The following is a 105,731-nucleotide window of genomic DNA, read 5'->3' as shown; positions in this document are numbered from 1 at the left end:
CCGCATCGAGTACAACGCGATCAGGCCACACGAGGCCATCGCCTTCAACCGGCCCAAGGAGGTGCACCTGGGCCTGGCCGACCCGAAGATCCCGACCTTTCAAGTCAAGGAAATCCTGCCAACTCCTTGACGCGGGACAGTCTGCGCCCAGCCGGCGTACCAGCGGAGCATGTCGGCGGCGCGGCCGACGGAACCGGCGGCGACCGCGTACGGCTTGCCGGTGTCGGTGACGTCCAGCTCGGCGAGGGCGGCGGCCTCGGCGTCGATCAGGTCCGCCCACCGGGTCAGCGCCCGGCCGCGTCCTGCCGTGCCGAGGGCCTGCCACGCGGCGGTGGCCTGCTGCGCGGCCGCCACGGCCGCGGCCACGTCGGCGAGGTCGCCGGCGGCCTGGGTGGCGACCTGCGCGCCGGTCGCCGGGTCGACGACCGGCAGCCGCTCGCCGCTGGCCGACGCGTGCTTGGTGCCGGCGATGTGATGGTCGAGGACGTCCACGCTGATTCTCTATTTCCGCAACGAGGTGTCTATTTCAGAGCGCGGCAGTAGTGCGGGCACTGCGCACGGCTGTCAACCCCCGGACCAGCTGAGCGGGTCGCCCGGCCGTCAGGTGGTCGGGGTACGCCAGTAGCCTGGACACATGGCCGAGTACATCTATGTCTTCAAGCGCGCCCGCAAGGCGCACGGTGAGAAGGTCGTCCTCGACGAGGTGACCCTCTCCTTCCTGCCCGGTGCCAAGATCGGCGTCGTCGGTCCCAACGGAGCGGGCAAGTCCACGCTGCTGAAGGTGATGGCCGGCCTGGAGGAGATCAGCAACGGCGAGGCGTTCCTCAGTCCCGGCTACACCGTCGGCATCCTGTCGCAGGAGCCGCAGCTCGACGCGGACAAGGACGTGCTCGGCAACGTCCAGGACGGCGCCAAGGAGACCATGCAGCTGCTCGCCGAGTACAACGCGATCGCCGAGAAGATGGCGACCGACTACTCCGACGACCTGCTCGAGCAGATGGGCAAGCTGCAGGAGAAGCTCGACCACAAGGACGCCTGGGACCTCGACTCGCAGCTCGACCAGGCGATGGACGCTCTGCGCTGCCCGCCGGGCGATGCCGACGTGACCACGCTCTCCGGTGGCGAGCGCCGCCGGGTGGCGCTGTGCAAGCTGCTGCTCGAGCAGCCCGACCTGCTGTTGCTCGACGAGCCCACCAACCACCTCGACGCGGAGAGCGTGCAGTGGTTGGAACAGCACCTGGAGAAGTACCCGGGGACGGTCGTCGCCGTCACGCACGACAGGTACTTCCTCGACCACGTCGCCGGTTGGATCCTCGAGCTCGACCGCGGCCGCGCGCACGGCTACCAGGGCAACTATCAGACCTACCTGGAGAGCAAGGCGGCCAGGCTGAAGGTCGAGGGCCAGCGCGACGCCAGGTTGAAGCGGCGGCTCACCAGCGAACTGGAATGGGTGCGGTCGAACGCGAAGGCGCGGCAGACCAAGCAGAAGGCCAGGTTGCAGCGCTACGACGAGATGGCCCGCGAGGCCGAGTCGACCCGCAAGCTCAACTTCGAGGAGATCCAGATCCCGCCGGGACCACGGCTGGGCTCCGTGGTCGTCGAGGCCGAGGGGCTGACCAAGGGCTTCGACGGGCGCACCCTCATGCGCGACCTCTCGTTCACGTTGCCGCCCAACGCCATCGTCGGCATCATCGGGCCCAACGGTGTCGGCAAGACCACGCTGTTCAAGATGATCACCGGTGAGGAGCAGCCGGACGGCGGCAAGCTGCGGCTCGGCGACACGGTGCAGCTGTCGTACGTCGACCAGAACCGGGCCGGTATCGACCCGAACAAGAACGTGTGGCAGGTGGTCTCCGACGAGCTCGACCACATCGTGGTCGGCAAGGTGGAGATCCCAAGCAGGGCGTACGTGGCGAGCTTCGGGTTCAAGGGCGCGGACCAGCAGAAGCCGGCCGGCGTCCTGTCCGGCGGTGAGCGGAACCGGCTGAACCTGGCGCTGACACTGAAGATCGGTGGCAACCTGCTGCTGCTCGACGAGCCGACCAACGACCTGGACGTGGAGACGTTGCAGTCGCTGGAGAACGCGCTGCTCGACTTCCCCGGGTGTGCGGTGATCACCAGCCACGACCGGTGGTTCCTCGACCGGGTCGCCACCCACATCCTCGCGTGGGAGGGCGACGCGGACGACCCGTCGAGGTGGTTCTGGTTCGAGGGCAACTTCGACGACTACGAGCGCAACAAGGTCGAGCGGCTCGGCGCCGAGGCCGCCCGCCCGCACCGCGTGACGTACCGCAAGCTGACCCGCGACTGACCCGGCCCGCTAACACCGTGGCGAAGCACCGCTTCCACTGCCCACTGCGGTGGGGAGACGTCGACAGGTACGACCACGTGAACAACGTGGTGTACGTGCAGTACCTGGAAGAGGCGCGGGTCGACCTGTTCGAGCAGCTGAACGGCGACGGCACCTGGGACATGCTCACCAAGGGCGTCGTCGTCGCCAACCTCGAGGTGCAGTACAAGCGCCCGCTCGCGCACAGCACGACACCGGTGCCGATCGACGTCTGGGTGAGCCGGGTGACGGCGAGCGCCTTCGACCTGAGCTACGAGATCCACGACGCCGCAGGCACCACCTACGCGACCGCGCTGACCACCCTCGTGCCGTACGACCTGGCCGCCGCCTGGCCCCGCCGCCTGACCCCGGACGAGCGCAGCCGCCTGGAGTCCCTGCGCGCATAGCTTCGCGGCCCGCAGTCAGGGGCGTGGGGGTAGGCCGGTGAGGCGGTGCAGCAGGTCGTCGAGCAGGGTGTCCAGGGTTGGCCAGGGGAAGTCCGGGTGGGCGCGGCGCAGGGTGGCGATGCCGTGCAGGCCGGTCCAGGTCAGGGTGGCGGTCGTCTGCTGGTCGGCGACGGTGATTGCGCCGGTGCGCTGGCAGCGCGCGATGCCCGTGACGAGGTAGTCGAACGTCTCGCGGCCAGGGGCGCCCTGGCCCGTGTGCTGGTCGGGCCGGCGGGTGATGCCGCCCTCGAAGAGCAGGCGGTACATCGCCGGGTCGCGGTCGGCGAAGTCTAGGTACGCGCGGCAGCCGGCGCGCAGCTCCTCCGTCTCGTCGCCGGCGGTCGCGACGGCCGCCGCCAGCCGCTCGGTCAGGGCGGCGAACTGCTGCGCCAGCACCGCGTCGACGAGCTCGCGCCCATCCGCGAAGTGCAGGTACAGCGCCGGTGCGCTGACCCCGGCCCGCCTGGTCACCTCGCGCATCGACAGGCCCGCGTCGGTGCCGTGCTCGCGCAGCAGGTCCGCCGCCGCGGCGACGAGGTCGTGGCGCAGCCGGTCGCCCTCGCCCTTCTTGTTCCTCGAGCGTCGTGTCGCCTGCGGCATGGTTGACAGGGTAGCGGCCCGCCGTTAGCTTTACAGCTGTAAAGTTATTTGAGAGGGCGAGCCGATGAGCGCCACGACTTCCGCCGACGCCACCATGACGGTGGCCGCGCGAGCGCCGCGGTGGGCGACGGCCGCCGCGTACGCGCTCGGGGTGTTCTTCGCCGGGCTCGGCCTGATGCGGCTACTGCCGATAGCTACGGACCAGTGGTTGTTCGAGGACTGGGGCGTGCCCTGGTGGCTGCGTACGGGGGCCGCAGCCGCCGAGCTGCTCGCCGGCGGCTTGCTGTTCGTCCGTCGCTTGCGGATACTCGGTGCAGTGGGAGTCTTCACCATCATGGTCAGCGCGGGCACGATGCACGCCGCGCTCGGCCACAGCATGATCCTGAGCGCTCTGCTCAACGGGCTACCGGCGGTGCTGGCCGCCGCCGTGGCGTGGGCGCATCGCCGACAGCTGGCGGTGCTGTGAGCGCGCGCTCCAAGCGCAAGGTGGCCCTCCGGGTTGTCGCCGCGCTGGTCGTGGTGCTTGTCGTATCCGAGCTCGTCGGGCTCGTGCGCGTGCACTGGCAGGGCACCGCCTATCCGAACTACTGGGCGAACCGCGCGTCCGAACCGACCGCACCCGACGCCATCCGGGTGCTGGTCTACGGCGACTCGTCCGCGATGGGGATCGGGGCATGGCGGCCGGAGGACAGCCTCACCGGCCGCATCGTGCGGCACATCGCCGAGCGCACCGGGCGGCCGGTGCACGTCGTGAACCGGTCGTCAGGCGGCAGCGGCGTGGTGAACGCCAGGCGGCGGGTCGACGCGGGGGACGTGGCGCGCGCGGACCTGGTCATCGTCTCCGCCGGGTCGAACGACGTCGGGGAGCTGGCACCGGCGGAGTTCCGTCGGCAGCTGGCGAAGCTGGTCGAGAAGCTGCCGGTGGAGCGCACGGTGTTCTCCGGCATCGCGCCGGTCCGCGGTTGGCGCCCGTACCAGGACGTCCTCGCCGCGGTCGCCGAGGAGCGCGGCGTCAGGTACGCCGACGTCGCGATGGCGATCCTGAGCGCCAGGCGCCTCGACATCCTCGCGCCCGACTTCGCGCACCTGAACAGCACCGGCTACCGGCTGTGGTTCGAGGCGTTCCGTCCACACGTCGACGCACTCACCGCCGACTTGTACTGAGTCAGGCGAGCAGCCAGGCGGCCGCGTTGCCGGGCAGCTTCGCGCCGCTCAGCGGGTCGCTGGTGAAGAGCACCTCGCGGTGCGCGGGCAGCTCGGTCGGCCGGTCGCCGAAGTTGACCACGCAGCGCAGCCCGTCGCGCTCGAAGGCGAGCACGTCGGCGTCGCCGGCGAGCCAGGTCAGCTCCTCGGCCCGGTCGCTGACGTGCTCCCGACGCAGCCGCAGCGCCTCCCGGTAGAACGCGAGCATGGATGCGCCGTCGCTCTCCTGCCGCTCCACCGTCTGCCCGGCCCAGTCGGCCGGCTGCGGCAGCCACGGCGCCACGTCCGTGCCGGAGAAGCCGTACGGCGGCGCGTCGCCGGACCACGGCAGCGGCACCCGGCAGCCGTCGCGGCCCTTGTCGTCACCCGGCCTGAAGTACATCGGGTCCTGCCGGGCCTCGTCCGGCACGCCCACCTGCGACAGGCCGAGCTCCTCGCCCTGGTACAGGTACGCCGAGCCGGGCAGCGCGAGCATCAGCAGCAGGCCGGCGCGGGCCCGGGCGCGGCCGAGCTCCCCGTCGCCGTACCTGGTCACGTGCCGCTCGGCGTCGTGGCTGGACAGCACCCAGGTCGGCGCGGCGCCGACGGCCGTGGTCGCGTCCCAGCAGCCGGCGATGGCGCTCCTGAACTCCTCGGCCGACCAGTCGGCCGTGACGAGCAGGAAGTTGAACGTCTGGTGCATCTGGTCGGCGGCTACGTACCGCGCCTGCACCTCCGGCTCCGGCGACCAGGCCTCCGTGACCCCCATCCGGTCACCGGGGTACGACTCGAGGATGCTCCGCCAGCGGCGGTAGACGTCGTGCACCTCGGGGCGGTGCCAGTGCGGGTGGCCGGCCAGCTGCCTGGCGTGCTGCGGACCGTCGAGGTACGGCCCCTCCAGCTCGGGCAGGTCATCGTCCTTGAACATGCCCATCGCGACGTCGACGCGGAAGCCGTCGGCGCCGTGGTCGAGCCAGAACCGCAGCGTCGCGTCGAACTCGGCGTTGACCTCGCACTGCCGCCAGTCCAGGTCCGGCTGCTCGGGCGCGAACAGGTGGAGGTACCACTCGCCGTCCGGCACCCTGGTCCACGCGGAGCCGCCGAACATCGACTCCCAGTTGTTCGGCGGCAGCTCGCCGTTCCCGCCCTTGCCCGGCCGGAAGATGTAGCGCTGCCTGGCCTCGCTGCCCGGGCCGGCCTCCAGTGCCCGGCGGAACCACGGGTGCTCCGACGAGGTGTGGTTGGGCACGATGTCGACGATCACCTTGATGTCGCGCTCGTGCGCCGCCGCGACGAGCGCGTCGAAGTCGTGGAGGGTGCCGAACAGCGGGTCGACGTCGCGGTAGTCGGCGACGTCGTAGCCGTGGTCGGCCTGCGGTGAGGTGTAGAAGGGCGTCAGCCAGATGGCGTCCACGCCGAGCTCCGTCAGGTAGGGCAACCGCGACGTTATGCCGGCCAGGTCGCCGACGCCGTCGTCGTTGGAGTCGGCAAAGCTCCTCGGGTACACCTCGTAGATCACTGCATCACGCCACCAGGGCTGTGCCACTTCGCCTCCATCCTGCCGCCGGGTTCATCGCCGTTGCCCAAAGAATCAATCGTGGCATGGTGCGGCGGCGTTTCAGCCGCGCCCCCTGGCGCCGGCGGGTGGGCTTCGGTACGACAAGCGGCGCGCCGGTCGCCGGGTCGGCGACGACGAGGCACGGCAGGCCGAAGACCTCCTCGATCAGCTCTGCCGTGACGATCTCCCTCGGGTCGCCCGGCGCGACGATGCGGCCGTCGGCCATCGCCACCAGGTGCGTCGCGTACCGGCACGCCTGGTTGATGTCGTGCAGCACGAGCACCAGGGTGTGCCCGCGTTCCTCGTGCAGCTCGGCGCAGAGGTCGAGCACCTCGACCTGGTGGGCGATGTCGAGGAACGTGGTGGGCTCGTCGAGCAGCAGCAGCGGGGTCTGCTGGGCCAGCGTCATGGCCAGCCACACCCGCTGCCGCTGGCCGCCGGACAGCTCGTCCACCAGCCGGTGGGCGAGGTCGGTGACGCCGGTCGCGGCGAGCGCCTCGCGCACCGCCTGCTCGTCGGCCGTCGACCACTGCCGCAGCAGCCGCTGGTGCGGGTACCGGCCGCGGGCCACCAGGTCCGCCACGGTGATGCCGTCAGGCGCGGCGGACGTCTGCGGCAGCAGGCCCAGCTTGCGGGCCACTTCCTTCGTGCCGTACGACGTGATCGCCTGGCCGTCCAGGTAAACGGCACCGTGCGGCGGCCTGATCATCCTGGCCAGGCCGCGCAGCAACGTGGACTTGCCGCACGCGTTCGGGCCGACGATGACGGTGAACGAGTTGTCCGGCACCGCCAGGTCGAGCTCCGCGACCACCACGCGCTGGTCGTAGCCGAGGGTGAGGTCGGTCGCCTGCAGTACGGTCATCAGCCCCGCATCCTTCCCGAGCGCCATTCGTGCGCGAGCAGCCAACAGAGGTACGCGCCGCCGAGCGCGCCCGTCGCCAGCCCGACGGGCAGATTGGTCGAGGGGATGGCGTGTTGGGCGACGAAGTCGGCGGCCACCAGCAGCAGCGCACCCATCGCGGCGGCGGGCGCCAGGTGTGGGCCGGTGCCGCGGGTCAGCCGCCGCGCCAGCTGCGGCGCGGCGAGCGCGACGAACGCGACCGGCCCAGCGATGCCGACGGCGACCGCCGCGAGCACCGTGCCGAGTGCGACGAACGCCAGCCGGCTGCGTTCGGCCGGCACGCCGAGCGCGGCCGCGGTCTCGTCGCCCATCTCCAGCAGGTCGAGCCGCCTGCTGAGCACGGCCAGCACCGGCAGCAGCGCGGCGAGCGCGACCGCCACCGAGCCGACCTCCGACCAGGTCTTGGCGTTCAGGCTGCCGTACTGCCAGATGTTCGCGTCCTTCGCGACGAGCAGGTCCGCCCGGGCGAGCAGGTACGTGTTGACCGCCTGCAGGATGGCCGTCGTCGCGATGCCGACGAGGATCAGCCGGTAGCCGCGCATGCCGCGGCGCCAGGCGAGCAGATAGACGGCGGCGGCGGTGAGCAGCCCGCTGGCCACCGCCACCACGCCGATGCCGTACTGCCAGGACGGCAGGTAGATGATCGCGAGGATCGCGCCGGCGGCCGCGCCCGAGTTGAAGCCGATCACCTCCGGACTGCCGAGCGGGTTCCTGGTCAGGCTCTGGAAGATGGCGCCGCTGGCCCCAAGTGCGGCGCCGGCCAGCCACGCCGCGGCCACCCGCGGGAGCGCGAGGTGCACGACGATGAACCCGGACGCGGTGTCCGCCCGCCCGGTGAACACGTCGAACGCCGTACGGAACGGTACGTGCGGGTCGCCGAACCTGATGCTGACCACGCCCGTCGCCAGTGCGGCGACCACCAGCACCACACCGACGGCCAGCGTCCGGGGCCGCACCCGTACGGACACCCGGCCGCCGGCCGCCCTGAGGTGCCGGCCGGGCAGCGGCGCAGCGGTCTGCGCGCCGGCCTTCACAGCTGGGCCAGCCCTCTGCGCCTGACCAGTGCGATGAGTACCGGCCCGCCGAGCACAGCCGTCACGATGCCGACCTCCACCTCGGCCGGCCACGCGACCAGCCGGCCGACGATGTCGGAGACCAGCAGCAGCATCGCCGCGGTCAGCATCGAGTACGGCAGCACCCAGCGCTGGTCGGGACCGGTAAGCGCGCGCACCCCGTGCGGCACCATCAGGCCGACGAAGCTGATCGGGCCGGCGATGGCGGTCGCGGAGCCGCACAGCAGCACGATGGCCGTCGCCGTCACGACCCGGGTGCGCGCGATGCGTGCGCCGAGCGCGCGGCCGAGGTCCTCGCCGAGCGCGATGGCGTTCAGCGACGGCCCCATCACCAGCCCGAGCGCGCAGCCGACGGTGATGAACGGCAGCACGTTCAGCACCCGTGGCGATGTCCTCCACCGCGAGCGAGCCGAGGTTCCACAGCCGGACGCGGTCGAACGCCTGGGTGTTCGTGACGATCACCGTCGAGGTAGTCGCGGTCAGGGCGACACCGACGGCGGTGCCGGCGAGTGCCAGCCGTACCGGCGTCGCGCTGCTACGGCCGCCGGAGCCGAGCAGGTAGACGAGCACCGCAGTGCCCGCCGCGCCGAGCAGCGCGAACCAGACGTAGCCGCCGGGCGCGGTGACACCGAGCACGCCGACGGCCAGTACCACGCCCGCGAACGCGCCGGCGTTCACGCCGAGGATGCCGGGATCGGCGAGCGGGTTGCGGGTGAGCGCCTGCATGAGCGCGCCGGCCAGCCCGAGCGCGGCGCCGACGGCCACGCCCGCCACCGTGCGCGGCAGCCGCACCGTGTGCACGACGTCCGAGTCGTAGCCACCGGTCGGGGAGACGAGGTACGTCCACACGTCCGCCAGCGGGATGGCCTTCGCGCCGACCGAGATGCTGACCAGCACCAGTGCGAGGAGCAGCACCCCGCAGCAGACCAGCCCGGCCGTGCACGACCTGGTGGAGTGCAGTGGCCGGGGGCGCGCGGAGTCGGTAGCTGTGGTCCTTCGGTGGGCTTGGTTGGTTGGCGTCGACATCGAAGGACGGTTGGCGGTCAGGTGTAGTAGCTGACACCCCGGCGCCAATACCCGGTGAAGGTGATCGACGACTTGTGCACGCCGTGTTCGCGCACCAGGTTGCGCCGCAGGGTGCGCACCATGGCCGACTCGCCGGCCAGCCAGGCGTACGGCGCCCCGCTCGGCAGCTGCTGGTCCCGTACGGCGTCGACGGCGAGGGCGCCCGGTGCCGTGTCGTGCGGCCTGGGCAGCCAGGTCACCTGCGTGTTGGCAGGGACAGTCAGCGGCTGCGCGTCCGCCTCGGTGGGCAGCTCGACGAAGGCGAGCGTGCGGACGTCTGCGGGGGACTCCGCGAGGATGCCGGCGACGGCGGGCAGGGCCGTCTCGTCGCCGATGACCAGCCGCCAGTCGGCGGTCGCCGGTGGGTCGAAGGTGACGCCCTGGTCCAGGATGCCGACCCGGTCGCCGGCCACCGCCCGGCCCGCCCAGCGCGACGCCGGGCCCTCGTCGCCGTGCAGCACGAAGTCGACGTCGATCTCCGGCAGCTCGGGCCGTGCCGCGCGCACCGTGTAGTTGCGCACGAGCGGGCGGACGTCGTCCGGCATGGCGAGCGTCTCCGGCCACCAGTCGACCGTGCTCGGCAGGAGCGGCTCGGCCTGGTCGTCGCGGGGGAGGAACAACCGGAACCACTGGTCGGCGCCGCGGCGGGCGAAGTCCGCAAGCGCCGGCCCGCCGAGCGTGATCCTGCGCACGTTCGGGGTCACCTGCTCGGCGCTACGTACTTCGGCGAGCAGTGCGGTGGTTGCGGGACGGGCCAGCTTGCGCGGGCGCTGCGCTGTCTGCGCGGGGCTGGGCACTCGGTGTCCTCTCGGGCGCTCGGGGCTTGGTCGGGGGCTTCGACCTGTTGTTAGGTTAGGCTAACCTATCGATCGGTAAGTCCGCCAACCCCCTCCAGAACGAGAGAGTTTCCGTGCGCAGTGCCCTACGTTCCGCGGCCGCGATCCTGGCCGCGTCCGCGCTTGCTGTGCTGGCCGTCGGTTGTGGTGGCGACACCGCGGACGACGCCTCGTCCGGCGGTGCGTTCCCGGTGTCGATCCCGAACGTCTACGGCAAGGCTGTGGTCGAGAAGCAGCCGACGCGCGTCGTCTCCATCGGCTACCGAAACCAGGACATGCTGCTTGCGCTCGGCGTCAAGCCGGTCGCCGTGCAGCAGTGGATGCCGGACTACGCCGACGCCATCGGGCCGTGGGCGGAGTCGCACGTGAAGGGCGCGAAGCCGAAGGTGACCCGGGCACCGAGGCAGAGCTGAACATCGGCAGGATCGCCAAGTTCAAGCCCGACCTCATCGTCGGCACCGACCGCGGGGTGGACCGCAACGAGTACGACCTGCTGTCCGAGATCGCGCCCACCATCCTGCGGGCGAAGGACTACAACGACTTCCAGATGTCGTGGGACGAGGAGACGCTCGCGATCGGCAAGGCGCTCGGCAAGGAGCGTGCGGCGAAGAAGCTGATCACGAGGACCGAGCAGGAGTTCGCCGACCAGCGCAAGGCGCACCCCGAGTTCGAGGGCAAGACGATCGCCGTGGCGTACCCGTTGAAGAACGGCGGGCTCGGCGTGTACTCCAGCAATGACCAGCGCAGCCAGTTCTTCGCCAGCCTCGGCTTCACCGTGCCGAAGAAGATCGACAAGGTCACCGGTGACCGGTTCTACGCCGAGCTGAGCCCGGAACGGATCGACCTGATCGAGGACGTCGACGTGCTCGCCGTCATCGACTTCAAGTTCGGCAAGGACTTCTACGACGACAAGGAGCTCTACAACGACCTGGACGTGGTGAAGAAGGGCCACGCGATCTACCCGCTGCCGGAGACCAACGCGGTCTCGTTCAACACCCCGCTGAGCATCCCGTACTCCATGGAGAAGGTGAGCCCGGCCGTCGCCGACGCGCTCGACGAGTCCTGAGCGGCGGCTCAGGTGTAGTCGGCGTAGGGGAACGGCGGGAACTCCACCTCCTCACCCGGCGGCGGGCCTGGGCCGAGGCGGCCGGCGCGTAGCTGCATCGGCCGGGCGAGCCGTTCCACCGTCTCCTGGCGGTGGGCGATGACGACGACCGTGCGGTCCGGGGCGAGCCGGCGTACGGCGCTCTCCACGTGCTCGGCCGTCAGCAGGTCGAGGTTGGCGGTGGCCTCGTCGAAGATGAGCACCGCGGCGTCCACGAGTGCCGCACGCACCAACCCGATGAGCTGCCGCTCGCCGGCCGACAGCCGCTCGCCTCGCGGCCCGATGTCGGTGTCCAGGCCGTCGGGGAGCTCGGATACCCAGATGTTCAGGTCGAGCGCGGTGATGCCGGCCTCCACCTCGGCGCGGGTGGGGCGCGTGGGGATCAGCGAGATGTTCTCCAGCAGCGTGCCGCTGACCAGGTGGACTTCCTGCGGCACCAGCACGATGCGCTGGCGCAGCTCGTCCGGGTCGATGTACCGCAGGTCGGTACCTGCGTACGTGACGGTGCCCTCGCTCGGCGCGTACAGGCCGGTGAACAGCTTCGCCAGCGTGGTCTTGCCTGAGCCGGTCTCGCCGTAGACGCCGACCCGGTCGCCGACCGGCAGCGTGACGGTGACGTCCTCGATGACCTCGTGCCCCGGCACGTACGCGAAGGAGAGGTCCTTGGTGGCGAGGCTGCCGCGCCGCGGTGTGCTCACGTAGCCGGTGGCGACCGGCTTCGGCCTGGTGCGGTGCAGCAGGTTCAGCAGCCGGGCGAGCACCACCCGCGCGCCGAGTGCCTGGCTGCCCAGGTTCGACAGCTGGGTCAGCGAGCTGAACATCTGGCGGGCCGCGACCACGAAGATCACGACCGTGCCGATGGTGGTGGCGTCCCTGGCGACAAGCAGTGTGCCAGCGACCAGCAGCGCTCCCAGCGTGACGGCCTGCACGACCTGGGTGCCGGACAGCAGGTTGAGGCCGGTCTGGGTGCGCAGCGTCGCGTCCTGTTGGGCCCGGGTGGCGGTGGTGAGGCGGCCGAGCCACTTCTCGCCGCCGCCGTGCATCTGCAGCTGCTCCCTGATGTCGAGCAGCTCGCGGAAGTGGGAGGCGACGTCGGAGGCGGCGCTGGCCTCGTCGGCGGACGCGGGCCGGTTCGTCTTGCCGGCGACGTAGGCGAAGACCAGGTGCAGCGGCACGTACGTCAGCAGCAGCACGATCGCCAGCGGCCACGAGTACACCAGCAGCACGACCGACGTGATGGCCAGGTAGCCGACCGTGGTGACCATCGTGCTGAGGTGGTTGCGGTTGAACGCGCCGAGGTCGGCGAGCTCGGCGGTGGCCCGGCGCAGCAGGTCGCCCGAGCGGTGTGCCTCGATGAAGCGCAGCGGCGCGCTCGCCAGCCGCTGCACCACCCGGTCGCGCAGCCGTTGCAGCACCAGCTCGCCCACGTGCGGGAGCATTGCCTCCGCCCCCACCTGCAGGGCGAGCCGGGCGAGCGCGAGCCCGATGATCGTGAGCGTCGCGACCAGCAGGCCACGCTCACTGCCGGCGAGCAGCTCGTCGACGGCGAAGCCGATGGCGGGCGGGATGAACGCCAGGCTGGCCGCGGACGCGCACGCGACCACGCAGGCGAGTGCGATCAACCCACCGTTCTCGCGCAGGTACGGCAGCGACCGGCGGAACATCCGCTCCTGGTTCGGGCTCTCGGTCAGCAACAGGCCGCGAGGTACGGAGAACGGACTGGTCATGAGGAGCCCTCCCGCGTGAGCATCGCAGCGAGGGTGGTCACCGCAACTGGCCTGGGGGCCGCGAGTGAGCGAGGAGCGGAGCGCGGGAGGGTGACGGGCAGCGCTGTCATGACCGCCCCATGTCCACGACGACGTTGGCCGTGTCGAGTACGCCGGGGCGGTGCGAGACGAGCACCACCGACGCCGGGCGCTGGGTGTCGTGCCGGCTGATCCAGTGCCGCAGCCGGGCGAGCAGCAACGCCTCAGTCTCCACGTCCATGGCCGAGGTGGCGTCGTCGAGCAACAGCACGGACGGGTCGCGCAGCAGCGCCCTTGCGACGGCGACCCGCTGCCGCTGGCCACCGGAGAGCATGCCGCCGCGCTCGCCGACCGGGGTGTCCAGGCCGGTCGGCAGTGTGCCGACGAAGCTGTCGAGCGCCGCGATGTAGCAGGCGTAGTGCAGCTGTTGGTCCGACAGGTCGTCGCGGCCGAGCCTGAGGTTGTCCGCGAGCGTGCCGGAGACGAGCAGCGGCCGTTGCGGCACCAGTGTGATCCGCTCGCGTACGTCCTCGAGCGCCGCGTCCTTCAGGTCGATGCCGGCGAACGTGACGTTGCCGGCGGTCGGGTCCTTCAGCCGGGCGAGCAGCCGCATCAGCTCGGTCTTGCCGCAGCCGATCGGGCCGGTGACGGCGACGACCTGGCCGACGTCGACGGTGAAGTCGATGGGCCCGACGACGTGGTCGTCGCGGCGGGTGACGACGCCGTGGGCGGTGAGCTTGCCGGTCGCGGGCAACGACCGGCCGGCGAGGTCCAGGCGCAGCTGGCTGCGCAGCCGCAGCAGCTCGGCGATCCGCCCGGCGGCGTACCTGGCCTGGCTGAGCTGCGTGGTACGGGTGGTCAGCGTCCCCGTCCAGACGACCAGCATGGTCATCCACGCGGTGAACGCGACGAGCTCGCCGATCGTCGCCCGGTCGGCGAGGACGGCGAGGCCGCCGACCCCGACCCCGATGCCGGTGCCGAGGGTGGGCAGGAAGTCCGGCAGGCTCGTCCAGACGGCGCTGAGCCGGCTCGCGCGCAACACGTGCTTGGTGAGGTCCGCGCTGCGCGTGGCGTGCCGCTCGACCAGCACTGCTTCGCCGCCGATGCCGCGGATCGCGGACGTCGCCGTGAGCAGGTCCTCCACCGACTCGGTGCAGTCGGCCTGTGCGTCCGCGACTGCATTGTTCACGGCCGAGATGCGGCGGCGGTGCGCGATCCCGAGCAGCGCGACCAGCGGCACGGTGGCGATGCCGATGACGGTGAGCAGCGGGTCGAGCAGGCCGATGCCGACCAGGATGGCCACGAAGCCCAGCATGCCGGTGATGTACGACGGCAGGCCCTGGATCCACACCTTGATCAGGTCGAGGTCGCGGATGCCGCGGCTCGCGATGTCGCCGTGGCCGAAGCGGTCGAGCGTGCCGGTGTCCAGGGTGAGCAGGTGCCTGCTGATGCGCATCCGCAGCCGGTCGGCGCTCTCGTCCGAGGCGATGCGCGCCCACCACCGCATGCCGCACTCGCCGACGGCGAGCGCGAGACCGAACCCGGCGATGCCGGCCGCCCAGCCGACCGTCGTGCCCAGCTCGCCGGTGGCGACGCCGCGGTCGATGCCCCGGCCGAGACACCACGGGATCGCCACGCTGCCGAGCTGGAAGAGCAGGCCGAACGCGGTCGCGACGACGATGCCCGTGCGCGAGACGTGCAGGCATTGCTCGAGAACCGAGCGCTCGCTCTCGCGGCGTGGCGTAATCGTGGCCGATGCGCGTGTGAGGGCGATGGCCGACGACACGATGGAGCCGGTAACTCCCGCTTCATCTGGTCTTGTACTCACGCGCCGGTTTTTCCCTTCATGGGCGCGTTACCGATCAAGTCGCCCCTGCGAACACGCAGCTTACGCCCCTCGACTCTGTGTCACCATCGCCACCTCCCACTCGACGGTCCGTAGCTCTTGCCGGCTTTCCCTACTGGTTTAGGAGGGTTACAAGATCAACGAGAGCTGTTGCGCTGGTGGCAGGGGACATGGCGTCATCGTAGGAGCGGGCGCGGCGGGCACCGCCGTGGCTGCCCAGTTGCTGTGCGGCCGCGACTCGCATACGGCACAACGGACTTCGGGCATCCGCTCAACGCCCGCTCCGGGCGAAAGGGCGCATTCGCCGACGAGCCGGAACATTTCCCCCAGGGGTTGCGTGCGTGTCTACAGCCAGCCGTTGTCGTGGGCGGTGCGGAAGGCTTCCGCGCGGTTGCGGACGCCCAGCTTGCTGACCGCGGCGGCGAGGTAGTTGCGTACGGTGCCGGCGGACAGGTTCGTCCGGCGGGCGATCGCCGCCACCGGGGTGTCGTACTCCGCGAGCCTGAGCACCTCGAGCTCGCGTGGCGTCAACGGGCAGTGCGGGGCGGTGAGGGCGTCCGCGGCGAGTGCCGGGTCGACGTAACGCTCGCCGTCGTGCACCCGGCGGATCACGTCCGCGAGCGCGCCGCCTGGCGAGCCCTTGGGCAGGAACCCCTTCGCCCCGGCGGCGATTCGCCGTCGTGGACCTGCAGATGCCCGAGCTGGACGGGCTCGAGGTGACGACGGAGCTGCAGCGCGCGCTGCCTGCGTGCCACGTGGTGATTCTGACCGGCCAGGGCCGGCCGCCGCACCTGCAGAAGGCCTCGCGCAGCAGCAGTGCGAGCTGGGTGGCGAGCTCGGTGGGCAGCTCGCCGGTCGACTGCTCGACGGTGCAGCGTACGCCGGACGAGGTCAGGATCCCGCGCGCGGCGGCGAGCTGGTCGGCCAGGTCGACGGTGCGGTACCCGTGCACGGCCTCGCGTACCTCGGTCAACGCGGCCGCCGCCAGCTGTTGCGCCTCGGTGGCCTCCCGGCTCGCGCGGTCGGCGTTCGTCGGGGCCAGCCGCGCCGCCAGCTCGGCCTTCAGCGCGATGGTCGCGAGCCGGTGCCCGAGCAGGTCGTGGACGTCCCTGGCGAACCTGAGCCGTTCCTCGGTGACGGCCAGCCGCGCCTGCGCGGCGCGGCCGGCGCGGGCCTGCACCAGCAGCCCCCACAGCCAGACGGGCAGGCTGCTCATCGCGGCGACGCTCACCGCGAGGCTGCCGGTGACCACCAGGTACGTCCACACCGGCCCGCCGGTAACGAGCGCGATGCCGACGGCCACCACGAGCAGGGCGGCGGACGCCACCGCCGCGGCCGAGCGGCGCAGCAGCACCGGGGTGAAGCCGGCGGCCGCGCCGCCCGCCCAGGCCCAGGTCACCCACTCGGCGTTCGCCACCGGTGCGAGCAGCGGCACCGACAGCACACTCGCGGCACCGAGCGCGGTGAGCAGCAGCCGGCGCGTGCGGTCCGGCAGCCACGGGGTCGCGGCCGCGTACAGGGCGCAGGCGAGCGTGCCGGCGAATAGGCACAGCCCGAGCGTCCCGAGCACGAGCCAGAGCACCCGCTGTTCCGTGGTGAGCGCGAGGGCGGGCATCAGCATGCTCGCCGACCAGGCCACGCCGAGCGATGCCAAGGTGGCGTACCTGGCCCGGCGCAGCCGCGGGTCCGCGTCGTCCTGCTCGGCAGCCGTGGTCACGCGCCGATGCTATGCCGGGTGGTCGCCCGGGTGAGCCGGGCGCAGTGCACGGGTCGACCATGCGATCTGCCCGGCCGACCGGTGACGTTCTGCAGCTGCGTGTTGCGCGGCTACGCGCCGAGCATCGTGGCCATGCAGACACAGACATACGTCGAACAGAGCGAGCCGGTCCGCCGGCCGATACGAACATTCCTGTGGCACTACGTCGAGATGGTCATCGCGATGGCCGTCGGCATGCTGCTCCTCGGGCCGGTGTGGGACACCGCCGGCTTCCTCCTCGGCGGCGAGCGGCTGCTCGCCCGGCCGGACGCGGCGGCCCTGGTGATGGCCGCGGACATGACGATCGGCATGGCGGTCTGGATGCGCTACCGGCGGCACGGCTGGCGCGGCATCGCCGAGATGGGGGCGGCCATGTTCCTGCCGTTCGTCGTGCTCCTCGTGCCGTGCTGGGCCGGTGTGGTCTCCGGCGAGGCGCTGCTGATGGGCGGGCACATGCTGATGCTGCCGGCGATGGCCGTCGCGATGCTGCTGCGCCGTGGCGAGTACACCCGGCGGCAGCAGCACGCGCCGGCACCGGACCACAGTGACGCAATGGGCCGGGGGAGGCGGATCCGCGCCTTCCTGGTCCGTCGGTGGCCGACCTGGCTCGCGCTCGTGCTGACCGTGGACAACTGGGTCCAGCCGGGTGTCCCCTCGCCGTGGCTCATGCTGCTGCTGCCCGCGGCGTACCTGGTCATCGGCGGCGTCCGCAAGCAGTTCGGGGACCGGAGGATGCTCGCGCTGCAGCTCGGCGGCCTGCTGGTCTACGTGCTGCTCGTCGCGGTCGCCGTCACTGCCGATGACTGGCTGGTGCGATACCTGGTCGCCGCCGGCTGGCTGTTCCACGCTGGATGGGACATCGCGCACCACCGGGCACGTGCGGTGGTGCCCCGGGCGTACGCGGAGTGGTGCGCGGTGGTGGATGCGGTCATCGGCATCACCGTCCTCCTGCTGTGGCCGTGACCCGATGTCTGGCCCACGTCGTGCGGTAGCGCACAAGGGTGGCGAGGAATGCGAGGGCGAGCAGCGCAGCGCCGCCGTCGGTCACCAGCGAAGGCACCGCGCCGACCGGTCCGTAGCGGTCGGTGACGGCCGACCACATCTCCGCGGGGATCATCAGGTAGCCGAGGCCCTGGGTGGCGTTGACCGCGAGAATCCACCATCACAGCAGGCGGGACCGGCTCCACCAGGCGAGCACGCCGACCGCGTTCGCCACCACGTAGCCGGTGCCGACGATGCGGAACCCGGTGGTGAAGCCGGGCGCCTCGCCGGCGGGGTCGCGGGCTCCTGCGGTGCGCATCATGCGCTCGATCAGCGGGGTGTCGACGACGGTGAACCCGTGCAGCGCAGAGCCGACGGCGAAGACGAGCGCGCCAATGGCAGCGACGACCTGCAGCGGTCGGGTCAGCCGGCTGGGGCTCAGCTGGCGAGACATATCGATAGTCTACATATGTCAGACGTCGGCAGGTGCCTTGGGCAGGTGGAAGCTGCGGCGCAGGAGGTGGTCGAAGACGCGTTGCGGCAGCAGCGTCCTGAGGTGTGGGAGCCAGCGGCCGTCGCGGCCGGCGACGTAGCGCAGCTTCGGCGAGCGGGTGCGGACGATCCGGAGGATCAGCTCGGCCACCTGCTGCGGGTCGCCGCCGCGTTGTAGGCTCTCGTGCAGGGTGTCGCGGGCGGTCTCGCGCGGACCGTCGTAGTCGGCGATCCGTCCCGGGGTGGTGGTGGCCACGTCGAGGACGTTGGTGGTGAACGCGCCGGGTTCGACGAGGCTGACGACGACGCCGAGGTGCAGGACCTCGTGGTGGAGCGCTTCGGTGTAGCGGGCGAGCGCGGCCTTGGAGGCGGCGTAGAACGCCTCGCCCGGCTCACCCACCCAGGCGGCGAGGGAGCCGACGTTGACGATCCGGCCGCGGCGGCGGGCGCGCATGGCGGGCAGCACAGCGTTGGTGACGCGGGCGATGCCGAAGAGGTTGGTGTCGAACACCTCGGCCGCGTCCGCGAGTGGGGTCTCCTCGGCGAAGCCCTCGTGCAGCACGCCGGCGTTGTTGACGAGCACGTCGAGATGGTCGGCGCGGGCGCGGATCTCGTCGATGCAGCCGGCGACGGACTCGTCCGAGCGGACGTCCAGCCGCAGCATCTCCACGCCTGGTTCGTCGGCACGGTCGCCGCGGCTGGTGCCGAAGACCCGGTAGCCGTGGTCGGCCAGCAGCCGCGCCGTCCGCTGGCCGATGCCCGAGGAGGCGCCGGTGACCAACGCGGTGGGCGCATCGGCAGTCATGTCAGCCGGCTGCCGCGTCGAACAGCTCGGCGAGGATGGCCTGTCCGTCGGCGGGCGACCTGACCTGTACGTGCAGGTGTGGTCCGTCGAGGTGGAGGCGGAAGTCGAGGAACGGGCAGCAGGCCTGTTCGGCGGCGGCGAGCTCGGCGACGGCGGCCAGCCGCTGGATGGGCACGGTGAGCTGCAACCCGTCCGGAATCGGCGTGCGCGTCGCGCCCGTCAGTGCGCTGTGCCACTGCTCGGTGCGAGCGCGGATGTCGTCGGCAGGCAGGGCACAGGCGACCGGGGCGTCCCGCCATCGACCCCGGTCCGCGGTGTCGAACGGGAACTCGCAGTCGGGGTCGCAGCGGCCGGAGCGGTCGGGCAGCGCGTCGAGGTGGGCGAGCGCGGCCCGCAGTGCGGCGATGAACCCGGCGACCTCCTCCCGGCGGCGCTCGGCGTCGGCGAGCCTGGCCCGCAGCCGAGGCTGGAGCTCGGTCTTGACCTCGACGCACGCCCCGGTATCCCGTACGCGCAGCAGCTCGCCGATCTCGTCCAGCGGCAGCCCCAGCCGTTTCGCCGTCGCGATGAACTCCAGCCGCTCGACCGCGGGCTCGCGGTAGATGCGGTAGCCGGCAGGGGACCGTTCCGCCCGCAGCAGCCCGGTCGACTCGTAGTACCGCAGCGTGGTCGCCGGGACACCGGTGCGCTCGGCGAGCTGCGAGATCCGATAGGTGCCCATGCCTCGACGGTAGACCTTCGACCCAACTCGAAGGTCAACCTCGTTAGGGGGCATCGTCCAACGCGATCGCGCTGGCACGCCTGTCGGCGGGCCGAACGCAATAGACATGGAATCGAACCTGTGTTCGAATGGAGGGATGCGTTGGGAATCACTGCGTACGACGGCCGACGGCGGTGCGGAGCTGCCGCTCGAGCTGCCGGAGCCGTCGCGGGAACGGGGCACCGGGCGGGCCGGGTTGGCTGTCGCTGGGGCGGCGCCGGTTGCTGCCGGTACGGATGAGCAGCTCGCGGTGGAGATTCGGGCGAAGTCGATCATCAACAAGGTGCCCAGTCAGTCGCGGATGGCGTTCGAGTGGACAATCAACCCGTACCGCGGGTGCAGCCATGCGTGCGTCTACTGCTTCGCCAGGAGCACGCACACCTACCTGGATCTCGACGCCGGCCGGGACTTCGACACGAAGATCATGGTGAAGGTGAACGCCGGCGAGCTGACCCGCAAAGAGCTCAGCAGCCCGCGGTGGACGGGCGCCGCGATCGCCATGGGGACCAACACCGACCCGTACCAGCGGGCGGAGGGCCGCTACCGGCTGATGCGCGAGATCATCGCCGCCCTACGCGACCACGCCAACCCGTTCTCTATCCTCACCAAGGGCACGCTGATCCTGCGCGACCTCGACCTGATCGGTGAGGCGGCACAGCGGGCGCCGGTGTCGGTGGCGGTGTCCGTCGGCTCGACCGACGAGGCGCTGTGGCGGTCGGTGGAGCCTGGCACGCCGTCGCCCGCGCGGCGGCTCGACGTGGTGCGCAGGTTCGCCGACGCCGGCATCGGGTGTTCGGTGCTGATGGCGCCGATCCTGCCCGGCCTCAGCGACGCGCCGGACCAGCTGGACCGCACCGTCGCGGCCATCGCCGCCGCCGGGGCGAGGTCGGTGACCCCGCTGCTGCTGCACCTGCGGCCGGGCGCCAGGGAGTGGTACCGGGCGTGGCTGCAGCGTGAGCACCCGCACCTCGTGCCCAGGTACGACGAGCTGTACCGGTACGGGTCGTACCTGCCGAAGGCGTACCAGCGGATGGTCACCGACCGGGTGTACGCGCTGGCGCGGCAGCACGGCATCGGCAGCAGCGAGCGCAGCGAGTTCCGCCGACCGGAAGGGGAGCCGCCGGCCCAGCCGCAGGACGCGCAGCCCGTCCAGCTCTCGCTCTCCGACTGAGCGGAAATTCCCTCTTTTCCGCGCCGGGCCGCGCGGGTACGTTGTGCCGTGTTGGATTGTTGACAATTTCTGCGGTCGTTCACGGGCACTCGTCGCCGGTCATCGCTGCCGGTGAGACGGCTGTACCGTGCGCCGTCGTGTGGGTTGCAGGAGTGCCCGTGGCGCGGTTCCCGGTCGAGGAGTACGGTCGTCGGCTCGACCTGGTCAGGCAGACCATGGTCGAGCGTGGGCTCGCTGCCCAGGTGGTGGTGGGCGCGGAGAACATCCACTACCTCACCGCCTTGGACTGTCAGGGTTTCTTCGCGCTGAACGCGCTTGTCGTCCCGGCGGTCGGTACGCCGATGTTGGTGACCCGCGCGATGGAGCACCCCACCGTCGCCGCACAGGCGGTCGGCTGCGCGCACCTGCCGTACACCGACGTGGAGACGCCGGCCGACGGCCTGGTGCGTGCGGTGTTCGAGGTGACCGACGCGGGTGACCAGATCGGTGTCGAGCGCGACCTGAACGCGTTGCCGCCGCTGGTGTGGGACACGCTGCGCGCCCGGCTGGTCGACCGCGACCTGGTCGACGGGTCCGGGGTGGTGGAGGCCGCGCGGCTGGTGCCGTCGGCCGCCGAGGTCGCCTGCGCCCGGCAGGCCGCCGCGACCACGTCGGCGGCGATGCGGGCGGGGATCGAGACGGTGAAGGAGGGCGCGTCGGAACGCGACGTCGCCGCCGCCGTCTACCAGGCGATGATCACTGCCGGCAGCGACTACCCGGGGTTCGTGCCGCTGATCAGGACCCGCGACCGGCTGCTGCAGGAACATGTGACGTGGAGCGACCGCATACTGCACTCCGGCGACGCGTTGTTCCTCGAGCTGTCCGGGTGCGTGGGCAGGTACCACGCGCCGATGACGCGGATGGTGTACGTCGGCGAGCCGCCGGCCGGCACCGAGCGGGCGGGCGAGATCGCCGTCGCCGGCCTGCACGCCGTACGCGACGCGATGCGCCCCGGCGTGTCCGGCGAGGCGGTGTACGAGGCGTGGCAACAGGTCGTGGACGAGGGGCTCGGGCACGACAGGTACCGCAGGCACCACTGCGGCTACCTGGTCGGGCTCGGCTTCCCGCCGAGCTGGGTCGGTGGCAGCCGGGTCAAGGGCCTGCGGCCGGGCAGCGAGCTGGTGCTGGCCGAGGGCATGACGTTCCACGTGCTGTCGTGGCTGCTCGGCCAGGACCCCGCGGACTTCGTCGTCTCCGACACGGTGCTGGTCACCGCGTCCGGCGGCGAGATCCTCACCGAGGCGGACCGCGAGCCGATCGTGGTCGGCTGACGTCCAGCATCACCAACGAGCGAAGGAGACCAGGTGCGCATTACGGGGATCGACGCCACGCCGGTGGCGGTGCCGTTCTACGAGGACGAGCGCTGGGCGTTCGGAGCACGGAAGGGGATGACCGGCGTCATCGTGCAGGTGCGTACCGACGAGGGCGTGGTCGGTCTCGGCGAGGCGGCGGCGTACCCGTCCGCCGACATCGTGCAGGCTGTGCTGACGTCGATCGAGCCGCTGGTCGTCGGCGAGGACCCGTTCGCAATCGAGCGGATCATGAAGCGGGTGAACGTGGTCGGCACCTGGCACCACGTGAAGGCGACCAGCCCGGCGATCGGCGCGGTGGAGATGGCGTGCTGGGACATCGTCGGGAAGATCTGCGGCCAGCCGCTGGTGAACCTGTTCGGCGGCCGGGTGCGCGACCGGGTGGAGTACTTCTACTACCTCAGCCGCAAGCCGCCGGCGGAGCTGGCCACCGACACCGCGAAGGGCGCGCGGGCCGGCTACCGGACGTTCTACCTGAAGGTCGGCTCGGACGACCCGCGCGTGGACATCGAGCGGGTCGCGGCGATCCGCGACGGCGGCGGGCCGGACGTCAAGATCCGGGTGGACGCGAACGAGGCGTGGTCGGCGTCCGCGGCGATCAAGATCCTCACCGAGATGCACGAGCACGGCATCGAGCTGGCCGAGCAGCCGATCTCCGGACGCAACCTGCCGGAGATGGTGTACCTGCGGCAGCGGCTGCCGATGCCGCTGCTGGCCAACGAGGCGTCGTGGACCCGCTGGGACCAGCTCGAGGTGATCAGGTACGCCGCGGCCGACGTGCTCAGCGTGGACAACCAGATGGACGGCGGGCTGCTGAACCTGAAGCGCTCGGCCGGCCTGGCCGAGACCGCCGGCCTGCCGGTGCTCAAGCACAGCCTCGGCGAGCTCGGCATCGCCATGTACGCCGCCCTGCACGTGATGGCGGCCACGCCGAACTTCGTGCACGCCAGCCAGGGCTACGGGTCGCTGCTCACCGACGACATCGTCGCCGGCGCGAGCCCGCTGCCGTACGTGGACGGCTGCCTCGAGGTGCCGGACGCGCCCGGCATCGGTGTCGAGCTGGACACCGACAGGGTCGCGAAGTACGCGGAGACGTACGCCAAGGACGCCGACAGCTACGCGTTCCACGACCCCGCGTCGATGGCCGCGACCCCGGTGATGCCCAAGTTCTGACGGTCAGCGCCGCGGGCGCTCGGCCGCCTGCTCGATGAGCCTGGCGTACGCCTTGCTGCCGTTCGCCCGTGGGTGCACGCCGTCCGAGATCAGCCGGTCCGGGTGGTGGTGCGCGTACGTCGACCACTTCGCCAGCCGGACGTTGCCGTGCGTCCTGGCGGCAGCGCGCAGCGCCTCGTTGGCCGCCTGGCCCACCGAGTCGTCCAGCGGCGTGGTGACGAAGACGATCGTGCGTTCCTCGCCGACAACGTTCATGGTCCGCTCGATGGTCGCCGCGCTCACCCCGCCGTTGTCCGCGACGCCGACGACCACGACGTCCCTGAGGGTGCCATCCGACTCGTACCCGGCGAGGAGGTCGGGCACCACGGCCATCGACCGGTCCTCATCGGCGTCGATGTAGATGCCGGGCAGCTGCTCGTCGAGCGCGGGTGCCGCGCCGAGCATCACCGAGTTGCCGACGGCGGTGACATCCTGCCCGTCGATCTGCGTGTTGGTTGCCGGCGGCGTGGGTGCGTGTGACGTGGTCGCCGCCGGCGTGGTGGGCCGCGGGCGCTCGGTGGCGTCGCCGAGCGACTGGCGTCCCGCCTCCAGCCGCGCCTGCAGCTGGGTCTTCGCCGGCGCGAGCAGGCAGCCGGTGCCGGCCAGCCCGAGTACCGTGACGAGAGCGACCGGGGCCAGCCGGCACGCGGGCCCGCTGCCGCGCGAGACCAGGCCGCGGAACAGCGTGCGCAGGCTGGCGCCGATGCCGGCGCGCTGCGCGGGTCGTTCGACGAAGCGCCACGACGCGGCGGCGAGCCCCATGGCGAGCGCGACCTCGGCGAGCCGCACCGGCCAGCGGTCCGCCCACCCGGGTACGGTGGCGGCGGTGAGCGCGATGACCGGCCAGTGCCACAGGTACAGCCCGTACGAGCGCCGCCCCAACCAGCGCAGCGGCGGGACGCCGAGCGCCCTGCCGAGGACGCCGTCGGTGGCCGCGGCGGCGACGAGCACGGTCGCTGCCACCGACGCGGCGGCGATGCCGCCGCGGTAGGCTGACGTGCTCGCGTCGCCGAGCGACACGGTCAGGTAGCCGAGCAGCAGGAGCGCGGCGACACCGAGGACGGCGAGCACCTCGCACGCGGTGGTGCTGGCAAGCCGCAGCCGCCGGGAGCCGACGCCAAGCGCGAGCGCGGCGCCGAGCAGCAGACCGAACGCGTGCGTGTCGGTGCCGTAGTAGGCCCGCGAAGGGTCGGTGCCCGGCTGGAAGGTGACCCACATCCAGGCGATCGAGCCGGCGGCGGCGAGCAACGCGACGGCGGCAAGTGCCTGGCGGCTGCGGAGCACCCGCACGAGACCGACGAGTAGCAGCGGCCAGACCAGGTAGAACTGCTCCTCGACCGCGAGCGACCACAGGTGCAGCAGTGGCGGGGGCGGTCCGAACTGGGCGACGTACGACGTCTGCTCGGCGACCTGCCACCAGTTGCTCACGTACGCCAGCGCGGCGGCCACGTTGCCGCGCAGGCCGGCGCCGACGTCGCCGCCGATGACCGTGACGACGGCCGCGACGGCGGCGAGGAGCAGCCACAGCGCGGGCAGCAGCCGCCGCGCGCGGCGCACCCAGAACGCCTTCAGGTCGACCCGCCCGTGGTCGCGCCACTCGTTGAACAGGAGGTCGGTGATGAGGAACCCGCTGATGACGAAGAACGTGTCCACGCCGAGGAAACCGCCGCGCAGCAGCGGTATGTCGAGGTGGTAGCCGATGACGGCGAGCACGGAGAGCGCGCGCAGGCCGTCGATTCCTGGCATGTACTGGCTGTCGGGGCGCGGCGTCGGCGCGCTCACAGGACCCTCCGGGCAGGCCTGGTCACGGGTGGCAAGTACCAGCTACTGATCGTCCCAGAGCGCCCGGTCTCGTTACGTTCCGACGCGCGGTGTGGTCGACCGTGACTCTCGGACCGGCTGCCCGATGCCGAGCAGGTTGCCCTCGCTGTCGCGGAACCACGCGGCCCGCTCGCCGTCACCGCCGGCCGACGGGTAGTTGCCGGTCACCTCGGTGACCCCGTCGACGGTCTGCAGGCCGGGGACGTCGACCTCCTCGAAGACGACGCCGCGGCCGCGCAGCTCGGCGACGACCGCGTCCAGATCGGTCACCTGGAACGCCATCTGGGTGTGCGCGCCGGACGGCTCGCCGGCGCTCTCGAAGAGCGAGAAGCCGCCCGCGCGGCACTCGTACCGCAGGCCACCGGGCCGGCTCTCCGCCGGCCCGAGACCCAGCTTCTCCGTGTAGAACCTGCGCGCCCGGTCGAGGTCCTGCGCGGGCAGCCGGGACGCGACCGCGGCGTCGGCGAGCAGGCCGTGCTCGGCCGCGCCGGCGCGCCGGCGGCGGTGCCGCCAGTAGGCGGGGGTGAGCTCGACGATCTGCACGTAGTTGCCGTCCGGGTCGAGCACCGTGCCGAACCACGCGCCGGCGTCGTCGCGGTACTCGAGCGCGGCCACCCAGTGGACGTCGAGCGAGTCGAGGTGCTCGGCCGTCGCACGGGCGTCGGCGACGTGCACGTTGAGCAGGACCCGCGCCGGCTCCGCGGTGCGGGTGGTCACGTCGCCGCGCCCGTCGATCAGCAGGCCGACCGCGCCGAGGTGCAGGAACCCGTCGTGGTCCGCGGTCACGTCGAAGGCGAGCTCGTACCAGCTGCGCAGCCGGCGCGGCTCGGTGCTCGCCAGCAGGATGCTGCCGATCGCCGGCAGGCGGTCGTGCATGGTCGCTCCCGTGGTCGCTTGGTCTCGGGAGGCAGACCACCGCCGCGGCGCGGACTCATCGGTGCCGTTAGCCCGTCGTACGGCCGGGGCCTGGCTGGCTCTCGTTGCCGAGGCGGTCGACGCCGGTGACGTAGTACGTGTACGTCGTGCCGTCCTCCGCCGTGCGGTCGACGAACGTCTGCCGGTCGCCGCGGCGCACGGTGGCGACCAGGCTCCGTGCGTCGGCGAACGCGCACGGCGACGCGGACTCGCCGGCGACCCGGTAGACGGCGTACGAGGTGGGTGTGCGTCCGGGGCCGTCGCGCCACCGCACGGTGACCCCGTCGTCGGCTGCGGTCGCGCCGAGCACCCGGGGCGCCCCTGGCGCGCGGCCGCCCAGGTGGTCGATGGGGGGCAGCATGGCGGGCCTGGAGTAGTGGTCGTCGACCAGCCGGCTGAAGCCGCGGCCGCGGTCCTCGCGGACGCTTGCGGCGTTGAAGTAGACGTCGCCGCGCACGGCCGGATAGTTGCGGTTCAGGGCGAGGTTCGCGCTCAGCACGTCGCGGGAGCGCCACGCCTTCTCGGTGCCGAGCCGGTACGCGGCCTGGCCGATGTACAGGTGCACGTCGGTGTCGCGCACCAGGTCTGCCCACCAGGGCACGAGCTTCGCGTAGTCGGCGACGGCGAAACCGCGGTGCCAGTACAGCTGAGGGGCGACGTAGTCGATCCACCCGCGCTTGACCCAGGTACGCGAGTCGGCGTAGATCGCGTGGAACGACTCCAGGCCCTTCGTCGGCGAGCCGCGCGGGTCGCTGCTGTCGTTCTTCCAGATGCCGAACGGGCTGATGCCGAACTTCACCGCCGGCTTCTCCGCGTGGATCCGGCGGCCGACGTCGCGGACCATGGTGTTCACGTTGTGCCTGCGCCACGCGCCGATGTGGTCGAAGCCGTCGCCGTACCTCGCGAACGTCCGCTTGTCGGGCAGCTGCTTCCCCGGCAGCGGGTACGGGTAGAAGTAGTCGTCGAAGTGCACGCCGTCGATGTCGTAGCGGCGGACGGCCTCGAGCACCACGCGCTGCACGAACTCCCTGGCCGCCGGTACGCCGGGGTCGTAGTAGAGGTCCTTGCCGTACTTGAACACCCAGCTCGGGTGCTGCCGCGCCGGGTGCCCGCGCGTGAGGTCGACCGGCGGTGCCTCGAAGCTCGCGCGGTACGGGTTGAACCAGGCGTGCAGCTCGATGTTGCGCTCGTGCGCCTCCCGGACGGCGAACGCCAGCGGGTCGTAGCCGGGGTCCTTGCCCTGCTTGCCGCTCAGCCACTGCGACCACGGCTCGAGCTCGGACGGCCAGAACGTGTCCCCGCTCGGGCGCACCTGCAGGAAGACCGCGTTCAGCCGGTTCTCGCGGGCCAGGTCGAGCTGCGCGACCAGCTCCGCCTGCTGCTCGCGTACCGACAGCCCCGGCTTGCTCGGCCAGTCCAGGCTGCGTACCGAGGCGACCCACATGCCGCGCATCTGGTGCTTCGGCACGTCCGGCCGTGGCGCGCAGGTGCGGGCGCTGCTGACGGACGGGGCGGGGGTGGGGGTGTCGGTGGCCTCGTCGTCACCGCCGGTGCAGGCGGCCGTCGCGGCGAGCGCCAGCGACAGTGCGACGGCGCAGCGGCGGAGGAGTCGCCCGGGCCCCGACGACGTGTGGGCGCGCATCGGCTCTCCCTCCGCAGCTCGCCGAATGCCCGGACTGCACCACTATGTCAGGCCTGCCCGGTCGAGTGGGGCGCCGGTCAGAGCAGCGAGGGGCCCTTCGGCTCGGCCGACCGGGGGTCGTCCTCGTCCACGGTGTTGACCAGGCTGTTCGCGGCCATCACCAGGTAGGTCCACAGCTCCTGGTCGTGCTCGGGTGCCAGCTCGGCCTCGTCGAGCGCGTCGCGCATGTGCTTCAGCCAGGCGTCCCTGGCGACCTCGTCGACCCGGAACGGCGCGTGCCGCATCCGCAGCCGCGGGTGGCCGCGCTGCTCGCTGTACGTCCGCGGCCCGCCCCAGTACTGCTCGAGGAACATCCGCAGGTGGTCGGCCGACTCGTCCAGGTCCTCCGGGTACATGCCACGCAGCAGCGGGTCCTCCGCGACACCCGCGTAGAACCTGGCCACGATCTTGCGAAAGGTCGCCTCGCCGCCGACCTTGTCGTAGAAGGACTGCCGTCCACCGTCACTCATGCCTCCACCCTACGGAGTCCGACCGCCGCTGCGGCGGGCGGCGGAGTTCGGAGCTGTGCGGCTGGCTGGTCGACACCTGGCGTGGCTAGCCGATCACCTTGCCCGGGTTGAGGATGCCGTACGGGTCGAGCGCCGCCTTGACCGCGCGGTGCATCTCGAGCACCGGGCCGCTCAGCTGGTCGCGTAGGCCGTCGCGCTTCAGCAGGCCGACGCCGTGCTCGCCGGTGACCGTGCCGCCGAGCTCGATGGCCGCCTCGATGATGTCGGCGAACGCCCGTTGTGCCCGCGCCTTGGCCTCCTCGTCGCCGGTCGGCGTGATCAGCAGCGGGTGCAGGTTGCCGTCGCCGGCGTGGGCCACGTTGGCGATCTGCGTGTCGTACCGTGCGGCGGCCTGCTCGATCCGGCTGAGCATCTCGGGCACCAGGTCGCGCGGTACGCAGACGTCCTCGGTGAGCAGCGGGCCGAGCCGCTCGAGCGCGGGGTAGGCGAGCCGGCGCGCCTGGAACAGCGCCTCCGCCTCCTCCGGCGTGGTGGACCGGTCGGCCCAGCTCGCGCCCGCGCCGCGGAAGCACTCCAGCATGCCCTCGGCCTCGGCGTCCCCGGCCACCCCGGGTGCGTCGGTGCGGCCGAGCAGCACGACGTTCGCGTCCACCGACAGGCCCATGTTCTTCCACGCGTCCACGGCGGCGAGGCAGTGCCTGTCGACCAGCTCGAGCGCGGACGGCACGATGCCGGCGGCGGTCACCGCGCTCACCGCACGGCCGGCGTCCACGATCGAGTCGAAGTAGCCGGCGACCGTCTGCTGCGGCGGCTGCAGCGGCCGCAGCCGGACGGTGACCTCCGTGAGCACGCCGAGCGTGCCCTCCGAGCCCACCATCAGCCCGCACAGGTCGTACCCGGCGGAGCTCTTCGCCGTCCGTCGGCCGAGCCGCACCACGTCGCCGCGCCCGGTGACGACCTCCAGCCCGAGCACGTAGTCGCGGGTGACGCCGTACTTGACGCAGCACAGCCCGCCGGCGTTGGTCGCGACGTTGCCGCCGATCGTCGACCACGGTGCGCTGGCCGGGTCCGGCGGGTACCAGAGACCGTCCTTTGCGCTGCGTGCCCGCAGGTCGTCGTTGACGACTCCCGGCTGCACCACGGCGAGCCGTTCCGCGGTGTCGATCTCCACGATGTCCGTCATCCGCTCGGTGGAGAGCACGACGCAGCCGTCCGTGGCGTTGGCGCCGCCGGACAGGCCGGTGCCCGCACCCCTGGTGACCAGCGGCACCCGGTGGTCGACGCAGTACCTGACCGTGGCCTGGACCTCTGCGGTGTTGGTCGGCCGCACGACGGCGAGCGGGGCGCCGTGCGGAGCCCACTCGGCCTCGTCGTGCTCGTAGGAGCGCAGCAGGTCGGGGTCGGTGACGACCCGGTCGGGGGGCACCACGGTCAGCAGCGTGTCGACGGTCATCTGCACCTCCTCGGCAGCGGTGCCATCATCGCACCCGCGGCCGGTGGCGCTAGGCGGATTCCGCCGGGGTGCCCTCGCCGGTGCCGGCGCCGGCGCCGGCGTTCTCGGTGTCCAGCACGTCCCTGAACCGTTCCCTGAGCTCGGCGGCGACCTCCTGCTCGCGCAACGGCGACGTGCGGACGGTGACCTGCACGACGTAGTGGTCGGTGCCGAGCTCGACGATGCCCGCGACGTCCGGCTCGTCGAGGATCACGCTCTGCCACGGCGGCTCGTCGCGCATCGAGCTGGCCATCCCGGCGAGCACCTCGCGGACGTCGTCCGGGTCGCGGTCGGCGGGCACCGGCACGTCGATCACCGCGCGCCCCCAGCCCTGGCTGAAGTTGCCGACCCGCGCGATCTGGCCGTTGCGTACGTACCAGACGCTGCCGTCGGCGTCGCGCAGCCGGGTGGTGCGCAGCCCGACCGCCTCCACGGTGCCGACGATGGTGCCCGGCACGGAGCCGACGTCGACCACGTCGCCGACGCCGTACTGGTCGGCGCTGAGCATGGCGATGCCGGTGAGGAAGTCGCTGATGATCTCCCTGGCCCCGAAGCCGACGATCAGGCTGAGCACGCCGACGCCGGCGAACACCTTGGTCAGCTCGACGTCGAGGTAGCCGAGGATGAGGATGACGGCAGTGAGGAACAGGAGGAACGACGCGATGCTGTTCAGCAGCGACGCCGCCGTCTGGGTGCGCTGGTCACGGCGTTCGGACAGCAGCGCGGCGCTGCGGCCGGGGAACACCTTCCACTGCGGCATCCGGCTCTCGCCGATCCGGCGGGAGACCCGGGTGATGACGATCCCGAGGACCAACCGCAGGCCGAACGCGACCAGCACGGTCAAGACGACGGCGAGCAGCTTGTAGTACCAGGGGGCGTGCGCGATTGCGTCCACGGTCAGGCAGCGTAGCGGCCAACCGGCGGTCGTGTCCGCAGGTGGGCCGCTGGGTGCACCCGGCGGCGGGCGTCAGGTCCGGTCGCTGCGGGCGCGCCACTCGTCGGCGAGCAGCCCGTACACGACCTCGTCCGCCCACTCGCCCTTGACCAGCTCGTTCTGCCTGAGGTGGGCTTCCCTGCGCATGCCGAGCCGTTCCAGCACCCGCGCGGACGCGGTGTTGCGGCCGTCCAGCCGGCCGGTGACCCGGTGCAGACCGAGCTCCTCGAACCCGAACCGCACCAGCTCCTCCGCGGTCTCCGTCGCGTAGCCGCGGCCGTGGAACGCGGGGTTGAAGACGTAGCCGATCTCGCCCTGCCTGCTCTGCTCGCTGCGCCAGAAGAACGTGGCGTCGCCGGCGAGCGCGCCGGTCTCGCGTTCGACGACGGCGAGGCTGAGCGAGTCGCCGGCGTCGATGAGGGTGGTGCGTCGCGTCCTGCGGGCCAGCGCGACCTCGGTGGAGGCCTCGTCGAGCGGGTGCCAGTGCAGGTAGCGCACCACGTCGGGGTCGCTGTGGATGGCGTGCAGACCGGCGAAGTCGTCGGCGGTGAACGGGCGGAGGTCCAGGCGGGCGGTGCGCAGCGGGTAGCTGGGTCGGATCACCTGTTCACCCTAGTTGTCGGTGGCCGGTGAGATGCCGATGGCGTGTACGAGGAGTGGGGGGCGACGCTGCCTGGCGCGGTGTTGTGGCGGCGCCGGTCGACCGACGTGGCGAGCCCGCTGCCGGTGGCCACCGGACGGCTGCATGGACGTGATCTGGGTGGCCGGCGAGCTGCTCGTCGCCGGGCCGGACACGACGCCGAACTACGGGCCCGTACGCCCCGACACCACCTTCGTCGGGCTGCGGTTCGCGCCCGGTCTCGGCCCTTCGTTCTTCGGCGTGCCTGCGCACGAGCTGCGCGATGCGCGGGTGCCGTTGTCCGCGCTCGCGTGCCGCCGCGGGCCTGCCGGTGACGCGGATGGCCGCCGAGCTCGGGTTCAGCGAACGGCAGCTGCACCGGCGGTGCCTCCCGGTGTTCGGCTACGGCCCGAAGACGCTGACGCGCATCCTCCGGATGCGGCGCGCGGTCGACCTGGCCAGGCGCGGCACGCCGTTCGCCGCCGCGGCCGCGACCGCCGGCTACGCCGACCAGGCGCACATGTCGCGGGAGGTCCGGGCGCTGAACGGTGCTTCGCTGTCCACGCTGCTCGCCGTCGCGTAGGTCAGCCGGGCAGCGCGGCGAACAGGTCGACGTGGTTGCCGTCCGGGTCGTTGACGACCGCGTAGCGCTGTCCCCAGAACGCGTCGAACGGCGCCAGGTAGCTCGGGTGCCCGGCAGCCACCAGCTTCGCGTACCAGGCGTCGACCTCGGCCGGGCTGGCGCAGGCGAACGCGAGCGCGACGCGTGCCCCGCCGGCTGGCGGCGTCCAGTTGGGGTCGAACGAGCGGATGGTGTCGACCGTGTCCCAGGCGAGCAGCGTGCCGCCGGGCAGCTCCGCCTCCACGTGCGGTTGCTGGTCGGCGTCGGCGGGGATGTCGACGCCGAGCTGCCGGTAGAACGCGAGCGACGCGGCGATGTCGGCGACGGCCAGGCCGATGAAGTGGAATCGCAGTGCAGTCATGCCGGCGACGCTACGGCCGGTGCCCGTAGCCCGTCTTGAACGAATCGGACGTGCCGCACCTGTGCCTGACGTTGCGCGGCCGGTAACGTGTGAGGCACGATGCGTGCTCGAAGACTTTCCGAGGACCTGCCTTCGGGGGAAGGACCCGCGTGAGTGCACTCAGTGACGTCGTCGAGATCCTCTCCACGACGATCAAGGACGTCGAGAGCGGCCAGGCCAACGCCACCCAGGCGGAGACCTCCGCCGGCGAGGCCCTGACCGCCGCGACGGCGTACGGCAACCAGTCGAACATCGCGCAGACCGAGCAACTGAAGGCGACCATCGAGGAGGCCAGCGGCCTCCTCGTGCAAGCCAAGGACAAACTGGACGAGGCCCTAGGCCAAGCACAGGCCCTAGAACAGGGTTGACTACCGCGGCAGCCCAGCGGGTCCCCGAGCACTTCCACACCGCCTCCCACATCGGTGGCGACCACCCCTGCTCAGGGAGCACACCGACGCCGCAGGCGGGTGGGTGTTGGAAGGCGTTCAGAGGCGACGGGCCGGCTGCGTTCGACTCACCAGCAACCGACTGAGCGTCCACGTCGGTTGCCAACAACAGAAGGCATGGGTGCCGGCGTGGCGCTCGCAGGCACCAGTTGGGAAGTCGTGCAGAACGCATTCTCGGCATTGCCGTCGGTCGTCCAGGTGCCGGTTACCTTGGCCATCAGCGCGGCGGGTGCATTCGTGGCAGGTGTTGCCTGGTTCAGGCATCGGAGGGAGCAGAAGGATGTCGATCGATCCAGCCATTGAAGGGCCTACGCGAAAGTTGTTCGGGCATGCCCTGCGTGCCGAGTTCGAAGACTTCCAGAAGACCCTGATGGCGCTCGACGGTGAGAAGCTCACCAGTGCGATGCAGTTGGCGGCCAATATTGCTGCAGTCGCTGTGATCGATGCCTGTGGTGGCGAGAGCCCGTCCGACAGTGACCTACGGGAGGTCGCCGCGACGATCTCGGAAGCGGAAGATCGCTACTCCCTGACGGTCGATGAGCTTCACACGTACCTGGCGAAGGGCGTATTCGGAGGCGAGGCGCTCGATCAGTACTTCGCGCCTGACGATGTGGTTCGTCTCCCGTTCGTCCTTGCAGCAGGTGTCCTCGGTGCATACCGGGACGAGGGTGAGGACTGGTGGGAGTACCTCGACCAGATCGAGGCGGCTATCGAGGCGGCGCCTGAGGCGTCTGGCTGACGCTTCAGGGTGCCAGGTTGGTGCCTGCGGCGAGGAACGCCAGGAGGTCCGCGGTGTAGGCGGCCATGCGGCTGACCGAGCGGGCGGAGTGGCCGACGTTGGACTCGCGGCGGAGGAGGACTGGGCGGGTGCTCGTGGTGGCGTGTTGCAGCGCTGCGCACATCTTGCGGGCGTGGGCCGGGTCCACTCGGGTGTCGCTGTCGAAGACGGACAGCAGGACGGCCGGGTACGCCTTGTCCTCGCGGGCGTTGTGGTACGGCGAGTAACCCAGCAGCCAGCCGAGGGCTTCCGGGTCGTCGGCGCTGCCGTACTCGACGTTCCACATGGCGCCGATGAAGAACCGCTCGTACCGCACCATGTCGAGCACCGGGGCCGACGAGACGGCCGCGGCGAACAGGTCCGGGCGCTGGGTGACGGCGGCGCCGACGAGCAGGCCGCCGTTCGAGCCGCCGGACGCGGCGAGCTGTTCGCGGGTCGTCCAGCCGTCCGCGATCAGCTGTTCCGCGACGGCGTAGAAGTCGTCGAAGACGTTCTGCTTGTTGCCGAACATGCCGGCGCGGTGCCACTCCTCGCCTTCCTCGTTGCCGCCGCGCAGGTTCGCGACCACGTACGTGCCGCCGGCCGCGGCCCACGCCAGCGCCGTGGCCGAGTACGCGGGCGTCATGGAGATGTTGAAGCCGCCGTACCCGTAGAGGACGGTCGGACGTGGCCGATCCGGCGCACCCGTGGGGGAGACGACGGACGCGTACACGGTCGTGCCGTCCGCCGACCGGCAGCTGATCCGCGTGGTGTGCACCTCGGGCAACGGCACCTCGCCGGGCACGGTCGCCCACGTGGACACCGCGCCGTCGCGGGCGTCGTAACGCAGCACCCGCACCGGTTCCGCCCAGCTGGTGAACGCGAACCACGCCTCGTGCCCGCCGTCCGGGTGTGCGCGCGTGCCGCCGATGGTGCCGGGGCCTGGCAGTGCCACCTCGGCCAACCGCTCGCCGGTCACCAGGTCGTGCACGGTCAGCTCGCTGGCCGCGTGGCGCGACCACGAGACGAGCAGCACCGGACGGGGCAGCTCGTCGCCGTCGAGGATCACGAAGTCCTCGAAGATCGCCTCGGCGTCCTCGGGTACAAGCTCACGCCAGGTGTCGTACTCCGGTGTGGCCGGGTCGGTGACGCACAGCCGGCCGCGTGGGGCGTCGCGGTCGGTGAACACGTAGAGCCGGCCGTCGCGGCCGACGTGCACGCCCGTACGCGCGTCCACGCCCTCCTGCACCGGCCGCAGCACCGGCGCATCCGCACTGCACGCGTGCAGGTCGGCGAGCCACAGGTCGTTGCGCGGCTCGGTGCCGCGGGACGTGCTCAGCACCAGCCACCGGCCGTCGCGGCTGACCTGCGCGGCCGGCACCTCGGTCTTGTCCCTGTCGGCGCCGAACACGCAGCCGGCATCCTCCGGTGACGTGCCCACCCGGTGCAGATAGACCCTGCGGTGGTAGTGGTCCTCGCCGGCGGGCACGTCGGCCGGCGCCAGTCGGCGGGTGTAGTAGAACGCCTCCCCGCCGGGCAGCCAGCCGACGGGGGAGTACCGGCACCGGTCGATCGGGCCTTCGACGGTCTCGCCGGTGCCGACGTCGAGCACGCTGAGCTTCGACTCCTCGTCGCCTCCGGTGGACAGCTGCACCGCGAGCAGGCGCCCCTCCTTGTCCGGCTGCCAGGCGTCCAGCACGGTGGTGCCGTCCGGGTCGAGCGCGTTCGGGTCGACGAGCACGCGTTCGGTGCCGTCCGGCTCCACCACGAGTAGCACCGCGTGGTCCTGGTCGGGATCCCTGCGCGTGACGAACGCGCGCTCGCCCCGCCACACCGGCGCGGACACCGCACCGGTCCGCATCAGCTCGGTGAGCCGTTCGGTGAACGCGGCGCGGCCGGGCAGCATCGCGGCCGTGGTCTGCCACAGCGTGTCCTGCGCGGCCGACCATTCCTTCGTCTCCGGTGCTTCCGCGTACTCCAACCAGCGGTACGGGTCGGCGACGCGGTGTCCGTGGATCTCCTCGACCAGGTCGAGGCGCTCGGCGTGCGGGTACTCGGGGCGGTCAGCAGAGAACGTCACGTCGCCACTGTACTGACCAGCTTGTCGCGCCTGCGTCGCTTGCGCTCGTAGCCGGTGACGCCGCGCGGCTTGTACGTAGACAGCGCAAGCACGGTGAGCAGGACGACGAGCCCGCCGACGGAGTGGGCCAGCGTGCCTGGCAGGTCCCGTGGGTCCGTCGCTGCTGCCGCCGCGTCCGCCAGGCCACGGACCCGTGGCGCCTCCACCAGGAGGACGGCGGTCGCGGCGAGCGTGAGTACGAGCTTCACGAGGACCCAGTAGTGGCGGAACAAGCCCCACGGTGTGCCGAGCGCGTTGACGATGCCGACGAGTACGGAGGCGACCGCGAGCGGAACGATGGCGGAGGTGACCGTCAGCTCCATCGCGCGGTAGGCGGCACGCACCAGCTCGACCTGTTCGCTGGTCACCGCGGTGACGTCGAGCGCGAGGTAGGCCGCGACCGCGCCCAGCCAGCCCACCGAGGTGGCGATGTGCACGGTGAGCACGAGCTTGCGCAGCCGGGGCGGCATCACCATCGGGCCACGGCGACGTACGCCGCACCGTGCCGGCTGGGCCCGTGCTCGCCGCCGAGGCCGATGAGCTTCAGCACGACGAGCAGGAGGATGAGGATGCCGACGACGAGCGCGCCCAGCTTCACCCAACGCGGCACTCCGGTCTTGTCGGGACGTCTCATGCGACCACCAGTGCTTCCCTTACGGTCAGTTGGGCGGCGCTCGTCGCCGCCGCCTGGGTGGCGAGTATTGCGCCGAGGACCGCCAGCGCGGTCCAGATCGCCGCGGCGAGGAACGAGAACTGGAACGGCAGGGCCGCGTTGACGAACAGGTTGCCGAGCAGCGCGTTCAGGGCCACCGTGAGCCCGACCGCGGGGACGGTAGCCAGCAGGCAGCTGGCCATGGCGATGATGACGCCTTCCGTGACCACGATGCGGCGCACAGCCTCGGGACGTGCCCCGATCGCGTGCATGACGGCGAACTCGCGGGTGCGCTCGAGGACGTTGGCAGCCATCGTCGAGCCCAGCCCGATGCAGCCGATCAGCCCCATGGGAAGCGCGGTCGCCAGCAGGATGGCGAGGACCGGCCCCAGGTGCCCTCTGGTGGAGGTCTCCTGGCGTCCGACCGACTCCGCGGACCGCACCGCGATTCCCGCGTCGGTGAGTGCCGCCTCCGCGGCGTCGGCGGCGGACGCGCGCGTCTTCTGGTCGTGCCGGTCGGTCGTTATCCGGAGGGTGTTGGACCGCGGGGGTTGGGCCATGGCCGCGCCCAGCCCGGTGTCGGTCACGTAGGCGCGGCTGTTGGCGCCGAGCTCCTCGGCGATCCCCACTACCCGCCAGCTGGTGGCCGCGCCGCGGTCGGCGAGGTTCAGCTCCACGGTGTCACCGACCTCGACGTCGAGGTCGCTGCTGGCCACGGTGACCTGGTTGAGCACCACCGCCCCTGTCTCCCCTGGCCGTAACCAGCGGCCCTGCAGCAACGTGGGCGGTGTCTGCATGGTGGTGTCAGACGGGACGGCCGTCACCGACAGCCGCCCGTGGCCCTGGTCGGGGTACGTGTTGGTCAGCGGGAACTCGCCCGGCTCGGCGAGGCTGCCCGCGGTCACCTGCAAGCCCTCGACCCTCGTCACCGCGGGCAGCCGTTCGAGCCGGCCGGTGACCTCGTCCGGCGGGGTCGGCTTCGCCAGCTGCACCTCGACATCCCAGGTGAGCTGTTCGGCGGCGTCGTCGCCGACCGCCGCGGTGGCGTCACGGGTCGACATGCCGGCGACGAACATCATGCCGGCGCCGGCGAGCAGGCCGACCGCCAGCAAGGTGCGGGCCGGCCGTCGGACGGTGTTGCGGATCGACATCAGCAGGCCGCGGTCGAGTCGACCGAGCCGCGCGAGCGCGCTCGTTGCCACGCGCGGCGTCGCCCCCGTGCCCCGGTGGTCGATCGCCGCCCGCACGGTGGTGCGGCTGGCCCGGACCAGCGGGACGAGCGTCAGCGACACCGGCAGTGCGACGCCGGTGCCGGCGACTACCGCGTACGTCCACCACGCGGCCGTCAGGCTGGTCGCGTCGATGCCGAGGAAGCCGAGGATGGCGGGGGCGAAGGCGGTGCTGATCAGGATGCCGGGGGCCAGCGCGAGCACGGTCGCCGCCGCAGCGACGACCAGCGTCATCGCCAGGTACAGCCGGCCGATGCGGCCGGCTCCGCCGCCGATCGCCTTCATGATGCCGATCTGCGGTATCTGTTGGGTGAACAGCCCGTTGAGCATGGTCGCGACGAGGATCGCGGCCAGCAGCAGGGACGCGCCGGCGCCGATGAGCAGCGCGGTGAGCAAGGCGTCGGTCTGCCCCTGGTGCGGATGGGCGTACGGCTCGGGAACCTGGATCTCCGCGACGGTCACCCCGTGCTCCCGCTGCAGCCGGTCGGCGACGTCGGACGCGACCGCCGCGATGCGGTCGCGGTCGCGGCTCGGTGTGGCCCCGCCTGGGTCGGCGACCTGGAGCTTGAGCTGGTCGAACACGTCCGGCCGGCCGAGCGCCGCCGCGGACAGGTAGCCGCGGGCCCGCTGCTCCTGCGCTGCGGGGGACAGGCTGGGGTCGTACACGGTGTCCGCCACCCGCAGCCGCGCCGGGCTGCCGTCCGGGGTCGCTACGGTCACCGTGTCGCCGACCGCCAGGTCGAGCAGCGGCAGCGAGTCGCGCCCGACGTAGACCTCGCCGGTAGCCGGTGGCCACTGGCCGCGGCCGGGGAAGAATTTCGCCATCCGCATCGGGTCGTCCGGCGCCGCCGCGTAGAGCTGCAGCTGGATGTCCCGCGGCCGGCCGTCGACCTGCACCTCGCTGGTGAACTGGGTACGCCTGGTCGCCTCCACGACACCGGGCATGCCGCGCGCCTCGGCCGCGATCGCCTTCATCGCCTCGCCGTCGACACCCTTGCCGAGCCGGAGCGTGGCCGACGCTGGCTCCGTGCTGAGGTATGCGCGCTGCGCCTCCCTGTCGATGACGCTCCAGGCGTAGAGCACGGCGCTGAACGCGGTCAGGCTGACGGTTATCGCGACCACCATCAGCGCCAGCCGCGGCCAGGTCGCGCGGAGATCCCGCCGCAGCTTCACCGTCAGCAGCCGGCTCACGCGAGCGCCTCCGTCCGCTCACCCTCGCCGGTCACGATGCGGCCGTCCCGCAGGGCGATCTCGCGGTCGACGATCGAACGGATGTCGCGCTCGTGCGTGACCACGATGATGGTCCGTCCGTCGGTGTTGAGGTCGGCGAACAGGCCGAGAACCGCGTCGGCCGTGTGCGAGTCGAGGTTGCCTGTCGGTTCGTCGGCCAGCAACAGTGGTGGGTCGTTGGCCAGCGCACGCGCGATGGCCGCGCGTTGTTGCTGACCGCCGGACAGGGTGGCGGGCAGCTTGTCCGCCTGGTCGCCGATGTCCACCCGTTCGAGCAGTTGCTGCGCGCGGTCCCGTCGTTCGCCGGCGGGGATGGTGTTCGCGAAGTCCATCGGCAGCAGGACGTTCTCCGCAACGGTCAGCGTGGGCAGCAGTTGGAAGAACTGGAACACCAGGCCGACGTTGCGTCCGCGCCAGCCGGCCAGCCCGGACTCCGACAGCGAGCCGAGGTCGGCGCCCGCGGCGTGCACCGTGCCCGAGGAGGGCCGGTCGATGCCGGCGAGCAGGTTCAGCAGCGTCGTCTTGCCGCTGCCAGAACGCCCGACGATCGCGACGAACTCGCCGACGGCGATCTCGAACGTGACGTGGTCGACGGCAACCACCTCGCCGACGCCGAGCGGGTACGTCTTGACGACGTCGTCGACCTGCACGATGTTTCCCACCGGCCGGGCCTCCAATCGGGATGCGGTGCCGTCAACGCTAGGTAGCCGGGGACGCCGGCGAAACGCCCTGCGTGGGGAACCTGCGCGTACCCAATTCGTGGACACGGGTAATCCGCTGGGAGGACGCCGCAGGCCGGTAACCGCGCTACTCTCACTGTGGTCATGTCCACGTCCGGCGCTCACCAGCTGTTCGCGACGCGGCCGAGCTCGCGGGCGCTGCTCGACGTCGCGGTCGCGCTGGTCGCGCTGGTCGGGTCACTGGCGCAGCTCTCGCACGGCGGCATCTTCCCCGCGCGGTCCGGCGCCGGGCACGTCGATCTGGTCGGTGTCGTCCTCGTGGTGTGCTCGACGGCGCCGCTCGTCGGCTGGCGTCGTTCCCCGCTCGCGGTGTACGTCGCGACCTCGGCGGCGAGCGCGCTGCTCGCCGGTCTCGGCTACTCGCTGGATCTGCCCCTCGGCGTGGTTGTGGCGCTGTTCCTGCTCGCCGCGAGCCGCGACCGGGAGGCGCCGTGGACGCTTCGTACCACGGTGGTCGTCGTAGCGATGCTGCTCGCGTACCTCGGCGCGGCCGCGATGGCTCAGGCCGCCTTCCCCGGCATCGAGCTGCTCCACACCGGTCTCGCCGCGGTGGGTTCGTGGTTCGCGGGCGAATGGACCCGGCTGCGCCGCGAGCAGCTGGCCGAGCTGCAGGAGCGGGCCGTCGTTGAGGAGCGTGCGCGGATCGCCCGCGATCTGCACGACTCTGCGGGCCACGCGATCAGCGTGATCGCCGTACGTGCGGGCGCAGCCAGGTTGCGGCACGCGGAGGAGCCTGAGCGGTCGCTGCCGGCGCTGGCCGCGATCGAGGAGCTGGCCAGGCAGACGGTCGACGAGCTCGACCAGATCGTCGGCACGCTGCGCGAGGGTGGCTCCGTGGACGGCGCGCTCCGTGCACCGCCGGGCATCGCGTCCCTCGACACGCTGGTCTCGCACCATGCGACGGCTGGGCTCACCGTCACGCTGCACAGCACGGGCACGCCGCGGCCGCTGGCCGGCGTCGTCGACCAGGGCGCGTACCGGATCGTCCAGGAGGCGTTGAGCAACGCCGCTCGCCACGGCACCGGCAGTGCGCGGATCGTCCTGACCTACCGCGCCGAGGCGCTGGACGTCACCGTGACCAACCCGGTTCGCGCGGCGACGGCGTCGCGCCCCGGCGGCGGGCACGGGCTGATCGGGATGCGGGAACGCGCCAGCATGCTCGGCGGCAGCCTGGACGCGGAGCGCGCGGACGGCGCCTTCGTCGTGCGCGCCCGGATCCCGTACGGAGGTCAGCCGGCATGACGCGGGTGCTGATCGCGGACGACGACGACCTGATGCGCGCCGGGCTGGTCGAGCTGCTCACCGCCGACCCGGAGACCGAGATCGTCGGCCAGGCGGCCACCGGGCGGGAAGCCGTCGAGCAGGTCCGCCGGCTGGCGCCCGACGTCGTGCTGATGGACGTACGGATGCCCGAGCTGGACGGCATCCAGGCGACTCGCGAGCTGTCGCGGGCAGCCCCGGAGACGAAGGTGCTGATCCTCACCACCTTCGAGCAGGACGACTACATCTTCGGTGCCCTGCGGGCCGGTGCCGCGGGCTTCTTGCTCAAGCGCACCAGGCCGGAGGAGCTGGTGGCGGCCGTCCGTACGGTCGCCGCCGGCGACGCCCTGCTGTCGCCGTCGGTCACCCGCCGCGTGATCGACCGGATGGCCCAGCAGCCGACACCCGAGCTCGCCGGCCGGCGCAAGCTCGACGGGTTGACCCCGCGGGAGCGGGAGGTGCTCGTCCACGTCGCGCGTGGCCTGTCGAACCGGGAGATCGCGGCGGCGCTGGCCGTCGAGGAGTCCACCGTGCGGACACACGTGAAGCGGATCCTCATGAAGCTCGAGCTGCGCGACCGGGTGCAGGCCGTGATCTTCGCGTACGAGAACGGCTCCGCCTCGTCGGTTGACCTCAACTTAGGTTGACGTCCTAGCGTCGGTGGCAACCGACAGAGAAGAGGGTGGACGTGAGCGCAGTAGAGCTGGGGCCGATCGGCATCGCGGTGGACGTGACGGGGGACAGCGGCTACCTGGACGCCGCCGCCGAGATGGAGAAGCTCGGCTACGAGGGGTTGTGGGTGTCCGGTGGCCAGCTGGCCGACCTGACCCCGATCACCGAGCTCGTGCACGCGACCGAGTCGGTGCCCGTGATCCCGGGCATCATCCCGCTCGACGTACACGACGCGGCCACCGTGGCGCGGCTGTACGCGGACCTGGAGGCCAGCCGCCCGGGCAGGTTCGTGGTGGGGCTCGGCGGCCCGCAGCGCTCGGCGAAGCCGTTGCGGGCGATGAACGAGGTGCTCGACCGGCTCGACGTCGCGGACCCGCCGGTGCCGGCGGAGCGGCGGATCCTGGCCGCGCTCGGCCCACGCAAGCTCGCGTTGGCCAGGGACCGGTTCGCCGGCGCGGTGACGCTGCTAGTCACGCCGGAGTACACCGCGTACGCGCGGGAGACGCTAGGTCCGGACGCGACGCTGGTCGTCAACCAGATGCTCGTACTCGACGACGACGCGTCCCGCGCGCGGCGTACGGCGCGCGAGACCATGGGGTTCCTGCTCGGCGTCGCGGGCTACGCCGACAACGCGCGCCGGATGGGCTACACCGACGCGGCCATCGGCGACCTCAGCGACCGCATCGTCGACGACCTCACCGCCTGGGGCGACCCACACGCGGTCGCCGCACGGGTCCGGGCGCACCTGGCCGCCGGCGCCGACCAGGTCGTCCTGAGCCCCCTGACCGACGGCGAACAACCGGGCGGCCTACCCGCGGCCCGCGAGCTTGCCGGCCTGCTGTTGCGCTGACGGCGGGTGGCCGGGCGTGGCAAGAGGAAACGGTGCCGGCCGTGATCTGCGTCGTGCTCAGCCTGGCGGGGTGTACCGGCCGTCGATGGCCGTCCAACCGCCGTCGACGAAGAGCTGCGTGCCGGTGACGAACGACGAGGCATCGGAGGCCAGATAGACCACAGCGCCCGCAAGCTCTTCCGGGCGCGACCAACGGCCGAGCGCGCTCTTGGTCGCGTAGGCCTCCGCCCACTCGGGGACCGCCCGGATCTGGCCGGTCAGCGGCGTCTCGACGACACCGGGCGCGACCGCGTTGAGGCGTACGCCGGAGGGACCGAGCTCGGCGGCCGCGGTGCGCAACAGCTGCACGAGGCCGGCCTTGGTGGCGGCGTACACCCCCTGCCCGGGTTCGACCGCTACCGAACGAATCGAGCTGAACCCGATGATGCTGCCGCGACCGCGCTCGGCCATGCCGGCGCCGAACGCCCGCACGAGATCGAAGGAGGCGCGGAGGTTCAGCGCCACGACCTTGTCGAACTCGTCGCCGGAGTACTCGAGCAGCTGCTTCCTTACGTTCACCGCCGCGGTGAAGACGAGCACGTCGACGGCGCCGAGGTCGTCGGCGGCCCGCACGACGGCGTCGCCGTCGAGGACATCGAGCCGATACGCGGTAAGGGCGTCGCCTGCGGACGCCGTCTCCTCCGCCGCAGCGAGGTCACGGTCGGCGCAGACCACCTGGGCGCCGTGCGCGGCGAGCGCGAGCGCGCTCTCCCTGCCGATCCCGCTGCCCGCACCGACGACGACCGCCTTACGGCCGTCGACGCGGAAGAGCCTGGAGTAGTTCTCGAGTGCGGCTGCGGAAGGTCGTTCGGTCATCTGCTCATGCCCCCCTCTGGGTCGGGCGGATGACCGCCATCCGAGTCACGGTGAGCTCTTCGATCGCGAAGCGCGGACCCTCGCGGCCGGCACCGGAGTCCTTGACTCCTCCGTACGGCATCACGTCGCTGCGGAAGCCGGGCACCTCGTTGACGACGACGCCGCCCACCTCGAGCCGGTCGACTGCAGCGAACGCCGTGTCGAGGGAGGCCGTGAAGACGCTGGCATGCAGGCCGTAGCGGGAGTCGTTCACGACGTCGAACGCCGCCTCGACGTCGGGGACGGAGCGCACCGCGACTACCGGCCCGAAGATCTCCTCGTCCCACGCCGGCTCGCCCGGCGGGACGTCGAGGAGGACGGTCGGCTCGACGACGCCGTCCCTGACCTGTCCGCCGGCGACCAGGTGGGCGCCGTTCGCCAGCGCGTCGTCGACCCACGCCTGCACCCGGTCGGTGGAGCGCTTGTCGATGAGGGCAGACACGCGGGTCGCGGGGTCGCGCGGGTCCCCGACGACGATCTCCGCCATCCGCTCGCTGAGCTTGGCGAGCAGCTCGTCGCGTCTCGCGTCGACGACCACCACGCGCTGCACGCTGATGCATGCCTGCCCCGAGGCGTAGTAGCCACCGCGTGCGATGGCGTCCACCGCGGCGTCGAGGTCGGCGTCCGCTGCGACCACGAGCGCGGCGTTGGAGCCAAGTTCGAGGAGCACCTTCGTGGGCGCAGCGTCGCGTGCGATCTGGTGTCCGACGGACGCGGAGCCGGTGAACGAGACCGCGCCGACCCGGCGGTCGGTGGTGAGGGTCACGCCCACCTCGACGCCACCGGTGACCAGCTGGACGGCCGCACGCGGCCCGCCGGCCTCGGCCAGCGCTTCACGCACGACGTGGACCAGCCACAGTGTCGCAAGCGGTGTCTGCGGCGCGGGCTTGGCGACGACCGGACAACCGGCCGCGAGCGGGGGGGCGATCTTGTGCGCCGCCAGGAGGAGCGGGTAGTTGAACCCCGCGATGCCTACGACCACGCCGATCGGCTTGCGTACCCAGAAGCCCATCAGGCCTTCGCCGTTCGGCAGCAGGTCGAGCGGTACGGTCTCGCCGTACAGCCGCGCGACCTCCTCCGCGGCGGTGTGCAGCGTCAGCAGGGCGCGGTCGACCTCGACGTGACAGTCGACGAGCGGCTTGCCGGTCTCCAGTACGAGGAGCTGCGCGAAGCCGTCGCGTTCCGCTGCGATCGCGTCGTGCGCGGCCAGCAGGGCGTTGCGCCGGACGTGGGAGGGCAACCGGCCGACCAGCTTGCGCACCGCGACCGCCTCGTCGAGCGCGCGCCGCGCCGCGGCGGCGTCGCCCACGGGGGCCTGGTCGATCACCGAGCCGTCGTAAGGGAAGACGACCTCCTGGGTGCCTTCGGCGGGCTCCCAGACGTCACCGATCGGCAGACCGTCGGGGTACGCACCCTTGACGTCATGGAGCAGGCTCACGCCTCGTCCTTCCCGTTCGTGGATCCGGTGCTCGACCCGTCGAGGAGGTCGGCTGGGGCCGCCCCCGCGAGCGCCTTCTCGAGCGTGGGAATGGCGGCGAGCAGCCGCTTGGTGTAGGGGTGCTGCGGGTCGTCGTACACCTGGTCGACGGAGCCGATCTCGACGATGCGGCCCTGGCTCATCACCGCGACGCGGTCGCACACGTGTCGGACGACCGAGAGGTCGTGCGAGACGAAGACCAGGGTGAGCGAGAGCTCGTCGACCAGGTCGGCGATGAGGTTGAGTACCTGGGCGCGCACCGAGACGTCCAGCGCGCTGACCGGTTCGTCGGCGACGATGACCTGCGGCTTCGGCGCGAGCGCACGGGCGATCGAGATGCGTTGCCGCTGGCCGCCGGAGAACTGGTGGGGATAACGCTCGACTGCGTCGCCGGGAATCCCCACCGACGCGAGCAGTTCGGCGACCGTCTCACGTGAGCTGTGCCGGCCCTGGGCGACGAGCGGCTCGGCGACGATGTCGCCGACCTTCATCCGCGGGTCGAGCGAGCCCATCGGGTCCTGGAAGACCAGCTGCAGCAGCTCCCGCAGGAACCCCAGCCGACGCTCGGGCAGCCGGGTGATGTCTGTGCCCTGGACCTGCACCGTGCCACTGGTCGCACGGTCCAGCCCGGCGATGATCCGCAGCAGGGTCGACTTGCCGCAGCCAGACTCGCCGACGACCCCGAACCGCTCTCCGCGGGCCACGTCGAAGCTGACGCCGCGCAGCGCGTGCACCACGGGGGCGGCGTGTGTCAGCGACGAGCGCGACCTTCGGTAGTCGCGGGTCACGTCCCGCACGCTGATCACGGCCTCGGGGTCCGGCTCCGCCGGCAGGTCGGGTACGGCAACCGGCTCGGTCACGAGGAGACCTCCTGCCCCGTGGGCGGGTCCGGGTGGAAGCACGCGTAACCGGATTGGTCGCCGAGCTCCGTCCACGGCGGCCGGTCGGCACACGCCTGTGTGGCGTGGTCGCACCGGCTGCGGAACACACACCCGTCGGGGAACTGCCCGGCCGGGGGTACAGAACCGCGGATCGTGGCGAGCCGGCCGCGTTCGTCGACGACCGCGAGGTCGGAGGTCGCGATCAACCCCCGCGTGTACCAGTGGCGTGGCCGGGTGAAGACCTCATGGACCGGTCCGGACTCGACGATCCGGCCGCCGTACATCACCAGCACGCGCTCGCACACCGTCGCGACGACGGCGAGATCGTGGGTGATGAAGAGCAGGGCGGAGTTGCGCTGCTCGACACCGTGCACGATGAGGTCGAGGACCATGGCCTGCACGGTCACGTCGAGAGCGGTGGTGGGTTCGTCGCAGATCAGCAGCGCCGGGTCATTGGCCAGCGCGATGGCGAGCATGACGCGCTGCTGCTGACCGCCGGAGAACTGGTGCGGATAGGCATGTGCCGCAACGGCCGGGTCGGGCAGCCCGACCTGCGCCAGCAACTCCACGGCCGCTGCGCTGGCCGACCGACGGTCGGTGTGGGTGCGGTGGATCAGCAGCGCCTCCGCGACCTGGCGGCCCACTCGCATGGTCGGGTTCAGCGCTGTCATGGGCTCCTGGAACACCATGGCAACGTCCTTGCCGCGGACCCGCGAAAGCGCGACCTCGTCGCCGGACAGGAGGTCGTGGTCACCGAGGCGAGCGGAACCCGCCGCGGCCAGCTCCTCGGGGAGCAGTCCCATCAGGCTGAGTGCGGTCAACGACTTGCCGGACCCGGACTCGCCGATCAGGCCGACCCGCTCGCCGGCGTGGATGGTGAAGCCGACGTCCTCGACCAGGCGGCGGCTCCCTGCGGTCACGCCGAGATCGTCGACCGCGAGCACCTCCCCGCTCATCGCCGGTCCTCGAGCTTGGGGTCGAGGTAGTCGCGCAGCCCGTCGCCGAGCATGTTGAAGCCCAGTACGGCGACCGCGATCGCGATACCGGGGAAGACCGCCAGGCGGGGTGCCTGCCACAGCAGCTCCTGGCTGGCTTGGAGCATCCGCCCCCACGTCGGGGTCGGTGGCGGAGTGCCGAATCCCAGGAAGGACAGCGCCGCCTCGGCCAGGACTGCGATCGCGAAACCGACCGACATCTGCACGATGACCAGGCCGATGACGTTCGGCAGCACGTGGCGCAGCCCGATGCCGAACGGGTGGCGTCCCGCGGCGCGGGCGGCAAGGACGTACTCGGTCCGCATCACCTGCAGCGTGCCGCTGCGTACCAAGCGTGCGAAGGTCGGGATGGTGGCGATGCCGATCGCCACCATCCCGACGAGGGTGCTGCCGCCGTACACCGCGGCGAACATGATGGCGAGCAGCAGCGCGGGGAAGGCGAGGAGCAGGTCGTTGAAACGCATCAGCGTCTCGCCCACCCACCGCGAGCCCATGCCCGCGACGATGCCGAGCGGCACCCCGACCAGGGCCGCGACGCCCACCGCGACGATGCCCACGAAGAGGGCGGTCCGCGAGCCGACCATGATCTGGCTGAACACGTCCCTGCCGAACTTGTCGGTGCCGAACCAGTACTCCGCCGACGGCCCCTCCAACCGCGCCGAAGCGTTGACCAGGGTGGGGTCGTGCGGTGTCCAGACGAACGACAGCAACGCCAGCACGATGAGCAGGACGACGATGAGCCCACCGACGACCATGCTCGTGTTCCAGCCGCGGACACGTCGGGGCGCACCGACGGCCGCGCCCGCGAGCTCGGCGGGTTGCGCGGTCATGACGCTCCCGTCCGCAGGCGTGGGTCGATCACCAGATAGAGGAGGTCGACGAGGAAGTTGACCGTCAACACGGCGACGACGAGGATCATGACGACGTCCTGCACCACGATCAGGTCGCGGTTGGCGACGCTGTCGAGCAGCAGGCTGCCGAGGCCGGGGATGACGAAGACCCGCTCGACCACGACGGCACCGATGAGCAGGGTCGCGAGCTGAAGGGCGAGCATCGTCACGACGGGGATCGCGGCGTTGCGCAGCCCATGCCGGATCAGCGCCTGCCCCGGTCGCAACCCCTTGGCCCGAGCGGTCCTGAGATAGTCCTCCCTGAGCACGTCGAGCACGGCGCTGCGCACGTACCGGGTGAGCACCGCCCCCTGCACGACGGCCAGCGAGCAGGCCGGCAGGACGAGCTGCTTGAGGAACATGCCCGGATCGTCCACGGGCGGTGTCCACCCGTTGGCCGGCAACCAGCGCAGCCGCACGGCAAACAGGGTGATCAACAGGATGCCCGCGAGGAACGCCGGCACGGCCACCCCGACCTGGGAGAGCCCAGAAAGCAGCACCCCGGACAGGCGCCTGTGCCGTATCGCCATCAGCGTCCCGACCGGTACGGCGATCAGCACCGCGATCACCATCGCGGTAACCACCAGCCACAGGGTTACCTGCATCCGGTCAGCGATCTGCGGGCCGATGGCGGCGCTCGAGACGTAGGAGTTGCCGAGGTCGAAGGTCACCAGCCCGTGTACCCAGCTGCCGTACTGGGTGACCAGCGGTCGGTCGAGCCCGAACTCCTCGCGCAGCTGCTGCACCGCCGAGGTCGACGCGTTCACGCCAAGGGCCACCCGGGCGGGGTCTCCTGGCAGCACCGCCATGAACGCGAACACCGCTATCGAGCTCACGCCGAGGCTGGCCAGGAAGACCGCCGTCCGGCGCAGGAGACGCAGGAGCATGGAGAGCGAAGGCCTCCCGTCAGGACTGACCCAGCTGGGTGAGGTCGAGGGACTCCGAGATCGCGTTCTTGGGCAGGCCGGTGATGTCCTTGTCGGCGACCATGAGGTTCGGCAGCGTGAAGAGCCAGTCCGCCGCCGCGTCGTCGGCGAGCATCGTGGCGGCCTGCTGCATGTACTTCTTCTGCTCCGCCGGGGTTCCTTGGTCCGCCTTCTGTAGCAGCGAGTTGAACGCCGGCTTGCCGTAACCCGTGTAGTACTTGGGGTCACCGAACACTGCGGGCATGTCCCGTGGCTCGACGTGCGAGACGATCGACATGTCGTAGTCGGCGTTGTTGAAGACCGTGTTCAGCCACGCGGCAGGGAACTCCAGCTGCTCGAGCTTGACCTTGAGCCCGACCTGCTCGAGCTGACTCTTCACCACCTGTCCGCATGCCGTGGCGTACGGCAGGTTCGGAATCCGCAGTCGCAGTGTCTTGTCCGCCTGTCCGGACTGTTGGATCAACTGCTTGGCCTTCGCTGCGTCGTGCGGGTAGCGACCGGTGAGGTCCTCGTACCACGGGTCGGTGGGCGGCACCATGCTCCCGATCAGCTTTCCTCTGCCCGCCCAGCAGGTCTTGAGCATCGCCTTGTGGTTGATGCCGTACTTGACGGCCTGGCGCAGCTTCTTGTTCTGCAGCGGCCCGGACGCGTTGTTGAACGACAGCATCACTTCGCCGTTCGTCGTGCCCTCGATGACCTGGTACTTCGGGTTGTTCTCGAACTGGCCGAGGGAGTCGGGGCTCTGCACCGCGCCGATCATGTCGATCCTGTCGCTGAGCAGCGCGTTGTTCTCCGCGGTGGAGTCCTTGAAGTACTTCAGCGTGACGGTCTTGAAGTGCGGCTCGTCGCCCCAGTAGTCGTCGTTGCGGGTGAGCTTGATCGAGTCGCCGCGAACCCACTTCGAGAAGCCGTACGGGCCGGTGCCGACCGGTTTGGTGGCGAGCTCGTCCACCCCGGTCCGGCTGAACATCGCGCCGATCCTGGTCGTCATCCGGTAGAGCCAGTCGTTGCTTGGCTGCTTCAGCTTCACGACCAGGGTGGTCGGGTCGGAGACCGACACCTGGTCGACCTGGTCCATCCCCGCCTTCAGGGAGATGGTCCAGTCCTTCTTGACCCGGTCGATGGAGAACTTCGCGTCCTTCGCGGTGAACGGCTTCCCGTTGCTGAACTTCGCGTCGTCGACCAGTTCGAAGGTGTACGTCTTCCGGTCGGACGAGACGTCCCACGACTTCGCGAGCGCAGGCACGATCTTGCCGTCCTGGTCGACCTTCACCAGGGTCTCGTACACGTTGTAGAGCAATGCCTGCGGAATCGCCGCACCGTCGTTCTTGGTGAAGTCGAGGCTCGCCGGCTCGGCGGTCAGCCCGATGTTCAGCGAGGCGTTCGCCTTACCTTCCGACGAATCACCGTCGCTGCTCGAGCCGGCCGAGCACGCGGCCAGGAACATCACCGCGAGAGTGGCCATGGCCACGGCGGTCTTCCGCAGGTGTCTCAGCTGGGACATTACGTCAGCTCTCCATCCAGCGCAGGGCGGCTGAAGCGACCACCGTCGCGAAGGTGCGAACTTGGTCTGACCAGTACACTAAGTCGTGTTGGCTGCTACCCTGACGGCACCACGGGCGGTTGTCAAGGTGTGCGCGGCGCACCGCAGCGACCGTTCGACGACTCGCACCCGACGGGGACCAAACCCGCTCAGCGGGCCGGTGAGGAGTGGCTGTGCCGAAGGATCACGACGAGCTGGCGACACTGCCCGCGGTCGAGGTGGTACGCCGATACGCGGACCGCACGCTGTCACCGGTGGAGCTGCACGACGCCGTCCAGGCGGTGATCACCGCCAAGGAGCCGGTGCTGAACGCCTTCTGGGTTCGCGACGATCCCGACGACACCCGCAAGGCCGCAGAAGCGAGCGCGGCCCGCTGGGCGGCGGGCGCACCGCTCGGCCCCATCGACGGGGTCCCGGTCACGCTGAAGGAGAACATCGCCCGCCGCGGCGTCCCGAAGCCGGCCGGCAACGCCGGTGTGGCGCCTGAGGTCCCCGCGCACGACGCACCGGTCACGACCGCGGTGCTCGATGCGGGTGGCATCGTCCTGGGGTCGACGGTGATGCCGGACTGGGGGATGCTCTCCTCCGGGGTCTCCAGCAAGCACGGCTTCACCCGCAGTCCGTGGAACCCGTCGTGGACGACCGGCGGCTCGAGCTCAGGCGCCGGTGCCGCGGCCGCCGGCGGGTACGGCCCGCTGCACGTCGGCAGCGACATCGGTGGCTCCATCCGGCTGCCAGGCACCTGGCTGGGGCTGGCCACGCTGAAGCCGAGCTCCGGTCGGATCCCGCTCGACGCGCCCTACCTCGGCCGGGCGGCCGGCCCACTGGCCCGAACGGTCGCCGACGCAGCGATGGCGATGCAGGTACTGAGCCGGCCCGACGAGCGGGACTGGACGAGCCTCCCCCCTGAGCAGCTCGACTGGTCCCTCAGCGAGGTCGACGTCCGCGGCCTGCGGGTCGGCCTGCACCTCGACGCCGGCTGCGGCGTCGCGGCGGAGCAGCAGGTGACGGACGCCGTGTCGCGGGTGGCGGAGGTGTTCCGCGCCGCGGGTGCGACGGTGGAGCCGGTCCAGCCGTTCATGACCCAGGAGCTCCTCGACGACCTGGACCAGTTCTGGCGGGTCCGGTCCTGGAACGACTACCAGGCGCTGCCGACCGAGGGGAAGCTGCGGGTGCACCCGTTCGTCGCCGAGTGGTGCCACGCCGGGGCCGACGTGAGCGGCACCAGGCTGATGCAGTGCTACCACCACATCATGGAGATCCAGCGGCGCACGGTGGCCGCCACGATGCCGTACGACGTGGTCCTCTCGCCGGTCACATCCGTCCCTGCCTTCCCCGCCGAGCAGCCGATGCCGTTCGACGAGCCAAGCAAGGCAATGTGGCACATAGGCTTCACCGTGTCGTACAACATGTCCGGCCAGCCCGCCGCCACCGTCAACTGCGACTTCACCGCCGACGGCCGGCCGATCGGCGTACAGGTCAGCGGACGCAGGTTCGACGACACCGGCGTGCTCAGAACCGCCGCCTGGTACGAGGCACACCGCCCACCCGCCGCGGTCCCGCACTGGCCGGACGCGACGGCGGAGAGCGTCGGGGCATGACGGATGCGGGCCCGTTCCAGCGGGTGCAGCCGGTGCGGCTGTACCAGAACATCGTCGACCAGATAGAGAGTGCCATCGCGCACGGCACGCTGAAGGCCGGCGAACGCCTGCCGAGCGAGCGTGAGCTCGTCACTCAGTTCGGCGCATCCCGCGCGACCGTGCGGGAGGCACTCCGGGTGCTCGAGGCGCACGGTGTGGTTCGGTCGTGGCCGGGCGACCCTTACGGTCCCGAGGTGCTGTCGTTCTCCCCGGACGGCCTGGCCAACCAGATGACCCGGCTGATGCGGCTGGACGGGATGTCGCTCGCCGACCTGCTGGCGTTCCGGATGATCATCGACGGCTCGGCCAGCCGGCTCGCCGCGCGGCTGCGTACGCCGGAAGAGCTCGATGCCATGGAGCGGACGATCGTGGCGATGGAGCAGGCGATCGACAAGGGCTACGACGAGTTCAGCGAGGCCGACGTCGCCTTCCACGACGCCATCGCCCAGGCGAGCCGCAACGCGATGATCCAGGTCTGCAACAACGTCGTCCGCGGCGTCGTGCTCCAGGTCATCGAGGACAAGGTGCGGCGCGCACTCGACAGCGAGGCGGTGATGCGCGAGTCGCTGCAGCACCACCGCGAGGTGTTCGAGGCGATCGGCGCCGGCGACGGCGACGCTGCCGCCCGCATCGCACGGAAAAAGCTCTACGACTACTACGCCGGCTACGTCCCTGACGAGGACCGCGCCGGCATGCTTGCGCTGCTCGACGTCGAGCAGCCGTAGCTCCGTCCAGCGGGGCACGGGGGTGGCGAGCGCGGGGGTGGAGAGGAGAAGCGCCCGTGTGGCCCGGGCTGCGTGGAAGCAGCCCGACGCGTAGGCGCCCATGCGGGCGCCCGTATCCATCCCTTGCGGAGACGCGGCGTCTCTTCCCACGCCGGCGGCTCTCGCGTCTGAGATCGGAGGCTCCATGAAACGACGGCCTACTGCCCTTCTGCTCGGCGCAGTGCTCACCTGCCGGGTCGGTTTCTTCGTGGCTGTCACACCAACCGCGTCCGCCGAGACTGTCCCAGGGAAGCCCGGCGCGAACAACGCCATCACCGACGTACCGGGTATCAAGGTCGGTCAAGTCCAGTCCGACACCGCTCCGTACCTGACCGGCACGTCAGTTGTGTACACACCGAAGATGTCGGTGGCCGGTGTCGACCAACGCGGCGGCGCCCCGGCGACGAAGGAGACCGACCTCCTCAGCCCGCTCAACTCCAACCCCGGCGTCAACGCGATCCAGCTCGGCGGTTCGAGCATGTACGGCCTGTCGGCCTCCGACGGGATCATCCGGTGGCTGGAGGACCGCGGTGAGGGCATCCCGCTGGGCCCAGGGGGTGTGGCGCCCATCGTGCCGGCGGCCGACATCTACGACCTCGGCCGCGGCGGCGACCCGAAGGCGCGTACCTCGGCTCCGTGGGGCTACCTCGCCGCGGAGGCGACCTCGGGCGGTCCGGTGCGGCAGGGCAGCCTTGGCGGTGGCACCGGCGCCCGCGCTGGTGGGCTGCGCGGCGGCGTAGGCACCGCCAGCGTCGACCTCGGCGACGGTATCTACGTGGGCGCCATGGTGATCGTGAACTCCGTGGGCTCGACGGTCAACTCGGCGGACTGCTCGCTGTGGGGCGTCGCCTACGGCATCGGCGACGAGTTCGCCGGCTACCAGAAGCCCGCCAAGACCGAGTGCCCGACCGGCACCGCCACCAAGCCGAACAGCGACTCGCTCAACACCACCATCGCAGTGGTCGCGACCAACGCACCCCTGGAGAAGGCCGCAGCCGCACGCATGTCGGGCAACGCCCACGACGGCATGGCCCGGGCGATCCAGCCGAGCCACACGCTGTCCGACGGCGACACCGTCTTCGGCGTCTCCACCGGCGACGGCAAGCCGCTGCAGGTCAACAACCCCACCGACGGCCGTACGTTGAACAGCATCTTCGATGCCGGCTCGAGCACCCTGGCCCGCGCGATCACCCGCGCCATCCTCTCTGCCGAGAGCAAGGGCACGACCCGCAGCTACTGTGACAAGTACCCGTCGGCCTGTGCCGACATGCCCCAGCTCGACAGGTGGCGCAACGCAGGCAAGGCACCGGACGTCACCCCCGCGTCCTTCAAGCGGGCAGAGAAGAAGCTGAAGCAGACCCCGGTCCCCGAGCCGGGCAACAGCACCCAGGACGGCGACTCACCGGACAGCGATAGCGAGGACGGCAACGCTGCTGCCGTTCCGCCCGCGGGCTCCAACGGCGGTCACGGGGGCTGGCCGTTGGGGGATGCCAGTACCGTCGGTATCGGCACGCTCGGTGTTCTCGGCGCCGTAGGCGCCGTGCTGTACACCCGCCGCGGAACGGCTCACTTACTCCTGCGCTGAGCTCGTTCAGCAGTCATGCCGAGGACGCTCATGCGCCGACCAGGGCGCGGAGGACGTCGGCGAGCCACGGGACGGCGACGAAGACCGTGGGCAGGGCGACGAGTGCGATGGCGGCGGCGTAGGTTGCTGCAGCCAGCGCGTCGTAGCGGCGCGTGGGTTCGGCCAGCCGGTTCACGCGCAGCACCGTGGCCTGGCAGGCCGCGGCCAGCGCCGCTTCCGGGGTGCTGCCGTCGGCCAGCTTCACCAGGGCGCGGGCCAGTGGCGCGGCGCCGACCCTGCGCCTGGCCGCGTCGTCGGCCAGCAGCTCGACCAGGATGCGGTTCTGCTCGAGCGCGGTGTGGCTGCGGACGAACCGCGGAAACGCGTGCCGCAGCGCGCCGAACGCCTCGAGCACCAGGTCGTGCCGGGCGCGCAGGTGGGCGCGTTCGTGCGCGAGCACCGCGCCCAGCTCGTCCGGGTCGAGCTGGGCGAGCGCGCCCGCCGACAGCACGACCCGTGCGTCCCGGACCGCGGGCAGGCAGTAGACGACGGGTGTCTGCTCGGCGAGCACCCGCAGGCCAGGTTCGAGCCCGTCGTGCTGGGCGAGCAGGTCGACGAGGGCGCGGTGCCGCCGGCGCCTGCTGCGGGTGTGCACGGCGAGCGAGACCACCGCCCACGCGAGCCGGCCTGCCACCAACACAGTGAGGACGAGGACCGCCGCGTACAGGACGAGCTCGACGGTGCCGAGCGGCTGCGCGACGAGCAGCCCGGTGGCCAGCGCGAGACCGGCCCCCAACGCGGCGAGGACGGCAGCGAGGGCGAGCGCCTGCCACAGCACCGCCGTGGCGCGCGGCACCAGGTGCGGCCAGGACGCCCTGGCGAGCAGTGCTGGCGCCGGTCCCGCGAGCACGAGCGCGAGCACCCCGAGCACCACGGGCGTCACCATTGCTACCGCCCCCAGCCGGCCGGGCGGCGTACGGGTTGGCCAGTCGTCGCGATCATGGTCAGTCGCCCTCGGGGGGCTCCAGTTTTGCCAGCGCTGCGCGCATGGCGGCGGCCTCCTCCGCGGAGGCGGAGTCGACGAACCGGACCAGCGCGGCGGAGCGGTCGTCGGTGCCGGAGAGTGCCTCGTGCATCAGGTCGGCGACCAGCTGCTCCCGCGCGGCCACCGGCTCGTAGAGGTACGCCCGGCCGTCGCGGACCCGCTGCACCACGCCCTTCTTAGCCAGTCGGTCGAGGACGGTCATCACCGTGGTGTACGCCAGCTCGCGATCGGCGGCGAGCTGCGCGTGGATCGTCCGTACGGTCAGCGGAACGCTTGCGGCCCACAGCCGCTCCATCACCTGCCGCTCCAGGTCGCCGAGCCGAGTCATGTGAGCCATCTTACGACATGACGTCGTACTACGAGGCGTAGTATCTACTACGAGTTGTCGTAGATTGACGGAGGTGCGACGTGGACGTGCTCGACCTGGCGCGCTTGCAGTTCGGCGTCACGACGGTGTTCCACTTCCTGTTCGTCCCGCTGAGCATGGGGCTGTCCGCGATCGTCGCCGGCTTCCAGACGGCCTGGGTGCGTACCGGCGCCGAGCGCTACCTGCGGCTGACGCAGTTCTTCGGCAAGCTGCTGATCGTCAACTTCGCCGTGGGTGTGGTCACCGGACTGGTGCAGGAGCTGCAGTTCGGCATGAACTGGAGCGCCTTCTCGGTGTTCGTCGGCGAGATCCTCGGCGTGCCGCTCGCGCTGGAGGCGCTGCTCGCGTTCTTCCTCGAGTCGACGTTCCTCGGGCTGTGGATCTTCGGCTGGCAGCGGCTACCCCGACGCGTCCACCTGGCGTGCATCTGGGTCGTCGCGGTCGGCACGCAGGTGTCGGCGTACGTGATCCTCGCCGCGAACTCGTGGATGCAGCACCCCGTCGGGTTCCGCGTCGACCCGCGCACGGGCGAGGCCGTGCTCACCGACTTCGTCGCGGTGCTCACCAACGAGACGGCCGTCGTCGCGTACGCGCACACTGCCGCCGCGAGCTTCGTCACCGCGGGCGCGCTCGTCGCCGGGATCGCGTTCTGGCACCTGGCCAGGCAGCACCAGCCCGAGGTGTTCCGCACGGCCGCGAAGGCCGCCTGCGCGGTCGTCCTCGTGGCGGGCATCGGGGTCGCGGTGAGCGGCGACGCGCAGGGCAAGGTGATGACCGAGCAGCAGCCGATGAAGATGGCCGCCGCCGAGGCGCTGTACGAGACGTCGCGGCCGGCCTCGTTCAGCGTGTTCACCGTCGGCACGCTGGACGGCCGCGAAGAGGTGTGGAGCCTGCGGATCCCTTACCTCTCCTCGTTCCTCGCCACCGGCACGCTCGACGGCGAGGTCGAGGGCATCCGCGACGTCCAGCGGGAGTACGTCGCCACGTACGGCCCGGGCGACTACCTGCCGAACGTCCCCGCGACGTACTGGAACTTCCGGCTCATGATCGGGTTCGGCATGCTCGCCGTGGCTGCGGCGCTCGGCGGTCTGCTGTTGCTACGACGTACGGCAAAGACGAGGCACGCGGCCTTCCCACGCAGCCGGTGGCTGGCGCGCGCGGCGCTCGCGCTGCCGGTGCTGCCGCTGCTGGCCAACAGCGCCGGCTGGATCTTCACCGAGGTGGGTAGGCAGCCGTGGCTGGCGTTCGGGCTGTTCCAGACGGCCGACGGCGTCTCGCCGGGTACGGCGGCCGGCCAGGTGGCGTTCTCGCTCGCCGTCTTCATCGCCGTGTACGCGTTGCTCGGCACGGTCGAGGTCTGGCTGCTGACCAAGCTCGCGCGCAACGGCGCGCCGGATCCGGATGCCGAGCCGCCGGCGGACGAGCCGGACACCGACGCGCCGCTGACCCTCGCGTACTGAAAGGTTGGGAGATCGGCATGGAGCTCAGCACCGTCTGGTTCGCGGTGGTCGCGTTCTTCTGGGTGGGCTACCTGGTGCTCGACGGGTTCGACTTCGGCGTCGGCGCGCTGCTGCCGGTCGTCGGCCGGCGCGGTGAGCACGACCGGGCGGCGATGTTGCAGACCATCGGCCCGGTGTGGGACGGCAACGAGGTCTGGTTGGTCGTCGCCGTCGGTGCGACGTTCGCGGCGTTCCCCGCGTGGTACGCCACCATGCTGAGCGCGTTCTACCTGCCGATGCTGGCGATCCTCGTCGCGCTGATCGGCCGGGGCGTGGCGCTGGAGTTCCGCGGCAAGCGCGACGACCCGCGCTGGCGCCGCCGCTGCGACGCCGTCGTCTGCCTGGGCTCGCTACTGCCCGCCGCGCTGTGGGGCGCCGTGTTCGGGACACTCGTGCACGGCCTGCCCCTCGACCGCGACGGCACGTACGCCGGCTCGGTCGTCGCCGTGGACGGGCTCGGCGGCGTGCTCGGCGCGGCGGCGGTGCTCGGCCTGTGCGTGTTGCACGGTGCGACGTTCCTCGCGCTGCGAACCACCGGCGGGTTGCGGGAGCGTGCGTTGCGGGTCGCGCGCTACGCGGCCCCTGCCGTGGTGCTCGTGGTCGCCGGTTTCCTCGGCCAGGTGCAGTACGCACGCGGCGACGCCGGGTCGGCGGGCGTCGCAGGGCTCGCGGTGGTGGCGCTGCTCGTCGCGTCGGTCGCGGCCTGGCGGCGTGCGGACGGGTGGGCGTTCGCCGGCACCGCGGTGGGCGTGGCGGCGGCGGTGGCGACCGTGTTCGTCGCGCTGTTCCCCGACGCGGTGCCGGCCACGTCGACCGCGGCGTGGTCGCTGACCCTCGCGGACTCGGTCGCGCAGCCGTACGCACTGCGCATCCTGACGGTGATCGCCGTGATCTGCACGCCACTCGTCCTCGCGTACCAGGCGTGGAGCTACTGGGTCTTCAGGCGCCGGGTGCTGGCGCCATGAGGCCGCTCGACCCGCGGCTGCTGCGCTACGCGCGCACGACCATCGGCTACCTCGGCGCGTGCGTCGCCACCGGCACGGCCACCGGGGTGCTGTTGCTGGTGCAGGCGGCGCTGCTCGCCGACGTGGTCAGCGCGGCGTTCCTCGACGGCGCCGACCTAGGCGACGTCCGCGGCTCGCTGATCGCGCTCGCGCTCGCGGTGCTGGCGCGGGCGGCACTGTCCTGGCTGCAGGACGTCACCGCGCACGCGGCGGCCGCGCGGGTGAAGTCGACGCTGCGGCGGCGGCTGGTCGCGCACGTGCTCGAGCTCGGTCCCGGCTGGCTCACCGGGCAGCGCAGCGGTGGCCTCGCGACGCTCGTCGGCCGCGGCATCGACGGGCTGGACGGCTACCTCGCGCGCTACCTGCCGCAGCTGGTGCTGGCGTGCACCGTGCCGTTGCTCGTCTTCGCGACGCTCGTCGGGGCCGACCCGGTCAGCGCGGTGATCGTCGCCGTGACGCTGCCGCTGGTGCCGGTGTTCATGGCGCTCGTCGGGCTGGCGACGCAGCGGCACAGCGACCGGCGCTGGCGTGCCCTCGCCGTGCTTGCGCACCACTTCGCGGACGTCGTCGCCGGGTTGCCGACGCTGCAGGTCTTCGACCGGGCACGCGCGCAGGCCGAGGGGGTGCGCAGGGTCACCGACGCGTACCGGCGGGAGTCGCTGGCCACGTTGCGGCTGGCGTTCCTCTCCGCGCTCGTGCTCGAGCTGCTCAGCATGTTCTCGGTGGCGCTCGTCGCGGTCGGGGTGGGGCTGCGCGTGGTGGAGGGCCAGCTCGACCTGGCCACCGGGCTGTTGGTGCTGCTGCTCGCCCCTGAGGCGTACCTGCCGCTGCGCCGGGTCGGTGTGCACTTCCACGCGAGCATGGACGGGCTGGCCGCGGCGCAGCGGGTGTTCGAGGTGCTCGAGACGACGCCGGCGCGCGGTGGCGCCGCCGACGTGCCCGACCTGCGGCGCGAGGTCGTGCGGGTCGAGGACGTGACCGTGCGGTACGACCGCGGCGAGGCGGTCGCCGGCGCGTCGCTCGAGGTGCGGCCGGGCGAGCTGGTGGCGCTGACCGGACCGAGCGGGTGCGGCAAGTCGTCGCTGCTCGCCGTGCTGCTGGGGTTCGTGTGGCCGGCCGCCGGGCGGGTGACCGTCGCCGGCCGGCCGCTGGACGCGTACGACCTCGGCGCGTGGCGGCGCCAGCTCGGCTGGGTGCCGCAGCGGCCGTACCTGTTCGCCGGCACGGTGGCCGACAACGTGCGGCTCGGTGCCCCGGCGGCCGACGGGGCAGCGGTCGCCGAGGCGCTGCGCCTGGCCGGGATCGGTGAGCTGGCCCCGGCGAGCGAGGTCGGCGAGGGCGGTCTGCTGCTGTCCGAGGGCCAGCGCCGCCGGGTCGCGCTCGCCCGTGCGCTCGTGCGCCGGCCGGCGCTGCTGTTGCTGGACGAGCCGACGGCCGGCCTGGACGCCGACGCCGAGCTCGCGGTGCTGCGGACGCTGCGGGCGCGGGGCACCACGGCCGTCGTCGTCACCCACCGTCCGGCCGTGCTCGCGGCGGCCGACCGGGTGGTGCATCTGCCGGCGTCCCAGGCGGCCGTGCCCGAGGTGGTCGCCGCCGACCCGGTTCCTGCGGGGCCGGCTGACGCGGACCGCGGCCGGCCGCTCGGGGCGGTCGGCATCGCGGTGCGGTTGGCGGGGGCGCTGGCGCTCGGCGTCGGCGCTGCCGGGGCGGGGGTCGCGCTGCTCGCCACGTCCGGCTGGCTGATCTCGCGGGCGGCCGAGCAGCCGCCGGTGCTGTTCCTGCTGGTCGCGATCGTCGCCGTGCGCGCGTTCGGGCTGGCGCGTGCCGTGCTCACGTACGCGGAACGGCTGCTCGGCCACGACGCCGCGTTCGCCGTGCTCGCCCGGGTGCGGGCCAGGGTGTACGCGTGGCTCGCCGAGCTCGGGCCCGCGCAGCTGCAGCGGTACCGGCTCGGCGACCTCGGCAGCAGGCTGGTCGACGACGTGGACGCCGTGCTCGACCTGCTGCTGCGCGCGGTGCTGCCGCTGCTGACGGCCGCGCTCGTCGCCGGTGGCGCCGTGGTCGCCGTCGCGGCCCTGCTGCCCGCCGCCGGCCGCACGCTGCTCGCCGCGGCGCTGGTCGCGGTGGTGGCGGTGCCGCTACTCGTGGGGTACGCGCAGCGGCGTGCGGCTGCGGCCGTGCCGCCCAGGCGCGCGGCGCTCGCCGCCGCGACGACCGAGCTGCTGCACGGCCTGCCCGACCTGGTCGCGTACGGCGGCACCGACACCACCGTCGCCGACCGGGACGCACGGCTGCGCGCGGCCGAGACGCGCAGCGCCTGGTGGGTCGGTGCCGGCGCCGCGGTGGTCCTCGCCGCGACCGGGCTGGCCAGCTGCTACGCGCTCGCGCAGGGCGTGCAGGCGGTGCGCGCGGGCACCCTGGACGGCACCTCGCTGGCCGTGGTGGCGCTCGTGCCGCTCGGTCTGGCCGACGTGCTCGGCACGGTGCCGGACGCCGTGCGACACGGCCTGCGCTCGCTCGCCTCGCTTCGCCGGCTGCGCGCGCTGCCGCGCCCGGCCGTCGCCGGTGCCGGGCGCCAGCCGGCCGGACGGCCGCGGCAGCCGTACGACGTGCGCCTCACCGGGGTCACGGCGCGGTGGGCGGACGGCCGGCCGGCGGTGCTCGACCGGCTGCACCTGACCGTGCCCGCTGGCGCCCGGGTGGCCGTCACCGGTGCGAGCGGCGCCGGCAAGAGCACGCTCGCGAACGTCCTGCTCGGCCAGCTGACGCCGGAAGCCGGGCAGGTGACCGTGGGCGGGTCCGAGGTGCGCGCCCGGCGGGTGGTCGGGCTGTGCGCACAGGACGCCTACCTCTTCGACTCCACCGTCGCGGAGAACGTCCGCCTGGCGCGGCCTTCCGCCACCGACGGTGAGGTGCGCGACGCGCTCGCCGCGGCGCGGCTTGGCGACTGGCTGGCGAGCCTGCCGGACGGCATCCACACTAGGGTCGGCGAGCACGGCAGCAGGGTCTCGGGCGGTGAGCGCCAGCGGATCGCACTGGCCAGGGTGCTGCTGGCCGACACCCCGGTGGTGATCCTCGACGAACCCGCCGAACACCTGGACGAACCGACCGCAGCCGCCCTGGTAACCGACCTGCTGGCAGCCACCGCCGGCCGTACGGTGCTGCTGCTCACCCACCGGCTCGCCGACCTCGACCAGGTGGACGAGGCGTACCGGCTCGCCGGCGGCCGGTTGACGCGGACGCGTCCGGTGGCACACCCTGCGTGAGGGACGGCAATCGGCGCGCTGCCAGTGCGGATGCCCCGGACAACCCGCCGCTCAACGCGCCGACACGCCGATTCCGCCATTCTCCGTAGCCGTTTCGCTCCGTTATTGGGCAAACTTGTCCCGGAGGTGAGTGACAAGGTGGCCCACGCGCTTGTCCTCAATGCGACGTACGAACCACTGTGCGTCGTACCACTGCGGCGTGCGGTCATCCTGGTGCTGGCGGAGAAGGCGACCATCCTGGAGACCGGCCAGCACACCCTCCACTCCGAGCGTCTCGACGTACCCGCGCCCACGGTGGTGCTGCTGAGCCGGTACGTGCGCGTGCCGTACCGCCGCAGCGTGCCGCTGAGCCGCCGTGCCGTGCTGCAGCGCGACCTGCACGCGTGCGTCTACTGCGCCGCGAAGGCGGAGACCATCGACCACGTGGTGCCCCGCTCGCGCGGCGGCCGGCACGTGTGGACGAACGTGGTGGCGGCGTGCCGCAAGTGCAACCACAAGAAGGCCGACCGGCTGCTGCCCGAGATCGGCTGGACGATGTCCGTGCAGCCGCAGCCGCCGCGTGGCACGGTGGCGCTGCTCGTCGGGTACGCGAAGCGCGAGCCCTCCTGGGAGCCCTATTTACGTCCCCAGACCGCGGCCGGCGAGCTCGCCAGCTGACTACTCGTGCCGGCCGCTGAACGCGAGGCCGACCCCGAGACCGACCATGGTCAGCCCGGCCGCGCCGCCGACCAGCTCGAGTCGGCGCGTGGACCGGGCGAACCAGGTGCGGACGGCGCCGGCGAGCACTCCCCACACCGAGTCGCAGATCAGCGCGATGCCGGCGGTGATGGCGCCGAGCAGGATCATCTGCATGCTGGTGTGGCCGGCGGCCGGATCCACGAACTGCGGCAGCACCGCGGCGAAGAACACCGCCGACTTCGGGTTGGTCACGGCGACCACGAAGCCCTGCCAGCACGTCCGCCGGTCGCTTACCGGGCTCAGCTCGCGCTCGAACGCGTCGCGCAGCTTCCGCCGGTGCCGGAACGCCTGGATGCCGAGATAGACGAGGTAGCTGGCGCCGGCGAACTTGATCACGGTGAACGCCACGGCCGAGGCCGGCACGATCGCACCGACGCCGAGCGCCACCGCCGAGGCGAGCACGAAGCCGCCGATGGCGCCGCCGAGCACGGTGAGCAGCGCGGCGCGCCTGCCGTACGCCAGCGCCCTGCTGATCACGAACAGCACCGAAGGGCCGGGGATGACGATCAGGATGAACGCCGCGAGTGTGAACGCGAGGAGGTGGTCCAGGGGAACGCCCATCCCGGCAGTCTAGGAACGGCGCGGGCGCGCGGCATCCGGATTTCGCTGCGGGGTACCCGCCTGCTGGTACGCACGCGGGGTGACGCCGAAGAAGTCCCTGAAGCAGGCGATGAACGTGCTGATGCTCGCCCAGCCGCACGCGGACGCGGTGGCGGTGACCGTGCGTCCGTCGGCGAGCAGCACCAGGCTGTGGCTGAGCCGGATCTGGGTGCGCCAGGACGGGAAGGTCAGCCCCAGCTCGGCGCGGCACAGCCGGCTGAGCGTGCGGGCGCTGGCGCCGATCTCGCTTCCGAGCTGCTCGAGTGTCCGGGTCTCGCCGGGGTGGGCGTTGAGCAGCTGGGCGAGGTGCACCAGCCGGTCGTCGCGTGGCTCGGGCAGGTGCAGTGCGCGCACCTGCCGGTGCCTGATCCGGTGCTGCAGTGCGGCGGTGAGGTGCTCGTACTCGACCGGGTCGGTCGGCGGCTCCTCGACCAGCGTGCGGACCAGCTCGCGGCACAGCCGGTCGACGACCAGCACCGTCGGCGCCTGCAGGTCGCGCTCGGTGGGGCCGGGCAGCAGCACCGAGCGCAGCTCCGTGTGCCGGTGGGCGACGTGCGAGTGCCAGACGCCGGCCGGGATCCACGCCGCGCGGTCGGGCGCGGCCACCACCCAGGAGCCGACCTTCGTGAGGAACGCGAGCACGCCGGACAACGGCAGGCAGATCTGGTCGGACTCGTGTACGTGCCAGTCGATGGTGGCGCCGCTGGCCAGCCGCCTGGTGGTGGCGGTGGTGGTGCGCAGACCCGGCTGGTGGTCACCGACCCGACCCTGAGGTGCCGCCCCGGCAGAGGGGTGCGGCTCGGCAATGTGGCGAGTTTCCGGCATCAGTTGGCAGGATAGCCGTTTCCAGCACGGCCGCGTACCGGCGATGATCGGGACAGTGAGTACGCAGACCCCCACCTCCCGCGCGAAGCGCGACCGTCCCCGTATCGTGCACCGTCCGTCGCTGGTCATCCTGATCGTCAGCCACGCCGTGGTGGACTTCCACCAGGGCGCGGTGCCGGCGATGCTGCCGTTCCTCGTCGCCACCAGGCACTACGACTACGCGGCCGTCGCCGGCATCACGCTGGCCGCGACGCTGCTGGCCAGCCTGGTGCAGCCGCTGTTCGGCGCGATCACCGACAGGCGCAAGATGCCGTGGCTGGTCGGCGTGGGACCGCTGGTTGCCGGGTTGGGCATCGGCATCTCCGGGGTGTTCGACGTCTACGCCGTCACCTGGGCGGCGGTGGCGCTCGCCGGCATCGCCGTGGCCGCGTACCACCCGGAGGCCGCGAGCGCGGCGCGCCGGGCCAGCGGCGGGTCGGCCCAGGGCATGAGCTGGTTCTCGGTCGGCGGCCTGGTCGGCCTTGCGGGTGCGCCGCTGCTCGTGGAGCCGGTGCTCTCGCAAGGCGGGGTGTCGGCGACTCCGGTGCTCGCTGCGTTCGGTGCCTGTGCGTTCGTGGTGCTGCTGCCGCTGTGGGCGTGGTCGAGAAGGCGGTTCGCCGCCGGGAACAACGCCGCGCGCGGCGGCCGGACACAGCCGGCCGGCCGCGACGACTGGCGCAGCTTCGGCTGGCTGACCGCGGCCGTGGTCACCAGGTCGGTGCTGCAGTTCGGGATCACCGCGTTCGTCGCGCTTTACCTCATCCACGACCTGGACGCGTCCACCCGCGTGGGTGCCGCCAGCCTCACCGCGTTCCTTGGCGCAGGTGCCGTCGGCACCGTGTTCGGTGGCGCGCTCGGCGACCGGCTGGGGCGGGTACGCGCCATGCGGATCGGCTACCTCGCCTGCCTGCCGGGGCTGCTCGGGCTGCTGCTCGCGCCGAACGTGCCGGTCGCGCTCGCCGCCGCTGCCGTGCTCGGCTTCGCGACGATGATGCCGTTCGCAGTGCAGGTGACGCTTGGGCAGGAGTACCTGCCGAACCGGGTCGGCACCGCCAGCGGCCTCACCCTCGGCGTCGCGATGACCATCGGCGGGTCGGCCACCCCGCTGCTCGGCATGCTCGCCGACGCGCGCGGCCTGCCGACGGCGCTTGCCGTGCTGTTGGTCGTGCCGGTGGTCTCGCTGCTGTTCACGCTCCGGCTGCGCGACGCGGCCATCGGCTGACGCTGGTCAGCGCGGGGGTGGCGGGGGCTGCTTGTCGTCGCCGTCGGCGAGGGCTTCGTCGGCCTTCCGCCGCACCGACCGCACCTTCTGGGCGTGCTTGCCGCTGGTCTTCTCCGAGACGACCTGCTCGGCCTTGTCCAGGCCCTTGTCGATCTCGCGCTTGCGGCCGCGGGCCAGCCGTTTCGCCTTGTCCTTCAGTCCCATCACGGTCTCCTCTTCTCGTGGACCGTACGTATTACGACTACCCAGCCGGCGGCCGGCTACGCGTCGTAGGGTTGCGCAGGTGTCCGATCGAGGTGAGTGGGAGCCGCTCCGCGAGCTGGCCGAGGCGTACGGCATCGCGACGAGCTACCGGGACTGGCAGGGCAACCCCGTCGAGGTGCCGCGCTCCACGGTCGTCGGCGTGCTCGCCGCGCTCGGCGTCGACGTGCCCACACCGGAGCGGATCGAGCAGGCACTCGCGCAGCGCCGGCTGGCGCCCTGGCGCCGCGTGCTCCCCCCGGTGGTGGTGACGACGGAGGGCACGGCCCCTTCTGTACGGGTACACGTCCCCGAAGCCACACCCGTCGACGTGGAGGTGCGCTGCGAGGACGGCACCGTACGCCGCGACCTGATGCAGCTGCTCGTGCACGTCCAGCCGGTCGAGGTCGACGGCGTGCTCGTCGGCGAGTACGTCTATCGACTGCCCGCCGACCTGCCGCTCGGCTGGCACACGGTCGTCGCACGGCACACCGGCGGCGAGGCGACCGCCCCGGTTGCCGTCACGCCCGCGTTCCTCGGCGTGCCGGCCGGGCTGCGCACCTGGGGGCTGATGGTGCAGCTGTACTCGGTGCGCTCCGCCGCGTCCTGGGGCATCGGTGACCTGCACGACCTCGCCGACCTGACCGGGTGGAGCGCCGGTGCGGGCGCCGGGCTGGTGCTCGTCAACCCGCTGCACGCGTCCGCGCCGGTGCCGCCGCTCGAGCCGTCGCCGTACTTCCCTGCGACGCGCCGCTTCCCCAACCCGCTGTACCTGCGGGTTGAGGACATCGCCGAGTACGCCACCGCGCCGGTGGAGGTACGCGCCCGCGTGGACGACCTCGCGCAGCCGCTGCGTCCGTCGCCGGCGACCGCCGACCGGCTCGACAGGGACAGCTGCTGGCGAGCCAAGCTGGCCGCGCTCGAGATGGTGTACGAGCTGCCGCGCAGCCGCAGCAGGCAGCAGGAGTACGAGCGGTTCGTCGCAGCGGAGGGCAGCGCGCTCGACGAGTTCGCCACCTGGTGCGCGCTCGCGGAGAAACACGGCGCGGACTGGCGCGGTTGGCCGACCGGCCTGCGCGCGCCGGGGGCGCCCGACGTGGCGGCCGCGCGGGCCGACCTCGCCGACCGCGTCGACTTCTACTGCTGGCTGCAGTGGCAGCTCGACGAGCAGCTCGCCGCGGTGCAGCGCACGGCGACCGCCGCCGGCATGCCACTGGGAGTGATGCACGACCTCGCGGTCGGCGTCGCCCCCGGCGGCGTGGACGCGTGGGCGGGCCAGGACGTACTCGCGCTCGGCGTCACCGCGGGCGCGCCGCCGGACGCGTTCAACCAGCAGGGCCAGGACTGGCAGCAACCGCCGTGGCACCCCACCAGGCTGGCCGAGGCGGGCTACGCCCCGTACCGCGACATGTTGCGTGCCCTGTTGCGGCACTCCGGTGGACTGCGGGTGGACCACGTCGCCGGCCTGTTCCGCCTCTGGTGGATCCCGGACGGCGCCTCGCCGTTCGACGGCACGTACGTGCGGTACGACCACCAGGCGATGGTCGGCATCCTCGCGCTGGAGGCGCACCGCGCGGGTGCGGTGGTGGTGGGTGAGGACCTCGGCACCATCGAGCCGGCCACCCGCGACTACCTCGCCGAGCGCGGCGTCCTGGGCACGTCGGTGCTGTGGTTCGAGCGCGACGACGGCGGTGCCCCGTTGCCGGCCGAGCGCTGGCGGGAGCTGTGCCTCGCCACGGTGACCACGCACGACCTGCCGCCGACCGCGGGCTACCTCGCCGGTGACCACGTCGCGTTGCGGCACGAGCTCGGCCTGCTCACCCGCAGCGTCGAGGACGAGCGCGCCGCCGACGAGGCCGACCGCGCGCAGTGGCTGGAGACGTTACGTACCAACGGTTTGCTCGACGACCCGGCGGCCGGCGACGCCCATGTGATCGCGGCGATGCACGCCTACGTGTGCCGCACGCCGGCCCGGCTGGTCGGTGTCGCCCTGACCGACGCCGTCGGCGAGCGACGCACCCAGAACCAGCCGGGCACCGTGGACGAGTACCCGAACTGGCGGGTGCCACTGACCGACCCGGATGGCCGCCCGCTGCTGCTCGAGGACGTGATGAGCTCGCCGCGCGCCCTCGACCTGCTCCGTGTCGTGCACCGGGCGCTCAGGTCGTAGCCGCGGCCTCCTGCTCCTCCTCGGCCGGTGGCGCGCTGCCGTCGTCGACGCGCTTGCTCAGCAGCCAGAAGGCGACGACCAGCACCACCAGGCAGGCGATGAACAGGATCCAGCCGGGCACGCCGAAGCCCATCGGGAACAGGCCGAAGATCAGCGCGACGGCACCGATGAGAAGCGCGTACGGCAGCTGGGTGCGTACGTGGTCCACGTGGTCGCAGCCCGAACCGAGTGACGACAGGATGGTGGTGTCGGAGATCGGTGAACAGTGGTCCCCGAAGATCGAGCCGGACAGGATCGACCGGATCGCCGCGAACAGGATGAAGTAGTGCGCCGGGTCCGCCATGTCGTTGGCCTCGAGCACCGACCAGGTCAGCGGAATGGCCAGCGGGAACAGGATTCCCATGGTGCCCCAACTGGTGCCGGTGGAGAAGCTCATCACCGCCGCCAGCAGGAAGATCAGCGCCGGCACGAGGAACACCGGCAGGTTGCCACCGAGGATGGTCACCAGGTACTCGCCGGTCTGCAGCTCGTCCATCACGTTCGACAGCGCCCAGGCGAGGATCAGGATGATCATGCCGAACATCATGAACTTGACGCCCGAGTACCAGGCCTTCGTGATCTCGCTCAGGCTGATCAGGCGCTGCACCATCGACAGGACCACGGCGACGAGTACGGCCAACAGCGACGCCCACATCAATGCCGCGTAGGAGTCCGCGCTGCCGACGATGTCCCTGAGGTTGTCGCCGTCGCCGGTCACGTAGAGGCCTGCCAGGGCGACGCCGATGAGGGCGAGCACCGGCAGCACGGCATTGACTGCGCGCTGCGGGGCTTCCTCCTTGGCCTCCATCTCCTCGCCGCCCGTCGCGGCCGGGTCCACGTCGGCGCCGTCGCGCAGCACCTTGCCTTCGCGCAGTGCGCGGCGTTCCGCTTTCAGCATCGGGCCGAAGTCACGTCCGGAGAGGACGACGAGGAACACGAGGATGATGGCGAGAACCGGGTAGAACGCGTAGGGGAGTGACTGCAGGAAGATCGCGTACGGGTCCATGTCGATGCCGTCGATCCGGCCGACGGCATCGCCGATCAGGCCGATCTCGAAACCGATCCACGTGGTGACCAACGCGATGCTCGCCACCGGTGCAGCGGTGGAGTCGACGATGTACGCGAGCTTCTCCCGCGATATCCGCAGCCTGTCGGTCACCGAACGCATGGCGTTGCCGACCACGAGCGTGTTCGTGTAGTCGTCGAAGAAGACGGCCAGGCCGAGAACCCCGCCGGTCGTCTGACCTCGTCTGCGGGTGCTCGCCAGCCGCACGATGTGGTTGACCGCGCCGCGCATCCCGCCGTTCTTCGAGATGATGCCGGCCATCCCGCCGATCATGAACGAGAACACGATGATCTGGACGTGACTCTGGTCGTCGGGCGGCGCGATGCCGTTGACCACGTGCACCTGCAACGTGTCGAGCAGCCCGTACCACAGCGAGGAGAAGGACATTCCGTGCGTGAGGATCGCGCCGGCGTAGATGCCGAGGAACAACGCGGGTACGACCTGTCGGAAGGCCAGCGCGATGCCGATCGTCAACAGCGGGGGCAGCACCGACAACCAGCCGGGGATCGACTTCGTCGTCGCGGTGCTGACCTCTTCGCCGCCTTCGACGACGGCGAGCGACACGTCGCCGACCTGTGAGGTGGTGAGGTCCTCGAACGTGGCCGTGCCGTCCGACACCATTGCGGTGGCCGTCTCACCGTCGACGCGCAGCTGTAGCGACTCGGGCGCGTCGCCCTTGACGGTGACGTCCACGGAGAACGACACACCGGTGAGCACGAGGCCGGGCGGCTCGATCTGGTAGTCGCCGTTCTGTTGTGCGGTCGCGCCCGCGGAGGGGAGCAGCGCACCGAGAACGGTGATGACCAGCGCGGCGAACAGTACGCATGCCCCCGTTACGACTGTCCTCCGACGAGAACCGCTTCTCGAGCTGAGAGCAGCAGATGACCGCCTCGTGTTCCAGCGCCTTTGCCGTCGGGGTGTTGCGCGGTCACCTTACCGATTTTCGGCGCGCACGCCACCCCCACAGCGGGTCATTCGCTGACCGCGTAGACCTCGCGCGCCGCTTCGATGTGGGCGGTCATGGTGGCCTGGGCCCATGGCGCGTTACCCGCCCTGATCGCCGTCGCCAGGTCACGGTGGTGCTGTTGCGAACGGGTGAGCTGCTCCGGTGTGTACCGGCGGAAGGTGCGCTGGACCAGTGAGGTGCGGGTGCCGACCGCGAGGGCGTCCCTGAGCAGCCGGACGTTGGCCGCGTCCAGGATGGTGGCGTGGAACGCGTTGTTGCGCTCGGCGAGCAGGTCGAGGTCGTGGTCGGCGATCGCGGCGTCCATGCTCTCCACCAGCTCGTCGAGCCTGGTGAGGTCGTCGTCGGTCGCCCGGTCCGCCGCCAGCCCCGAGGCGTACGGCTCGATCAGCTTGCGCAGGATGAAGATCTCTTCGATGTCCGTAGGGCTGAGCTCGACCAGGGTGGCGCCGCGGTTGCGGTGTAGTTCCACGGTGCCCTCGGCGGCGAGCCGCCGCAGTGCCTCGCGCACGGGCGTGCGCGAGACACCGATCCTGGCCGCGATGGAGCTCTCCCGCAACGGCTCGCCGGCGGCGAACACGCCGTCGCGGATCATCGCGGCGATCGCCTCGTAGACGTCGGCCTTCTGGGTAGCCAATCGGACCCCCGGTCTCCGCTCAGGTACGGCACCGAATCCTGCCACACCCGTACGGCTATTCGGTCGGCTGCGACGTCGGCCACCGGTGGGCGGCGAGCTCCTCCCTCGTGCCGCCGGCGACGACCGCGGACAGCGGTGTCCACCCGGTGAGCTTCTCGATCTGCCGTACGACCCGAAGGTAGCGGGTGAGGTCGATGCCGGTCTCGATGCCCATCGACGCGGTCAGGTGGACCAGGTCCTCGAACGGCGCGTTGCCGAGCACCTCGGGTGCGCCTGGTGCCCACAGGTCGCCGCCCAGGCCGCCGAACGCGCCCTCCAGCCAGTCGGCGCCGGCGAGCAACGCGGCCAGCGCGGTGGCCGTCGCCATCCCGTTGCGTGCGTGCAGGTGCACCCCCACGGCCAGGCCGGGGTGCCGTTGCTTCACCGTGCAGACCGCGTCGTGCACCTGCCGCGGGTCCTCCATGCCGGTGCTGCACGCCAGGTAGACGCCGTGCGCGTCGGCGTCTACGGCGGCGTCCACGCACCGCATCCGGTCGGCCTCCGGGGTGAGCCCGCGGCCGGGGGCGAAGAACGCCATGGCGACGCCGACGATGTACTCCGCGCCGGCGCGGTCGGCGATCTGCCCGATGGCCGGCAGCCCGGCGAGGATGTCGGCGACGGTGGAGTTCTGGTTGATCCGCGCGACGCCCTCGTCGGCGCAGGCGAGCGCGACCATGCCGTCCAGGCCGCAGTCCGCGGCCCGCTCCGCGCCCCGGACGTTCGGCACCAGGCCGCGGTACCGCACGCCGTCCACCCGGGGTACCTGCGCCATCACCTCGGCGGCGTCGGCGAACTGCGGCAGCACGCGGGGGTGGGCGAACGAGACCGCCTCGATCTCCGTGACGCCGGCGTCGATGAGCGCGCGCGCCACCGCCACCTTGTCCGCGGTGTCGACGATCTGCTCGACGGTCTGCAACCCGTCCCGCAGCCCCACCTCGACCAGCCTGGTGGCGGCCGGCAACGGCAGCTGTGATCCGGTCATCGGACGCAGTTTTGCATACAAAATTCCCCCGATGCAACCCGTGGATCGCGTATCGGGCCGTCGTTGTATACGATCTCTCAGTCAGTCAGTCGGGCGGACGGGACGTACCTCGACGCCACCGAAGCGGGTGGGCACGTCCTTCGCGACGGCGATCGCCTGGTCGAGGTCGGCCGCCTCGACCAGGTAGTAGCCGCCGAGCGCCGCCCTGGCCTCGGCGAACGGGCCGTCGGTGATCGTGCGCCCGGCCGCGGCGTCGTTGCGCAGCGTGGTGGCCATGGCGGTCGGATGCAGCGCGTTGCCGCCGCGCAGGGCGCCTGCGTGCGTGGCGCCGAACGTCGCGTGCTCCCTGTCGAACGCTGTCCTGGTCTCGTCGTCGGCGTCCGCCCAGGCGTCCTCGTTCTCGTAGGTCAGGATCAGGTACTCGGCCATGTCTTCGCCTCCCGTGGGTATGACGAATGGGGCGCCCGGCCATCGACAGCTACCAGCGGCCGCGGTACTCGGGCACCAGTCGGACGAAGGGGAGGATGCCGGCCAGCGTCACGGCGACGGCCGCGAAGACGTAGGCCAGGGCGAGGCCGGGCTCGTCGCTCCTGGCGAGGATCGCCGTGGTGACGGAGACAGCGATGATCGAGCCGGACTGGCGGAACAGCCCGCGCAGCCCGGCGATCGCCGCCGCCTGGTCGGGTGCCAGCTGCAGGCTCGCGTTGTTCGTGGCCGGTACCGCGACACCCTGGCCGATGCCGATCACGCCGGCGGCCAGGGCGAGGCACAGGTACGGCGGCAGCACCGTAGCGCCGAGCGAAAGCACCAGCAGGCCGACCGCGATCACCAGCAGGCCGGTGAAGATCGGCTTGCGGTAGCCGGTGCGGCGGATGACGAGCACCGCGAGCCCGGCCACACAGATGGTGCCCACCGCCTGCACGGTGAGCAGGATGCCGGCCTCGAGCACCTGGATGCCGAACCTGCGGTTCGCGTACAGCGGGATGAGGGCGACCAGGCCGAGGGTCGCCGCGCCGTAGAGCAGGTTGATCACGTTGGTGACGCCGAACCCCTTGCCCCGTAACAGCACCATGGGGATGAACGGCGCGGCCGCCCGCCGGGTGTGCCAGACGAAGAGCGCACCGGCCAGGACGGCGACCGCCTCCGCGACGAGGAAGTGCGGGCTGAGTACTCCGCGGTGCACGTCGCCCAGCGACGTGACGCCGTACATGGCGGCGAGGATGCTCAGCGCAAGCAGCAGGATGCCGGGCACGTCGGGACGGGCGGTCGTACGCGGCTCGCTGCGGGGGATGAAGATCAGGCCGAGCACGATCAGCAGGGCACCGAGCGCCGCGTCGACGACGAAGACCCCGCGCCACGACCAGTACGTCACGACCAGGCCGCCGATGATCGGCCCGGTGGCCGAACCGATCGGCAGGATGCTGGCGAACAGGCCGAGGGCCCGGTCGCGTTCGCGGCCGAACTGGTCCACCACGATGCCCGTCGCGGACGGCATGAACGCGCCGCCGCCGAGCGCCTGCACGGCGCGGAACGCGATCAGCGTCTGGATGTTGGGGGCCAGGCTGCAGCAGAACGCCGCGACCACGAACACGACGGCCGAGGTGAGGAAGACCTTCTTCCTGCCGTACTGGTCGCTGAGCTTGCCGGACAGCGGCATGGCGACCAGCTGGCCGAGTGCGTAGATGGTGATCGTCCAGCCGCTCCAGTTGATCGGAGCGTCCAGGTCGTGCTGGATGGCGGCGAGCGCGGTGGCCACGATCGTGGTGTCCACGGTCGCGATGAACAGGGCGAACCCGACGATCGCGAAGACGAGCACCCGGCGCGGAGGTCTCCGGCCCGCTGGCGTCGCCGCGTGGAGGGTACGGGTCGGCGTGGCACCTTCGTCACCTGAACCACGCAGCAGTCGCACAGCTACCTAGATTACATTGCTTGCCGGCAGGCAAGTAATGTCGTCGTACGGTGGGTCACCGGGCGTGCGGCCGGATGAGAGGGTTGCGCTGCCGGGCAACCGTCGAGCTCATCCGTTTAGCGCGAGGATCATGACTGACACAGAATCGCTGGCCAGGATGCGCGCCGTGATCGGGCGGCTCGCGCGGCAGCTCAACGCCACCTCGACGGGGGAGGGGCTGACGCCGTCGCAGGCGTCGGTGCTCGGATTGGTGGCGGTACGTGGGCCGCTCGGTCTCGCCGAGCTGGCCGAGCTCGAGGGGCTGAACCCGACGATGCTCTCGCGGGTGGTCGGCAGGCTTGGCGAGCTCGGGCTGATCAGCCGGGTCCAGGATCCTGCCGATGCGCGTGCCGCCCGCGTGGAGATCACCCCAGCGGGGGCAGAGGTCAGTGAACGGGTACGCGCTCAGCGCACGGAGATCGTGGCGAGTTGCTTGGAACGGCTGCCTCCGGCCACGACGAAGACGCTGCTCGACGCGCTGCCTGCCCTGGAGGCGCTGGCCGAGGAACTGCGTACGACCAGCGCCCCAGGGACATGACAGCTAGACAGCTCAGATCGAGCGAACCTGCTCGGCCTGCTGGCCCTTCGGGCCCTGGGTGATCTCGAACTCCACCCGCTCGTTCTCGGTCAGCGTGCGGTAGCCGCTGGACTGGATGGCGGAGTAGTGGACGAAGATGTCCTCACTGCTGCCGTCGACGTTGATGAACCCGAAACCCTTTTCCGAGTTGAACCACTTAACGGTTCCTTGTGCCACGGTGTTCTCCTACCTTGGAACAGTACGGGTCCCGCACCTTGCGAGCCCCGGCCCGGGCGGATCCGCACCATCGGCACGAACGCCCGCGAGTAGATCCGCGAGCGTGACATGTACCACGTACACAGAATTACTACTTGCGCCCAAAGCTATCGCACCCGACGGTTGACCTGCGACTGCGGGTGACCGCACGGGCGGGTGGCGTGGGCGTCCCGCCGCGGTCTACTGTCCCCCTCGCGGGTACACGCGGGAGTGGAGGAACGGCCATGAGTCTGGTTGCCGGTGTCGACTCGTCCACGCAGTCCTGCAAGGTCGTGCTGGTCGACGCCGAGACCGGCGACGTGCGCGCCCAGGCGTCCGCATCCCATCCGGACGCCACCGAGGTCGACCCGGCGGAGTGGTGGCGGGCGCTCGGCGACGCGAGCGCGAGCACCGGCCTGTGGGAGTCGGTGCAGGCGGTCTCCATCGCAGCGCAGCAGCACGGCATGGTGGCGCTCGACGACGCCGGTGCCGTCGTACGGCCGGCGCTGCTGTGGAACGACACCCGCAGCGCGGACCAGGCCCGTGCGCTCGTCGAGGAGCTCGGCGCCGAGTGCTGGGCGACCAACACCGGCTCGGTGCCGACGCTGTCGTTCACCGTGACGAAGCTGGCCTGGCTGCGCGAGCACGAGCCGGCGCACGCCGACCGGGTGGCGTCTGTGCTGCTGCCGCACGACTGGCTCGGCTGGCGGCTGCTCGGGCGGTCGGGCGACCCGGCGACCGACCGCAGCGACGCGTCCGGCACCGGCTACTGGTCGCCGGTGGCGGAGAGCTACCGCACGGACCTGGTCGAGCGCGCCCTCGGCAAGGAGGTGCGTACGCCCAGGGTGGCCGGCCCGAGCGAACCGGTCGGGCGTACCGACTGGGGTGCGCTGGTCGGGGCGGGCGCCGGCGACAACGCCGCCGCGGCGCTCGGGTTGCAGGCCGCGGTCGGCGACGTGGTCGTGTCCGTCGGCACGAGCGGCACGGTGTTCGCCACCAACGACCGCCCGACCAGCGACCCGACCGGTATCGTCGCCGGGTTCGCGGACGCGGCCGGCGGGTACCTGCCGCTGGTGTGCACGTTGAACGCGACCAGGGTGCTCGACGCCACGGCCACGCTGCTCGGCGTCGACCACGAGGGCCTGGACCGGCTCGCCCTACAGGCGCCGCCGACCGCGGACGGCCTGGCGCTCGTGCCGTACCTGGAGGGTGAGCGCACGCCGAACCTGCCGGACGCGACCGGCTCGCTGTTCGGGCTGACCCGCGCCACCATGACGCCCGCGCACCTCGCCCGCGCCGCGGTGCTCGGCGTGCTGTGCAGTCTCGCCGACGGGCTGGCCGAGCTGCGCCGGCACGGGGTGGAGCCGCGTCGCGTCGTGCTGATCGGCGGCGGTGCCAGGTCGGAGGCGCTACGGACGGCGGCGCCCGAGGTCTTCGGCCTGCCGGTCACCGTGCCGAGCCCGGGCGAGTACGTCGCGATCGGTGCCGCGCGGCAGGCGGCGTGGGTGCTGTCCGGCGCCGTCGACCCACCGCAGTGGACGGTGCGGTCGGGCGCCGGCCACGAGCCCGCACAGACGTGGGGCGAGCAGGTTCGTGACACCTACCGCGAGGCGAAGCTGCGCGCGCACCCGGACGCCTGAGTTACGGAGCCGCGACCCAGGCCCTGGTGGGCCAGGGCTCCATCCGCCAGGCGGCGTCCCAGAACAGCCACTCGTACTCGCAGCCGCGGACGAACGCGCGCCGCATCGCCGTGCGCTGCTCGTCGTCGGCGCCTGCGGCCTGCCGGTCGACGATGTCGCGCATGTTCGCCACGGCGGCGGCGAACTCGTCGTCGGCGTACGTGCGGATCCACAGGGCGTACGGGTGCCCCTCCAGGTCGCCCACGTCGGCGAGGATCGTGCGGCCGACGTGCTCGTACACCCAGAAACACGGCAGCAGGCCGGCGACCAGCTCCGGGTAGCTGCCGGTGGCGGCGAGCGCCTGCAGGAACGACGTGTACGCGAGGCCGGACGGCGCCGTCTCGACGCCGTCCGCCTCGTCCGCGTCGATGTCGAACGCGCTGAGGTAGTCGGCGTGCAGGCTGCGTTCGACCACCAGCGCCGTGTGCGCGCTCTGCGCGAGGAACGCGGCGTCCGCCACGTCCGTGGACCGCGCCGACGCCGTCGCCAGTGCCTTCGAGAACCCGATCAGGTAGCGCTGGTCCTGCACCAGGTAGAAGCTGAACTTGTCCTTCGCCAGCGTGCCGGCCGCGAGCTCCCGGTTGAACGGGTGCTCCACGATCGCCTGCTGCAGGTCGCTGGTGTGGTCCCACAGTTCCTTGCAGTAGCTCATGTCGCGACCGCCTCCTCCCGAGCCTCCGGCAGGTGCCGCGGCGGCCTCCGTCGTGCTGCTCTGGACATCGCGGCCCCTACCTCCAGCTCGCTCGTCGAGCTCCTTCGCGCGTAACTCATACCTGCTGCCTCCACATGTCGTAGAAGTGGTGGACCGGGCCGAACCCGTCGCCCACGTCGAGCTGGTCGGCGGCCTGGAGGGCGCCGGTGAGGTACTCCTTCGCCTCGCGGACCGCGGTCGCCCAGTCCGCGCGCTGGGGACGCAGGGTGGCGATCGCCGACGAGAGCGTGCAGCCGGTGCCGTGGGTGTTCTTCGTGACGACGCGTTCGGCGTCGAAGGTGTGCGTGGAACCGTTGTCGAGCAACAGGTCCGGGCTGCGGTCGGCGTGCAGGTGACCGCCCTTCAACAGCACCCGCGAGGCGCCGAGGCCCACCAGGCGCTGGGCGTGCTCGGCCATCTCCTCGGTGGTCTTGGCGGTGTCCACGTCCAGCAGGTCGGCCGCTTCGGCCAGGTTGGGGGTGATCAGGTCGACGCGCGGCAGCAGCTCGTCGCGTAGCGCCGCCACCGCCGTCGGGTGCAACAGGCGGTGGCCGCTCTTCGCGACCATGACCGGGTCGAGCACCACGTACGGCGGCTGGTGGTCCGCAAGCGCGCCGGCGACCGTCGTGATGACGTCGGTCGTGCCGAGCATGCCGATCTTCACCGCGTCGACCCGTACGTCGGCGAAGATCGCGTCGAGCTGCGCGCGGACGAACTCCGTCGGCAGGTCGTGCACCTCGACGACACCGCGGGTGTTCTGCGCGGTCAACGCAGCGAGCACGGACATGCCGTAGCCGCCCAGCGCGGAGAACGTCTTGAGGTCGGCTTGGATACCGGCACCACCCGAGGGGTCGCTGCCGGCAACGGTGAGGATATTGGGTATTCGAGACATCGGGTGACGTCCCTCCGCTAGCGCGAACTAGATCAGGTTCGATGGGTGTGCTCTCAGCCCGGACGTGCCCGGGCACCCCGCGTCACTGCTAGGCACGGTACCTCGCGACCGCGCCGTACACCAGGCGTCAGTGCGCGTCGAGGTAGTTGTCCGCGACCGTGACGTCCAGGGGGAAGCGCACGGCGGTCTCGCCGAAGAGGAGGTGGGTGGCTTCCTCGCCGGCGCGGTGGATGGCGTCGCTCACGGCGTTGGCCAACGGTTCCTCGGCGTGCACCATGAACTCGTCGTGTTGGTAGAAGACCACCTCGGCGAGCTGGCCGGGAGCGCGTAGGTCGGCCAGGTGCAGCCGCAGGCGGGCGAGCAGGGCCAGCGCCCACTCGGCCGTGGTCGCCTGGACGACGAAGTTGCGGGTGAACCGGCCGCGCGCCCGCGCCCGCGGTGTGGTGGCGACCTCGCCGTCGCGCGCCGGTGGGCAGGTGCGGCCGAGGTGCGACCGGACGACGGCGCCGCGCTCGCCGGCCCGCGCCGCCTGCTCGAGCAGTGCCAGCGCCACCGGGTAGCGGCGCCGCAGGGTCGCGAGCGGCGCGGCCGCCTCGCCGCCGGTCTGGCCGTACATGGCGCCGAGCAGGCCGAGCTTGGCCCGCCCCCGGTCGCCGCCGAACGCCTGCGTGGCCAGCGCCGTGTACATGTCGTCCGCCATCGCCGCCTCGGTCATGCCGGGGTCGCCGGACATCGCGGCGAGCACCCGCGGGTCGGCCTGGCCCGCGTCGGCGACCACGAGTACGTGCCCGGGGTCGGCGACGACGGCGCGGCGCAGCCGCCGCGGGATCTGCAGCGCACCGCCGCCGCGGGTGGCCCAGCGGCCGGACACCACGCCGCCTGGCACGTACGTCGGCCGGAACCGGCCGTCCGCGATCCACGCCGCCTGCCACGCCCAGCCGTGTGCGCTGTGGATCCGGGCGACCTCCTTGTACGCGAGTAGCGCCGCCGCGGCCGGGTGGTCGAGCTGGCGCAGCGTCGTGGCCCGGGTGGTGTCGATGGCGTACCCGTCCTGCCGGAACGCGGCGAGCAGGTCGGCGGGGGAGTCCGGGTTCACCGGCCGGCCGAACCCGGCGTGCACCCGCTCGGCGAGTGCGGCGAGCTTGCTCGGCCGGCCGCCGGCCGGGTCGACGGTGCCGAGCAGCTCGGTGAGCACGGCGTCGTGCACGCCGATGTCCCACGGGATGCCGGCGGCGGTCATCTCGCACGCCGCGAGACCGCCGGCAGACTCCGCCGCGACGAGCAGCTCGAAGTGCCGCGGCCGCTCGGTCGCCGCGATCCTGGCCAGCTGGTCCGCGTACCGCCGGCTCGCCGCGGCGACGGCGGTCGCGGGGTCCTCGGGCACCGGCTCGGGCTCGAAGAGGTCGGGCTGTGCGCTCGGCCGCTCCGTCTGCGGCGCGTCGTGGGGTGCCGGGCTGCCGGCGTACGCCTGCAGCAGCGCCTCGGTGAGGCGCAGGTCGTGCGCCTTGCGCAGCCGCACTCCGGCGTTCAGCAGCACGGGGTACGTGGCCGCGCAGTCGCCGACCACCCAACGTGGTGACGCGGTGCGCTCCTGCTCCTCGACGTACGCCAGCCACTCGGCCGTGGTGCCTGGCAGGACCGGCGGCGCACAGGGCACGCCGCGCTCGTCGACCTGCTGGCATGCGGACTGCACGGCGACGATGGGCACCCGCCGATTGTGTCGCCACGCACCGACGGCCACGTCCGCGCGGGGGAAGGAAGGACGCACGCTCCGCACACGGTGCGTATTCTCGGTCACAGTCACTGGTGCTCGGTAGGTAAGCCTTGCCTAAGATATGCCCATGACGGTGACCACGGTGGGCGCGCTCGCTGGCGAGGCCCTGACCCTGCACTACGGCCGGGAGCCGGTCGTGCAGCAGGCCAGCGTGGCGTTGTACCCCGGCGCGGTGACCGCCCTCGTCGGCCCGAACGGCTCCGGCAAGTCGACGTTGCTGCGCGCCCTGGCGCGGCTGCACAAGGTCGCCGACGGCCGGGTGCTGCTCGACGACGAGACCGTCGCGCACTGGTCCGCCAAGGACTTCGCGCGCCGGGTCACCCTGCTCGCGCAGGCGCGGCCGGTGCCCGGCGGCGTGTCCGTCGCCGATGTGGTCGGCTACGGCCGCCACCCGCACCGGAAGCGGTTCGGCGGCGACGACCCCGAGGGCAGGGACGCCATCTCGTGGGCGATGTCGGTGACCGGCGTCGAGGCGATGGCCGACCGTGGTGTGGACGAGCTGTCCGGCGGGGAACGGCAGCGCGTCTGGCTGGCCACGGCACTGGCGCAGCGCACCGACGTGCTCCTCCTCGACGAGCCCACCACATACCTCGACCTGCGCTACCAGATCGAGGTGCTCGACCTGATCCGTGACCTGGCCGACGACCACGGCGTCGCCGTCGGCGTCGTGTTGCACGACCTCAACCAGGCCGCGGCCGTCGCCGATCAGGTAGTGCTGCTCGGTACCGGCGAGGTCGTCGCCAGTGGAAGGCCGGTGGAGGTGCTGACCCCGGACCGCCTCGGTCCGGTGTACGGCATCGACGTCGATGTGCGTACCGATGCCGCGACGGGACAGCTCTCCTGTCAACCGATCGGTCGCCTCAATGCGCGCAGGCTCGCGGTCTAGCCGCCGAACTGCGTAGGTAAGCAACTCAATCGGAAGGACATCCGTGCGTCTGGTCAAGCTGCTCGCGCCTGCCCTCGTAGCGGCCCTCGTGCTGTCGATAGCGGGGTGCGGGACAACCGAGCCACCGAAGGAAGAAGGCGGGGGGAAGAAGGTCACGGTGACCGACAGCCGTGGCAAGCAGACCCTCGACGGTGTGGCTACTCGCGTCGTGGCACTGGAGTGGGCGCTCGTCGAGGACCTGCTCGCCGTCGGCGTGCAGCCCGTCGGTGTCGCCGACGTCAAGGGCTACAACACGTGGGTCTCCGCGGAGCCGGCACCGAAGTCGATCAAGGACGTTGGGCTGCGGCAGGAGGTCAGCATCGACTCGGTCGCCGAGCTGAACCCGGATCTCATCCTCGGCGACAGCACGAACACCTGCGGCAAGACGTTGAAGCAGTTCCAGAAAATCGCCGACACGTTGTGCTTCGACGGCACCGACCCGAAGGACAACTTCGGCTACATGCAGGACCAGTTCACGGCGATCGCCAAGTCCGTGGGCAAGGAGAAGGAAGCCGAGAAGCAGCTCGACGCCCTGGACGCGAAGATCGCCGACGGCAAGAAGAAGCTCGCTGCGGCGGGCATGTCAGGCAAGGAGTTCGCCGGCGCGCACGGCTGGACGGAGAAGGGCGCACCGGTGATCCGGATGTTCGGCAAGGGCTCGCTCGGCTCGGACATCGCCGAGCAGATGGGCATGAAGAACGGTTGGAAGGGCAAGACCGACGAATGGGGGTTGTCCACCACCGATGTCGAAGGCATGACGAAGATGGGTGACGTGCACCTCTTCTACATCGCGCCCGTCGACAACATCTTCAAGACCACGCTGCCGAAGAACCGGATCTGGCAGAACCTCACGTGCGTGGAGAAGAAGCAGGTGTACCAGCTGGACGGCGGCACCTGGCTGTTCGGTGGCCCGAGCTCCGCGAGCCAGTTCGTGGATGAGTTGGTCAAGGCGTACGCCTGAACGCCGTGACCGGGATCCGACGGAGCACTCCACCGGCTGCGCAGGAGCAGCGCCCCGCGCCGCGGTGGGGCAGGACCACGCTCGCCCTCGCGGGCGGCGTGGTCCTCGTCGGTGCCCTCGGCGTCGTGCACCTCACCCAGGGCACGTCGGCCGTCGGTCCCGGTGACCTCGCCGGCTTCCTCGTCGGGGACCTCGACCCGCACGTCGTCGACGTGCTGCTCGGGTCGCGGATCCCGCGGCTCGCCGCGGCGTTGACCATCGGTATCGCGCTCGGCGTCGCGGGTACGTTGCTGCAGTCGGTGTCGCGCAACAGCCTGGCGTCACCGGACACCATCGGCGTCAACGCCGGTGCGTTCTTCGCGGTGGTGGCCGTCACCGTGTTCGGTGGACCCGCGGCGACGTTCTCGACGGCCGCGGTTGCGTTCGCCGGCGGTCTGTTGGCCGCCGGCCTGGTGATCACGCTGTCGTCGGGTGCGGCGACCAGCCCCACCCGGCTGGTGCTCGCCGGGATGGCGGTCACGCTCGCGCTCGCCGCGGCCACCCAGGGGCTGCAGCTGATCGACCAGGAGTCCACGATCGGCCTGTACGCGTGGGGCGAGGGTTCGCTGGTGCAGATCGGTCTGGACGCGGTGGGCCAGATGGCGCCGATCATCGGGCTCTGCATCGTGGTCGCGCTGGCACTGGCGCGGTCGCTGGACATCATGGGGCTCGGCGACGACACGGCACGGGTGCTCGGCGTCAAGGTGCGCACCACCCGGCTGGTCAGCGTCGTGCTCGCCGTGCTGCTGACGGCGGCGGCCGTCACCGTCACCGGCCCGGTCGGTTTCGTCGGCCTGCTCGCGCCGACGATAGTCCGGCTGCTCGGCATCCACAGGCACCTCGGCCTGGTGCCCACCGCGGCCGTCGCCGGGTGCGTGGTGATCGTCGGCGCGGACGTGCTGACCCGGGCGATCTTCGGCGGCTTCGCCGGGGTGGACGTCCCCGCCGGCGTGATCACGTCGATGTTCGGTGCGCCGGCGCTGATCTGGCTGGCCAGGCGGTACCGCGACTCGGGCCCCACCAGGACCCCGCCGGCGGCCGGGCACCCGGCCGGTCGGCCGGCGTGGGTGTACCTGGTGATCCTCGCGGTCACCGTCGCGGTGACCGTGGGCGTCCTGGTGTGCAGCGTGCTCGCCGGTGACCGGTGGGTGCTGCTCGGCGACGTCGCGAACTGGCTGCGCGGCACAGCGAGCGGCGGCATCACGTACGTGCTCGAGACCCGGATCCCACGAGTCATCCTGGGCTTCGCGGCGGGCACCGCGCTCGCACTCGCAGGCACCGCCATCCAGGCGGTCGCGCGTAACCCGCTCGCCGAACCTGGCATCCTCGGTATCAGTGGCGGGGCCGGTGTCGGTGCGCTCGCGGTGATCGTGTTCGTGCCGTCCGTCGGCGCCGGGTTCGTGTCGCTGTTCGCCGTCATCGGTGGTGTGGCCGCGTTCGCGGCCGTCTACCTGCTCGCGTGGCGCAGCGGGCTCAACCCCGACCGGCTGGTGCTGGTCGGCGTGGGGATGTACGCGTTCACCACCGCAGTCATCACCATGCTCGTGCTGCAGCGGGAGTATGACCTCGGCCCGGCGCTCGTCTGGCTGTCCGGCAGCACGTACGGCAGGTCGCTCACCGACGCGGTGCCGCTCGTGATCGCCATCGCCGTAGTGGTCGTGCTCGCGGTGCTCGGCCACAGGTACCTCGACCTGCTTGCGCTCGACGACGACACCCCGCGGGTGCTCGGTGTGCGGCTGGAGCCGGTACGGCTGGCGATACTCGGGTCGGCCGTACTGGTGGCGGCGATGTCGGTGTCCGCCGTCGGCGTGATCGGTTTCGTCGGCCTGGTCGCGCCGCATGCGGCGCGCGCGGTTGTCGGTGGCAGGCACCGGCGGGTGCTGCCGGTCGCCGCGCTGTTCGGCGGCACCCTGGTCTGCTTCGCCGACACCGTCGGCCGCACGGTGATCGCACCCGCCCAGCTGCCGGCCGGCCTGCTGACCGCCGTGCTTGGCGCGCCGTACTTCCTCTGGCTGCTGTGGCGGTCGCGGGCCTAGCGCTTGGCGTAGCTGATGGTGACGCGGCGGTTCTTCTTCCGTCCGGCGGGGTTGTCCTTGCCCGCCTTCTCGTTCGCCGCGACCGGGTCCTTCTCGCCGTGGCCGCGGGCGCTGTAGCCGATGCCGTCGGTCTTGCCGGCGAGGTAGGCGCGGACGGCTCTGGCCCGCTTCGTGGACAGCCGCTGGTTGTACGCGGTCGCGCCGACCGAGTCGGTGTGACCGGTGACGGCGGCCGTGCGCGCACCGTCCGCGTCGAGCTTGCCGGCGACGTCGTCGAGTACGACCTTCGCGTCCGGGGTGAGCTTCGCGCTGCCGAAGGCGAACAACACGTCGGCGTCGACGGTGTAGGTGTTCTTCTCCTTCTTCGGCGTGATGTCCACGATCCGCGGCTCGAGCTCGACGACCCGCGGCTTCAGCTCTACGACCCGGGGTGCCGGCGCTGCCGCCGCGGGCGAGCTGCCGACGAGCACTGCGGTGGCTGCGGTCGCCACGGTGAGCAGCCGGGTGGCCTGGCGCATGCTCAGCCCTCGATCTTCTGGTCGGGCAGCGCCGCGACGCCTGCCTGTACGGTGACCGTCTGCACGTCGGCCGGCGGTGCCGCCACCTGGGTCATGAAGTACTGCCGCTCGTCGGATGCGTAGTCCTGGCGGGCGCCGATGCGGTACACGCTGCAGCACAGGCGCTGCTCGTTGTTGACGTCACCGGGCACGAAGGCCCGGTAGTCCTTCAGGTGCTCCGCGTGGTCAGCGAGATGTTGCTGGCCTGCCACTCGACTGCACCGGGGCTCTCGTCGAGGTTCCTGTGCGCGTCGTGACGCTCGACGTCTTCGTCGCCGGTGTTGTGCATGGCGAACACGACGTTGACCGTCTTGCCGGAGCGCTGCAGCGCGTACAGCTCGAACTCCACGCCGGGGGTGTCCGTCTTCGAGGTCGCCACCGGCTCGTCGGGTACGTCGACCTCGACCGGGCTGGTGCCCTTCGCGGACAGGTCGAAGCTCATCGAGCGCTTCGCGTCGGTCGTGTCGTCGTCCTGGCCCTTCTCGGCGTCGGACGAGAAGTTCGGCATGCAGCCGGAGATGCCCAGCGCCGCGATCGTCGCCATGGCGACTGCGCCAATCGTGACCGCCCGGGAGCGGAAACCTGTGCCTTGCCGTGCCATCGCCGGTGCCCTTCGCGTCGGGTCGGCGGGACGGAGCGTCCCGTCACAGTGCTCCGATGCACCGGCCGCCTGGTTGGTTGTCGGCCGCCCCGCTACGACGCCTCGGCGTCGCGGGCCCGAGCACGCAAGGCGCGCTCGATCGTGTCGCGGCCCTCGAGCAGCGAGCGGCGCAGGGCCGGGATCGGCTCCCGTTCGTCGAGGTAGCGGTTGGTCTTCTCGACGGTCGCCGGCGAGATCACCAGGCGCGGGTACAGGTACTCGGTGATCTGCTGCGCCATGATCCCCGACCTGGTCTCCCAGATGCCCGCGACGGCGTCGAGGAACCGGTCGACGTACGGCTCGACCAGCTCGACCTGGGTGGCCTGCTGGAACCCGTTGAGCACCGCGCGCTGTGTCGCGTTCGGCAGCTCGTCGCGTTCCACGACCGACGCCCAGGCGGCCTTCTTCGCCGCCGCCGTGGGGATGGCGGCCCGGCAGCCTGCGGCGTGCTGCTCGCCGGCCGCTGTGCGGTCCCTGGCCAGCTCGGCGTCGATGGCGTCGGCACCACGACGGCCCGCCGCGACGGTCTTCTCCAGCAGGTGCCAGCGCAGCTCGGTGTCCACCGCGAGGCCGGGCAGCTCGACGGTGCCGTCGAGCAGACCCTCCACGGTGTCGAGCTGCTCGCCGGTGGCGGCCATGGTCGCCAGCGCCTTGACGAACGCCAGCTGGCTGTCGCTGCCCGGGGCGGCCTGGCGGGCCAGCTCGTGCAGCACGTCGGCCGCCCACTCCCTGCCGGCGTCGCGCCAGGACGGGTCGGCGTACGAGTGGACCGCCACGGCGGTGGTGGCCAGCAGCAGCTCGACGACGGAGATGTCGTCGATGCCGCCGATGTTGCCGAGCACCAGCCGGACGTACTCGCGTGCCGGCAGCTCGCCGTCGCGGCACATGTCCCATGCGGCCGCCCACACCAGCGCGCGGGGCAGCGACTCGGTGAGCTGGTCGGCGTGCGCGATCAGCGTGGCAAGCGAGTGGTCGTCGAAGCGGACCTTCGCGTAGGCCAGGTCTTCGTCGTTCAGCAGCACCAGGTCGGGCCGGCGTTCGCCGACCAGCTCGGGCACGGCGGTGTCGGCGCCGGTGACGTCCAGCTCCACCCGCCGGCGCCGGGCGAACCCCGCGTCGGTGCGGTCGTACAGCCCGATGGCGAGCCGGTGCGGGCGCAGCGTCGGGAGCTCCGCGGTGGCCTCCTGCCGGACGCTGAAGGCGGTGAACGTGCCGTTGTCGTCGACCTCGACGATCGGCCGTAGCGTGTTGATGCCCGCGGTCTCCAGCCACTCCTTCGACCAGGCGACCAGGTCGCGGCCTGACGTCTCCTCCAGCGCGGTGAGCAGGTCGGCCAGCGAGATGTTGCCCCAGGCGTGCCGCTTGAAGTACTGGCGCAGGCCGGCGAAGAACTCCTCCTGGCCGACGTACGCGACGAGCTGCTTCAGCACCGACGCGCCCTTGGCGTACGTGATGCCGTCGAAGTTCGTCATCACCGTGATCAGGTCGCCGGCGTCGGCGGAGATCGGGTGGGTGGTCGGCAGCTGGTCCTGCCGGTACGCCCAGCCCTTCATCTGGGTGGCGAACGAGGTCCACATCGCGGTGAACCTGGTGGCCTCGGAGCCGGCCAGCGTGCTCGCGTAGGTGGCGAACGACTCGTTCAGCCACAGGTCGTCCCACCAGCGCATGGTGACGAGGTCGCCGAACCACATGTGCGCCATCTCGTGCAGGATGGTGTTCGCGCGCTGCTCCCGCGCGGCCTCCGTGACCCGGGACCTGAAGACGTAGTTCTCCACGTACGTGATGCAGCCCGCGTTCTCCATCGCGCCCATGTTGTACTCGGGCACGAACAGCTGGTCGTACTTGTCGAACGGGTAGCGGTAGTCGAACGCGCGCTGGAAGAAGTCGAAGCCCTGCTTGGTGATCTCGAACAGCTCGTCCGGGTCGAGGTACTCGGCCAGCGACTGCCGGCAGTACCAGCCGAGCGGGATGCCGTCGTGCTCGTCGTGCACGTGGGAGTAGTGGCCGGCGACCAGCGCGGTGATGTACGTGGAGATCGGCTCGGTCGGCGGGAAGTGCCAGCGCTCCTTGCCGTCCCCGGTCGGCTCACCGGCGACGTCGGGTGCGGTGTTGGAGACCGCCACCCAGCCCGCGGGCGCGGTGACGGACAGCTCGAACGTCGCCTTCAGGTCGGGCTGGTCGAAGCAGGTGTACATCCGCCTGGCGTCCGGCGTCTCGAACTGCGTGTACAGGTACACGCGGTCGTCGACCGGGTCGACGAACCGGTGCAGGCCCTCGCCGGTGCGGGAGTACGCGCAGTCGGCGACCACCGTCAGCTCGTTGTGCTCGGCCAGGTCGGGGAGGTCGATGCGCATGCCGTCGAACCCGTCGACGGGCAGCGACGTGCCGTTCAGGGTGATCTCGCGTATCGCGGGCGCACACAGGTCGATGAAGGTGGCGGCACCGGGCTCGCGGCAGGTGAAGGTCACGGTCGTCGTCGAGACGAAGCGCTCGTCGCCGGTAGTGAGGTCGAGATCGACCCGGTACGACGCGACGTCGAGCAGGTGGGCCCGCTCCCGCGCGTCGGCGCGGGTCAGGTTGATGACTGACACTGCGGCCTTCCCTTCGACTGGTCACACCGACTCCGGCATCCTGCCACGGGAACACGACAGACCTCGAAGAGGTTGTCGCATCCATGGACGTATGTACGAAGAGTGCCCGTACGAGGAGGCCCTTGTGACTGCCACGGCAGAATCCACCGTCGTCGACATGTGGTTCGACCCGCTGTGCCCATGGGCGTGGCTCACCTCCCGCTGGCTGCTCGAGGTCGAGCAGGTGCGAAACACAACCACCAACTGGCACGTGATGAGCCTGTCCGTCCTGAACGAGGACAAGGAAGGCCTGTCGGACGACTACCGGGAGCTGCTGAGCAAGGGCTGGGGCCCGGTGCGGGTGTGCATCGCCGCCGAGCAACAGCACGGCTCCGAGGTGCTCGGCCCGCTGTACACGGCGATCGGCACCCGGGTCCACTACGACCGCAGGGAGCTGGACAAGACCGTGCTCACCGAGGCACTGGCCGAGGTGGGGCTGCCGGAGTCGCTGCTGGCCGCGTACGACGACGCCGGGTACGACGACGCGGTGCGCAAGTCGCACCAGGAGGGCATCGACCTGGTCGGCCAGGAGGTCGGCACCCCGGTGATCAAGGTGGGGGAGACGGCGTTCTTCGGTCCGGTCGTCACGCCGGCACCCCGCGGCGAGGCCGCGGCCAAGCTGTGGGACGGCGTGCTGCTCGTCGCCGGCACCGACGGGTTCTACGAGCTGAAGCGCACCAGGGACCGCAAACCGATCTTCTGGACCGACGAGGAACAGCAGTAGCCGGCCGCTTCCGTAGCGGGGCCGTCCGGTCACCGTGAGCGACGCAAGGTAGGGCAGAGCAGCCCAGGTACGCCCTAGACTCGGGTGCCATGCGACTGGGCGTACTGGATGTGGGCTCGAACACCGTCCACCTGCTCGTCGTGGACGCGCACCCGGGCGCACGGCCGCTCCCGGCCTGGTCGCACAAGACCCGGCTGCAGCTCGGGGCGCATCTCGACGGGGCCGGCCGGATCGACGCGGCCGGTGAGCGGGCGCTGCGTACCACGGTGACGGAGGCGCTCGACGTCGCCGCCGACCGGGGGTGCGAGGACGTCCTGGCGTTCGCGACGAGCGCGATCAGGGAGGCCAGCAACGGCGGCGAGCTGCTCGACCGGGTGCGTACGGCGTGCGAGGTCGACCTGCAGGTGCTGCCGGGCGACGACGAGGCGCGGCTGACCTTCCTCGCCGTGCGGCGGTGGTTCGGCTGGTCGAGCGGCCGGCTGCTGGTCGTCGACGTGGGCGGCGGGTCGCTCGAGCTCGCGGTCGGCATCGACGAGGAGCCGGACGTCGCGACCAGCCTGCCGCTCGGCGCACACCGGCTGACCAGGGACTGGGTCGCAGGCAACCCGCCGACGGCGGACGAGGTGAAGGCTCTGCGCACGTACGTGCGTTCGCAGGTGGCCACCGTGGTGCGCGACCTGGTGAAGGTCGGCGACCCCGACCTCGTCGTCGGCACCAGTAAGACGATGCGGTCGCTGGCCAGGGTCTGCGGTGCCGCGCCGAGCTCCGCCGGCCAGTACGAGCACCGCTGGCTGCGCCGCGAGACGCTGCTCGAGTGGTTGCCGCGGCTGGCGGAGATGACCACGGACGAGCTCGCCGAGCTGCCCGGCGTCTCGGCCAGCCGCGCCCCGCAGCTACTGGCCGGCGCTATCGTCACCGACGCCGTAATGGACCTGCTGGCCGCCGAGTCCCTGGCGATCTGCCCCTGGGCCCTGCGAGAGGGCGTCATCCTCCGCCGCATCGACTGGCTGACCGACAACTTCCACTGACCGTGGCCGCGCACTGCAGCACGCGCTGTCGCCAGGCGCCGAGATAGGTGCCCCGTTCCGCCGTGGTGACTGGTGGCGATGCGTACGCCACGAATGGCTCGATCGTGGTCAGGCCCAGGTACTCGACGACGCAGCGTTGAGTCGGCCAGAGCACCTGCTCGATCGTGCCGTCGGCGGAGAACCGGTGGCGAGTGCCTCCCGTGCTGACGCCCAACAGCCCGGCAGCGCCGCGGAAGTAACCGGTCTCGTAGCGCATCCCGTCCTCGTACGCGAAGCCGTACGCGAGAACGCGTTCGAACCATCCCTTGAGGATGGCCGGAGGTCCGCCCCACCAGAGGGGAAAACGAAGATGATGACCTGTGCCCGGGCGATGCGCTGCTGTTCCCGGACGATCTCCGCGGCGAAGCCGTGGTTGACCGAGGCGTGAGCCTGCTCTGTCTGGTAATGGAACCGCGCAGGATCCGCGACGCTGGTGAAGTCGCGACGGCCCGCGACCGGGTCGAATCCTTCACCGTAGAGATCCGAGACGTCGACGCCATGGCCGGCCTCGGTCAGTGCCGTCACGGCAGCGTCCTTCAACGCAGCCGTGAACGACGTGGGTTCTGGGTGTGCGTAGACGATCAAGGCGTGCACTCGGGAACCTTCCACGACCTCGCCGACACCGAGGCGGTCGGCGTCCTACCGGGTCGGCTCGGCGGTTTCGACGTCGGCCCGGTTGGTTGGGGACAAGTCGATGCCGGAGGTCTCCGGTAGCGCCAGCACGGCGACGAAGCAGACGACACCGACCAGCGCCATGAGCCCGGCGGTCAGCCATGGTGCTCCACCTGCGGCGGCGGTGAGCGAGATCGCGATCACCGGGGCAGGGGCGGTGAGTGCGGCCGTGCTGAGCTCGCGCGACAGCGCCACCCCGGAATAGCGGTACCGCGAGTCGAACAGTTCGGCCAGGAACGCGGCCTGCGCTCCGGTCACCGCGAACGCCACCGGTCCCATCAGTAGAGCCTGGGCCGCCCAAGTGGCCGGTGGCTGCCCGGTCGAGAGCAGCCAGAAATACGGGACGGCGACGAGAGCGGTCAAGGCGGCCAAGGTGAGGTACACCGGACGACGACCGAAGCGGTCGCTCGCCCAGCCGGCCGTCGGAACGCTCACCAAAGCGACGGCGCTGCCGAGGAGGATGCCGATCAGTGCGTCGGTGTCCGAGAGACCCCGCTTGACGCTGTACGTGATGCTGTACGTCAACGCCACGTAGGCGTTGAACGCGATCGGCGTGGTCAGGAGTACGGCGAGGAACAACCGCAGCGGCATCTCCTTGAGTACGGTCAATACCGGCAGTTTGCGCACCGCCTTGCGCTGCGCGAGCTCGGTGAACACGGGAGTCTCTGTGACCTGCAGCCGCAGGTACATGCCCACCCCGATCAACGCGAAGCTGACGAGGAACGGGATCCGCCAGCCCCAGCTGTAGAGGGCGGCTTCGGGCAGCGTGAAGACCACTGCGGCGACCGCCGCCGACAGCAGCACACCGCCGTAGATGCCGGTACCGGGGATCGACGTCCACAGTCCGCGGCGATTGCGCGGGGCGAGCTCAGCCACCATGACGAACGCGCCGGCGTACTCGGCGCCGGCGCCCAGGCCCTGGGCCAGGCGCAGCAGCGTGAGCAGCAGAGGTGCGGCCAGTCCTGCTGCGGCGTAGGTCGGCAACACGCCGATGGCCGTGGTGGCCACACCCATCAGCATCAAGGTCGCGATGAGGGCGCGTTTGCGTCCGTACCGATCGCCGATGTGGCCGAAGATCACGGCGCCGAGCGGGCGGGCCAGGTAGCCGACGCCGAACGTGGCGAAAGCGGCGAGTGTCCCGGCGGTCTCACTGACCTGGGGGAAGAACAGCGGCCCGAGCACCAACGCGGCGGCTTGGGCATAGATGAACAGGTCGTACCATTCGAGCACCGTGCCCACGAGCATGCCGGGCAGCATGCGGCGGGAGTCTTGCCAACTGGGGGCGGTGGATGCGTTGTGCGACATGGCTCCTCCTCGGCGTCGTTGCCCTCAGGTGGTCCGGCGGATCGGGTTGGTCAACGCGCCGATGCCTTCGATCTGGATGGTGCGCTCTGCCCCGTTCCGAGCCTGGTAGTCGAGCTCGCGCAGCCGGTACTTGCCGCGGGCGGCGCTGCCGATGTGAAGGATGTCGCCGGGGTGCAAGGTGAAGTACGTGCTGGCGTGTGCGACCACCTCGGCGGCGGAGAACATCAGGTTGCCGGTGTTGTCCTCGGTGCACAGTTCGCCGTCGATGGTCAGTGACACCGCCAGGTCGTTCGGCGCGCCAAGCTCGTCGGCTGTGACGATCCACGGTCCGCAGGGGGCGAACGTGTCGGTGCCCTTGGACCGGGCGTGGTAGGTCAGCTGGAGATCGCCGTGCTCGAACCCGATCGGCGCGGCCGCGCCACTGCTGCTGGCACCGTCGAGTCCGCTCGCCTGGGAGCGGGGGATGACCACGGTGTCACCGGCCTTCAGCGTCGGTGAGGTGATGTCGTCGACGATGGTGTAGCCGAACACGGCATCCAAGGCGTCGGCGGCGTCGATGTCCTTGACCCGCTTGCCGATGACCACACCCAGCTCAGGCTCCGGATGGGTGAGGCCGTAGTCGATACGCAACTCCACTGGTTGCCGGTGACCGATCAGCGCCGACGGCGGGTAGCAGAACAGTGCGGGATGGGCCGACGGCATCACGGCCAGTGCGGCCAGGGTCTTGTTGTTCAGCGCGACCCCGAGCATCTTCGACGGTCGCGGTACCGGTGGCAGCCAGCGGCCTTGCACGTCGAGTGCGTCGACGCTCTCCGAGCCGCCGCTTCGAGTGCCCGGAAGGCGTGGTGCCAGCTCGGCCCAAGCGGTGATCACCTCGACCATGTCGGTCGGTGCGGCCGAGCCGAGTAGGTCACCGAGTGCGCTGACGGTCTGGTCGGCGTGCACGATTCCGACCTGGGCGCGGTCGCCGCTAGTGTACGAGGCCAGTCTCATCGCAAAGCTTCCAATCGTCGTCGAGTGGGCGGCTCGGCCAGGACGGCCGAAGGTGGCCGGCCTACGGCGTCAGGTGTCCAGGTCGAGCAGGCGGCCGGGGTTGTCGACCACCATGCGGCGTACGTCCTTCGCGTCCACGCCGGCGGCGAGCAGGTGCTCGGCCACGGTGAGGAACCCGTCGACGGGCCTCGGCATCGTGGCCTGCCCGAGGTCCGACGCCAGCACCACGTGCTCAGGCCCGAGGGCATCGATCCAGCCCAGCAGCTGGTCGATCTTCCACCCAAGTGCGTCGGGGTGGTACATGAGCATCTCGTGCTCGATGACGGCGCCGAGCGCGATCAGCTCCCGGCAACGGTCGACGTCGGCGTCGACGACGAAGTCGGGATGGCTGAGCACGAGCTTGTCGATGCCGCGCTCGTGCGCGGCGGTGAACAGCTGCAGGATGTCGTCGGGGTGGCCGTGGCCAGCGTTCAGCACGGCGCCGGCGGCGTGGATGTGATCCAGCACCTGGTGTACCGCCGGAAACAGTTCGCCGCGCTCGTCGGTGATGTCCACGCGGGTGGTGGTCAGTTCTACGGTGGGCGTCGGGAAACCGGCGTGCTCGGGATGGCAGTCGATGTGCCGGCCGGAGCAGTTGGTGGGGAACCAGACCACCTTCCCGCCGAGGTTCAGGCACATCTGCACCGCGTCGGGGTTGATACCGCCGACCCAGGTGTTGAGCGCTATCCCGCCGAACACCTGCGCTGTCACGTCGCCCAGCCGGGGGCGCATGGCCAGCACGTCCATCACCGTGGAGTGGTGGTGGGACTTGGCGACCATCGCCCGCATCCCGATTCTGGCGCCGTCGGCCGCGGCGTCGGCGTGGTCGAAGCGGCGCGGGAACGGGCTGGGGCCGAGTGGCAGTGCATGTCTACCAGGCCGTCCAGGACTGCGGTGAGAGCAGGAGTGGCGGGCATGTCACCTCCAGAAACTGTTCGTATGTCACACTTAATATTCACGATACGACTTGTAAAGAGGTGAAGTGGCGACTCTTCTGATCGATGAGCTAGATTGTGACCGTTATGCGGTGAGAGGATTCGTATCGTGAAACACGACAGTGCAGGCGACGGTGCGGGTGGCGAGATCCAGGCCGTGAGCCGAGCCGCGGACGTGCTGCGGCTGTTCGGGCCCGAGACCCAGGAACTGACCGCGGCGGAAGCGGCCGAGCGGCTGGGCATGAACCGCACTACGGCGTACCGGTACTGCACGTCGCTGGTCGCCGCCGGGCTGCTCGAGCGCGGGCACAGGAACGGCTCGTTCCTTCCCGGTGCGTTGTTGTTGCAGCTGGGAGTGTTCGCGCTCGGCCGCCGCCGCGTGATGGACCTGGCTCCTGCGCACATGCGGCAGCTCTGCGCGAGTGCCGAACACACGGTGGCGCTGAGCCTGTGGGGAGGCACGGGCGCGGTGGTGGCGCGGGTCGAGGAAGACCCCGGTGTGGTGGTCGTGACCGTACGGGTGGGCACTCAGCTGCCGCTGGCCGCGGCGCAGAGCAAGCTGTTCCTGGCCTGGCACCCCGACCAGCTGACGGTCTCCCGACTACTCGCCACCTTGCCGGCGGCCGCCCGTTCCGACCTGGACGCGCAGGTGGCGAAGGCACGGCAGGACGGGTACACGGTGAACACCGACGTGCACCCGGGGATGCTGGCGATCGCCGCACCGGTCTTCGACGAGTACGGCATCTGCGCCACGCTGGCCCTGTTGGGTACCGCCGCGAGCATGAGCGCCGCCTCGGACTCGCCCCAGGTGCAACAGCTCGAGAAGACAGCGCGGGCGCTGTCCGCCGAGCTCGGTTGGGCCAGGAGAGAGCCGGAAGCTGACTAGGTGCGGGCGCCGGTGGTAGAAGCGCTCAGGGAGCGCGGGTCGCGGGCGGGCCACTTGTCGTGTTCTACGGCGGTGAGGAAGCGTTCGAGTAGCTGGTTGAACAGGGCCGGCTCCTCCAGGTTGGTGACGTGGCCGGACTTCGGCAGCACGGCCAGGCCGCACCTGGGGATGGTGCGCTTGAGCATCAGGTCGGTCTCCAGTACGCCGTCGTCCTCGTCGCCGGCTATCACTAGGACCGGTGGTTGGCAGGCGGCCAGCTCGGCGTGCAGGTCGAACAGGGACGGGCGGCGCATCTGCACCCCGCGCATGGTGAGCGCCGCGCCCAGCGGGTGGTGCTCGGCGAGCACCTGGACGTGCTCGGCGTGGCCCGCCGGGTCCTTGGCCTCGTACTGCACGCGCGCCGGGCCGAAGCCGTACCACTGCGACACCGACTGCGAGCCCTCCCGGTCGAACGCCGCGGCGATCTTCTCCGACTCCGCGCGGAACCCGTCCGCCTTCTCCGGCGGCGCGCCGTACCCGCAGCCGGCGACCACCGAGCCGAGCGTGCGCTCCGGGTGCCGCAGCGCGAAGTGCAGCGCGGCGAACCCGCCCATCGAGTTGCCGACCACGAACGCCCGCTCCACGCCGGCGGCGTCCAGCACCGCCGCCACGTCCGCGACGGCGCGTGCCTGGTCGTACGCCGCCGGGTCGGTGGGCACGTCGGACGGCGGGAAGCCGCGGGCGGCCGGCGTCAGGCAGCGGTAGTGCCTGGCGAGGTGCCGCACCTGCGGCTGCCAGGAGCGGTGGTCGCCGGCGAACTCGTGCAGGAAGACGATCGGCACTCCGCTGCCGGTGTCCTCGTAGTAGAGGCGGACCCGGTCGTCGGTCTCGGCGTACGGCATGGCTCTCCTCGTGGTCAGCTGCGGTGACGTCGGCGGAGTACGGCGCCCACACCGACCCCCACCACGGCGGCGCCGGCGGCCGCGAGCGCGACGGTACGGGCGTGCCGCCGCAGCCCCGGCCGCTGCGCCTGCGCCGGTGCGGTCGCGGTAAGGCCGGCGGCGAGCGTCTCGGCGAACTCGGTCACCAGCTCGGTGCCGACGCCGGTGAGCTCGCCCTGGCCGAAGACGGCCGCCTTGCCGCGGACGTCGAGGTTGGCGTCGACGTCCACCACGGTGCCGCCGTCGTGGGTGCGCACGCGGGTGGTGAGGTACGCGTCCGCGTCGCCGTTGCCGTCCCGCTCCCGGCCCCGTGCCCGCACGGTGAGGCAGTGCTGGTCGTCGTCCGCGGTCAGCAGCCGGGCCCACCCGTCGTACGCGAGCGGCAGCCGGCCCACCCGCACCTCGAACCGGCAGGTGACGCCGTCCGCCGACCGCGCCACCTCGTACACGCCGGGCAGGCACCGCACCGCCTGTTCGACGTCGCGCAGCGCGGCGAACACCTCCGGCGTGGGCCGGTCGATCCGAACCGAGTGCGACAGGTGCACGTCAGCGCTCCATCAGCGGCTTGCGCTGGGCGCCGTCGATCGGAATGTGCGCACCGTGCACGCTGCGGGCGAGGTCGGAGGCGAGGAACGCCACCAGCGCGGCGACCTCCTCCGGCCGGGTGATCTTGCCCAGCGGGATCGACAGCTCGGCGCGGCGGCGGGCCTCCGCCTGGTCGACGCCCATGTCGCGGGCGAACGCCTTCTCCAGGCCGTCCCAGCGGTCGGTGTCGACCGGGCCAGGGTTCACGGTGTTGACCCGCACACCCTTCGGCCCGTACTGGTCGGCGATGGACGAGGCGAAGTTCAGGTCCGCCGCGTTCGCGGCGCCTGCGGTCATCTCCCAGAAGCTCGGCTTGAGCCCGTCGTTGCCGACGACCAGGACGATGCTCCCGCTGCCCTGCGCGACCATGTTCGGCACCACGTGCCGAACCGTGCGGACGTAGCCGAGGAACTTGAGGTTCAGGCTCGACAGCCACTGTTCCTCGGTGAGCTCTTCGAGCAGGCCGCCGGGGGAGCTGCCGGCACACGGCACGAGGATGTCGATCCGGCCGAGCTCGTCGAGTGCCGAACGGACACAGCGCTGCACGTCAGCATCCTGGCCCATATCGCCGGCGACCGCGAGCACCTTGCCCCCGGTGGCGTCGCGGATCTCGGCCGCGGTCTTCTCCAGGTCGTCCTGGCCGCGGGCAGTGATGGCCACGTCGCAGCCCTCGCCGGCCAGCCGGCTCGCCACCTCGCGGCCGATTCCCTTGCTGGCGCCGGTCACGAAGGCGACCTTGCCGGTGAGGTTGAGATCCATCCGTTCACTCCTTTGACGTGCTCGGCTGTCAGCGGACGTGCTTGCTCTCCTTGGACGCCTGGGCCGCGGTCGGCGCGCGCCCTGACCAGCCGCCGTTACCGTCCCGTTCGGCGGCGAGCTGGTCGAGCAGGTGTGGCCTGGTGGTGAGCTGCTTGACCCGCGCGAGCGCCGCGGGGTCCATCTGGTCGAGCGCGGCGGCGAGGTCGGCGGCGCGCTGCCACGGTTCGGCGTCGAGGCGGGCGACGAACCCGCACTGCGCGGCCTCCTCGGCGTCCAGCCAGCGGCCGGTGAGGGTGAGGTCGAGTGCCCGCGACCGGCCCACCAGGTCGGGCAGGATCCAGGTGCCGACCGCAAGGCCGTGCCCGGGTCCGACCCACCGCCACCGCGCCGCAGGCGACGCGATCCGTACGTCCGCCGCGGCCGTCAGCTGCGCGCCGCCGCCGACGGCGGCGCCCTCGACGACCGCGACGACGACGCCCGGCCTGGTGACGAGCTGCTCGTAACAGGTGTAGAGCAGGTCGCTGATCTGCCTGCGTTCGTCGTCGGGCGCGCTGAGGTCGGCGCCGGCGCTGAAGATGTCCGGTGTGGTGCTGCCGAGCAGGAGGGTGGCGTGCGGGTCGCGGTCGAGCTCCTCGTGCAGCCGGCGCACGGTCGCTAGCGTGAGGGCGTTGCGCACGGCAGGTGCGTCGAGCCGTAGCTGCAGCTGCCCGGCGTCGGTCCGGTCAACCCGAAGTTCGCTCACGCTGTGCTCCGTTCGACTCTTGCGATATGGTATACCACAGCGCGAAAGTGAGGTGGCTGGCGGTGAAACCGGCCGCGTTCGAGTACCACAGGGCCTTCACGCCCGCGGAGGTCGTCGAGCTGTTGACCGAGCTGGGCGACGAGGCGAAGGTGCTGGCCGGCGGGCTGTCGCTCGCGCCCATGATGAACTTCAGGTTCGCGCAGCCGGCCGCGCTCGTGGACGTCAACACGGTCGCCGGGCTCGACTACGTCCGCCGCGAGGGCGACGCGTTGTGCGTGGGCGCCCTCACCCGGCACCGCACGGTAGAGACCACCACCGCGCCCGAGGTCCAGGACGGGTTCGTGGCGCTGCCACGTGCCGCGCGGTGGATCGGGCACTACCCGATCCGCACGAGGGGCACGGTAGGCGGCAGCATCGCGCACGCCGACCCCACCGCCGAGTGGTGCCTGTTGGCCCGGCTGTACGACGCCGACGTGGTCGTCCGCGGCGCGCACGGCAGCAGGCAGGTGCCGAGCGCGCAGTGGTTCACCGGGTTCCTCAGCACGGCCGCGGAACCCAACGAGCTGGTGGTGGAGGTCAGGTTCCCGCGACCGCGGGGGCACGCGGCGCTCACCGAGTACGCGCGCCGCCGCGGTGACTTCGCCATCGTCGCCGCGGCCGCGGCCTTCGACGTGGTGGACGGGCGCTGCCGCGACGTCGCCGTCGTGCTCGGGGGTGTCGCCGGCGTCCCGCTGCGGGTGCCCGAGGCGGAGGCCGTCGTGGAGGGGAGTGAGCCGACCGCGGCCACCTGGGCCGAGGCGGCCCGCGTCGCGGCTTCGGTCGTCGACCCGGCCGCCGACGTGCACGGGGACGCGGACTACCGCAGGCACCTCGTCGACACCCTGACGCAGCGCGCGTTCGCCGAGGCGTACGCGTGACCCGGTGGGTGGGCAACCGGCTGCCCAGGCGTGAGGACCCGCGCATGCTGCGCGGTGCGGGCGTCTTCGTCGACGACATCGCGCAGCCGCACGCGTGCCATGTCGCGTTCGTGCGCAGCCCGGTGGCCGCCGGGCGGATCACGGCGATCCACACGGCCGCCGCGAAGACGGCGGCCGGCGTGCGTGCAGTGGTCACGGCCGACGACATCGGCAGGCCCGCGCTGACCGCCGTGCTCGAGCGCGACGAGTTCGTGCCGACGGCCATGCCGCTGCTGGCGCACGACAAGGTGCGGTACGCAGGCGAGCCGATCGTCGCGGTGGTCGCCGACAGCCGGTACCTGGCCGAGGACGCCGCGGAGCTCGTCGCGTGCGAGATCGAAGAGACCGCGCCGGTGCTCTCGCTCGCCGACCACGACGCCGGCGTTCCGCCGATCCACGACGAGGCGCCCGACGGTGTGCTCGTCGACCTGCAGATGTTCGCCGACGGTGAGCTGGCCGAGGCGCTCGCGGACGCACCGTTGGTGCTCGACGAGACGTTCCGCAGCGGCCGGGTGGCCGCCGCGCCGCTCGAGGGCAGGGCGTGCCTCGCGCAGTGGCAGGACCGCGACGACCAGCTGGTCGTGCACCTGTCCACGCAGGTGCCCCATCAGGTGCGTACGGGTATCGCCGCCGCGCTCGGCCTGGCCGAGCGGCAGGTGCGGGTCGTCGCCCCCGACGTCGGCGGCGGTTTCGGCCTGAAGTGCGTGGTCGGCAGGGAGGAGGTCGTGGCCGCGGCGATCGCCCGCCGATTGCGGCTGCCGGTGCGGTGGAGCGAGGACCGGCAGGAGAACCTCATGGGGGCGTGTCACGGCCACGAGCAGGAGTACCGCGTGCGCGCGGGTTTCGCCGCGGACGGCACGTTGCTCGGGGTCGACGCCGACATTCGGTGCAACATCGGTGCTTACTCGGTATACCCGTTCAGCTGTGCCGTCGAGCCGTTGATGGCGGCCACCGAGCTGCCCGGCGTCTACAAGGTCGGCAGGTACGCCGCACGGGGCCGTGGCATCGCGACGAACAAGCCGCCGACCGCGCCGTACCGCGGTGTCTCGCGGCCGCAGCTGGTGTTCGTGATGGAACGGCTGATGGACAAGGCGGCCAACCGGCTGGGCATCGACCGGCTGGAGATCAGGCGGCGCAACACCATCAGGCGCGAGGAGTTCCCTTACCAGGGGCCGAACGGGATCAGCTACGAGCTGGGCTCGTACCTGGAGGCGATGGAGCGGTGCGCGACTGAGATCGAGCAGGCCGGCTGGTGGGAACGCAGGAAGAGCGACGACGGCCTGCTGCGCGGCATCGGCATCGCGAACTTCTCCGAACGCACCGCGTACGGCACGGCGACCATGGGCATGCGCAAAATGCAGATGACGCCCGGCTTCGACGTCTCGCACGTACGGATGGACGCGTCCGGCGACGTCACGGTCACCACCGGCACGTGCGGGCACGGACAGGGGCACGAGACGACGTTCGCGCAGGTCGTCGCCGACCGGCTCGGCGTCGACCCCGCGCGGGTCAAGCTCAGGCAGGGCGACACCGACCTGGCGAGCTTCGGCTGGGGCACCTGGGGCAGCCGCTCGCTGGTGATCGGCGGCGGTGCCGCCGCGGTCGCGGCCGGCCGGCTCGCCGACCAGCTCAGGGAGATCGCCGGCGAGCTGCTGGAGGCGGATGCGGCCGACGTCGAGCTGCTCGACGGGCACGCACAGGTCCGCGGCGTGCCGGACAGCCGGATCGGCATCGACACCCTCGCGTCCACGGTGCACTTCCGCTCGCACACGCTCACCCACGACGAGCAGCTGCTCGAGGCGCGTGGCGCCGCGAACCCGCCCGGCATGTTCTCCAACGCGACGCATGCCGCGCTCGTGGAGGTGGACCCTGGCACCGGTGACACCAAGGTTGTCGACTACCTCGTCGTCGAGGACTGCGGCGTCGTCATCAACCCGATGATCGTGGACGGGCAGGTGCGCGGCGGCGTGGCACAGGGCATCGCGGCCGCGCTGTACGAGGAGATGACGTACTCGCCGGACGGGCAGCCGCTGACCGGCACGTTCATGGACTACCTGATGCCCACCGCGAGCGAGATACCGCCGATCGCGGTGCACCACCTCGTCACGCCGTGCGAGCTGACTGAGACCGGCGCCAAGGGCATGGGCGAGGGCGGCACCATCGGCGCACCCGCCGCGGTGGTCGCGGCGGTCAACGACGCGCTGCGCGACTACGGCGCAGAGATCGACAGCATCCCGGTGCGGCCGGCCGACGTACTGTGCGTACTACGGGAGAGTGCATGAAGGATCAGCACCTGGTCACGCTCGACGTCAACGGCCGCGAGTACGAGGTGGTACTCGAGTCGCGGCGCACGCTCGCGGACGTCCTGCGTCAGGATCTCGGGCTCACCGGCACGCACCTCGGCTGCGAGCACGGCATCTGCGGCGCCTGCACGGTATTGCTCGACGGTGAGCCGGTGCGGTCGTGTCTGGTGTTCGGCGTGCAGGCCGACGGGCGCTCCGTACGTACCGTGGAAGGTCTCGCCGACGGCGACGAGCTGAGCGACCTGCAGCAGGCGTTCAGCCGCTGCCACGGGCTGCAGTGCGGGTTCTGCACGCCCGGGTTCCTGATGCTCGCCGAGGCGTACCTCGACACCGAACCCGCCGGCGACCCGGAGGAGGTGCGCGACGTCGTCTCCGCCAACCTCTGCCGCTGCACCGGGTACCAGGGCATCGTGGAAGCGGTGACCGAGGTCGCCGCAGCACGCCGGAAGCAGCGCGATGGCTGACCAGGTCGGGCAGCGTACGCCGCGCAAGGAGGACCGCCGGTTGCTGACCGGCACCGCGACGTTCGGCTCCGACGTGCAGTTCCCGCGGATGGCGCACGCGCGGGTGGTGCGTTCTTTGGTGGCACACGGGGCCATCACTGCGATCGACGCGTCGGCCGCGCGTGCGCTGCCTGGCGTCGTGGACGTGGTCACCGCCGCCGACGTGCCGACCGGCCTGGCCATCCCCGTGCGGCTGCAGGTGCCCGACACGGACGTCTCCGGCCGGCTGCAGCCGGTACTCGCCGCGACCGAGGTGCGCTACGTCGGCGAACCGGTCGCTGTCGTGGTGGCCGACGACCCGTACGTCGCCGAGGACGCCAGCGGCCTGGTCACCGTCGACATCGACGACCGCGACCCGCTCGTGGACGTCGACGACGCCACCGAGGCGGACGTCGTGGCGGACTTCGGCCTCGGCTACGGCGACGTCGACACGGCGTTCGGACGGGCGGCGCACGTGGTCGCGATGGACGTCGCGGTCGGCCGACACACGGCGGTGCCGATGGAACCGCGGGCACTGACCGTCGAGTACCAGCCGGCGACCGACAGCCTGTCGGTCTACGGCGCCACGAAGGTGCCGGTGTTCAACCGACAGGTGCTCGCCGGCCTGCTCGGCATGGACGAGAGCGCGATCCGCATGCACGCCGTGGACGCCGGCGGCGGGTTCGGCGTGCGCGGCGAGTTCTACCCGGAGGACTTCCTCGTCCCGTGGTTGGCCAGGCGGCTGCGCCGTGCCGTGTCGTGGGTCGAGGACCGCGCCGAGCACCTGGTGGCCGTCAACCACTCCAGGCAGCAGCGGCACCGGGTGGAGGCGGCGTTCGCCGCGGACGGCACCATCCTCGGCCTGCGCGACGACGTACGGCACGACAACGGCGCCTACGTGCGCACGCACGGCGTCATCGTGCCCGAGCTGACGCTGGCGATGCTGCCAGGTCCGTACCGGGTGCCCGCGTACCGCGGCCGGGTGCGGGTGGTGCTGACCAACAAGACCCCGTGCGGCACCTACCGGGCGCCCGGCCGCTACGAGGGCACCACCGCGCGCGAGCAGCTGTTCGACCTCGCCGCGGCCGAGCTCGGGCTCGACCGGGTGGAGCTGCGGCGGCGCAACCTGCTCGGCAGCGACGAGCTGCCACACACCAGGGCCATGCACACGCTCGGCACCGACGTGGTGCTCGACGGCGGCGACTACGTACGGCTGCTCGACCGCGCGCTGGCCCGCGTCGACGAGCTCGGCTGGCGCCAGCTTGTCGACGCCGGCCGGGCTGAGGGGCGGCTGCTCGGCCTCGGGCTGGCGGTGTTCCTGGAGAAGAGCGGGCTCGGTCCTTACGACACCGCGGACGTGGAGATCACCAGCACCGGCCGGGTGCGGGTGCTCTCCGGCGGCACCTCGCTCGGGCAGGGCATCGAGACCGCGCTCGCGCAGATCGCCGCGGACGAGTTCGGCGTGCCGTACGACGCCGTCGACGTGATCAACGGCGACACCCTGCTGCAGCCGTACGGCACCGGTTCGTGGGCGAGCCGGTCGACGGTCGTCGCGGGCAGCGCCGTACAGCGCGCAGCACGCGAGGTGGCCGTGCGGGTGCGCGAGCTCGGCGCCAGGTTGCTCGAAGCCGCGCCGGACGACGTCGAGCTGGTCGACGGCGCCGTGCGCGTGAAGGGCGTGCCAGGCAGTGCCCGCAGCCTCGCGGAGGTCTGGCAGGCGGCGCAGCCGCGCGCCGGCTGGCTCGCCGCCGACGAGCCGGCGGGGTTGGCGGCGCGGCACCGGTTCACCGTCGACCACATGACGTACCCGTACGGCGCCCACGTCTGCGCGGTGGAGGTGGACCCTGGCACCGGCAACGTCCAGGTGCTGCGTTACCTCGTCGCGTACGAGATCGGCCGGGCGGTGAACCCCACCCTGGTCGAGGGGCAGCTGCGCGGCGGCGTCGCGCAGGGCATGGGCGGTGCGCTGCTCGAGGAGCTGGTCTACGACGAGCAGGGCCAGCCGCAGTCGACCACCTTCATGGACTACCTGCTGCCGACCGCCGCCGAGGTGCCCGCCGTCGACCTGGTGGTGTGTGAGGACGCGCCTGCCGCGACGAACCCGCTCGGCGCCCGCGGTGCGGGGGAGGGCGGCGTGACCGCTGCGGGTGCCGCGGTGGCGAGTGCCGTCAGCGACGCGATCGGGGTGCCGGCGATCGGGAAGCTGCCGGTCGACCCGCGCTCCGTGGTACGGCTGCTGCGTTCCGAAGATCGGACAACTCGGCATTCGGTTGCATTATCATGACCGAATTCCGGCGTTCTGCTGCTCTCCCGGTCGCGAGAGGAGGCCACTGGTGCGCCCCAGCGCTGTCGGCGGCATCAGCGTGATGCAGTACTCCTCGAAGAGCGACATCGTCTGCGCGATGTTGCGGGAGCTGATCATCTCCGGTGAGCTTGCGCCCTCGGAACCGCTGCGCCAGCGTGACCTGGCGGCGCGGTTCGGCGTGAGCCAGACGCCGGTGCGGGAGGCGTTGCGGCGGCTGGAGTCCGAGGGCCTCGTCGTGGGGGACGCGCATCGCGGCGCGATCGTCAGTGCGTCGCGTAGCGGCATGGCGGAGGAGAACGCCCAGATCCGCGCCGCGCTCGAACCGCTCGGCGCGCGGTTGGCGGCGCGCGAGATCACCGAGGAACAGCTCGGCGTGCTGCGTCAGCTCAACGAGGAGATGACCAAGCTGCCCGAGGGCGACGGCCGCTACGCAACACTCAACCGCGAGTTCCACTTCACCATCTACGAGTCGGCGGCGTCGCCGATGTTGCTGTCGATGATGCGGCTGCTGTGGCAGGCGATGCCGGACGGCCCGCAGGTCACCCGCAGCCACCGCGAGTCGGCCAAGCAGCACGCCGAGCTGATCGAGGCGCTGGCCGCACGCGACGGCGACCGGGCCGCCGCGATCACCGAGAAGCACATCCTGAGCGCCGGCTACGTCGAGCAGGAGCGACCGGCGAAGCAGGCCCCGTCGCGTACGAAGGCCAAGCGCGCCAAGAAGTCCGCCGCCGCGCGGAAGTCCTAGACCGCCTGGCGCTTCCTCAGGTCCGTTCTCGTGCTGGCCAGGAACTCGTCCGCCCTTTCCTGCGGTGCCTTGGTCAGCAGGCTGACGACGACGAACAGGGTGAGCGAGACCAGCAGGCCCCACACGCCGCTGCCCTGGCCGAGCAGTCGGGTCGCGGTGAACTCCAGGTAGAACACCACGGCACCGCCGACGATGATGCTGCTCAACACGCCGGCCGCGGTGCCGCGCTTCCAGAAGAATGTGCCGACGATCGCCGGCACCATGACTAGCAGACCGGCGGACGCGGAGACCGAGAGCACCGCGATCAGGTTGAGTTCGAGGCGGGCGAACAGGAAGGCGAGCACGGCGATCACCGGGATGGTGATCTTGCCGAGCAGCAGCTGCCTGCCGTCGCTCGACGACGGCTTCGCCACCGCGTAGACGTCGCGGGTGAGCATCGAGGAGAGGGTCAGCAGGATGGAGTCGATGGTCGAGACCGCGGCGGCCATGATGCCGATCATCACGATGATGCCGAGCACGGACGGGACCAGACCGGACGACAGCAGCGACGGCGTCGCGAGGTCGCCGGTCTTCAGCTCGGGGAACTGGATCGCCGCGGCGAAGCCCCACGTGACGGCGACCAGCGTGTAGATGAAGCCGAAGACCATGAAGCCGAGCAGCATCCGGCGCAGGTCGCCCATCGACCGTGGCGTGAACAGCCGCTGGCTCACCTGCGGGTTGGAGATGCTGAAGAACACCCACGGCAGCGTGAGCCCGAGGAACATGCTGAACGTGAAGAACCCGTTGCCAGGCACGCTCAGCATGCCGGCGTGGTCGGTCTGCAGCGTGTCGAAGAACGTGCCGAGCCCGCCCAACCGGTCGATGATCACCGCCACGATGATGGTGGCGCTGATGACCATGATGATCGCCTGCAGGGAGTCCGTCCACGCCACCGACCGCAGGCCAGCGACCAGGGAGAAGACGATCGCGAGGATGGTAGCGAGCAACGTGCCAGTGGTGAACGAGATGGCGTCGTTCGTCATGCCCGACAACAGGTAGCCGACGCCGGCCAGCTGCACGGCGGCGTACGGGATGAGGAAGACGCAGCTGCAGGCCGCGGCGACGATCGCCACCGCCTTGCTGTCGTAGCGGCCGCCGAGCATCTCCGAGGGCGTGACGTAGCCGAACCGCTTACCTGCCAACCAGAACCGCGGCCCGAAGACGAGCACGAGCGTGACGCCGCACAGGTAGATCAGCTCGAAGCCGAGTGCGCCCACGCCGCCTGAGTAGGTGAGGCCGGCGAGACCGATGAGCATGAAAGCGCTGTACGTCGTGGCGCTGTAGCTCATCGCCGAGACGAAGCCGCCCATGTTGCGGTTGCCGAGGAAGTACCCGGACATCGTGCGCTCGGCGCCGCGGCGGGAGAGGTACGCGGTCACGCCGGCGAACACGACGTAGATCGCGATGCCGATCCAGATGTAGGTGGCGTTCACTGTTCGTCCCGCCAGGTCGAGCTGATGACTGCGTTCAGGCCGATCACGACGGCGGTCGCAAGGATCCAGAAGAGCATGCTGCCGTACCACGCATCGACGTCCCGCAACAGCGTGTAGGGCACGAGGTAGCAGAGCAGGATGATTATCGGTACCAGCCAGACCGTCTTACGGTGCTTCACGGGCTTCCCCTTGGCATGGGCTGTTCCCCGAATGATGAAATTTGGTATACCACAGTTCCCCTGGCGCCTCAAGGGTGGCGGTTCCCGTGTGCCGAGACACTACCCCTGCGCGCCCGCGGGTGGGGGCCTGCCAGACTTTCGCCCATGCACGTGTACATCGGGTCCGATCACGCGGGTTACGAGCTCAAGACGCAGCTGGCCGAGTGGCTGAAGGAGCACGGCCACGACGTGGTCGACTGCGGGCCGGAGAAGTTCGACCCCGAAGACGACTACCCGCCGTTCTGCATCCGGGTCGGCGAGTCGGTCGTCGTGCACCCGGGCAGCCTCGGCGTGGTGATCGGCGGCTCGGGCAACGGCGAGCAGATCGCCGCCAACAAGGTACGCGGCGTGCGCGCGGCCCTGGCCTGGTCGCCGGAGACCGCGTCGCTCGCCCGCGAGCACAACGACGCGAACGTGCTCGCCCTCGGCGCCCGCATGCACGACACGGAGGAGGCGTTCGGGCTGGTGGACCGCTTCCTGGCGACGCCGTACTCAGGTGAGCAGCGGCACACCCGCAGGATCAAGATCCTCGCCGAGTACGAGCGAACCGGCCAGGCCCCACCGCTGCCCTAGCGCGTCGGCGCGGTGCTCAGAACGAGTGCGGGCACCAGGGTCGGGGTTCCCACGACATGGCGGCGCCCAGGCGGCGCAGTGCGCCTTCCCGGCGTTCGGTCACGTAGCCGGCTTGGGCGTGCGCGGTGAGCGAGCTCTCCCCGAGGTACGCGGACGCGAGCACGCGGACGTCCAGCTCGAGGTCGGCCGTCGCCGTGGTGCGCTCGCAGCTGGCCGTCTGCTCGTCGCCGGTGAGGTGCCAGCGGCCGGCGTTGTGCGGGCAGCGCTCGTCCCGCACGTCGAGCACCAGGTCGACGGGTGCGGCGTAGCGGCGCTGGGCGAGCGCGTCGCCGACGCGCACCAGGCGTACCCACAGCGCGTCGTTGCGGATCGCCCGCGCGCGCCGCGGGTCGGCGAGCATGGCGAACAGCGGCGCATCCATCGGCAGCTGCCTGGACGTCACCTTCGCCGTCAGGTCGACCGTGCTGAGGAAGCGCCAGCAGGCGGCGTACGCTGCGGCGTCGTTGGCCTGGATCTCCTCGACGCGTACCGTCGCCGTGCTCGTCAGGCCGTCGTGCCCTGGCGAGATGCGGTGCAGCGCGTAGGCCCTGAGGTCGCCGGCCGGGCCGTGCACGAGGAGTGCCTGCATCGCCAGTGCGCCGTCGCGGGCGTGCTCGGGGTCGTTCAGGGTGTCCGCCCAGTGCGCTTCGTCACGCGTGACGAAGCCGGGACGCTGCGGCCGCAGCTCGTCGTACAGCTTCGCCAGGTCGTCGGTGACCTCGCCAGGGTCGGCGATCGTTAGCCGCAGCTCGGGGTCGACCGGGGCGTCGGCGACCAACCCGGCTGCCGCGCGGTCGACCTCGAGCATGGTGCGGTAGCTGGCCACCGCGTAGCCGTACCTGCGGTAGATCGACGACTCCGACGCCCACAGCACGGCCACCGCCTCACCGCCCTCGGCGAGGTCGCCCAGCTGCCTGGTCATCAGGGCGCTGAGCAGGCCCTGCCTGCGGTAGGTGGGGTCCACCGTGACGATGGTGACACCCGCCGCAGGCGCGACGGTGCCGGGAACGGTCAGCTCGAAGGTGTGCGC

The 105,731-nt window shown here is 71.4% G+C and carries 97 protein-coding genes, 7 pseudogenes and 1 riboswitch (1 of these 105 only partly in view); of the genes and pseudogenes, 40 read left to right on the top strand and 64 right to left on the bottom strand.

The annotated features are described in order from the left end of the window. Nucleotides 1–130 (top strand): transposase (locus GEV07_02985; protein ID MQA01724.1); only part of this gene is annotated, 130 nt, incomplete at its 5' end. Here GEV07_02985 and GEV07_02980 read toward each other — a convergent pair. Further along, entirely contained in the window at nt 100–498 is a 399-nt protein-coding gene (locus tag GEV07_02980) for an aldehyde dehydrogenase family protein (GenBank protein MQA01723.1), read from the bottom strand. The genes GEV07_02985 and GEV07_02980 overlap by 31 nt on opposite strands. Before the next feature lie 136 nt (nt 499–634). Between GEV07_02980 and ettA the strand changes: the two genes are divergently transcribed. Further along, nucleotides 635–2,311 carry an energy-dependent translational throttle protein EttA gene (ettA, locus tag GEV07_02975; GenBank protein ID MQA01722.1) on the top strand — a complete coding sequence of 559 codons (1,677 nt, stop codon included), beginning with the start codon at nt 635–637 and terminating at the stop codon, nt 2,309–2,311. Between the two features lie 17 nt (nt 2,312–2,328). Beyond that, nucleotides 2,329–2,736 carry an acyl-CoA thioesterase gene (locus GEV07_02970; protein MQA01721.1) on the top strand — a complete coding sequence of 136 codons (408 nt, stop codon included), beginning with the start codon at nt 2,329–2,331 and terminating at the stop codon, nt 2,734–2,736. A 15-nt stretch (nt 2,737–2,751) separates the two neighbouring features. Here GEV07_02970 and GEV07_02965 read toward each other — a convergent pair whose 3' ends face one another. After that, nucleotides 2,752–3,375: a TetR family transcriptional regulator gene (locus GEV07_02965; GenBank protein ID MQA01720.1), complete on the bottom strand. Its 624-nt coding sequence runs from the start codon at nt 3,373–3,375 to the stop codon at nt 2,752–2,754. Nucleotides 3,376–3,439: 64 nt separating this feature from the next. Here GEV07_02965 and GEV07_02960 point away from each other — a divergent pair, with 64 nt between their 5' ends. After that, nucleotides 3,440–3,841, top strand: coding sequence for a hypothetical protein (locus tag GEV07_02960; protein ID MQA01719.1), 402 nt, complete (start codon nt 3,440–3,442; stop codon nt 3,839–3,841). Next, entirely contained in the window at nt 3,838–4,539 is a 702-nt protein-coding gene (locus tag GEV07_02955; protein MQA01718.1) for a hypothetical protein, read from the top strand. The genes GEV07_02960 and GEV07_02955 overlap by 4 nt, the downstream gene beginning before the upstream one ends. 1 nt (nt 4,540) lies before the next feature. On the opposite strand, the gene GEV07_02950 is transcribed toward GEV07_02955, so the two are convergent. From GEV07_02950 to GEV07_02930, 5 genes and pseudogenes are all read right to left on the bottom strand, one after another. Beyond that, nucleotides 4,541–6,103 carry a DUF3459 domain-containing protein gene (locus tag GEV07_02950; protein ID MQA01717.1) on the bottom strand — a complete coding sequence of 521 codons (1,563 nt, stop codon included), beginning with the start codon at nt 6,101–6,103 and terminating at the stop codon, nt 4,541–4,543. Beyond that, nucleotides 6,081–6,977: an ATP-binding cassette domain-containing protein gene (locus GEV07_02945; GenBank protein ID MQA01716.1), complete on the bottom strand. Its 897-nt coding sequence runs from the start codon at nt 6,975–6,977 to the stop codon at nt 6,081–6,083. The genes GEV07_02950 and GEV07_02945 overlap by 23 nt, the downstream gene beginning before the upstream one ends. Next, entirely contained in the window at nt 6,977–8,050 is a 1,074-nt protein-coding gene (locus tag GEV07_02940) for an iron chelate uptake ABC transporter family permease subunit (protein MQA01715.1), read from the bottom strand. Before GEV07_02940 ends, GEV07_02945 begins: the two co-directional genes overlap by 1 nt. Further along, nucleotides 8,047–9,115: pseudogene (locus GEV07_02935) on the bottom strand (iron chelate uptake ABC transporter family permease subunit). Before GEV07_02935 ends, GEV07_02940 begins: the two are co-directional and overlap by 4 nt. 17 nt (nt 9,116–9,132) lie before the next feature. After that, the gene (locus tag GEV07_02930; protein ID MQA01714.1) at nt 9,133–9,951 is read right to left on the bottom strand and encodes a siderophore-interacting protein; all 819 of its coding nucleotides are present in this window, start codon (nt 9,949–9,951) and stop codon (nt 9,133–9,135) included. Nucleotides 9,952–10,132: 181 nt separating this feature from the next. Here GEV07_02930 and GEV07_02925 point away from each other — a divergent pair, with 181 nt between their 5' ends. Beyond that, entirely contained in the window at nt 10,133–11,056 is a 924-nt protein-coding gene (locus tag GEV07_02925) for an ABC transporter substrate-binding protein (protein ID MQA01713.1), read from the top strand. Between the two features lie 8 nt (nt 11,057–11,064). Here GEV07_02925 and GEV07_02920 read toward each other — a convergent pair whose 3' ends face one another. From GEV07_02920 to GEV07_02910, 3 genes and pseudogenes are all read right to left on the bottom strand, one after another. Continuing rightward, nucleotides 11,065–12,822, bottom strand: a complete 1,758-nt coding sequence (locus tag GEV07_02920; protein ID MQA01712.1) for an ATP-binding cassette domain-containing protein — start codon at nt 12,820–12,822, stop codon at nt 11,065–11,067. Nucleotides 12,823–12,928: 106 nt separating this feature from the next. After that, the gene (locus GEV07_02915) at nt 12,929–14,668 is read right to left on the bottom strand and encodes an ATP-binding cassette domain-containing protein (GenBank protein ID MQA01711.1); all 1,740 of its coding nucleotides are present in this window, start codon (nt 14,666–14,668) and stop codon (nt 12,929–12,931) included. A gap of 363 nt (nt 14,669–15,031) precedes the next feature. After that, nucleotides 15,032–15,358 (bottom strand): annotated as a pseudogene (locus GEV07_02910) (DNA-binding response regulator). A gap of 20 nt (nt 15,359–15,378) precedes the next feature. Between GEV07_02910 and GEV07_02905 the strand changes: the two are divergent. Further along, nucleotides 15,379–15,489: pseudogene (locus GEV07_02905) on the top strand (response regulator). 125 nt (nt 15,490–15,614) lie between these two features. On the opposite strand, the pseudogene GEV07_02900 reads toward GEV07_02905, so the two are convergent. Further along, nucleotides 15,615–15,902 (bottom strand): annotated as a pseudogene (locus GEV07_02900) (histidine kinase). Between the two features lie 681 nt (nt 15,903–16,583). On the opposite strand from GEV07_02900, the gene GEV07_02895 reads away from it, so the two are divergent. After that, nucleotides 16,584–17,405 carry a hypothetical protein gene (locus GEV07_02895; protein ID MQA01710.1) on the top strand — a complete coding sequence of 274 codons (822 nt, stop codon included), beginning with the start codon at nt 16,584–16,586 and terminating at the stop codon, nt 17,403–17,405. Here GEV07_02895 and GEV07_02890 read toward each other — a convergent pair. Genes GEV07_02890 through GEV07_02875 form a run of 4 tightly spaced genes read right to left on the bottom strand, consistent with a single transcriptional unit; the run spans nt 17,380 to nt 19,441 of the window. Continuing rightward, nucleotides 17,380–17,559 (bottom strand): hypothetical protein, encoded by a 180-nt coding sequence (locus tag GEV07_02890; protein MQA01709.1) that lies wholly within the window; start codon nt 17,557–17,559, stop codon nt 17,380–17,382. The genes GEV07_02895 and GEV07_02890 overlap by 26 nt on opposite strands. A 45-nt stretch (nt 17,560–17,604) precedes the next feature. Further along, nucleotides 17,605–17,877 (bottom strand): hypothetical protein, encoded by a 273-nt coding sequence (locus tag GEV07_02885; protein MQA01708.1) that lies wholly within the window; start codon nt 17,875–17,877, stop codon nt 17,605–17,607. Nucleotides 17,878–17,895: 18 nt separating this feature from the next. Further along, complete coding sequence (locus GEV07_02880) at nt 17,896–18,720, bottom strand: SDR family NAD(P)-dependent oxidoreductase (GenBank protein ID MQA01707.1); 825 nt, start codon at nt 18,718–18,720, stop codon at nt 17,896–17,898. Between the two features lies 1 nt (nt 18,721). Further along, the gene (locus GEV07_02875) at nt 18,722–19,441 is read right to left on the bottom strand and encodes a MerR family transcriptional regulator (protein MQA01706.1); all 720 of its coding nucleotides are present in this window, start codon (nt 19,439–19,441) and stop codon (nt 18,722–18,724) included. 136 nt (nt 19,442–19,577) lie between these two features. Here GEV07_02875 and GEV07_02870 point away from each other — a divergent pair, with 136 nt between their 5' ends. The 3 genes from GEV07_02870 to GEV07_02860 all read left to right on the top strand — a co-directional run bounded on the left by GEV07_02870 (nt 19,578) and on the right by GEV07_02860 (nt 23,173). Next, the gene (locus GEV07_02870; GenBank protein ID MQA01705.1) at nt 19,578–20,651 is read left to right on the top strand and encodes a radical SAM protein; all 1,074 of its coding nucleotides are present in this window, start codon (nt 19,578–19,580) and stop codon (nt 20,649–20,651) included. Between the two features lie 158 nt (nt 20,652–20,809). Then, on the top strand, nt 20,810–21,961 hold the full coding sequence (locus GEV07_02865; GenBank protein ID MQA01704.1) for a M24 family metallopeptidase: 1,152 nt from the start codon (nt 20,810–20,812) through the stop codon (nt 21,959–21,961). A gap of 33 nt (nt 21,962–21,994) precedes the next feature. Then, nucleotides 21,995–23,173: a mandelate racemase gene (locus GEV07_02860; protein ID MQA01703.1), complete on the top strand. Its 1,179-nt coding sequence runs from the start codon at nt 21,995–21,997 to the stop codon at nt 23,171–23,173. A 3-nt stretch (nt 23,174–23,176) separates the two neighbouring features. Here GEV07_02860 and GEV07_02855 read toward each other — a convergent pair whose 3' ends face one another. The 8 genes and pseudogenes from GEV07_02855 to GEV07_02820 form a co-directional block, all read right to left on the bottom strand. Further along, entirely contained in the window at nt 23,177–24,994 is a 1,818-nt protein-coding gene (locus tag GEV07_02855) for an acyltransferase family protein (GenBank protein ID MQA01702.1), read from the bottom strand. Between the two features lie 72 nt (nt 24,995–25,066). After that, nucleotides 25,067–25,504: a VOC family protein gene (locus GEV07_02850; GenBank protein MQA01701.1), complete on the bottom strand. Its 438-nt coding sequence runs from the start codon at nt 25,502–25,504 to the stop codon at nt 25,067–25,069. A 51-nt stretch (nt 25,505–25,555) separates the two neighbouring features. Beyond that, a pseudogene (locus GEV07_02845) lies at nt 25,556–25,909 on the bottom strand (hypothetical protein). Nucleotides 25,910–25,976: 67 nt separating this feature from the next. Continuing rightward, the gene (locus tag GEV07_02840) at nt 25,977–27,590 is read right to left on the bottom strand and encodes a family 10 glycosylhydrolase (protein MQA01700.1); all 1,614 of its coding nucleotides are present in this window, start codon (nt 27,588–27,590) and stop codon (nt 25,977–25,979) included. A 77-nt stretch (nt 27,591–27,667) separates the two neighbouring features. After that, nucleotides 27,668–28,099, bottom strand: coding sequence for a globin (locus GEV07_02835; GenBank protein MQA01699.1), 432 nt, complete (start codon nt 28,097–28,099; stop codon nt 27,668–27,670). An 85-nt stretch (nt 28,100–28,184) separates the two neighbouring features. Then, on the bottom strand, nt 28,185–29,552 hold the full coding sequence (locus tag GEV07_02830) for an FAD-binding protein (GenBank protein ID MQA01698.1): 1,368 nt from the start codon (nt 29,550–29,552) through the stop codon (nt 28,185–28,187). Nucleotides 29,553–29,601: 49 nt separating this feature from the next. After that, complete coding sequence (locus GEV07_02825) at nt 29,602–30,486, bottom strand: mechanosensitive ion channel (GenBank protein ID MQA01697.1); 885 nt, start codon at nt 30,484–30,486, stop codon at nt 29,602–29,604. A gap of 72 nt (nt 30,487–30,558) precedes the next feature. Beyond that, nucleotides 30,559–31,128, bottom strand: coding sequence for a GNAT family N-acetyltransferase (locus tag GEV07_02820; GenBank protein ID MQA01696.1), 570 nt, complete (start codon nt 31,126–31,128; stop codon nt 30,559–30,561). Nucleotides 31,129–31,170: 42 nt separating this feature from the next. Between GEV07_02820 and GEV07_02815 the strand changes: the two are divergent. Beyond that, nucleotides 31,171–31,727, top strand: a pseudogene (locus GEV07_02815) (helix-turn-helix domain-containing protein). Nucleotide 31,728: 1 nt separating this feature from the next. Here GEV07_02815 and GEV07_02810 read toward each other — a convergent pair. Then, nucleotides 31,729–32,127 carry a glyoxalase gene (locus tag GEV07_02810; protein MQA01695.1) on the bottom strand — a complete coding sequence of 133 codons (399 nt, stop codon included), beginning with the start codon at nt 32,125–32,127 and terminating at the stop codon, nt 31,729–31,731. A gap of 149 nt (nt 32,128–32,276) precedes the next feature. Here GEV07_02810 and GEV07_02805 point away from each other — a divergent pair, with 149 nt between their 5' ends. Both GEV07_02805 and GEV07_02800 read left to right on the top strand, forming a co-directional pair. After that, nucleotides 32,277–32,534, top strand: a complete 258-nt coding sequence (locus GEV07_02805; protein MQA01694.1) for a hypothetical protein — start codon at nt 32,277–32,279, stop codon at nt 32,532–32,534. A gap of 358 nt (nt 32,535–32,892) precedes the next feature. Beyond that, nucleotides 32,893–33,351 carry a hypothetical protein gene (locus GEV07_02800; GenBank protein ID MQA01693.1) on the top strand — a complete coding sequence of 153 codons (459 nt, stop codon included), beginning with the start codon at nt 32,893–32,895 and terminating at the stop codon, nt 33,349–33,351. Between the two features lie 4 nt (nt 33,352–33,355). Here the strand turns inward: GEV07_02800 and GEV07_02795 are convergent, their stop codons facing one another. The 4 genes from GEV07_02795 to GEV07_02780 form a co-directional block, all read right to left on the bottom strand. Then, nucleotides 33,356–35,449, bottom strand: coding sequence for a prolyl oligopeptidase family serine peptidase (locus GEV07_02795; protein MQA01692.1), 2,094 nt, complete (start codon nt 35,447–35,449; stop codon nt 33,356–33,358). After that, a complete protein-coding gene (locus GEV07_02790; protein MQA01691.1) occupies nt 35,446–35,958 on the bottom strand; it encodes a DUF2269 domain-containing protein in 513 nt (170 codons plus the stop codon). Before GEV07_02790 ends, GEV07_02795 begins: the two co-directional genes overlap by 4 nt. A 160-nt stretch (nt 35,959–36,118) precedes the next feature. Beyond that, nucleotides 36,119–38,560: an FtsX-like permease family protein gene (locus GEV07_02785; protein MQA01690.1), complete on the bottom strand. Its 2,442-nt coding sequence runs from the start codon at nt 38,558–38,560 to the stop codon at nt 36,119–36,121. After that, nucleotides 38,557–39,261, bottom strand: coding sequence for an ATP-binding cassette domain-containing protein (locus tag GEV07_02780; protein ID MQA01689.1), 705 nt, complete (start codon nt 39,259–39,261; stop codon nt 38,557–38,559). Before GEV07_02780 ends, GEV07_02785 begins: the two co-directional genes overlap by 4 nt. A 162-nt stretch (nt 39,262–39,423) precedes the next feature. Between GEV07_02780 and GEV07_02775 the strand changes: the two genes are divergently transcribed. Genes GEV07_02775 through GEV07_02765 form a run of 3 tightly spaced genes read left to right on the top strand, consistent with a single transcriptional unit; the run spans nt 39,424 to nt 42,121 of the window. Next, nucleotides 39,424–40,581 carry a histidine kinase gene (locus GEV07_02775; protein MQA01688.1) on the top strand — a complete coding sequence of 386 codons (1,158 nt, stop codon included), beginning with the start codon at nt 39,424–39,426 and terminating at the stop codon, nt 40,579–40,581. Continuing rightward, nucleotides 40,578–41,246: a response regulator gene (locus tag GEV07_02770; protein MQA01687.1), complete on the top strand. Its 669-nt coding sequence runs from the start codon at nt 40,578–40,580 to the stop codon at nt 41,244–41,246. Before GEV07_02775 ends, GEV07_02770 begins: the two co-directional genes overlap by 4 nt. 41 nt (nt 41,247–41,287) lie before the next feature. Then, a complete protein-coding gene (locus tag GEV07_02765; GenBank protein MQA01686.1) occupies nt 41,288–42,121 on the top strand; it encodes a TIGR03620 family F420-dependent LLM class oxidoreductase in 834 nt (277 codons plus the stop codon). A 57-nt stretch (nt 42,122–42,178) separates the two neighbouring features. On the opposite strand, the gene GEV07_02760 is transcribed toward GEV07_02765, so the two are convergent. Genes GEV07_02760 through GEV07_02730 form a run of 7 tightly spaced genes read right to left on the bottom strand, consistent with a single transcriptional unit; the run spans nt 42,179 to nt 49,688 of the window. Continuing rightward, complete coding sequence (locus tag GEV07_02760; protein MQA01685.1) at nt 42,179–42,976, bottom strand: SDR family oxidoreductase; 798 nt, start codon at nt 42,974–42,976, stop codon at nt 42,179–42,181. A 4-nt stretch (nt 42,977–42,980) separates the two neighbouring features. Beyond that, nucleotides 42,981–44,453, bottom strand: a complete 1,473-nt coding sequence (locus GEV07_02755) for an aldehyde dehydrogenase family protein (GenBank protein ID MQA01684.1) — start codon at nt 44,451–44,453, stop codon at nt 42,981–42,983. Further along, nucleotides 44,450–45,352 carry an ATP-binding cassette domain-containing protein gene (locus GEV07_02750; GenBank protein ID MQA01683.1) on the bottom strand — a complete coding sequence of 301 codons (903 nt, stop codon included), beginning with the start codon at nt 45,350–45,352 and terminating at the stop codon, nt 44,450–44,452. Before GEV07_02750 ends, GEV07_02755 begins: the two co-directional genes overlap by 4 nt. Beyond that, nucleotides 45,349–46,329 carry an ATP-binding cassette domain-containing protein gene (locus GEV07_02745; GenBank protein ID MQA01682.1) on the bottom strand — a complete coding sequence of 327 codons (981 nt, stop codon included), beginning with the start codon at nt 46,327–46,329 and terminating at the stop codon, nt 45,349–45,351. Before GEV07_02745 ends, GEV07_02750 begins: the two co-directional genes overlap by 4 nt. Continuing rightward, entirely contained in the window at nt 46,326–47,198 is an 873-nt protein-coding gene (locus GEV07_02740) for an ABC transporter permease subunit (GenBank protein ID MQA01681.1), read from the bottom strand. The genes GEV07_02745 and GEV07_02740 overlap by 4 nt, the downstream gene beginning before the upstream one ends. Then, nucleotides 47,195–48,145: an ABC transporter permease subunit gene (locus tag GEV07_02735; GenBank protein ID MQA01680.1), complete on the bottom strand. Its 951-nt coding sequence runs from the start codon at nt 48,143–48,145 to the stop codon at nt 47,195–47,197. Before GEV07_02735 ends, GEV07_02740 begins: the two co-directional genes overlap by 4 nt. Nucleotides 48,146–48,164: 19 nt before the next feature. After that, nucleotides 48,165–49,688: an ABC transporter substrate-binding protein gene (locus tag GEV07_02730; GenBank protein MQA01679.1), complete on the bottom strand. Its 1,524-nt coding sequence runs from the start codon at nt 49,686–49,688 to the stop codon at nt 48,165–48,167. A gap of 242 nt (nt 49,689–49,930) precedes the next feature. Between GEV07_02730 and GEV07_02725 the strand changes: the two genes are divergently transcribed. The 3 genes from GEV07_02725 (at nt 49,931) to GEV07_02715 (ending at nt 53,716) form a co-directional block, all read left to right on the top strand. Next, on the top strand, nt 49,931–51,328 hold the full coding sequence (locus GEV07_02725) for an amidase (GenBank protein MQA01678.1): 1,398 nt from the start codon (nt 49,931–49,933) through the stop codon (nt 51,326–51,328). Next, nucleotides 51,325–52,092: an FCD domain-containing protein gene (locus GEV07_02720; protein ID MQA01677.1), complete on the top strand. Its 768-nt coding sequence runs from the start codon at nt 51,325–51,327 to the stop codon at nt 52,090–52,092. The genes GEV07_02725 and GEV07_02720 overlap by 4 nt, the downstream gene beginning before the upstream one ends. A gap of 184 nt (nt 52,093–52,276) precedes the next feature. Continuing rightward, nucleotides 52,277–53,716 (top strand): peptidase S58 family protein, encoded by a 1,440-nt coding sequence (locus GEV07_02715; protein ID MQA01676.1) that lies wholly within the window; start codon nt 52,277–52,279, stop codon nt 53,714–53,716. A 28-nt stretch (nt 53,717–53,744) separates the two neighbouring features. Here the strand turns inward: GEV07_02715 and GEV07_02710 are convergent, their stop codons facing one another. After that, nucleotides 53,745–54,641, bottom strand: a complete 897-nt coding sequence (locus tag GEV07_02710) for a M48 family metalloprotease (protein MQA01675.1) — start codon at nt 54,639–54,641, stop codon at nt 53,745–53,747. Between the two features lie 58 nt (nt 54,642–54,699). Further along, nucleotides 54,700–55,077, bottom strand: coding sequence for a BlaI/MecI/CopY family transcriptional regulator (locus GEV07_02705; protein ID MQA01674.1), 378 nt, complete (start codon nt 55,075–55,077; stop codon nt 54,700–54,702). A gap of 71 nt (nt 55,078–55,148) precedes the next feature. Here GEV07_02705 and GEV07_02700 point away from each other — a divergent pair, with 71 nt between their 5' ends. The 4 genes from GEV07_02700 (at nt 55,149) to GEV07_02685 (ending at nt 61,533) form a co-directional block, all read left to right on the top strand. Continuing rightward, complete coding sequence (locus GEV07_02700) at nt 55,149–56,567, top strand: cytochrome ubiquinol oxidase subunit I (protein MQA01673.1); 1,419 nt, start codon at nt 55,149–55,151, stop codon at nt 56,565–56,567. Nucleotides 56,568–56,584: 17 nt separating this feature from the next. Then, nucleotides 56,585–57,571, top strand: coding sequence for a cytochrome d ubiquinol oxidase subunit II (gene cydB, locus GEV07_02695; protein ID MQA01672.1), 987 nt, complete (start codon nt 56,585–56,587; stop codon nt 57,569–57,571). Further along, nucleotides 57,568–60,876, top strand: a complete 3,309-nt coding sequence (gene cydD, locus GEV07_02690; GenBank protein ID MQA01671.1) for a thiol reductant ABC exporter subunit CydD — start codon at nt 57,568–57,570, stop codon at nt 60,874–60,876. Before cydB ends, cydD begins: the two co-directional genes overlap by 4 nt. Nucleotides 60,877–61,014: 138 nt before the next feature. Continuing rightward, nucleotides 61,015–61,533 carry an HNH endonuclease gene (locus tag GEV07_02685; protein ID MQA01670.1) on the top strand — a complete coding sequence of 173 codons (519 nt, stop codon included), beginning with the start codon at nt 61,015–61,017 and terminating at the stop codon, nt 61,531–61,533. Here the strand turns inward: GEV07_02685 and GEV07_02680 are convergent, their stop codons facing one another. Beyond that, nucleotides 61,534–62,175, bottom strand: a complete 642-nt coding sequence (locus tag GEV07_02680) for a LysE family translocator (GenBank protein ID MQA01669.1) — start codon at nt 62,173–62,175, stop codon at nt 61,534–61,536. 9 nt (nt 62,176–62,184) lie between these two features. Continuing rightward, complete coding sequence (locus GEV07_02675; GenBank protein ID MQA01668.1) at nt 62,185–63,039, bottom strand: helix-turn-helix domain-containing protein; 855 nt, start codon at nt 63,037–63,039, stop codon at nt 62,185–62,187. A gap of 43 nt (nt 63,040–63,082) precedes the next feature. Between GEV07_02675 and GEV07_02670 the strand changes: the two genes are divergently transcribed. Beyond that, complete coding sequence (locus GEV07_02670) at nt 63,083–64,300, top strand: MFS transporter (GenBank protein MQA01667.1); 1,218 nt, start codon at nt 63,083–63,085, stop codon at nt 64,298–64,300. Between the two features lie 6 nt (nt 64,301–64,306). On the opposite strand, the gene GEV07_02665 is transcribed toward GEV07_02670, so the two are convergent. Next, complete coding sequence (locus GEV07_02665; protein MQA01666.1) at nt 64,307–64,639, bottom strand: hypothetical protein; 333 nt, start codon at nt 64,637–64,639, stop codon at nt 64,307–64,309. On the opposite strand from GEV07_02665, the gene malQ reads away from it, so the two are divergent. Next, nucleotides 64,584–66,710, top strand: a complete 2,127-nt coding sequence (malQ, locus tag GEV07_02660) for a 4-alpha-glucanotransferase (protein ID MQA01665.1) — start codon at nt 64,584–64,586, stop codon at nt 66,708–66,710. The genes GEV07_02665 and malQ overlap by 56 nt on opposite strands. Here malQ and GEV07_02655 read toward each other — a convergent pair. The 5 genes from GEV07_02655 to GEV07_02635 form a co-directional block, all read right to left on the bottom strand. Further along, nucleotides 66,700–68,520: a Na+/H+ antiporter NhaC family protein gene (locus tag GEV07_02655; protein MQA01664.1), complete on the bottom strand. Its 1,821-nt coding sequence runs from the start codon at nt 68,518–68,520 to the stop codon at nt 66,700–66,702. The two genes, malQ and GEV07_02655, sit on opposite strands and share 11 nt — an antisense overlap. Nucleotides 68,521–68,786: 266 nt before the next feature. Next, nucleotides 68,787–69,416: an FCD domain-containing protein gene (locus GEV07_02650; protein MQA01663.1), complete on the bottom strand. Its 630-nt coding sequence runs from the start codon at nt 69,414–69,416 to the stop codon at nt 68,787–68,789. Nucleotides 69,417–69,471: 55 nt separating this feature from the next. Then, nucleotides 69,472–70,437, bottom strand: coding sequence for a hydroxymethylglutaryl-CoA lyase (locus GEV07_02645; GenBank protein ID MQA01662.1), 966 nt, complete (start codon nt 70,435–70,437; stop codon nt 69,472–69,474). 81 nt (nt 70,438–70,518) lie between these two features. Then, nucleotides 70,519–70,866, bottom strand: coding sequence for a hypothetical protein (locus tag GEV07_02640; protein ID MQA01661.1), 348 nt, complete (start codon nt 70,864–70,866; stop codon nt 70,519–70,521). A gap of 49 nt (nt 70,867–70,915) precedes the next feature. Further along, nucleotides 70,916–72,346 carry an MFS transporter gene (locus GEV07_02635; protein ID MQA01660.1) on the bottom strand — a complete coding sequence of 477 codons (1,431 nt, stop codon included), beginning with the start codon at nt 72,344–72,346 and terminating at the stop codon, nt 70,916–70,918. 157 nt (nt 72,347–72,503) lie between these two features. Here GEV07_02635 and GEV07_02630 point away from each other — a divergent pair, with 157 nt between their 5' ends. Then, the gene (locus GEV07_02630) at nt 72,504–72,923 is read left to right on the top strand and encodes a MarR family transcriptional regulator (protein ID MQA01659.1); all 420 of its coding nucleotides are present in this window, start codon (nt 72,504–72,506) and stop codon (nt 72,921–72,923) included. A gap of 12 nt (nt 72,924–72,935) precedes the next feature. Here the strand turns inward: GEV07_02630 and GEV07_02625 are convergent, their stop codons facing one another. Then, nucleotides 72,936–73,139 (bottom strand): cold-shock protein, encoded by a 204-nt coding sequence (locus GEV07_02625; GenBank protein ID MQA01658.1) that lies wholly within the window; start codon nt 73,137–73,139, stop codon nt 72,936–72,938. A gap of 263 nt (nt 73,140–73,402) precedes the next feature. Here GEV07_02625 and xylB point away from each other — a divergent pair, with 263 nt between their 5' ends. After that, a complete protein-coding gene (gene xylB / locus GEV07_02620; protein ID MQA01657.1) occupies nt 73,403–74,797 on the top strand; it encodes a xylulokinase in 1,395 nt (464 codons plus the stop codon). Between the two features lies 1 nt (nt 74,798). On the opposite strand, the gene tenA is transcribed toward xylB, so the two are convergent. The 3 genes from tenA to GEV07_02605 form a co-directional block, all read right to left on the bottom strand. Continuing rightward, entirely contained in the window at nt 74,799–75,488 is a 690-nt protein-coding gene (gene tenA, locus GEV07_02615) for a thiaminase II (protein MQA01656.1), read from the bottom strand. Between the two features lie 115 nt (nt 75,489–75,603). Continuing rightward, complete coding sequence (gene thiD, locus GEV07_02610; protein MQA01655.1) at nt 75,604–76,419, bottom strand: bifunctional hydroxymethylpyrimidine kinase/phosphomethylpyrimidine kinase; 816 nt, start codon at nt 76,417–76,419, stop codon at nt 75,604–75,606. Continuing rightward, a riboswitch (TPP riboswitch) is annotated at nt 76,412–76,509 on the bottom strand. (Overlaps the previous gene by 8 nt.) A gap of 37 nt (nt 76,510–76,546) precedes the next feature. Continuing rightward, entirely contained in the window at nt 76,547–78,196 is a 1,650-nt protein-coding gene (locus GEV07_02605; protein ID MQA01654.1) for a bifunctional 3'-5' exonuclease/DNA polymerase, read from the bottom strand. Between the two features lie 58 nt (nt 78,197–78,254). Here GEV07_02605 and GEV07_02600 point away from each other — a divergent pair, with 58 nt between their 5' ends. The 3 genes from GEV07_02600 to fhuB are packed head-to-tail and all read left to right on the top strand — an operon-like array spanning nt 78,255 to nt 82,154. Beyond that, nucleotides 78,255–79,079, top strand: a complete 825-nt coding sequence (locus GEV07_02600; protein ID MQA01653.1) for an ATP-binding cassette domain-containing protein — start codon at nt 78,255–78,257, stop codon at nt 79,077–79,079. Nucleotides 79,080–79,122: 43 nt separating this feature from the next. After that, nucleotides 79,123–80,079: an ABC transporter substrate-binding protein gene (locus GEV07_02595; GenBank protein ID MQA01652.1), complete on the top strand. Its 957-nt coding sequence runs from the start codon at nt 79,123–79,125 to the stop codon at nt 80,077–80,079. Beyond that, nucleotides 80,076–82,154, top strand: a complete 2,079-nt coding sequence (fhuB, locus tag GEV07_02590; protein ID MQA01651.1) for a Fe(3+)-hydroxamate ABC transporter permease FhuB — start codon at nt 80,076–80,078, stop codon at nt 82,152–82,154. Before GEV07_02595 ends, fhuB begins: the two co-directional genes overlap by 4 nt. On the opposite strand, the gene GEV07_02585 is transcribed toward fhuB, so the two are convergent. The 4 genes from GEV07_02585 to pepN all read right to left on the bottom strand — a co-directional run bounded on the left by GEV07_02585 (nt 82,151) and on the right by pepN (nt 85,933). Continuing rightward, entirely contained in the window at nt 82,151–82,672 is a 522-nt protein-coding gene (locus GEV07_02585; GenBank protein MQA01650.1) for an OmpA family protein, read from the bottom strand. The two genes, fhuB and GEV07_02585, sit on opposite strands and share 4 nt — an antisense overlap. 2 nt (nt 82,673–82,674) lie before the next feature. Then, nucleotides 82,675–82,863, bottom strand: coding sequence for a hypothetical protein (locus GEV07_02580; protein MQA01649.1), 189 nt, complete (start codon nt 82,861–82,863; stop codon nt 82,675–82,677). Between the two features lie 17 nt (nt 82,864–82,880). After that, nucleotides 82,881–83,255 carry a hypothetical protein gene (locus tag GEV07_02575; protein ID MQA01648.1) on the bottom strand — a complete coding sequence of 125 codons (375 nt, stop codon included), beginning with the start codon at nt 83,253–83,255 and terminating at the stop codon, nt 82,881–82,883. A 149-nt stretch (nt 83,256–83,404) separates the two neighbouring features. Continuing rightward, the gene (gene pepN / locus GEV07_02570) at nt 83,405–85,933 is read right to left on the bottom strand and encodes an aminopeptidase N (GenBank protein MQA01647.1); all 2,529 of its coding nucleotides are present in this window, start codon (nt 85,931–85,933) and stop codon (nt 83,405–83,407) included. A 100-nt stretch (nt 85,934–86,033) separates the two neighbouring features. Here pepN and GEV07_02565 point away from each other — a divergent pair, with 100 nt between their 5' ends. Together GEV07_02565 and GEV07_02560 are read left to right on the top strand one after the other, a co-directional pair. Next, on the top strand, nt 86,034–86,705 hold the full coding sequence (locus tag GEV07_02565; protein ID MQA01646.1) for a disulfide bond formation protein DsbA: 672 nt from the start codon (nt 86,034–86,036) through the stop codon (nt 86,703–86,705). Between the two features lie 89 nt (nt 86,706–86,794). Beyond that, nucleotides 86,795–87,733, top strand: a complete 939-nt coding sequence (locus GEV07_02560) for a Ppx/GppA family phosphatase (protein ID MQA01645.1) — start codon at nt 86,795–86,797, stop codon at nt 87,731–87,733. A gap of 108 nt (nt 87,734–87,841) precedes the next feature. Here GEV07_02560 and GEV07_02555 read toward each other — a convergent pair whose 3' ends face one another. The 4 genes and pseudogenes from GEV07_02555 to GEV07_02540 form a co-directional block, all read right to left on the bottom strand. Continuing rightward, nucleotides 87,842–88,381: a hypothetical protein gene (locus GEV07_02555; protein MQA01644.1), complete on the bottom strand. Its 540-nt coding sequence runs from the start codon at nt 88,379–88,381 to the stop codon at nt 87,842–87,844. Nucleotides 88,382–88,411: 30 nt separating this feature from the next. Beyond that, a complete protein-coding gene (locus GEV07_02550) occupies nt 88,412–89,749 on the bottom strand; it encodes an MFS transporter (protein MQA01643.1) in 1,338 nt (445 codons plus the stop codon). Between the two features lie 24 nt (nt 89,750–89,773). Next, nucleotides 89,774–90,742, bottom strand: a complete 969-nt coding sequence (locus GEV07_02545) for an FAA hydrolase family protein (protein ID MQA01642.1) — start codon at nt 90,740–90,742, stop codon at nt 89,774–89,776. Between the two features lie 69 nt (nt 90,743–90,811). Beyond that, nucleotides 90,812–91,698, bottom strand: a pseudogene (locus GEV07_02540) (hypothetical protein). A gap of 118 nt (nt 91,699–91,816) precedes the next feature. On the opposite strand from GEV07_02540, the gene GEV07_02535 reads away from it, so the two are divergent. Next, on the top strand, nt 91,817–92,602 hold the full coding sequence (locus GEV07_02535; protein MQA01641.1) for a helix-turn-helix domain-containing protein: 786 nt from the start codon (nt 91,817–91,819) through the stop codon (nt 92,600–92,602). Here the strand turns inward: GEV07_02535 and GEV07_02530 are convergent. The 4 genes from GEV07_02530 to GEV07_02515 are packed head-to-tail and all read right to left on the bottom strand — an operon-like array spanning nt 92,599 to nt 95,641. Continuing rightward, nucleotides 92,599–93,483, bottom strand: a complete 885-nt coding sequence (locus GEV07_02530; protein MQA01640.1) for an alpha/beta fold hydrolase — start codon at nt 93,481–93,483, stop codon at nt 92,599–92,601. The genes GEV07_02535 and GEV07_02530 overlap by 4 nt on opposite strands. Nucleotides 93,484–93,497: 14 nt before the next feature. Beyond that, on the bottom strand, nt 93,498–94,067 hold the full coding sequence (locus GEV07_02525) for a hypothetical protein (GenBank protein ID MQA01639.1): 570 nt from the start codon (nt 94,065–94,067) through the stop codon (nt 93,498–93,500). A gap of 1 nt (nt 94,068) precedes the next feature. After that, nucleotides 94,069–94,866, bottom strand: a complete 798-nt coding sequence (locus tag GEV07_02520; GenBank protein MQA01638.1) for an SDR family oxidoreductase — start codon at nt 94,864–94,866, stop codon at nt 94,069–94,071. Between the two features lie 28 nt (nt 94,867–94,894). Beyond that, nucleotides 94,895–95,641, bottom strand: a complete 747-nt coding sequence (locus tag GEV07_02515) for an enoyl-CoA hydratase/isomerase family protein (GenBank protein ID MQA01637.1) — start codon at nt 95,639–95,641, stop codon at nt 94,895–94,897. A gap of 29 nt (nt 95,642–95,670) precedes the next feature. Here GEV07_02515 and GEV07_02510 point away from each other — a divergent pair, with 29 nt between their 5' ends. The 5 genes from GEV07_02510 to GEV07_02490 all read left to right on the top strand — a co-directional run bounded on the left by GEV07_02510 (nt 95,671) and on the right by GEV07_02490 (nt 102,399). Next, complete coding sequence (locus GEV07_02510; GenBank protein ID MQA01636.1) at nt 95,671–96,525, top strand: xanthine dehydrogenase family protein subunit M; 855 nt, start codon at nt 95,671–95,673, stop codon at nt 96,523–96,525. A 44-nt stretch (nt 96,526–96,569) separates the two neighbouring features. Next, on the top strand, nt 96,570–98,846 hold the full coding sequence (locus GEV07_02505; protein MQA01635.1) for a molybdopterin-dependent oxidoreductase: 2,277 nt from the start codon (nt 96,570–96,572) through the stop codon (nt 98,844–98,846). After that, the gene (locus GEV07_02500) at nt 98,843–99,331 is read left to right on the top strand and encodes a 2Fe-2S iron-sulfur cluster binding domain-containing protein (GenBank protein ID MQA01634.1); all 489 of its coding nucleotides are present in this window, start codon (nt 98,843–98,845) and stop codon (nt 99,329–99,331) included. The genes GEV07_02505 and GEV07_02500 overlap by 4 nt, the downstream gene beginning before the upstream one ends. Further along, a complete protein-coding gene (locus GEV07_02495; protein MQA01633.1) occupies nt 99,324–101,633 on the top strand; it encodes a molybdopterin-dependent oxidoreductase in 2,310 nt (769 codons plus the stop codon). The genes GEV07_02500 and GEV07_02495 overlap by 8 nt, the downstream gene beginning before the upstream one ends. A 73-nt stretch (nt 101,634–101,706) precedes the next feature. Continuing rightward, a complete protein-coding gene (locus GEV07_02490) occupies nt 101,707–102,399 on the top strand; it encodes an FCD domain-containing protein (GenBank protein ID MQA01632.1) in 693 nt (230 codons plus the stop codon). Here GEV07_02490 and GEV07_02485 read toward each other — a convergent pair. Together GEV07_02485 and GEV07_02480 are read right to left on the bottom strand one after the other, a co-directional pair. After that, nucleotides 102,396–103,871, bottom strand: a complete 1,476-nt coding sequence (locus tag GEV07_02485; protein ID MQA01631.1) for a sodium:solute symporter family protein — start codon at nt 103,869–103,871, stop codon at nt 102,396–102,398. The genes GEV07_02490 and GEV07_02485 overlap by 4 nt on opposite strands. Next, nucleotides 103,868–104,050, bottom strand: a complete 183-nt coding sequence (locus GEV07_02480) for a hypothetical protein (GenBank protein MQA01630.1) — start codon at nt 104,048–104,050, stop codon at nt 103,868–103,870. Before GEV07_02480 ends, GEV07_02485 begins: the two co-directional genes overlap by 4 nt. Nucleotides 104,051–104,194: 144 nt before the next feature. Here GEV07_02480 and GEV07_02475 point away from each other — a divergent pair, with 144 nt between their 5' ends. Continuing rightward, nucleotides 104,195–104,662, top strand: a complete 468-nt coding sequence (locus tag GEV07_02475) for a ribose-5-phosphate isomerase (GenBank protein ID MQA01629.1) — start codon at nt 104,195–104,197, stop codon at nt 104,660–104,662. Between the two features lie 16 nt (nt 104,663–104,678). On the opposite strand, the gene GEV07_02470 is transcribed toward GEV07_02475, so the two are convergent. After that, nucleotides 104,679–105,731, bottom strand: the 3' portion of a protein-coding gene (locus tag GEV07_02470; GenBank protein MQA01628.1) for a GNAT family N-acetyltransferase. It continues 180 nt past the right edge of the window; 1,053 of the gene's 1,233 nt are visible here — the last part of the coding sequence; the start codon falls outside the window, past its right edge — the gene reads right to left on this strand; its stop codon occupies nt 104,679–104,681.

The sequence above is a fragment of the Streptosporangiales bacterium genome (genome assembly GCA_009379825.1).
Taxonomy (GTDB): Bacteria; Actinomycetota; Actinomycetes; order Streptosporangiales; family WHST01; genus WHST01.
Note: the sequence above shows the minus strand (reverse complement) of the source record. Positions and strands in the feature narration are given on the sequence as shown.

Bases quoted from the DNA above. Each gene is read 5' to 3' on its own strand.
- ettA (MQA01722.1), top strand. From the start codon at position 635: ATGGCCGAGTACATCTATGTCTTCAAGCGCGCCCGCAAGGCGCACGGT.
- GEV07_02965 (MQA01720.1), bottom strand. From the start codon at position 3,375: ATGCCGCAGGCGACACGACGCTCGAGGAACAAGAAGGGCGAGGGCGAC.
- GEV07_02960 (MQA01719.1), top strand. From the start codon at position 3,440: ATGAGCGCCACGACTTCCGCCGACGCCACCATGACGGTGGCCGCGCGA.
- GEV07_02945 (MQA01716.1), bottom strand. From the start codon at position 6,977: ATGACCGTACTGCAGGCGACCGACCTCACCCTCGGCTACGACCAGCGC.
- GEV07_02920 (MQA01712.1), bottom strand. From the start codon at position 12,822: ATGACCAGTCCGTTCTCCGTACCTCGCGGCCTGTTGCTGACCGAGAGC.
- GEV07_02890 (MQA01709.1), bottom strand. From the start codon at position 17,559: ATGATCCCCGCGGAGATGTGGTCGGCCGTCACCGACCGCTACGGACCG.
- GEV07_02885 (MQA01708.1), bottom strand. From the start codon at position 17,877: ATGTCTCGCCAGCTGAGCCCCAGCCGGCTGACCCGACCGCTGCAGGTC.
- GEV07_02880 (MQA01707.1), bottom strand. From the start codon at position 18,720: ATGACTGCCGATGCGCCCACCGCGTTGGTCACCGGCGCCTCCTCGGGC.
- GEV07_02875 (MQA01706.1), bottom strand. From the start codon at position 19,441: ATGGGCACCTATCGGATCTCGCAGCTCGCCGAGCGCACCGGTGTCCCG.
- GEV07_02870 (MQA01705.1), top strand. From the start codon at position 19,578: ATGCGTTGGGAATCACTGCGTACGACGGCCGACGGCGGTGCGGAGCTG.
- GEV07_02840 (MQA01700.1), bottom strand. From the start codon at position 27,590: ATGCGCGCCCACACGTCGTCGGGGCCCGGGCGACTCCTCCGCCGCTGC.
- GEV07_02835 (MQA01699.1), bottom strand. From the start codon at position 28,099: ATGAGTGACGGTGGACGGCAGTCCTTCTACGACAAGGTCGGCGGCGAG.
- GEV07_02830 (MQA01698.1), bottom strand. From the start codon at position 29,552: ATGACCGTCGACACGCTGCTGACCGTGGTGCCCCCCGACCGGGTCGTC.
- GEV07_02810 (MQA01695.1), bottom strand. From the start codon at position 32,127: ATGACTGCACTGCGATTCCACTTCATCGGCCTGGCCGTCGCCGACATC.
- GEV07_02800 (MQA01693.1), top strand. From the start codon at position 32,893: ATGTCGATCGATCCAGCCATTGAAGGGCCTACGCGAAAGTTGTTCGGG.
- GEV07_02790 (MQA01691.1), bottom strand. From the start codon at position 35,958: ATGCCGCCCCGGCTGCGCAAGCTCGTGCTCACCGTGCACATCGCCACC.
- GEV07_02775 (MQA01688.1), top strand. From the start codon at position 39,424: ATGTCCACGTCCGGCGCTCACCAGCTGTTCGCGACGCGGCCGAGCTCG.
- GEV07_02770 (MQA01687.1), top strand. From the start codon at position 40,578: ATGACGCGGGTGCTGATCGCGGACGACGACGACCTGATGCGCGCCGGG.
- GEV07_02760 (MQA01685.1), bottom strand. From the start codon at position 42,976: ATGACCGAACGACCTTCCGCAGCCGCACTCGAGAACTACTCCAGGCTC.
- GEV07_02745 (MQA01682.1), bottom strand. From the start codon at position 46,329: ATGAGCGGGGAGGTGCTCGCGGTCGACGATCTCGGCGTGACCGCAGGG.
- GEV07_02740 (MQA01681.1), bottom strand. From the start codon at position 47,198: ATGACCGCGCAACCCGCCGAGCTCGCGGGCGCGGCCGTCGGTGCGCCC.
- GEV07_02735 (MQA01680.1), bottom strand. From the start codon at position 48,145: ATGCTCCTGCGTCTCCTGCGCCGGACGGCGGTCTTCCTGGCCAGCCTC.
- GEV07_02730 (MQA01679.1), bottom strand. From the start codon at position 49,688: ATGTCCCAGCTGAGACACCTGCGGAAGACCGCCGTGGCCATGGCCACT.
- GEV07_02720 (MQA01677.1), top strand. From the start codon at position 51,325: ATGACGGATGCGGGCCCGTTCCAGCGGGTGCAGCCGGTGCGGCTGTAC.
- GEV07_02715 (MQA01676.1), top strand. From the start codon at position 52,277: ATGAAACGACGGCCTACTGCCCTTCTGCTCGGCGCAGTGCTCACCTGC.
- GEV07_02710 (MQA01675.1), bottom strand. From the start codon at position 54,641: ATGGTGACGCCCGTGGTGCTCGGGGTGCTCGCGCTCGTGCTCGCGGGA.
- GEV07_02705 (MQA01674.1), bottom strand. From the start codon at position 55,077: ATGGCTCACATGACTCGGCTCGGCGACCTGGAGCGGCAGGTGATGGAG.
- cydB (MQA01672.1), top strand. From the start codon at position 56,585: ATGGAGCTCAGCACCGTCTGGTTCGCGGTGGTCGCGTTCTTCTGGGTG.
- cydD (MQA01671.1), top strand. From the start codon at position 57,568: ATGAGGCCGCTCGACCCGCGGCTGCTGCGCTACGCGCGCACGACCATC.
- GEV07_02680 (MQA01669.1), bottom strand. From the start codon at position 62,175: ATGGGCGTTCCCCTGGACCACCTCCTCGCGTTCACACTCGCGGCGTTC.
- GEV07_02675 (MQA01668.1), bottom strand. From the start codon at position 63,039: ATGCCGGAAACTCGCCACATTGCCGAGCCGCACCCCTCTGCCGGGGCG.
- GEV07_02670 (MQA01667.1), top strand. From the start codon at position 63,083: ATGATCGGGACAGTGAGTACGCAGACCCCCACCTCCCGCGCGAAGCGC.
- GEV07_02665 (MQA01666.1), bottom strand. From the start codon at position 64,639: ATGCCGTACGCCTCGGCCAGCTCGCGGAGCGGCTCCCACTCACCTCGA.
- GEV07_02645 (MQA01662.1), bottom strand. From the start codon at position 70,437: ATGACCGGATCACAGCTGCCGTTGCCGGCCGCCACCAGGCTGGTCGAG.
- GEV07_02640 (MQA01661.1), bottom strand. From the start codon at position 70,866: ATGGCCGAGTACCTGATCCTGACCTACGAGAACGAGGACGCCTGGGCG.
- GEV07_02630 (MQA01659.1), top strand. From the start codon at position 72,504: ATGCGCGCCGTGATCGGGCGGCTCGCGCGGCAGCTCAACGCCACCTCG.
- xylB (MQA01657.1), top strand. From the start codon at position 73,403: ATGAGTCTGGTTGCCGGTGTCGACTCGTCCACGCAGTCCTGCAAGGTC.
- tenA (MQA01656.1), bottom strand. From the start codon at position 75,488: ATGAGCTACTGCAAGGAACTGTGGGACCACACCAGCGACCTGCAGCAG.
- thiD (MQA01655.1), bottom strand. From the start codon at position 76,419: ATGTCTCGAATACCCAATATCCTCACCGTTGCCGGCAGCGACCCCTCG.
- GEV07_02600 (MQA01653.1), top strand. From the start codon at position 78,255: ATGCCCATGACGGTGACCACGGTGGGCGCGCTCGCTGGCGAGGCCCTG.
- GEV07_02585 (MQA01650.1), bottom strand. From the start codon at position 82,672: ATGCGCCAGGCCACCCGGCTGCTCACCGTGGCGACCGCAGCCACCGCA.
- GEV07_02575 (MQA01648.1), bottom strand. From the start codon at position 83,255: ATGGCGACGATCGCGGCGCTGGGCATCTCCGGCTGCATGCCGAACTTC.
- GEV07_02565 (MQA01646.1), top strand. From the start codon at position 86,034: ATGTACGAAGAGTGCCCGTACGAGGAGGCCCTTGTGACTGCCACGGCA.
- GEV07_02560 (MQA01645.1), top strand. From the start codon at position 86,795: ATGCGACTGGGCGTACTGGATGTGGGCTCGAACACCGTCCACCTGCTC.
- GEV07_02550 (MQA01643.1), bottom strand. From the start codon at position 89,749: ATGTCGCACAACGCATCCACCGCCCCCAGTTGGCAAGACTCCCGCCGC.
- GEV07_02545 (MQA01642.1), bottom strand. From the start codon at position 90,742: ATGAGACTGGCCTCGTACACTAGCGGCGACCGCGCCCAGGTCGGAATC.
- GEV07_02530 (MQA01640.1), bottom strand. From the start codon at position 93,483: ATGCCGTACGCCGAGACCGACGACCGGGTCCGCCTCTACTACGAGGAC.
- GEV07_02520 (MQA01638.1), bottom strand. From the start codon at position 94,866: ATGGATCTCAACCTCACCGGCAAGGTCGCCTTCGTGACCGGCGCCAGC.
- GEV07_02505 (MQA01635.1), top strand. From the start codon at position 96,570: ATGCTGCGCGGTGCGGGCGTCTTCGTCGACGACATCGCGCAGCCGCAC.
- GEV07_02500 (MQA01634.1), top strand. From the start codon at position 98,843: ATGAAGGATCAGCACCTGGTCACGCTCGACGTCAACGGCCGCGAGTAC.
- GEV07_02495 (MQA01633.1), top strand. From the start codon at position 99,324: ATGGCTGACCAGGTCGGGCAGCGTACGCCGCGCAAGGAGGACCGCCGG.
- GEV07_02475 (MQA01629.1), top strand. From the start codon at position 104,195: ATGCACGTGTACATCGGGTCCGATCACGCGGGTTACGAGCTCAAGACG.